This is a genomic window from Prevotella sp. lc2012, assembly GCF_900107065.1.
GTDB lineage: Bacteria > Bacteroidota > Bacteroidia > Bacteroidales > Bacteroidaceae > Prevotella.
This window is the reverse complement of sequence record NZ_FNUF01000004.1, coordinates 115,344-230,686: the sequence shown is the minus strand read 5'-3', so window position 1 is coordinate 230,686 and position 115,343 is coordinate 115,344. Positions and strand designations below refer to the sequence as shown.

The 115,343-nt window shown below is 49.7% G+C and carries 101 protein-coding genes, 2 tRNA genes and 3 pseudogenes (1 of these 106 only partly in view); 46 read left to right on the top strand and 60 right to left on the bottom strand.

Annotated features, from left to right (window positions below; all coding sequences use genetic code 11):
- Positions 1-1,418: the 5' portion of a TolC family protein gene (locus BLU99_RS09710; protein ID WP_091901532.1), read on the bottom strand. Its footprint begins 106 nt before the window's first position; only the first 1,418 of its 1,524 coding nucleotides appear in the window; the start codon lies at positions 1,416-1,418; its stop codon lies beyond the left edge, outside the window.
- 4 nt (positions 1,419-1,422) lie between these two features.
- Positions 1,423-2,295: a hypothetical protein gene (locus BLU99_RS09705; RefSeq protein WP_091901529.1), complete on the bottom strand. Its 873-nt coding sequence runs from the start codon at positions 2,293-2,295 to the stop codon at positions 1,423-1,425.
- Positions 2,296-2,495: 200 nt separating this feature from the next.
- Here BLU99_RS09705 and BLU99_RS09700 point away from each other — a divergent pair, with 200 nt between their 5' ends.
- The 3 genes from BLU99_RS09700 to BLU99_RS09690 all read left to right on the top strand — a co-directional run bounded on the left by BLU99_RS09700 (position 2,496) and on the right by BLU99_RS09690 (position 5,550).
- Positions 2,496-2,717, top strand: a complete 222-nt coding sequence (locus BLU99_RS09700; RefSeq protein WP_091901527.1) for a DUF4492 domain-containing protein — start codon at positions 2,496-2,498, stop codon at positions 2,715-2,717.
- 67 nt (positions 2,718-2,784) lie between these two features.
- Positions 2,785-4,386, top strand: a complete 1,602-nt coding sequence (locus BLU99_RS09695) for a cytochrome ubiquinol oxidase subunit I (protein WP_091901629.1) — start codon at positions 2,785-2,787, stop codon at positions 4,384-4,386.
- Positions 4,387-4,404: 18 nt separating this feature from the next.
- The gene (locus BLU99_RS09690) at positions 4,405-5,550 is read left to right on the top strand and encodes a cytochrome d ubiquinol oxidase subunit II (RefSeq protein ID WP_091901526.1); all 1,146 of its coding nucleotides are present in this window, start codon (positions 4,405-4,407) and stop codon (positions 5,548-5,550) included.
- A 72-nt stretch (positions 5,551-5,622) separates the two neighbouring features.
- On the opposite strand, the gene BLU99_RS09685 is transcribed toward BLU99_RS09690, so the two are convergent.
- From BLU99_RS09685 to BLU99_RS09675, 3 genes are all read right to left on the bottom strand, one after another.
- A complete protein-coding gene (locus BLU99_RS09685; RefSeq protein WP_091901524.1) occupies positions 5,623-6,159 on the bottom strand; it encodes a TlpA family protein disulfide reductase in 537 nt (178 codons plus the stop codon).
- Between the two features lie 9 nt (positions 6,160-6,168).
- Positions 6,169-7,689: a sodium:solute symporter family transporter gene (locus BLU99_RS09680; RefSeq protein ID WP_091901522.1), complete on the bottom strand. Its 1,521-nt coding sequence runs from the start codon at positions 7,687-7,689 to the stop codon at positions 6,169-6,171.
- A 109-nt stretch (positions 7,690-7,798) separates the two neighbouring features.
- Entirely contained in the window at positions 7,799-8,869 is a 1,071-nt protein-coding gene (locus tag BLU99_RS09675) for a porin (protein WP_255397537.1), read from the bottom strand.
- Positions 8,870-9,058: 189 nt separating this feature from the next.
- On the opposite strand from BLU99_RS09675, the gene BLU99_RS09670 reads away from it, so the two are divergent.
- From BLU99_RS09670 to BLU99_RS09660, 3 genes are read left to right on the top strand one after another with little or no spacing between them, the layout of a single operon-like run.
- The gene (locus tag BLU99_RS09670) at positions 9,059-10,057 is read left to right on the top strand and encodes a Gfo/Idh/MocA family protein (protein WP_091901520.1); all 999 of its coding nucleotides are present in this window, start codon (positions 9,059-9,061) and stop codon (positions 10,055-10,057) included.
- A gap of 11 nt (positions 10,058-10,068) precedes the next feature.
- On the top strand, positions 10,069-11,253 hold the full coding sequence (locus BLU99_RS09665; protein ID WP_091901518.1) for an iron-containing alcohol dehydrogenase: 1,185 nt from the start codon (positions 10,069-10,071) through the stop codon (positions 11,251-11,253).
- On the top strand, positions 11,250-12,278 hold the full coding sequence (locus BLU99_RS09660; protein WP_091901516.1) for an SDR family oxidoreductase: 1,029 nt from the start codon (positions 11,250-11,252) through the stop codon (positions 12,276-12,278). The genes BLU99_RS09665 and BLU99_RS09660 overlap by 4 nt, the downstream gene beginning before the upstream one ends.
- 20 nt (positions 12,279-12,298) lie before the next feature.
- Here BLU99_RS09660 and BLU99_RS09655 read toward each other — a convergent pair whose 3' ends face one another.
- Both BLU99_RS09655 and BLU99_RS09650 read right to left on the bottom strand, forming a co-directional pair.
- Entirely contained in the window at positions 12,299-13,348 is a 1,050-nt protein-coding gene (locus tag BLU99_RS09655) for a serine hydrolase domain-containing protein (protein WP_091901514.1), read from the bottom strand.
- Between the two features lie 23 nt (positions 13,349-13,371).
- Complete coding sequence (locus tag BLU99_RS09650; RefSeq protein WP_091901512.1) at positions 13,372-14,172, bottom strand: CPBP family intramembrane glutamic endopeptidase; 801 nt, start codon at positions 14,170-14,172, stop codon at positions 13,372-13,374.
- 158 nt (positions 14,173-14,330) lie between these two features.
- Here BLU99_RS09650 and BLU99_RS09645 point away from each other — a divergent pair, with 158 nt between their 5' ends.
- Together BLU99_RS09645 and BLU99_RS09640 are read left to right on the top strand one after the other, a co-directional pair.
- Positions 14,331-16,403 carry a DNA topoisomerase 3 gene (locus tag BLU99_RS09645; RefSeq protein ID WP_091901510.1) on the top strand — a complete coding sequence of 691 codons (2,073 nt, stop codon included), beginning with the start codon at positions 14,331-14,333 and terminating at the stop codon, positions 16,401-16,403.
- A gap of 29 nt (positions 16,404-16,432) precedes the next feature.
- Positions 16,433-18,505, top strand: coding sequence for a PorE family type IX secretion system protein (locus BLU99_RS09640; RefSeq protein WP_091901508.1), 2,073 nt, complete (start codon positions 16,433-16,435; stop codon positions 18,503-18,505).
- Here the strand turns inward: BLU99_RS09640 and BLU99_RS09635 are convergent.
- From BLU99_RS09635 to BLU99_RS09620, 4 genes are read right to left on the bottom strand one after another with little or no spacing between them, the layout of a single operon-like run.
- Positions 18,417-18,800, bottom strand: coding sequence for a DUF5056 domain-containing protein (locus tag BLU99_RS09635; RefSeq protein ID WP_176771109.1), 384 nt, complete (start codon positions 18,798-18,800; stop codon positions 18,417-18,419). The two genes, BLU99_RS09640 and BLU99_RS09635, sit on opposite strands and share 89 nt — an antisense overlap.
- Positions 18,790-19,329, bottom strand: coding sequence for an RNA polymerase sigma factor (locus BLU99_RS09630; protein WP_091901504.1), 540 nt, complete (start codon positions 19,327-19,329; stop codon positions 18,790-18,792). The genes BLU99_RS09635 and BLU99_RS09630 overlap by 11 nt, the downstream gene beginning before the upstream one ends.
- Before the next feature lie 13 nt (positions 19,330-19,342).
- Entirely contained in the window at positions 19,343-19,537 is a 195-nt protein-coding gene (locus BLU99_RS09625) for a PspC domain-containing protein (RefSeq protein WP_091901502.1), read from the bottom strand.
- Complete coding sequence (locus BLU99_RS09620; RefSeq protein ID WP_091915518.1) at positions 19,512-20,198, bottom strand: DUF6249 domain-containing protein; 687 nt, start codon at positions 20,196-20,198, stop codon at positions 19,512-19,514. The genes BLU99_RS09625 and BLU99_RS09620 overlap by 26 nt, the downstream gene beginning before the upstream one ends.
- 109 nt (positions 20,199-20,307) lie before the next feature.
- Here BLU99_RS09620 and BLU99_RS09615 point away from each other — a divergent pair, with 109 nt between their 5' ends.
- The 4 genes from BLU99_RS09615 to BLU99_RS09600 are packed head-to-tail and all read left to right on the top strand — an operon-like array spanning position 20,308 to position 23,570.
- Positions 20,308-21,516 carry a methyltransferase RsmF C-terminal domain-like protein gene (locus tag BLU99_RS09615; protein ID WP_091901498.1) on the top strand — a complete coding sequence of 403 codons (1,209 nt, stop codon included), beginning with the start codon at positions 20,308-20,310 and terminating at the stop codon, positions 21,514-21,516.
- 19 nt (positions 21,517-21,535) lie between these two features.
- Positions 21,536-22,357, top strand: a complete 822-nt coding sequence (locus BLU99_RS09610; RefSeq protein WP_091901496.1) for a thymidylate synthase — start codon at positions 21,536-21,538, stop codon at positions 22,355-22,357.
- A gap of 23 nt (positions 22,358-22,380) precedes the next feature.
- On the top strand, positions 22,381-22,878 hold the full coding sequence (locus tag BLU99_RS09605; RefSeq protein WP_091901493.1) for a dihydrofolate reductase: 498 nt from the start codon (positions 22,381-22,383) through the stop codon (positions 22,876-22,878).
- Positions 22,875-23,570 carry a DUF554 domain-containing protein gene (locus BLU99_RS09600; protein WP_091901491.1) on the top strand — a complete coding sequence of 232 codons (696 nt, stop codon included), beginning with the start codon at positions 22,875-22,877 and terminating at the stop codon, positions 23,568-23,570. The genes BLU99_RS09605 and BLU99_RS09600 overlap by 4 nt, the downstream gene beginning before the upstream one ends.
- 16 nt (positions 23,571-23,586) lie before the next feature.
- Here BLU99_RS09600 and BLU99_RS09595 read toward each other — a convergent pair whose 3' ends face one another.
- Together BLU99_RS09595 and BLU99_RS09590 are read right to left on the bottom strand one after the other, a co-directional pair.
- On the bottom strand, positions 23,587-24,093 hold the full coding sequence (locus tag BLU99_RS09595) for a TonB family protein (protein ID WP_091901489.1): 507 nt from the start codon (positions 24,091-24,093) through the stop codon (positions 23,587-23,589).
- The gene (locus tag BLU99_RS09590) at positions 24,090-24,473 is read right to left on the bottom strand and encodes a LytTR family DNA-binding domain-containing protein (RefSeq protein ID WP_091901487.1); all 384 of its coding nucleotides are present in this window, start codon (positions 24,471-24,473) and stop codon (positions 24,090-24,092) included. Before BLU99_RS09590 ends, BLU99_RS09595 begins: the two co-directional genes overlap by 4 nt.
- A 241-nt stretch (positions 24,474-24,714) precedes the next feature.
- Here BLU99_RS09590 and BLU99_RS09585 point away from each other — a divergent pair, with 241 nt between their 5' ends.
- Positions 24,715-26,847, top strand: a complete 2,133-nt coding sequence (locus BLU99_RS09585) for an outer membrane beta-barrel protein (protein ID WP_091901484.1) — start codon at positions 24,715-24,717, stop codon at positions 26,845-26,847.
- Positions 26,848-26,855: 8 nt separating this feature from the next.
- Here the strand turns inward: BLU99_RS09585 and ccsA are convergent, their stop codons facing one another.
- Entirely contained in the window at positions 26,856-27,641 is a 786-nt protein-coding gene (ccsA, locus tag BLU99_RS09580) for a cytochrome c biogenesis protein CcsA (protein WP_091901482.1), read from the bottom strand.
- A gap of 15 nt (positions 27,642-27,656) precedes the next feature.
- Positions 27,657-28,589 (bottom strand): cytochrome c biogenesis ResB family protein, encoded by a 933-nt coding sequence (locus tag BLU99_RS09575; protein ID WP_091901480.1) that lies wholly within the window; start codon positions 28,587-28,589, stop codon positions 27,657-27,659.
- 66 nt (positions 28,590-28,655) lie between these two features.
- On the opposite strand from BLU99_RS09575, the gene BLU99_RS09570 reads away from it, so the two are divergent.
- The 4 genes from BLU99_RS09570 to BLU99_RS09555 all read left to right on the top strand — a co-directional run bounded on the left by BLU99_RS09570 (position 28,656) and on the right by BLU99_RS09555 (position 34,348).
- The gene (locus BLU99_RS09570; RefSeq protein WP_176771108.1) at positions 28,656-29,360 is read left to right on the top strand and encodes a SprT-like domain-containing protein; all 705 of its coding nucleotides are present in this window, start codon (positions 28,656-28,658) and stop codon (positions 29,358-29,360) included.
- A gap of 82 nt (positions 29,361-29,442) precedes the next feature.
- Positions 29,443-30,807 carry an oxygen-independent coproporphyrinogen III oxidase gene (gene hemN, locus BLU99_RS09565; RefSeq protein ID WP_091901476.1) on the top strand — a complete coding sequence of 455 codons (1,365 nt, stop codon included), beginning with the start codon at positions 29,443-29,445 and terminating at the stop codon, positions 30,805-30,807.
- A 13-nt stretch (positions 30,808-30,820) separates the two neighbouring features.
- Complete coding sequence (hemG, locus tag BLU99_RS09560; RefSeq protein ID WP_091901474.1) at positions 30,821-32,167, top strand: protoporphyrinogen oxidase; 1,347 nt, start codon at positions 30,821-30,823, stop codon at positions 32,165-32,167.
- Between the two features lie 111 nt (positions 32,168-32,278).
- Entirely contained in the window at positions 32,279-34,348 is a 2,070-nt protein-coding gene (locus tag BLU99_RS09555) for a TonB-dependent receptor plug domain-containing protein (protein WP_091901472.1), read from the top strand.
- Here the strand turns inward: BLU99_RS09555 and BLU99_RS09550 are convergent.
- The 6 genes and pseudogenes from BLU99_RS09550 to BLU99_RS09525 form a co-directional block, all read right to left on the bottom strand.
- Positions 34,345-34,908 carry a YiiX/YebB-like N1pC/P60 family cysteine hydrolase gene (locus tag BLU99_RS09550; protein WP_255397534.1) on the bottom strand — a complete coding sequence of 188 codons (564 nt, stop codon included), beginning with the start codon at positions 34,906-34,908 and terminating at the stop codon, positions 34,345-34,347. The two genes, BLU99_RS09555 and BLU99_RS09550, sit on opposite strands and share 4 nt — an antisense overlap.
- A 55-nt stretch (positions 34,909-34,963) precedes the next feature.
- Complete coding sequence (dnaA, locus tag BLU99_RS09545; RefSeq protein WP_091901468.1) at positions 34,964-36,367, bottom strand: chromosomal replication initiator protein DnaA; 1,404 nt, start codon at positions 36,365-36,367, stop codon at positions 34,964-34,966.
- A gap of 355 nt (positions 36,368-36,722) precedes the next feature.
- Complete coding sequence (locus BLU99_RS09540) at positions 36,723-37,622, bottom strand: MlaD family protein (protein WP_091901466.1); 900 nt, start codon at positions 37,620-37,622, stop codon at positions 36,723-36,725.
- A gap of 7 nt (positions 37,623-37,629) precedes the next feature.
- Entirely contained in the window at positions 37,630-38,928 is a 1,299-nt protein-coding gene (locus tag BLU99_RS09535; RefSeq protein WP_091901464.1) for an N-acetylmuramoyl-L-alanine amidase family protein, read from the bottom strand.
- 50 nt (positions 38,929-38,978) lie between these two features.
- Positions 38,979-39,362, bottom strand: coding sequence for a dihydroneopterin aldolase (folB, locus tag BLU99_RS09530; protein ID WP_091901625.1), 384 nt, complete (start codon positions 39,360-39,362; stop codon positions 38,979-38,981).
- A 67-nt stretch (positions 39,363-39,429) separates the two neighbouring features.
- Positions 39,430-39,870: pseudogene (locus tag BLU99_RS09525) on the bottom strand (ribonucleoside-diphosphate reductase, adenosylcobalamin-dependent); the annotation flags it as partial.
- A gap of 349 nt (positions 39,871-40,219) precedes the next feature.
- On the opposite strand from BLU99_RS09525, the gene BLU99_RS09520 reads away from it, so the two are divergent.
- Positions 40,220-40,960 (top strand): nitroreductase family protein, encoded by a 741-nt coding sequence (locus tag BLU99_RS09520; RefSeq protein WP_091901461.1) that lies wholly within the window; start codon positions 40,220-40,222, stop codon positions 40,958-40,960.
- Between the two features lie 42 nt (positions 40,961-41,002).
- Here the strand turns inward: BLU99_RS09520 and BLU99_RS09515 are convergent, their stop codons facing one another.
- The 8 genes from BLU99_RS09515 to BLU99_RS09480 form a co-directional block, all read right to left on the bottom strand.
- The gene (locus BLU99_RS09515; protein ID WP_091901459.1) at positions 41,003-41,287 is read right to left on the bottom strand and encodes a hypothetical protein; all 285 of its coding nucleotides are present in this window, start codon (positions 41,285-41,287) and stop codon (positions 41,003-41,005) included.
- Between the two features lie 209 nt (positions 41,288-41,496).
- Positions 41,497-42,414 (bottom strand): leucine-rich repeat domain-containing protein, encoded by a 918-nt coding sequence (locus BLU99_RS09510; protein ID WP_091901457.1) that lies wholly within the window; start codon positions 42,412-42,414, stop codon positions 41,497-41,499.
- A 246-nt stretch (positions 42,415-42,660) separates the two neighbouring features.
- Positions 42,661-44,076: an MFS transporter gene (locus tag BLU99_RS09505; protein ID WP_091901455.1), complete on the bottom strand. Its 1,416-nt coding sequence runs from the start codon at positions 44,074-44,076 to the stop codon at positions 42,661-42,663.
- A gap of 30 nt (positions 44,077-44,106) precedes the next feature.
- Entirely contained in the window at positions 44,107-45,081 is a 975-nt protein-coding gene (kduI, locus tag BLU99_RS09500) for a 5-dehydro-4-deoxy-D-glucuronate isomerase (protein WP_091901453.1), read from the bottom strand.
- A gap of 31 nt (positions 45,082-45,112) precedes the next feature.
- A complete protein-coding gene (locus tag BLU99_RS09495; RefSeq protein WP_091901451.1) occupies positions 45,113-46,531 on the bottom strand; it encodes a PTS galactitol transporter subunit IIC in 1,419 nt (472 codons plus the stop codon).
- Positions 46,532-46,645: 114 nt separating this feature from the next.
- A complete protein-coding gene (locus tag BLU99_RS09490; protein ID WP_091901449.1) occupies positions 46,646-49,168 on the bottom strand; it encodes a bifunctional UDP-N-acetylmuramoyl-tripeptide:D-alanyl-D-alanine ligase/alanine racemase in 2,523 nt (840 codons plus the stop codon).
- Positions 49,169-49,196: 28 nt separating this feature from the next.
- A complete protein-coding gene (locus BLU99_RS09485; RefSeq protein ID WP_091901447.1) occupies positions 49,197-50,018 on the bottom strand; it encodes a GSCFA domain-containing protein in 822 nt (273 codons plus the stop codon).
- A 12-nt stretch (positions 50,019-50,030) separates the two neighbouring features.
- Positions 50,031-52,520, bottom strand: coding sequence for a YfhO family protein (locus BLU99_RS09480; RefSeq protein WP_091901444.1), 2,490 nt, complete (start codon positions 52,518-52,520; stop codon positions 50,031-50,033).
- 93 nt (positions 52,521-52,613) lie between these two features.
- Between BLU99_RS09480 and BLU99_RS09475 the strand changes: the two genes are divergently transcribed.
- Genes BLU99_RS09475 through BLU99_RS09465 form a run of 3 tightly spaced genes read left to right on the top strand, consistent with a single transcriptional unit; the run spans position 52,614 to position 54,581 of the window.
- On the top strand, positions 52,614-53,420 hold the full coding sequence (locus tag BLU99_RS09475; protein WP_091901442.1) for a TrmH family RNA methyltransferase: 807 nt from the start codon (positions 52,614-52,616) through the stop codon (positions 53,418-53,420).
- Between the two features lie 2 nt (positions 53,421-53,422).
- The gene (gene mtnN / locus BLU99_RS09470; RefSeq protein ID WP_091901440.1) at positions 53,423-54,073 is read left to right on the top strand and encodes a 5'-methylthioadenosine/S-adenosylhomocysteine nucleosidase; all 651 of its coding nucleotides are present in this window, start codon (positions 53,423-53,425) and stop codon (positions 54,071-54,073) included.
- 13 nt (positions 54,074-54,086) lie between these two features.
- On the top strand, positions 54,087-54,581 hold the full coding sequence (locus tag BLU99_RS09465; RefSeq protein ID WP_091901438.1) for an S-ribosylhomocysteine lyase: 495 nt from the start codon (positions 54,087-54,089) through the stop codon (positions 54,579-54,581).
- A 586-nt stretch (positions 54,582-55,167) separates the two neighbouring features.
- Here the strand turns inward: BLU99_RS09465 and typA are convergent.
- On the bottom strand, positions 55,168-56,976 hold the full coding sequence (gene typA, locus BLU99_RS09460) for a translational GTPase TypA (RefSeq protein WP_091901436.1): 1,809 nt from the start codon (positions 56,974-56,976) through the stop codon (positions 55,168-55,170).
- Between the two features lie 257 nt (positions 56,977-57,233).
- Between typA and rpsO the strand changes: the two genes are divergently transcribed.
- Positions 57,234-57,503 carry a 30S ribosomal protein S15 gene (rpsO, locus tag BLU99_RS09455; protein ID WP_091901434.1) on the top strand — a complete coding sequence of 90 codons (270 nt, stop codon included), beginning with the start codon at positions 57,234-57,236 and terminating at the stop codon, positions 57,501-57,503.
- 84 nt (positions 57,504-57,587) lie between these two features.
- Here rpsO and folK read toward each other — a convergent pair whose 3' ends face one another.
- From folK to BLU99_RS09425, 6 genes are read right to left on the bottom strand one after another with little or no spacing between them, the layout of a single operon-like run.
- Positions 57,588-58,013 (bottom strand): 2-amino-4-hydroxy-6-hydroxymethyldihydropteridine diphosphokinase, encoded by a 426-nt coding sequence (gene folK, locus BLU99_RS09450; RefSeq protein WP_091901621.1) that lies wholly within the window; start codon positions 58,011-58,013, stop codon positions 57,588-57,590.
- Positions 58,014-58,038: 25 nt separating this feature from the next.
- Complete coding sequence (queA, locus tag BLU99_RS09445; RefSeq protein WP_091901432.1) at positions 58,039-59,157, bottom strand: tRNA preQ1(34) S-adenosylmethionine ribosyltransferase-isomerase QueA; 1,119 nt, start codon at positions 59,155-59,157, stop codon at positions 58,039-58,041.
- Between the two features lie 15 nt (positions 59,158-59,172).
- Positions 59,173-59,886: a tRNA pseudouridine(55) synthase TruB gene (gene truB / locus BLU99_RS09440; protein WP_091901430.1), complete on the bottom strand. Its 714-nt coding sequence runs from the start codon at positions 59,884-59,886 to the stop codon at positions 59,173-59,175.
- Positions 59,886-60,743 carry an undecaprenyl-diphosphate phosphatase gene (locus BLU99_RS09435; RefSeq protein WP_091901428.1) on the bottom strand — a complete coding sequence of 286 codons (858 nt, stop codon included), beginning with the start codon at positions 60,741-60,743 and terminating at the stop codon, positions 59,886-59,888. Before BLU99_RS09435 ends, truB begins: the two co-directional genes overlap by 1 nt.
- 17 nt (positions 60,744-60,760) lie before the next feature.
- Complete coding sequence (locus BLU99_RS09430; RefSeq protein WP_176771115.1) at positions 60,761-60,988, bottom strand: DUF3098 domain-containing protein; 228 nt, start codon at positions 60,986-60,988, stop codon at positions 60,761-60,763.
- 15 nt (positions 60,989-61,003) lie between these two features.
- Positions 61,004-61,882 carry a cell division protein FtsX gene (locus BLU99_RS09425; protein ID WP_091901424.1) on the bottom strand — a complete coding sequence of 293 codons (879 nt, stop codon included), beginning with the start codon at positions 61,880-61,882 and terminating at the stop codon, positions 61,004-61,006.
- A 161-nt stretch (positions 61,883-62,043) separates the two neighbouring features.
- Between BLU99_RS09425 and BLU99_RS09420 the strand changes: the two genes are divergently transcribed.
- On the top strand, positions 62,044-62,829 hold the full coding sequence (locus BLU99_RS09420; RefSeq protein ID WP_091901422.1) for a radical SAM protein: 786 nt from the start codon (positions 62,044-62,046) through the stop codon (positions 62,827-62,829).
- 24 nt (positions 62,830-62,853) lie between these two features.
- Here BLU99_RS09420 and BLU99_RS09415 read toward each other — a convergent pair whose 3' ends face one another.
- From BLU99_RS09415 to BLU99_RS09380, 9 genes and pseudogenes are all read right to left on the bottom strand, one after another.
- Positions 62,854-63,888, bottom strand: a complete 1,035-nt coding sequence (locus tag BLU99_RS09415) for a hypothetical protein (protein ID WP_144006126.1) — start codon at positions 63,886-63,888, stop codon at positions 62,854-62,856.
- Between the two features lie 191 nt (positions 63,889-64,079).
- Positions 64,080-64,859 (bottom strand): acyl-ACP--UDP-N-acetylglucosamine O-acyltransferase, encoded by a 780-nt coding sequence (lpxA, locus tag BLU99_RS09410; protein ID WP_091901418.1) that lies wholly within the window; start codon positions 64,857-64,859, stop codon positions 64,080-64,082.
- Positions 64,860-64,882: 23 nt separating this feature from the next.
- Positions 64,883-65,398: a TolC family protein gene (locus tag BLU99_RS12460; protein WP_369807719.1), complete on the bottom strand. Its 516-nt coding sequence runs from the start codon at positions 65,396-65,398 to the stop codon at positions 64,883-64,885.
- Positions 65,399-65,575: 177 nt separating this feature from the next.
- Positions 65,576-66,099 (bottom strand): annotated as a pseudogene (locus BLU99_RS12455) (TolC family protein); the annotation flags it as partial.
- A gap of 163 nt (positions 66,100-66,262) precedes the next feature.
- Complete coding sequence (locus BLU99_RS09400; RefSeq protein ID WP_091901416.1) at positions 66,263-69,517, bottom strand: efflux RND transporter permease subunit; 3,255 nt, start codon at positions 69,515-69,517, stop codon at positions 66,263-66,265.
- Positions 69,518-69,575: 58 nt separating this feature from the next.
- Positions 69,576-70,751, bottom strand: a complete 1,176-nt coding sequence (locus tag BLU99_RS09395; protein ID WP_091901414.1) for an efflux RND transporter periplasmic adaptor subunit — start codon at positions 70,749-70,751, stop codon at positions 69,576-69,578.
- A 147-nt stretch (positions 70,752-70,898) separates the two neighbouring features.
- Positions 70,899-71,999: an acyltransferase family protein gene (locus tag BLU99_RS09390; RefSeq protein WP_091901412.1), complete on the bottom strand. Its 1,101-nt coding sequence runs from the start codon at positions 71,997-71,999 to the stop codon at positions 70,899-70,901.
- A gap of 47 nt (positions 72,000-72,046) precedes the next feature.
- Entirely contained in the window at positions 72,047-74,290 is a 2,244-nt protein-coding gene (locus BLU99_RS09385) for an alpha-N-acetylglucosaminidase (RefSeq protein WP_091901409.1), read from the bottom strand.
- A gap of 14 nt (positions 74,291-74,304) precedes the next feature.
- On the bottom strand, positions 74,305-75,741 hold the full coding sequence (locus BLU99_RS09380; RefSeq protein WP_091901407.1) for a CCA tRNA nucleotidyltransferase: 1,437 nt from the start codon (positions 75,739-75,741) through the stop codon (positions 74,305-74,307).
- A 221-nt stretch (positions 75,742-75,962) separates the two neighbouring features.
- Here BLU99_RS09380 and BLU99_RS09375 point away from each other — a divergent pair, with 221 nt between their 5' ends.
- The 9 genes and pseudogenes from BLU99_RS09375 (at position 75,963) to BLU99_RS09330 (ending at position 83,812) form a co-directional block, all read left to right on the top strand.
- On the top strand, positions 75,963-77,102 hold the full coding sequence (locus BLU99_RS09375; RefSeq protein WP_091901404.1) for a glycoside hydrolase family 5 protein: 1,140 nt from the start codon (positions 75,963-75,965) through the stop codon (positions 77,100-77,102).
- Between the two features lie 193 nt (positions 77,103-77,295).
- Positions 77,296-77,745 carry an outer membrane protein assembly factor BamD gene (locus BLU99_RS09370; protein WP_091901402.1) on the top strand — a complete coding sequence of 150 codons (450 nt, stop codon included), beginning with the start codon at positions 77,296-77,298 and terminating at the stop codon, positions 77,743-77,745.
- A gap of 139 nt (positions 77,746-77,884) precedes the next feature.
- Positions 77,885-78,445, top strand: a complete 561-nt coding sequence (locus BLU99_RS09365; RefSeq protein WP_369807717.1) for a DUF1599 domain-containing protein — start codon at positions 77,885-77,887, stop codon at positions 78,443-78,445.
- 4 nt (positions 78,446-78,449) lie between these two features.
- Positions 78,450-80,415 (top strand): annotated as a pseudogene (gene tpiA / locus BLU99_RS12450) (triose-phosphate isomerase).
- Positions 80,416-80,471: 56 nt separating this feature from the next.
- Positions 80,472-81,113 (top strand): SPOR domain-containing protein, encoded by a 642-nt coding sequence (locus tag BLU99_RS09350; protein ID WP_091901397.1) that lies wholly within the window; start codon positions 80,472-80,474, stop codon positions 81,111-81,113.
- Entirely contained in the window at positions 81,110-81,715 is a 606-nt protein-coding gene (gene folE, locus BLU99_RS09345; RefSeq protein ID WP_091901394.1) for a GTP cyclohydrolase I FolE, read from the top strand. Before BLU99_RS09350 ends, folE begins: the two co-directional genes overlap by 4 nt.
- A 102-nt stretch (positions 81,716-81,817) precedes the next feature.
- Positions 81,818-82,303 carry a hypothetical protein gene (locus BLU99_RS09340; RefSeq protein ID WP_091901381.1) on the top strand — a complete coding sequence of 162 codons (486 nt, stop codon included), beginning with the start codon at positions 81,818-81,820 and terminating at the stop codon, positions 82,301-82,303.
- 3 nt (positions 82,304-82,306) lie between these two features.
- Positions 82,307-82,972: a B3/B4 domain-containing protein gene (locus tag BLU99_RS09335; protein WP_091901379.1), complete on the top strand. Its 666-nt coding sequence runs from the start codon at positions 82,307-82,309 to the stop codon at positions 82,970-82,972.
- Between the two features lie 147 nt (positions 82,973-83,119).
- Positions 83,120-83,812: a sensor histidine kinase gene (locus BLU99_RS09330; RefSeq protein WP_176771107.1), complete on the top strand. Its 693-nt coding sequence runs from the start codon at positions 83,120-83,122 to the stop codon at positions 83,810-83,812.
- A gap of 64 nt (positions 83,813-83,876) precedes the next feature.
- Here BLU99_RS09330 and BLU99_RS09325 read toward each other — a convergent pair.
- Positions 83,877-83,949 (bottom strand) — tRNA-Pro (locus tag BLU99_RS09325).
- A gap of 181 nt (positions 83,950-84,130) precedes the next feature.
- Here BLU99_RS09325 and BLU99_RS09320 point away from each other — a divergent pair.
- The 5 genes from BLU99_RS09320 to tsaE are packed head-to-tail and all read left to right on the top strand — an operon-like array spanning position 84,131 to position 90,536.
- Entirely contained in the window at positions 84,131-85,393 is a 1,263-nt protein-coding gene (locus BLU99_RS09320; protein WP_091901375.1) for a 3-phosphoshikimate 1-carboxyvinyltransferase, read from the top strand.
- Complete coding sequence (locus BLU99_RS09315) at positions 85,390-85,590, top strand: hypothetical protein (protein ID WP_091901374.1); 201 nt, start codon at positions 85,390-85,392, stop codon at positions 85,588-85,590. Before BLU99_RS09320 ends, BLU99_RS09315 begins: the two co-directional genes overlap by 4 nt.
- The gene (locus tag BLU99_RS09310) at positions 85,591-88,536 is read left to right on the top strand and encodes a type IX secretion system periplasmic lipoprotein PorW/SprE (RefSeq protein WP_255397529.1); all 2,946 of its coding nucleotides are present in this window, start codon (positions 85,591-85,593) and stop codon (positions 88,534-88,536) included.
- A 13-nt stretch (positions 88,537-88,549) separates the two neighbouring features.
- The gene (locus tag BLU99_RS09305; protein WP_091901615.1) at positions 88,550-90,100 is read left to right on the top strand and encodes a T9SS response regulator signal transducer PorX; all 1,551 of its coding nucleotides are present in this window, start codon (positions 88,550-88,552) and stop codon (positions 90,098-90,100) included.
- A 7-nt stretch (positions 90,101-90,107) separates the two neighbouring features.
- Positions 90,108-90,536, top strand: a complete 429-nt coding sequence (tsaE, locus tag BLU99_RS09300; RefSeq protein WP_091901371.1) for a tRNA (adenosine(37)-N6)-threonylcarbamoyltransferase complex ATPase subunit type 1 TsaE — start codon at positions 90,108-90,110, stop codon at positions 90,534-90,536.
- 33 nt (positions 90,537-90,569) lie between these two features.
- Here the strand turns inward: tsaE and BLU99_RS09295 are convergent, their stop codons facing one another.
- The 3 genes from BLU99_RS09295 to dnaE are packed head-to-tail and all read right to left on the bottom strand — an operon-like array spanning position 90,570 to position 94,978.
- On the bottom strand, positions 90,570-90,893 hold the full coding sequence (locus tag BLU99_RS09295) for a hypothetical protein (RefSeq protein ID WP_091901368.1): 324 nt from the start codon (positions 90,891-90,893) through the stop codon (positions 90,570-90,572).
- Positions 90,894-90,895: 2 nt separating this feature from the next.
- Positions 90,896-91,210, bottom strand: a complete 315-nt coding sequence (gene trxA, locus BLU99_RS09290) for a thioredoxin (protein WP_091901365.1) — start codon at positions 91,208-91,210, stop codon at positions 90,896-90,898.
- A 57-nt stretch (positions 91,211-91,267) separates the two neighbouring features.
- Positions 91,268-94,978, bottom strand: a complete 3,711-nt coding sequence (gene dnaE / locus BLU99_RS09285; RefSeq protein ID WP_091901363.1) for a DNA polymerase III subunit alpha — start codon at positions 94,976-94,978, stop codon at positions 91,268-91,270.
- Positions 94,979-95,157: 179 nt separating this feature from the next.
- Between dnaE and BLU99_RS09280 the strand changes: the two genes are divergently transcribed.
- From BLU99_RS09280 to BLU99_RS09270, 3 genes are read left to right on the top strand one after another with little or no spacing between them, the layout of a single operon-like run.
- Positions 95,158-95,847 (top strand): phosphatidylserine decarboxylase family protein, encoded by a 690-nt coding sequence (locus tag BLU99_RS09280; protein ID WP_091901360.1) that lies wholly within the window; start codon positions 95,158-95,160, stop codon positions 95,845-95,847.
- Positions 95,848-95,874: 27 nt separating this feature from the next.
- Positions 95,875-96,552, top strand: coding sequence for a CDP-diacylglycerol--serine O-phosphatidyltransferase (pssA, locus tag BLU99_RS09275; protein WP_091901613.1), 678 nt, complete (start codon positions 95,875-95,877; stop codon positions 96,550-96,552).
- Positions 96,553-96,566: 14 nt separating this feature from the next.
- Complete coding sequence (locus BLU99_RS09270) at positions 96,567-96,974, top strand: DUF4834 family protein (protein ID WP_176771106.1); 408 nt, start codon at positions 96,567-96,569, stop codon at positions 96,972-96,974.
- 60 nt (positions 96,975-97,034) lie between these two features.
- On the opposite strand, the gene pyrH is transcribed toward BLU99_RS09270, so the two are convergent.
- Together pyrH and BLU99_RS09260 are read right to left on the bottom strand one after the other, a co-directional pair.
- The gene (gene pyrH, locus BLU99_RS09265; protein ID WP_091901356.1) at positions 97,035-97,745 is read right to left on the bottom strand and encodes a UMP kinase; all 711 of its coding nucleotides are present in this window, start codon (positions 97,743-97,745) and stop codon (positions 97,035-97,037) included.
- A 25-nt stretch (positions 97,746-97,770) separates the two neighbouring features.
- Positions 97,771-98,532 carry a biotin--[acetyl-CoA-carboxylase] ligase gene (locus tag BLU99_RS09260; protein ID WP_176771105.1) on the bottom strand — a complete coding sequence of 254 codons (762 nt, stop codon included), beginning with the start codon at positions 98,530-98,532 and terminating at the stop codon, positions 97,771-97,773.
- Between the two features lie 43 nt (positions 98,533-98,575).
- Here BLU99_RS09260 and BLU99_RS09255 point away from each other — a divergent pair, with 43 nt between their 5' ends.
- Positions 98,576-99,028 carry a nucleoside deaminase gene (locus tag BLU99_RS09255; RefSeq protein ID WP_091901354.1) on the top strand — a complete coding sequence of 151 codons (453 nt, stop codon included), beginning with the start codon at positions 98,576-98,578 and terminating at the stop codon, positions 99,026-99,028.
- Between the two features lie 119 nt (positions 99,029-99,147).
- Positions 99,148-99,312 carry a bacteriocin gene (locus tag BLU99_RS12175; protein WP_144006125.1) on the top strand — a complete coding sequence of 55 codons (165 nt, stop codon included), beginning with the start codon at positions 99,148-99,150 and terminating at the stop codon, positions 99,310-99,312.
- A gap of 59 nt (positions 99,313-99,371) precedes the next feature.
- Here the strand turns inward: BLU99_RS12175 and BLU99_RS09250 are convergent, their stop codons facing one another.
- Positions 99,372-101,534, bottom strand: coding sequence for a peptidase domain-containing ABC transporter (locus BLU99_RS09250; RefSeq protein WP_091901352.1), 2,163 nt, complete (start codon positions 101,532-101,534; stop codon positions 99,372-99,374).
- 12 nt (positions 101,535-101,546) lie between these two features.
- Entirely contained in the window at positions 101,547-102,713 is a 1,167-nt protein-coding gene (locus tag BLU99_RS09245; RefSeq protein ID WP_091901350.1) for an HlyD family secretion protein, read from the bottom strand.
- 967 nt (positions 102,714-103,680) lie between these two features.
- Between BLU99_RS09245 and BLU99_RS09230 the strand changes: the two genes are divergently transcribed.
- Positions 103,681-103,860, top strand: coding sequence for a hypothetical protein (locus tag BLU99_RS09230; RefSeq protein ID WP_144006124.1), 180 nt, complete (start codon positions 103,681-103,683; stop codon positions 103,858-103,860).
- A 252-nt stretch (positions 103,861-104,112) separates the two neighbouring features.
- Here BLU99_RS09230 and BLU99_RS09225 read toward each other — a convergent pair whose 3' ends face one another.
- From BLU99_RS09225 to rsmI, 7 genes are all read right to left on the bottom strand, one after another.
- Positions 104,113-104,298 (bottom strand): hypothetical protein, encoded by a 186-nt coding sequence (locus tag BLU99_RS09225; protein WP_091901343.1) that lies wholly within the window; start codon positions 104,296-104,298, stop codon positions 104,113-104,115.
- A 605-nt stretch (positions 104,299-104,903) separates the two neighbouring features.
- Positions 104,904-105,413 carry a lipid-binding protein gene (locus BLU99_RS09220; RefSeq protein ID WP_091901341.1) on the bottom strand — a complete coding sequence of 170 codons (510 nt, stop codon included), beginning with the start codon at positions 105,411-105,413 and terminating at the stop codon, positions 104,904-104,906.
- Positions 105,414-105,423: 10 nt separating this feature from the next.
- A complete protein-coding gene (locus BLU99_RS09215; RefSeq protein WP_091901339.1) occupies positions 105,424-106,113 on the bottom strand; it encodes a BT_2262 family domain-containing protein in 690 nt (229 codons plus the stop codon).
- A gap of 21 nt (positions 106,114-106,134) precedes the next feature.
- A complete protein-coding gene (locus BLU99_RS09210; RefSeq protein WP_091901337.1) occupies positions 106,135-107,604 on the bottom strand; it encodes a SusD/RagB family nutrient-binding outer membrane lipoprotein in 1,470 nt (489 codons plus the stop codon).
- Between the two features lie 18 nt (positions 107,605-107,622).
- Positions 107,623-110,793 carry a SusC/RagA family TonB-linked outer membrane protein gene (locus tag BLU99_RS09205; protein WP_091901335.1) on the bottom strand — a complete coding sequence of 1,057 codons (3,171 nt, stop codon included), beginning with the start codon at positions 110,791-110,793 and terminating at the stop codon, positions 107,623-107,625.
- A gap of 382 nt (positions 110,794-111,175) precedes the next feature.
- Positions 111,176-112,027 (bottom strand): Cbp1 family collagen-binding glycoprotein adhesin, encoded by an 852-nt coding sequence (locus tag BLU99_RS09200; RefSeq protein WP_091901333.1) that lies wholly within the window; start codon positions 112,025-112,027, stop codon positions 111,176-111,178.
- Positions 112,028-112,029: 2 nt separating this feature from the next.
- Complete coding sequence (rsmI, locus tag BLU99_RS09195) at positions 112,030-112,728, bottom strand: 16S rRNA (cytidine(1402)-2'-O)-methyltransferase (protein WP_091901331.1); 699 nt, start codon at positions 112,726-112,728, stop codon at positions 112,030-112,032.
- A 95-nt stretch (positions 112,729-112,823) separates the two neighbouring features.
- On the opposite strand from rsmI, the gene BLU99_RS09190 reads away from it, so the two are divergent.
- The 3 genes from BLU99_RS09190 (at position 112,824) to BLU99_RS09180 (ending at position 114,643) form a co-directional block, all read left to right on the top strand.
- On the top strand, positions 112,824-113,405 hold the full coding sequence (locus tag BLU99_RS09190; protein WP_091901330.1) for a thymidine kinase: 582 nt from the start codon (positions 112,824-112,826) through the stop codon (positions 113,403-113,405).
- Positions 113,402-114,502: an AI-2E family transporter gene (locus BLU99_RS09185; RefSeq protein ID WP_091901328.1), complete on the top strand. Its 1,101-nt coding sequence runs from the start codon at positions 113,402-113,404 to the stop codon at positions 114,500-114,502. Before BLU99_RS09190 ends, BLU99_RS09185 begins: the two co-directional genes overlap by 4 nt.
- 68 nt (positions 114,503-114,570) lie before the next feature.
- A tRNA-Lys gene (locus BLU99_RS09180) sits at positions 114,571-114,643 on the top strand.
- Positions 114,644-115,343: the final 700 nt, after the last annotated feature.

Below are 115,343 nucleotides of genomic sequence, written 5' to 3'. Positions count from 1 at the left end.
TCCATCACCGTGGTCGGTGTTATCACGCCCTCACGAAAGCCGAGGTTGGCTGTACGCAAGTTCTCATCGGCACGCAGGATATTTGCCTGTGCCATAGCCAGTTTCTTATTGGCTTCACCAACTTTGAAAGTTGTCTGGTTCACCTGCAGCTCAATCATCTCACGGGCCTCAGCCAGTTCCAGACTGGCGATAGAGGTTGCCCCCTTTGAAGCGCGTACCTTATACATCACATCGCCCCAGTTCCAAAGTGGCACACGCACCATCACACCCACATTCCAGAAACCGGCAAACTTCTTCTCGAAACCATTCACCAGATTCGGGTTGCTCACTGCATAGCCACCCATGAGCATCACCTGTGGTAGATTTCCTGCCTTGAGAACGTTTGTTGCCTGCTTGGTGATATCAACAGTGTTCTGTAACATCTTCAGCTCAGGACGATGCTCAACAGCTTGTTCAATATCAAGTTTCGGTGCCAACTCAACCACGGCAATCTGATCTGTCTGCTCGTCAGCGAGAACCACCTGCTCGTCAAGTGGTAGTCCACAGAGCTGACAAAGCAACATCCGAGAGAGAACCAGTCCGTCATTGACACGTGTCAGTGCCATCTCGGCCTCATTCACCTTCACATCAACACTCAAGCCGTCACTCTTCGTGGCAATGCCTTCGTCAATCATCTTATGAACATCGGAGTCGAGTTTCCTAACAAGATCAAGATAGCCTTCTGCGAGTTTTTTCTTATGGTACAATGACACCACCTGCCAATAAGTCTGGTCTATCTTATAGAGCGTAGCTTGTCGGTGCGCTGCCATGGAATTTTCTGCCATGTCCTCACCCAAATCGGCGATCTTGTTCAGAGCGATAATACTTCCACCCATAAACACTGGTTGGGTGAGCAGTACAGAGCCAGCGAACACATTACGGGTATCTGTCCGCAAGGCATCGACAATCTTCTTTCCCTCGCTGTTGAGAGTCCCCTCCAGACCTGTCATCATGTCATTCATGTTCGACTGCATGCCGCCCATCATCTGCTGGACATTCTGCACAGGGATTCCCAGTTGAACGAGAGCGTTACCCAACTGTGAGAACGAGCCCTCCAAACCCTGTAACTGAGGCTGCATGCCTGTCATCACTCCCGTTCCCAGATACGGCAGGGTATGCTTCTGAACATCGCTCAGCAGTGAGATTTCCTCACTGGTGTACTGATAAGTGCCAATGGCGCTCACATGCGGCAGGTACTTCGTACGTGCCGACTTCCTAATATTGGCCGCCACGTCCTGCTTCAGTCGCGAGATTCCAAGTTGCTTATTGTTATGCAACGCCATCTGCCTACAACTGTCGAGCGAGAGAATACGCTGCGCACCAGCCGGTAGGAAGCCAAAGGCTAAAAGCCAAAAGCTGATAGCAATTCTCTTGTCCATGTTCTTATTTAAAGGTAAATGTACGCGAACCAATCATACTGCCGTCGACGAAGATGCTCACGCGATAGTCGCCAGCCTCCAACATCTGCGACACATTCCAATACACGGTAACAGGCGTCTCCTCACCAGTATACTCGATAACCTTCTTCGCAGAGCTCTCCAAAGTGCGGTTCTCATAGGCGAATGCGCCACCACCTGTCAAGGCATTACCTCCAGGGTTCTGTATCAGCACATAGACCGTACGGTTGCCATTAGCGGCCGTCACATTCCTAGTGATGGCAAAACTTACACGCATCTGCCTACAGTCTTTCAATTTCTGGGTAGTCTTTCCGCGCTTGTTCAACAACTGAAGCTGAATATTCGTAGCATCAAGTTGTGCAGCGATGGCGACCTTTTCCGACAGGGAAGCTTTCTCACTGCTCAGACCAGCAATCTCCGTATTACGCTGTTGAAGTTCGGCATGCACACGACTATTCTCTGCCCTCAGGTTTTGGTTTAAGCGGTTCAGAGAGTCGATCTGCATCACATAGTCGCGCAATACGGCACGCACGGTGGCCAACTCCTTCTTCAAACGTGTTATCTCACGCGCGTCGGTGGCCTTCACCTGTTTCAACTCCTCCAGCAATTGCTGGGTTCTCATCTGCTCCTGTGTCAGTTGGGCGATGATCGAGTCGTTATTAATCTGCATCTTCATCTCACTGTACTGCAAGGCGAAGCGTTCATATTCATTCTCCATCTCCTGTTTGTCAAGAGCAGCCAACTCTTGCATATCTGCATTCACCTGTTTCTGCTCTTTGAGGTCTGTAAAGAGGTAAACAACACCGCCCAATAAGAGCAGTATCACAATAATCAGAGGAATCAGTATCTTCTTATTCATATCTTTTCGTTTATTTTATCACGGTGCAAAATTATAGTTTTTCGTGGAGAAAAACAAAGAAAACTGACCTTCAATAGTTTAACCATGTTTAATTTTAAGATATTTACCGACTTTTCGACCAATTTTTACAGTTTTCTCCTCTTTTTGCTTGGAATATATGGATAAAAGATGTATATTTGCAACAAATAGCACTGACGTCTATGAATCATAACAGCTTTCTGTATAGGATATACGACCTCTATGACGAAGGATTTCGTTCAATGAGCCTTGGCAAGACCCTATGGGCCATCATCCTCATCAAGCTGTTTATCATCTTCTTCATTCTCAGACTTTTCTTCTTGCCCGACTTTCTCAAGCAGCATGCCGACGGCGACAAGGCTAGCTATGTGGCGAACGAACTCGTGGAACGAGGACATTTTTAATGTTGGTCACTAAAGCAAGACGAATGGAACATCCAAAGCGATGTCATACCTCTAAAATAATCATATGATGAGCAACCTATTCTTAAACATCGATGCAGGGATGATCGACTGGTCGAGAGCGCAGTTCGCCCTAACAGCCATCTACCACTGGCTCTTCGTGCCTCTCACTCTCGGTTTAGCGGTTATCATGGGTATCGTCGAGACAAACTATTACCGTGCAAAGCGGGCCTTTGACAAAGGAAAGACGACAGACAGGTCTGTCGCTGACTTCTGGCAGAATGCCGCGAAATTCTGGCAGCGTCTCTTTGGTGTGAACTTCGCCATGGGAGTAGCCACTGGCATCATCCTTGAATTCGAGTTCGGTACCAACTGGAGTAACTACTCGTGGTTTGTGGGCGACATCTTCGGTGCCCCATTGGCAGTAGAAGGCATCGTTGCCTTTTTCATGGAATCGACCTTTGTGGCCGTCATGTATTTCGGATGGAAAAAGGTATCACCAGGCTTCCACCTGACCTCCACATGGCTCACAGGTCTGGGCGCCACGATCTCTGCATGGTGGATCCTTGTGGCCAACGCGTGGATGCAGTACCCTGTGGGCTGTGAATTCAACCCCGACACCATGCGTAACGAGATGGTATCGTTCTTCGAGGTTGCACTCTCCCCCTTCGCCATCGACAAGTTCTGTCATACGGTCATTTCTGCTTGGATCATTGGTGCCGTATTCTGCGTAGGTGTCAGTTGCTGGTATCTGATGAAAAAACGAGAGACCCAACTTGCTCTGAAGAGCATCCGCATTGGTGCGACGGTGGGGCTGGTCGCTTCCATATTGACCGCCGTCACAGGTCACAAATCAGGCATGGACGTAGCTGAGGTACAACCCATGAAACTGGCTGCAATGGAAGCACTTTATAACGGTGGAACAAATCAGGGACTGACGGCTGTCGCATGGATAAACCCTTTTATTCAGCCCGACTATGAGAAGACCACAGAGACACCTTTGAAGGTTGAAATACCCTATGCCCTCTCTCTCATGGCGACAAACGATCCACATGGATTCGTCCCTGGCATCAACGACATTCTCGACGGCTACACGACCCCCGACGGACGGGTGGAGCCTTCCGTCGATGAGAAAATCGAACGTGGAAAGAAAGCCATCACTGCCCTCGCCGCCTACCGTAAGGCTAAGAGTGACGAGGCAGACGAGGTTGCGCTGAACACCCACCTATCCATACTCAACGAGAATATACAGTATTTCGGCTACGGCCATCTTCGCGACAAGTCTGATATTGTCCCATATATTCCTGTGAATTTCTGGGCATTCCGCATCATGGTAGGCCTTGGTTGTCTGTTCATCTTATTCTTTGCCGTTATCCTATTCGCATCGTACAAAAAGGACATCACAACCCTGCCAAAGTGGCATTATATCACAGCCATTGCGATGATTCCGTTGAGTTATATTGCCTCTGAGAGCGGTTGGCTTGTGGCAGAGTTCGGTCGTCAACCATGGACTATTCAAGACATGTTGCCCACATGGGCGGCCGTCAGTGATTTGAGTTCGTCAAGTGTAATGATCACATTCTTTCTGTTCCTCATTCTCTTTACCACACTACTTGCTGTCGAGATCACCATTCTTCTGAAACAGATCAAACAAGGAAACGTTGAGTATTAAAGCAAAACAAGAGTTATTATGTCATATGTATTTCTACAACATTATTGGTGGTTTATAGTCTCACTACTCGGAGCCTTACTTGTCTTCTTACTCTTTGTCCAGGGAGCCAACTCTTTGGCACGCACCCTCGGTTGGACGGAAGAGGGGCGTCGCCTGGTATACAACTCCACTGGTCGTAAGTGGGAGTTCACGTTTACCACCCTTGTCACTTTCGGCGGAGCATTCTTCGCATCATTCCCCTTATTCTATTCCACAAGCTTCGGGGGTGCCTACTGGCTGTGGATGATCATTCTTTTTACATTCGTGCTCCAGGCCGTAAGCTACGAGTTTCAAAATAAGTTAGGTAATTTCCTTGGCCCGCGTATCTTCCAGTTCTGTCTCACGTTCAACGGCATTGTCGGTCCATTACTGTTGGGGGCTGCCGTTGCCACCTTCTTTGAAGGCAGCAACTTCCTTATCGTGAAGGACAACCTTGTCACTGAAGGTATCATTACCCCTATTATCTCACGCTGGGCAAACACCTCGCATGGTCTCGACGCCCTACTCAATCCATGGGTACTTGTACTAGGCTTCGCTGTAGTATTTCTGACACGTGTGTTAGGCATCCTCTACGTCATGAATAATGTGGCCGACGAGGATATTCGTTCACGTGGTAGTGTACGTCTGATAGGCTCCGCTGTGCCCTTCCTGATACTATTTGTGGGTTATTTCGTCCATTTGCTGCTGAAAGAGGGATATGCCGTCAATGCCGAGGGTATCGTATACTTGGAGCCAATGAAGTACCTGAATAACTTCCTCACAATGTGGTATCTACTCGTTATTCTAATAATCGGGGTTGTGTTCGTGCTCTATGGCATTGGCAAGACCGTGCTCTCCAAGGGATACAATAGTGGCATCTGGCCTGCCGGTGTTGGAACTGTGCTCGTGATACTGACCCTATTACTCTGTGCCGGGTGGAATCGCACAGCTTATTATCCCTCGACAGCCGACATACAGTCGTCGCTCACCCTCGCCAACTCATGCAGCAGTAAGTTCACGCTCACGACGATGTTCTACGTCTCGTTGCTTGTGCCCTTCGTACTAGCATATATCGTCTACGCTTGGCGTGCCATTGACAAGAAGAAACTCGACAAGAACGAAATCCAGGACGACCACGCGTATTAGAAAGGAAAGCCAAGTTTTTATAGGAAAATAAAAATAAAGAATCCCCACCATAATGGGGATTCTTTATTTTGTTTACTGGGCGAAAAGTTCGTCAAGATAGGTGTAAAACGCAGGATCCTCGCCTGAGACAACCTTCAACAGATGTCCATCAGGATCAATAACCGCCTTCGTGGGGAAACCCTCAATCTGATACTGCTTAGCAAGCACCGACAATTTATCATCAGGACAGCGCGCCTGCAGCCAAGGCAGCTCGTATTGCTCGACAGCTGCTTTCCACTTATCCTCCGTATCCTGACAATCGACACCCAAGATCTCCATGCGATCTTTGTGTTTGGCATAGGCCTCCTTCATATGAGGAATACCACGAATACACCAAATACACCAGGACCCCCAGAAATCGAGCACCACATACTTGCCGCGGAGCGACGAGAGTGACAGTGTGTTACCCTGAAGATCGGGTAGAGAGAAATCGGGCGCGATATCGGCCACGGCCTCCGTCTGTGAAGACTCAGTAACTGCTGGCGCAGCACTCTTCGAGCGATTTGAACAAGACACCATCTGAAAACATATCAGACAGATGGTCAATAAAGTCAGGATTTTCTTTTTCATATTCGTTGATTATAGATAGCACTCAAAAATGCTCTCGACAGTCTTCTCTGGCAGTTTTTTGGAGAATAGACTGACAATCCACACCACCGGGAAGCCGCCCACCATGGCAATGGCACCACAGTTGATGGGATTGATAGGATTACCTGCGAGCATATTCACCACCGTAAGACCAACACCCCATATAAAGCAGGCCCAGACAGCAGCCGTGGTGACACGACGGCAATAGAGGCCAAGCATGAACGGTGCTAGGAACGCGCCTGCTAGAGCGCCCCACGAGATACCCATGAGCTGGGCAATGAACGTCGGCGGGTTAAGGGCGATAAGCAAGGAGATGGCAATAAAGAACATGATAAGCACACGCATGACCACCACCTTACGACGCTCGATCTTCTCAGCCACGATATCATCGATAGAACCATCTTCCACCTCACCAGGAGCGGCTTTCTTGTCACGATAGATCAAGTCAAGGGTCATCGTAGAACTAGAGGTGAGAACCAGCGATGCCAGTGTCGACATAGAGGCCGATAACACAAGGAGCACCACAAGGGCAATGAGGATATCGGGCAGAGTAACAAGCATAGCAGGTACGATTGAGTCAAAGGCAATCTTTCCATTGGCAGCGATGACAGGATCATACAGGCGTCCGAAGCCACCAAGGAAATAACAGCCACCAGCAACGATGAAAGCGAAAACGGTAGAGATGACTGTGCCACGTTTGATGGCGCTTTCGTCGGTGATAGAGTAGAACTTACCCACCATCTGAGGCAGTCCCATGGTACCAAGCGACGTCAAAATAACCACACCGAGTAACCCCAACGGGTCTGGACCGAAAAACGACGCAAAGCCGCCATTCACCGACGGATCCGCATCGGAGGGTAAGGCTGCTAACTTTTCAACAGCCGTAACCAAGCCTCCCTGAGCATTGAGCACAGCGATAATGACTGCCACAATACCAAAGAGCATGATAATACCCTGAATGAAGTCGTTCATAGCCGTGGCCTTGTATCCGCCCAGAATCACATATACAGCCGTGAGAATAGCCATGATGATGACACAGTACTCATAAGGGATGCCGAATCCCATCTCAAAAAGACGAGAGATACCACTATAGACACCTGCTGTGTAGGGAATAAGGAACACAAAAGCGATGATGGAGGCTGCCACACGCAGGCCCTGATCATCAAATCGAGTTCCAAAGAAATCGGGCATCGTTCGCGACTCGATATGCTGGGTCATCAGTCGTGTACGACGACCTAAAATAATCCATGCCAGAAGGGAACCGATGATGGCATTGCCGATACCAATCCAGGCTGACGACAGACCATATTTCCATCCAAACTGTCCGGCATAGCCAACGAAGACTACTGCCGAAAAATATGAGGTTCCAAAGGCAAAGGCCGTCAGCCAAGGACCGACAGCACGACCGCCTAGCACGAAACCTTCTACACTACTTGCCTGTTTACGGGTGTATAGTCCCACCCCTATCATCACGGCCAAAAAAATGATGGTTAATATTATTTTGATGAACATTTATCTCTCCCGACCTTCCCCGAGGGAAGGAGTGCCTAACGGGCTTCATGTAGGCACCAAATTAATTATTTCTATATTGTTTATCTCGATATCCTCGAATGGAAGAGGATTAGAAGGCTACCTGCACCTGAGCCTGAAGCCAATTGTAATCATTAGAACTGATATTCTCACCACACACACAACGGGTGTATTGTAGCTGCAGACGGCACTTCTTATAGAACCAGTACTGCACACCTAGCGTGAGGTTGGTCTGATCCCAGCCATCGACATCGGTATTACGGTCGAAAGTCTCGGCACTGGCTACTATATCAAGAGCGTCAACCACGGGGATGGCGGTCGTTACATAACCACCCATGCTACCTACCTTACCGTCCTTACCACCGAGCCATTCTGCACGAATGCAAGCAGGACGCGCCTCCTTGTATTTTGCAGGTGAATATGCACGAGTCTTGTACTCAGTACCCACGCTATAACGGTTGCGCTTATAATTGTCGCCCTCAGATATGCTAGGATTCCAAGCCGCTGTACCCACAGCACATCCCGTGCCAAGATAGCCTGAAGCCACGAAACGCAGCCCATCAACAGGGCGCAACTCAAGCTTGGCGATAAAGTCTTTCTGATTGTTCCGATCTTTTCGGTTGATACCTTGACCACTCATCAATGCCAACTCATAGTGGAGTTTACCCTTGGCCAGATCACCGAAGACCTCAATTCCCATATCACGACCGTAGTTCACGCCATTCAAGGGGTCGGGTCCCTCACCGGCCAAATAAAGCACTGCCTGCGAATAGACGTCGATAAGTTCCAGTTGGGTAGGCGACATCGGATTCTCCATTGAGTAGGAATGCTTGAACTGACCAAGACGGATGGTCAGCGACTGATTATTTGTTACTCTGTAGTCGGTGTAAAACTCCTGTACCACACTAGAGAAGTCGTGCATGAACATAAACGACCAACGATCAGTGATACGTGCCTTTGCCCATAGTAGCGTTCTTTTAAGGTTATAGGCATTGGTGGCCTTTCCGTTAGGATTCTGGTACGACCAACCTCCCTGAGCATAGCCATTGAGCGTAATACGACTGGTAAAATCTTTCGTCCAGTCAATGTCACCACTGTTCTGCCCTTGTCCCATGGCAGAAACACTACTGAACACTGCCAGCATCACTGCCAGTGTTCTCATTTTGCAAGTCTTTCGTTTCATTTTGTCATTGTTTTCAATAAAATTTCGGTTCTTGCGTCGGCAAAATTAATATATTTATTGCAAACAGACAAAACAATCGGTATAAATTTATCTCTCAGACACATATTTCTTTTTAAACCTTTTCATCTCTCGCACGTCCAAAAATAAGAAACTAATCCTAACAGATATATGAAAGAGAGAAAGAAGCTACGTGTCGGCATTGTCGGCACGGGCTGGATTGCAGAGAAAGCGGCCATCACACTTAACGGGATGGACGATTGCGAGGCCTATGCTGTGGCTTCACGATCACAGGAGAAGGCAGACTCTTTTGCACATGAATGGGGTACTGAGAAAGCATATGGATCATACGCTGATTTGTATGCCGATCCGGACGTTGACCTCGTGTATGTAGGTACTCCCCACTCGCACCACTATGAGGTGACCAGAGACGCCCTGATGGCTGATAAACCCTGTTTGGTGGAAAAAGCCTTCATGGCCAACTACGGACAGGCTCAAGAAATCGTCAACCTAGCCCACGAGCGAAGAATCTTTCTCGCTGAAGCCATTTGGACACGCTACCAGCCAGCCGTTGGCATCGTACGCAACCTCATTGATAGCGGACGAATCGGCATGCCACGGCTATTGACAGCCACACTAGGCTATTCGATGGGCGACAAACCCCGTATCATGCGACCAGACCTCTGTGGAGGTGCTCTCCTCGATCTGGGTGTCTATGCCCTGAACTTCGTCAGGATGTTTTTTCCTGCCGACATCGTGAAGGTGGAGAGTCTGTGTGTGAAGAGCAAAACCGGCATGGATCTGACTAACGCTATCAGTATGGTCCTGGCTGACGGTATGCTATGCAATCTGCAGTCAAGCGCAGCCTGCGTTGGTGATAATATCGGTGTGATAGCAGGTACCGACGGCAACCTGATTATTGACAATATCAATAATCCACAGAAAATCACGGTCAACACCCACGACCGTGAGTTTGTAGAAGACATCCATGTGCCTCAACAGATTACCGGCTACGAATATCAGTTCGCTGCTTGCAGGCAAGCGCTCATCGATGGACGACTTGAGCCACGTGAAATGCCGCACGCAGAAACCCTTTTCATCATGCAACTCATGGATAGTCTGCGCCAAAAATGGGGTGTATGCTATCCCATGGATAACAAATACAATTAAATAAATACGATATGAGAGATTTCAATTACTATGCACCAACGGAAGTGGTGTTCGGCAAACAGTCGGAAGAACAAGTAGCGCATCTGGTGAAAAAATACGGAGGCTCAAAAGTGCTGGTTCATTATGGTGGACAGAGCGCCAAACGTTCTGGACTTCTGGATAAGATTTGTAATCTGCTCCAGGAGGAGGGTATCGACTATGTCATGCTAGGAGGAGTCGTACCAAACCCCAGACTATCACTCGCACAACAGGGTATCGAACTGTGTAGAAAAGAAAGTGTCGACTTTATTCTCGCCGTCGGTGGCGGTAGTGTAATCGACTCATCCAAATGCATCGCCTATGGCGTCGGCTTCGAGGGTAATGTATGGGATATTTATCTGGGGAAGGCCACACCCACGACGATGCTACCCGTGGCGGCCGTGCTCACCATCCCTGCTGCCGGCAGTGAGATGAGCGAGTCGAGCGTAATCACCAATGAGGATGGCGATGTAAAACTCGGTTACAGTAACAATCTGTCGCGCCCTAAGTTCGCCATCATGAACCCTGAGCGCACCTTCACCCTACCTCCCTATCAGACAGCTGCCGGCGTTACTGACATGATGATGCACACGATGGAACGATACTTCACCAAGGACGACGACATGGACCTAACCACCGATCTCGCTGAGGCTGCGTTGCGCAGTATGAAAAACGCCATCTTTGCTGTACTGAAGAATCCCGAGAACTATCGCTATCGGGCTCAGATTATGTGGGGCGGTAGCCTGATGCATAATGGACTGACAGGCTGCGGCGTCAGCGACGACTGGGCCACGCACCAGTTAGAGCACGAGCTCAGTGGTATGTTCGACGTGACACACGGAGCTGGACTGGCTGCAGTATGGCCAAGTTGGGCACGCTACGTAATGTACGAGAACCTGAGTCGTTTCGTACGCTTCGCTGTAAACGTGATGGACGTTCCCAACGATTTCACCGATCCTGAGACAACAGCTCTGAAGGGTATCGAGGCCATGGAGCGTTTCTACCATGCCATCGGTATGCCTATCAACATCAAAGAACTCATCGGTAGAGAGATCACTGACGGAGAGATTAAAGAGATGGTTCGTAAGTGTAGCCGTGGCAATACGCACACTTGCGGCTGCCTAAAGGTTCTCAAGGCAGAAGACATGGAAGCTATCTATCAAATGGCAAAAGGATGAAAATACTAATAATAGGTGGGACTGGCACCATCAGCAGTGCCATCACCCGTCAGCTTGCGGCAGCAGGTCATAACCTATGGCTTCTTAACCGTGGTACGCGCAAAGACGAAGTGCCAGCTAACGTGAGACAGGTGATTGTCGATATCGACAATACAGACGAGGTATTACGACTGTTGGGCGACGAACAGTTTGATGCCGTTTGTGAGTTTATCGGCTTCTTACCCTCACAGGTAGAACGCGACATCCGACTCTTCCGTGGTCGTACCCGTCAGTATGTTTTCATCAGTTCGGCCTCGGCCTACAACAAACCCGCCACTAGTCATATCATCACAGAGGGTACCACCCTTGCCAATCCCTATTGGGAATATTCACGCAACAAGATTGCATGTGAAGAACTCCTCATGAAGGTCTATCGTGAAGAAGCCTTCCCTGTTACTATCGTCCGACCTAGCCACACCTATTGCGAGCGTGCTGTGCCAGTAAGTGTACATGGACCGAAGGGTAGCTGGCAGGTACTGAAGCGCATGATGGAGGGGAAGCCCGTCATCGTAAACGGTGATGGTTCTTCGTTGTGGACACTAACATGGAATGAGGACTTTGCCCGCGGTTTCATCGGACTATTAGGTAACCCAAAGGCTATCGGTGAAGCTTTTCAGATTACGAGTGATGAGTCCCTGACATGGAACCAAGTCTACCAATGTGTCGCCAATGCACTTGGGGTGGAGTTCAAGCCCTATTATGTGGCCTCAGATTTCCTTGCCGCCGTCTCACCTAAAGAATGGGATTACATAGGCAACCTCATAGGCGACAAAGCTGTGGCCGTTGTTTTCGATTGTGCGAAAGTGAAAAGAGCCGTCCCTGGCTTCCAAGCCACGACCCGTTTCGACGAAGGGGTACGCCGCTGTGTATCCTATATCCTCGCCCATCCAGAACTACAGATTGAAGACCCGGACTTCGACCAATGGTGTGACCGTGTCATCACCGCTCAGGAAGTAGCAAGGCATAGTCTGATAAATAAACAATAACCAATGGATTCTTCCTGCTGTCAGATAGCAGGAAGAATCTTTTCCCATACGAGATTCAACTCTCCCTGTAAATCCTCAACATCAGAGGTAATGGCAATGACGGCATTCTTATCTGGAACGACGATGATATACTGACCACGGGCTCCGTCTGCACGGAAACAGCCAGGTCGACAGCGCCACATCTGATAACCGTAGCCTTGCATCCAATCGCTGGTTTCCTTTGTCATACCTCGCTCCTCGGCTTGCTCCAATCGGGTGCCAGGGTTGATACTCTCAACTTGTTTCTTAGACATCTCATAGACCCATTCGGCGGGGATGATCTGCTTTCCTTTCCATTTACCATTCTGCAACAAGAGCTGTCCCATCTTGGCCAGATCCTCTGTCTTCAGATAAAGACCCCAACCACCGGCACTGATACCCTGTGGACTCTCATCCCACCTTGGTTTGTCGATATGAAGGGGCTCAAAGAGACGGGTAGTCAGATAGTCTAACACCTTCTCACCCGTCACTTTCTGTACGATAGCAGAAAGCATATAAGTGCCCAAACTGTTATATAAGTAGAATGTACCAGGCGTATGTTTCACAGGATGGGCCAGGAAAGTTTTTACCCATTCTTCTCGTTTACTCTGATTAGGCTCGTCATCGTGCCCACACGTCATCGTCAACAGGTCACGAATAGTCATGGCCATCAGGTTGTCACTGACCTCATTCGGGAGTTTGTCGGGAAAGAAACTTACGACCTTGTCTGTGAGGTTCAACCTACCCTCTGCGATGGCAAGGCCGACAGCAGTAGCGGTAAACGTCTTGCTAACGGAGTGGAGAACATGGGGAACGTTAGGAGCACCCTTGCTCTGCCAATGACTGTAGATTACAGCACCATCCTTAACAATCATCACACTATGGACATCCAGTTTGGCCTTGGCAGCGGCACTAAAGAACGCATCCATCGCCGTCGTAACCTTTTCAGGTGTCTCTGCACGCGGCAGGTCAACACTCTCATCACGCTGAGACTGAGCTTGGCAGACTGTCAATACCATCAGCAGACTGCATGCAAGAAATAGCTTCTTCATATTTTTTTCGTTATTACTATTTGTCAGATTATCTTATAATCAAACAGATTCTTGCCTTGTTTCTTCTTATAAAGAAAGGCAAGAACGATGGCAAGAATGATTGTGGCAACACGACCGATATTTGTAGCGACATTGCCAATAGAGGAAGTCACTCCATCGACAGGTATCTGCTGCCAGATGGCGTTCATCAGGATATGGAAGGCGATGGATACCCATAGGGTCCCCCACTCCGCATACAGCCAACTGAAAAAAAGACTTCCCAAAGCTGTAACGGTAAAGACTTGCAGTCCCGACAAAAGGTCGTGAGCCTGATAGAAATGACCGATAGTAAAGACAACGGCCGTAGGTAAGGCAGCCCAGACCAAGCCCCATCGGCAGAATCGGAATAACAGTCCAAAGAGGAAACCACGAAACAACAACTCTTCGAACAAACCCGGTAGGATGGCGCCCAACAACAGGTACTCCCAAGAGAATTCCGAACAGCCGGCAAGACTATTACATGCTAGCATCGGTAAGACACAGATCAACCCAACACACCATCCTTTGAGAAACCCGTCTCGTACTCCCCAGCACTCCCAAACGTTCCTGCCCCTACAGACAATCAGAATCGTGAAGATAGGGATGACAGCACACAGCATATACTTCACAATCTTATTCCAGATGCTGCCGTCGGGCGTCACAAGATTAGCCAGGAATCCGAACACAGAATGGATATCACCTTTTGCGGTCTCGATAAAGGCTATATGGGAAAAAAGAAAGAACGCGACGAAAGCCATGATAACGACGACAGCTTTCAACGCTCGTGAGAATTGCTTCTGGTTCATAACGGTTTTAGGTTTGATGGTTGATATCAATCACAAAGTTACGACTTTCCCTATAAACTGCCAAACAATTCTCATACAAAAAGCAGAATATAGAAAAAAAATAGTAACTTTGCGCTCTGATAAGAGGAATCTTTTATCCCAAAACAAATACGAAACAAATGATAGTATGTATTGCAGAGAAGCCAAGCGTTGCTCGTGATATTGCACGCATCCTGGGAGCCAACAGCTCACACGACGGCTATATGGAGGGCAATGGCTATCAGGTGACCTGGACATTCGGACACCTATGCACGCTGAAGGAGCCTGGCGATTACACACCGGCATGGAAGTCATGGGCATTGACACAGTTGCCGATGATTCCACAGCGTTTTGGCATCAAGCTGATCAACGATAAAGGCATCGAGAAACAGTTTAACATCATCGAACGACTGATGCAGGAGGCCGACGGCATCGTCAACTGTGGCGACGCCGGTCAGGAGGGAGAACTCATCCAGCGCTGGGTGATGCAGAAAGCGAAAGCCACTTGTCCTGTGAAACGATTATGGATATCATCGATGACCGATGAGGCTATCCGTGAAGGTTTCGCCAACCTAAAAGATCAGGCCGACTACCAGCCGCTTTACCTTGCAGGACTCTCACGCGCCATTGGCGACTGGCTTCTTGGCATGAACGCCACACGACTCTACACACTAAAATATGGACGAGACCGTCAGGTACTCTCGATAGGCCGCGTACAGACTCCAACCCTGGCCCTGATTGTGAACCGTCAGAAGGAGATAGAGAACTTCAAGCCTGAGCCCTATTGGGTGTTGGCTACCGTCTATCGTGACACAACCTTCACGGCGACGAAAGGAAAGTTCACCTCGAAAGAGGAAGGTGAAAAGGCCTTCACAACCATCGAGGGTAAGCCCTTTACCGTCACGAAGGTGGAGAAGAAAGCTGGCAAGGAACAGCCGCCACAACTCTACGACCTTACCTCACTGCAGGTTGACTGTAATCGTAAGTTCGGCTATTCAGCCGAAATGACGCTTAACACCATCCAGAGTCTCTACGAGAAGAAATACACCACTTATCCGCGTGTGGATACGCAGTACCTCTCCGACGACATCTATCCTAAGTGTCCCCAAACGCTCAATGGGTTGTATCAGGTAAAATTTGCTGGTATAGCGCCCTATGCGGAGTACATCAAGACTATTGGTGGCAAACAACTGAAGAAAAGTAAGCGTGTTTTCGACACCTCGAAGGTAACAGACCACCATGCTATCATCCCTACAGGAGTCATCCCACAGGGGCTCAGCGATGCCGAACAGAAGGTGTTCGATCTTGTGGCGCGCCGGTTTATCGCTGTATTTCTGCCCGACTGTAAGTTCTCCACGACCACCGTCCTAGGTGTAGTCCATGGAGACGAGGATATAGAGTTTAAAGTCACTGGCAAGGAAATTCTTGATCCAGGTTGGAGGGTGACCCTCTCCTCTTCCCCTGAGGGAGGAGAAAACGCCACTGATTCTGAGAGCGACAGTTCATCCTCTACTTCGGAAAAATCGGGAGAGACGCTTCCCACCTTCGTCAAAGGCGAGTCTGGCGAACATCAGCCCACCCTCACGGAGAAATGGACTACGCCACCTGCGTATTATAATGAAGCGTCCCTGCTGCGTGCGATGGAGACAGCCGGCAAGTTCGTAGAGGACGAAACGTTACGTGCAGCCATGAAGGAAAACGGTATCGGTCGTCCTTCCTCGCGTGCCTCTATTATTGAGACGCTCTTCAAGCGCCGTTACATCAAACGTGATCGAAAACGTCTTATCGCCACCCCAACAGGCATCGAACTCATTGACCTTATCCGTGAAGAACTCCTGAAGAGTTGCGAACTCACAGGTATCTGGGAAAAAAAGCTACGCGATATCGAACATAAGACATACGACGCCCAGCAGTTTATTGAAGAACTAAAGCAACAAGTGTCAGAGATTGTCAGTCAGGTGATGAAAGACACCTCCAACCGCCGTATTACTGTCCTCTCCGACGCGGAGCTTAAGAAAATCAAATCACCAGCCTCCCCTAAAAACTCTCCTAAGTCCACCGCCACCACCTCCGCCCTTTCTTCTGAGGAAGCCGTAGAGGTAGGAGCACTTTGTCCACTCTGTGGCAAAGGCCATATCATCAAGGGCAAAACCGCCTATGGTTGCTCACGCTGGCAAGAAGGATGCACCTACCGCGTACCTTTCAAACAATAAAGCGCCCGTTTTTGCGTTTTATGTAAGGTATGCGAAAAAAAATCATCCTACTATACATCTCCTATCTCTCCGTACTGTTTAGCAGTTGCGGAGCAGATCTGGCTATGAGAAACGGTGATAAATTCTTCGCCATCGGTGAGTATTATGATGCTGCAGAACAGTATCGGAAGGCATATACTCAGACACCAGCGAAAAAGCGCGCCCTACGTGGTCAGCGAGCAAAGAAGATGGCTGAGTGCTACAGGCGCATCAACTTCACCAACAAAGCCATCACGGCCTATAACAATGTGGTACGCTACAAACAGGCAGACTCCCTGACCCACCTCTACCTCGGACAGTTATATATGAGAAACGGTAACTACAAAGAGGCCGAGAAACACTTCCTAACTGCAATCGACAGTCTGAAATCAAAAACGGCGGGTCATATGGATGATGCGTTCGTCCTGGCCAAGAACGGACTATCATCGGCACAATCAGCGCCTGTCTGGCGAAAGGAGGGCTCCACCTACACCGTGAAACGGATGGATGTGTTCAACTCCCGCCGTGCCGACTATTCGCCTGCACTCGGAGGCGATAATTACGACCAACTCTTTTTCACATCCACGCGTAATCAGGCGAAAGGTGATGACCACAGTGGCATCACAGGAACGAAAGCGGCAGATATTTTCCGCTCTCAGAAAGACGACAAGGGCAGATGGGGAAAACCACAAAGCATCGACTCCGAATTGAACTCCACGTTTGACGAGGGCGCTTGTTGTCTGTCACCCGATGGCAAGACGATGTACCTAACGCAATGCAAGACGGACCCCAACGCCCCTCGGTATGCAACCATCATGGTATCCAACCGGAACGACGCGGCATGGAGCAAGCCCATAGAACTTCTAATCTCGAAAGATACCTTATCGAGCTTCGCCCACCCTGCGGTCTCGCCAGATGGCAAGTGGCTCTACTTCGTCAGCGATATGCCTGGCGGCATGGGGGGGCTTGACATCTGGCGCTGTCGACTGGTTAGTGACAGAGAGGTGGGCAGTGTGGAGAACCTCGGAGACATCATCAACACCCCTGGAGATGAGATGTTCCCTACATTCCGTCCCAATGGAGACCTGTATTTTTCAAGTAATGGTCATCCTGGTCTTGGCGGTCTCGATATATTTTTTATCACAAATCATAACCTCCAATTACTTACTGATAACAATCAACTAAGCCATCCTGGATTTCCTCTGAATTCCCAAGGCGATGATTTCGGCATGACCTTCGAAGGACGCCTGAACCAAGGATTCTTCTGTTCCAATCGTGGCGACACACGCGGCTACGATCATATTTACAGCTTCTACGATCCTGAGATTATACAGACGGTGAAGGGCTGGGTCTACGAACAGGATGGTTACGAGTTGCCAGCCGCACAGGTCTATATGGTAGGCAATGACGGCACGAACCTCAAACTCAACGTCCGTGGTGACGGATCGTTCACACAAGAGGTGAAAGCTGGCACAGACTATGTGCTGCTCGCCACCTGTAAGGGATTCCTAAACCATCAGGAGCAGTTGTACGTCGAACCCGCCAAAGCGTCTAAAGAGTACGTATTACAATTCCCCTTGGCCAACATCTCCGCCCCTGTGCTGATAGAGAATATCTTCTACGATTTCGATAAGGCGACATTACGTCCTGAGTCTGCGACAGCCCTCGACGAGTTGGTTCGTCTTCTAAACGAGAACCCCAATATCACTATCGAGCTTTCTGCCCATACAGATTGCCGAGGTTCCGAGGTCTATAACGAACGACTTTCCCAACGACGAGCAGAGAGTGTTGTCGCTTACCTGATTGAACATGGCATTGCAGCCGATCGTCTCACCCCCAAAGGTTATGGAGAGGGTAAGCCTAAGCAAATCAAACGGAAGACTGCAGAAAAATATCCGTTCCTCAAAGAGGGCGACGTGCTGACAGAGTCTTTAATCGCCACACTCTCTGAGGAACGGCAGGAATTATGTCACCAGTTAAACCGGCGTACAGAGTTTATAGTGCTGAGGACAACCTACGGGCTGTTTGATAAGGAAGGAAAATTATTACGAAAACCAACACCAACAGAACCACCCAAGGATTAATGGATATCTCTGTCGTCGGAGCTGTTACCATGAATATCTCAAGCCATCCGATTGTCATACGCACAGCAGCCAAGAACCACCCCTGTACGACCTGCCAACCTCCCAGCAAGAAGAACATTGCGACACCCACAACACCACAGAATATCGTCCACAGCCTAGAAAGTCTGCGTACCTGCTCCACCCTACGTTCCGGCAGGTTCTGCATTACCCGCTCCGTGAAGCCACGATCCTCAATCTGCTGCTGAGCAGCCTGCTTGAAGAAATCCTCTAACATGATCTTCTCTTTATCTGTCATACCCATTCTGCTTTAAATAATTCACCATTTTTTCTTTTCCTCGTCTCAGATGCGATTTCACCGTATTCTCTGGAATACCTGTTATCTCCGCAATCTTGTCGATCTGATGACCGTCAATCAGTTGAAGAGTGATACAGGTTCGTTCATCGGGCTTCAGCAACGATAACGCCTTATACAGATCCATCTTCAGGTTTTCATCGCTCGAGACGGATGAGTTTTTTACAGCTCTTGAAGTATCTATATCGTCTGTCTGACGCAAAGATCTCACATAGTCATAATGCACATTATATGCAATTCGGAAGAGCCATGTGGAGAAACTTGCCATGCCACGGAACTTCGTAATGTTCACATAGGCCTTAATGAAGGTCTCCTGCGCCAGGTCGTCGCTCAGTTGTTCGTCTCCCAACGTCTGGTTCAAAAAGAACCGACGCACAGGTGACTGATACTTCCTCACAAGCTGATCAAAGGCCCGCTTGTTATGGAATACCGCCACCTGCGTTACAAGAGAGATGTCACTGAGTTCTGCCATCAATCTATTATTATCAACTAACCAAACTTCTCTCAGGCATCACAATCCACAGCACGATGTAGAAGATGACTCCACAGAAAGCTGTAAAGAGTGTGAGAAACGCGTATGCAACTCGTACCATTACCGGATCGAAGTCCAAGTACTCAGCGATGCCACCGCAAACACCTGCTATCACTCTGTCATTAGAGCGCATCAGTCTTTTGTTCATTGTCGCGCGTATTTAAATTGTTATAAAACTGACTGTTTCGTGGGTCACCTTTCTTATCCTGACGGGCCACAATCCATTTACCCAGTCCGATGAAGAACACCAAGGCTCCGATACCAAAACCAAGCTTACCCATGATAATCCCCAGGAAGATGGCAAGTCCGACACCTGTAAACATCTGCCTCAGTCCAGCCTGATATGTATTGCTGTCCCAATCGTCCTTTTCTTTCTTTAGGATATCGTCGGGAATGGGCTGCCCGTTCTGCATGGCCATCTGAGCTAATCTGTATCTCTCACGACGGTTTTTGTTCACGAAGTAGAAGATTGCGATGATAATACCTATCGGGGCAACAACGCAAGTTAACAGGACTATCAGCACGACGAAGCCCATGCCAAAGATCTCATCACGTCCCATCCCAGAGAAGTAACTTCCAGGGAAATCGTCATCAGCGTAGACGTGGCGGTGCGTGATGTACTTATCATCCTCAGCATCCTCAGCACTCTTGGCGTTTGCCGTGTCAGAGTAGGCCTCGATGGCGGGCTGATCTTTCTTAGTTGAGTCCACCTGCTCCGTACGCGGAGTATGGCGGTGCTTCTGTGCTGCTGCATTAGCATTCATGCTAAGCGTGAGCACCATGGCGATTGCGATTAAATACTTTTTCATATCTTTTCTTTCCCTTTTATGACATTTACACCTATTTGACGTTGCAAGAAGATAATAAGTTGCACTTTTATGCGCAAAGTTCGCATAATTTTTTTAATTTTGCAAGCAAATGACAAAATTACCAGAGGATTTTTTGCGTCAGACAAGATTGGTGATGGGCGATGAGCGCTTCAACCGTTTCATGGAGGCTTTCGACGAGGAGGCTCCCACGAGCATCCGTCTCAACCCAAAGAAGTGCTCATCTGAGCTTTCATGTCCCAATCCTCCATACGAATGTGTGCCTTGGTGCCCAGAGGGGTTCTACCTCGCAGGGCGTCCGCAGTTTACCTTCGATCCTCTTCTCCATGCAGGCTGCTACTATGTGCAGGAGGCCTCGTCAATGTTTGTCACTCATATCCTTCGACAGTTCGTCAAGAGTCCAGTAACGATGCTCGACCTCTGTGCAGCTCCAGGAGGAAAATCGACAGCAGCTCGTAGTGTCCTTCCTGAAGGCAGTATGCTTGTCAGCAACGAGCCCATGGCCACGCGTGCCCAGATTCTTCTGGAGAACATCACGAAATGGGGATGGACGGATTGTATCGTCACCAACAACTTTCCGCGTGACTTCCGGAAAGCCAAGACCCTCTTCGATGTCATCCTCTGCGATGTGCCATGCTCAGGTGAGGGTATGTTCCGAAAAGACCCCACAACCATCAGCGAGTGGAGTGTGCAGAACGTAGAGAAATGCTGGCATCTGCAGCGTGAGATTGTCTCCGACGCATGGACCTGTCTGCGACCAGGCGGACTTCTCATCTATAGTACCTGTACTTTTAACACAAAAGAAAACGAGGAGAACGTGCGCTGGATGCAGGAAGAGTTGGACGCAGAGATTCTTCCTGTCACCATCCAACCGGAATGGCATATCACGGGCTCATTGCTCGATGGTTTCGACGAACCTGTCTACCGTTTCATCCCTGGCATCACCCGCGGTGAAGGACTGTTCATCTGTGCCCTGCAAAAGAAAACAGCCTGCAAAAGTAATCACAACCACCCGCTATCCACTATCCACTCTAAACTGAAAGTCCTCACGCCCGACATGCCTCAGGGCCATTTCCCACAAGTGGAACTTTCCTATGGCGAGGCACTTCAATACCTCCGCGGCGAAGCGCTCGTGCTTCCCCCAGACACTCCACGTGGCCTCATCACCACGACCTACAAAGGCATCCCTCTCGGACCTATGAAGAATATTGGTAATCGCGCCAACAACCTCTATCCGAAACCATGGCGCATCAAGACCACTCATCTACCCTCAACCCCACCAGACATTCTACGATCTTAATCTTCAATGTTCAATATAAATGAAGCAATATCTCGACATTCTTAACCGCATCCTCACTGAAGGTACAAAGAAAGGTGACCGTACAGGCACTGGTACCCTCAGCATTTTTGGAACTCAGAGCCGCTACAATCTCAACGATGGGTTCCCCTTACTCACCACGAAAAAACTACATCTGAAAAGTATCATCTACGAACTGCTATGGTTTCTCAAAGGCGATACCAATGTGAAGTACCTGCAGGAGCATGGTGTACGTATCTGGAACGAATGGGCCGACGAGAACGGTGAGCTCGGACCTGTATATGGACACCAATGGCGCTCATGGCCCGACTATAGCGGTGGTACCATCGACCAAATACAATACGTACTGGACCAGTTGAAGAACAACCCCGACTCTCGTCGTATGATTGTCTCTGCTTGGAACGTGGCCGAGGTAAACAAGATGGCCTTGCCGCCCTGTCACACCATCTTCCAGTTCTACACCAGTCCCATCACCGACTCCGAAGGAAGGAATACGCGCCGTCTGTCGCTCCAACTCTATCAGCGCTCTGCCGACACTTTCCTCGGTGTACCGTTCAACATCGCCTCATACGCCCTTCTGCTACAGATGATGGCACAGGTGACAGGTTATCAGGTGGGCGACTTTATCCACACCACTGGCGACACCCATCTCTACCTGAACCACCTTGAGCAGGCCCGCCTCCAGCTCACCCGTGAGCCGCGACCTTTACCTACGATGAAGATCAATCCTGACGTGAAATCGCTTTTCGACTTCCAGTACGAGGATTTCGAACTCATTGGTTATGATCCCCACCCACATATCAAGGCTGACGTTTCTGTATAGCCCCAAACTAATTGTGAATAGTTATGATTTCCATTATAGCAAATGTAGCTCGTAATCGAGCCATTGGATTTAAGAACAAGTTGATCTACTGGTTGCCCAACGACATGAAGCGTTTTAAGTCGCTCACCACAGGGCACACCATCATCATGGGACGTAACACGTATCTCTCGCTCCCCAAAGGCGCTCTGCCTAATCGTCGTAACATCGTCCTTAGTCGTCAATATCGCTCGGGTGGATTTCCCAATCCCCCAGGCTGCGAGACCTTCGCATCGCTCGAGGAAGCCCTCAAGCACTGCGCAGCCGATGAAGATATCTATATCATCGGTGGTGCCAGCGTCTATCGTCAGGCCATGCCCATAGCTGATCGTCTTTGTCTAACAGAAGTCGACGACACCCCGGCAGAGGCCGACACTTTCTTCCCTTCATATAAGGATGACTGGAAGGAAACATGGCGCGAGAATCACGAGACCGACGAGCGACATGCTTATCGATACGCATTTGTCGACTACATCAGGAAATGATCGGGACCATCGTCAACACAGCCACTATCATCGCAGGTACCATCATTGGAACCCTGTTGCATCGTGGTGTGAAGGAGAAATACAAGGAGGTGCTATATACAGGCCTAGGCTTGGCATCGCTGGCCATCGGCCTCAACGCCACCATCAGTCACCTCACTCAGTCGGAATACCCTGTGCTCTTCATCGTATCACTGGCCATCGGTGGTGTCATTGGTACAGCCATTGACATTGACGGACGTTTCAAACGACTCATCGACCATTTGAAGCGTAGTGAGGATGGCGGCAATCGACTTGCCGACGGTCTGGCCACAGCAATCCTACTCTACTGTATCGGACCGTTATCAATGCTCGGGCCTGTCATCTCGGCCCTGAAAGGTGATCACACGTTTCTGTTCACTAACGCCACCCTCGACTTCGTATCATCGACCGTGTTTGCTTCTACCTATGGGCTGGGGATGATTCTGGCGGCACCCGTTCTGTTCTGTTGGCAAGGTATGTTCTGGTTGATCGCTCATATCTCCAGTACGGCCATCAGCGATGCGCTCATGGCCGAGCTACTCATCGTGGGCGGACTACTTATCACGGGCAGTGGTCTGGCCCTACTCAACCTAAAGGACTGCAAGACACTGAACCTCCTGCCTGCCCTTCTCATTCCTGTTATCTGGTTTCTTGTGAGGTCGTTAATCGTCTAGACATATCTATAAGCGACTATTCGTTGACTGCGTTCTGTGCTCTGAACTTCACCGGCAACGTATAGCTGATGCTCGCAGGTGTACCATCGGCCATGCGGGCTGGAGCCCACTTAGGACATGTCTTCAGGAGTTTAACCACTTGTTGGCCAAACTCTTTCTGTGCCGGTTCCGACACAATCGCGATATCAGCAAGATGCCCTTCCTTGGTGACAACAAAAGATACTTTCACCTCGGCATCCATCGTCTCTAAACCTTGAGGATACTCGAGGTTGGACGATACCCATTTCAGGAACTCACTAAAATCATACTTCCCATCGAATTTGGGCGACATGGCATTCTCAGGCAGCACCTCGATAGCGTTCAACTCCTGTGTAACCTGACCGCTCTCCTCCTGACTATCTCGTGTGAGCCATCCAATAAGGATGACACCTGCAGCTATACAGAGGACTATGATGGCATACCTAAGCCACGCTACACGTTTTTTTCCGCCAATCACATAGACGTCATTCTCATAATTCTTCATAGTAACCTCCTGCTTTTTACGTTTTCCTCGATCATTGATTTTAACGACTTAAGAGCATCGCGCGATGCGTTGAGTGTAAACCCTTCCGCCATCTTATCGCTCGAAAGGATCAGTTCCTGAGATGGGATGTTTATACAATAGATGTAATTACTATTGATGATCAAGCTCTTCCCCAGACGAATAAAGATCTGCGATTCCAGCCCGAGCTGACTCTCCAGCAACTTCTCGAAAGTCGACAAGTTGAAAGAGAAGACATGCTTGCGCCCATCAGTCAATACCATCGTAGAATAGCTACCATCCGAAGATATGTATGCGACATCAGGAACGGCGACTCTCACAAGAACATTGCTGTTCGACAGTATCAAATATTTGAAATCCATGCTCTTTTCTCATATGATGCTGCAAATATACATATTTTCTCCAAATAATCGGCCTATAATCATTCCTCTATTTCACGAAATATGTATTTCACTTCACAAATCATCAGTTTGGTACGACATCCGATCGTCTGGCAACCCCCTTTCCCGCGTTTTCCGTCATTTTATGAACTGACTGAGGGACATTGTGAAACGCGTTACTATTTTTTCGTCATTTCATGATTTCCTACTTATCTTTGTCCCCATGAAACGATTACACTTATTATTGATTATCAGTATTTCCACTGCGTCGTTTGCCCAGGCTCCGGAAAAGAGGGTGAACGATACAGAAGTTGCTAACGACTCTGTCAGTACTGTGACTCTCGACAGATCGGCTCATGAGTTGAAGGGAGTCACTGTCATGGGACGACTGCCTATGCGAGTTAACGAGAATGGTGCCTTGCGATACAGCGGTCGTCTATTGATCGAGAATCGTCCCGTCAGGAACGCGCTCGACATGCTCGATGAGATACCGACCCTGCAAAGGACAGGCAACCAATATGCCATCATTGGTGCCACATCATTCTGCATTCTCATCAACGGCAAGAAAAGTGGCATGTCCGAGGAACAACTTCGAAACTACCTCTCCTCACTTCCACCAGAAAGGGTAGCTAACATTGATGTGTATTACAATACGCCACGTCGCTTTGGGGTCAGAGGGGCTTCTGTGAATATCGTACTCACCAAGGCTCGTTCCCACACCCTTGAAATGAAAGGTGATATCTATGGAGGACTCGATCAAGCGACTTATACAAGTGCGAACAGCGGCATTAACCTGAGTCTCTCGTCGGCGAGATGGTCAGCCAACATGGGTTACACCGGTTCCTACGACAATCTGATCAGAAAGATGGAACTTGATGCCAGTCACCTTCTGAAAGGACATACATATGATGTGCATCAGGCAGACAGACGAAGAATCAGATCATTCGATAACAATATGTATGCCGATGGCGATATCACACTGAACGAGAAATCATCACTCTCCCTCTCCTATGTGTTACAGGAGGAGCATCCTAAGGTCAGTTCCACGGCCCTGACCTTGTTCGATGGAGCACCCTACCCGAGCGGCACTCATACCAAGAGTCCTTCGTGGCTACACAACCTGAAAGTATCCTTTAACAGCAATGAGTTGGAAGTGGGTATCAATGCCACGTTCTACAACGAGAAGGAGCGTCAGACTCTCTCCGAATCGTACGAAAGCAGTCTCGACGGCTGTTACAGACAACATGTTACTAAGTGTGGTGTCTACCTCGACCATCAGATCCGTTGTCTGGGAGGTCACATCAACTTCGGCTTCAGAGGCGACATCTCTACCACTACAAACGACAAGGACATCTATCTTACCAGGGATTTCACAGACGGGTCTTCCCAATTCGAGCAGAAAGAGCAGTCGGGTTCGGCCTATCTGGGCTACCGTCAACCGCTGGGTAAGAAAGGTTTCCTGAACCTCTCACTCGAAGGCGAGTACTTCCACTCGTCATATAACAAGGACGGCACCTCAGAGTGCACCCTATGGGAGCAATGGCATCTCTATCCCTCTCTCACCCTCGTCTACCGTCCACGATCTCGACATGTCGTCCAACTAACCGTCAACAGTGAGAAGTACTATCCCTCCTACTGGACCACGGCAGCCAATCGTACCTACATCAACGCCTACTGCGTGAGCGATGGTAACACCTCACTAAAACCCTACGTGAAATATAGCTGTAACCTGAACTATATTATCAAATCAAAATATATCTTCGGTATGTTTGCCGAGACCAGTCCCGACCATTTCACCCAGTCGATGGTTCTCAGTGATAGTGAGCTACATGCCGTCTACAAGTATTTCAACCTTAATCGTGACTATCGCTACGGACTCATGGCTGTCACTCCTGTCGACTGGACCAAGACCTTCCAGACACAATTCACGGTCATGGCCTTCGACATGCACCAAAGCGGACATATCGACGACGCCATCTCATTCTCAAAAAGCAAGGTCACCTCGATATTCAGGGTTAACAATCATCTCTCTCTCTTTGATAAAAAGCTCAATCTTGAGCTATCTGGGTGGTATCAGTGCCCTGCCATCCAAGGCTACTACGATGTACTGGCAATGTACGCCGCCTCGGCAGGTATCACCTGGACGCCCCCCGTCGAAGGTCTTTCGCTCTCTTTGAAGGGCGAAGACCTCTTCGGCACCTATCGTATGAAGACCAGGTGCAACGTCGGTAAGATGAAATATGCCTTCTGTAACAATGTCGACATGCAGTCGTTCGCGTTCACTGTCCGCTACACCTTCAACGGTTACAAAGGTCACAAGAAAACCTCTGTTGACACCTCACGATTCGGTTTATAAGACACAGACTACGCTCCGTAGGTGTGTACCGAGGTCCCTTGGGCAGCGGGCAGGTAGTTAATACCCCACCAGCACATCTGCAGGAGCACGAACGAGAGTAGTAGCACCCAGAGCGCCAATCGTGCGTTGTGCTTGGGCAGTCGGCGGTAGTGTATATATATAAGGTACGAGAACCAAGTAATGGCGGCCCATGTTTCCTTCGGATCCCACGACCAATAGTGTCCCCATGCCTCCTTTGCCCAAAGAGCTCCGAAGAGCATACCAAAGGTCATGAAGGCAAGTCCTACATACACCAGATTGTCAGTAATCTCATACTCTTGCTCCGTGACAGTCGACCGTTTGATAAAGAGCATATAGAGAGCCATCACTGTGGCAGCGCCCAGCACGGCATAGGCGAACATATACACAATGACATGAGGTGCGAACCACGGACTCTGCAGCGCAGGCATCAGAGTCTTCGAGTGTATCTCAGGTTTGAAGAGGTTCACACAGATGAATACCAAGGCAAGCACTGTCGAGAACGACAGTATCCATTTATACTTCCAACGGCTGTAAACGATGACCCCCGCCAACGGTAGAAAGAACGAATACCAGAGGCGTGTCTCACCCATCGTACGCAGTGGCGGACGCTCTAGTGATACCCACATCAACACAATGAAACAGAAGAAAACCAACAGTCCGGCAACCGTTGTTACATAGGCCTCGGTCCTCTTATCCTTCCACGCCGCCCAGGCACCCACGCCCCATAGCAGCACCGCAACTACTGCGAAATATATGAAATAGCTCCAATCCATTGTATGGTCTCCTTTCTAACTTATCACCTCACGATTCGTCTTCCCTCTCCTACCACCAAAGATAAACAGACACACGGCACCGCCTAACATCATGTAGATGCCCACATAGACGAAGGGCAACCAAGGGTCACTCACCAGTTCGAGGATTGAGATATGACTCTGAGCCCCCATTTCTGTGTCGTAACCATATTGGTAGATCCTCCACCCCTCTATCTCCACGGGTCTGTTCACGTCTATCGTCGTCTCCACCGTCTCTCCTGATGTTTTTCTAATCAGCACCTCCGAGGCATAGCGTTTGGGGGATCCGTCGTCATAGGTCTCCATGATAAACCGTTTCAGTTCGATGGTCATCGGTAGTCGCTGTATGGCCCCATTGACAGCTAGGGCCCGCCATTCAGGTACGCCAACGGCCGCCACCATCTTCAAACGCTGCATATCCGCATTCCCCAACGTGGCCGTCGTCATGGCGAGAAACAGTCCCAAATGGTTCATCACAAATGGTATGTCGCGGCGCCAACAACTCAGATGCGCAAGTCGACGAAGGATCACCAATGCGAGTATGATCGCCATCAGCACATATATCAGCACAAAGGGCCAAAAGGCCAGCATATCGTTCAGCCACGTACCCTCGCTATTCATGTCTAAGCCCGACTGCTGACGCGTCAACCCCATGACGATCGTCAACACCACGGCATACACCAGTATGGGTATCGCTGCCATATACGATGCCAGAAAGCGTATAACATATATCCGTTTCCGCATCAGGAAGGCAATGACCGTCAGTGCGAGCAATGCACCGAACAGTAGTCCGTTCAAAGGCCATGCGATTGCTGACCATGGCACTGCCCCAAAGCACAACTGCACCATCAGTCCGATGACAACCAGACCGCCTCCAATGAGGAAGCCCTCCTTCATTGTCCAAGGTTTTTTCCACATACTTAATTTCATTCTTGTCTGCAAAGATACAAAGATTTGATCAGAATTCCAAAATATATGTGTATCTTTGTAGACGATATGAGACCCACGAAAGAGTATATTGAGCGGAAATACGAAGAACTGAACAACCTGTGCTTCGACGGAGAACTGCCAGAGGTAGCTATACAGATGAGTCGGGCACGTACATACCTCGGACAACTGGGCTTCAAGCGAAGGCGGAGACTGCTACGAGGCTGGGAGAACTATGGCTTCGTACTCCGTATCAGCGTGAGGATCGACCTACCGGAAGAGGAGGTGATAGATACGCTGTTGCACGAGATGATACACCTCGCCATTGCCTCACGGCAGCAGAAGGACACCTCAACACACGGACGACTGTTCAGGCAGATGATGGCAGACATTAATAAACGCTATGGTCGGCATATCAACATCTCACACCGGAAAACGAAAGCAGAACAAGAACAAGACACCCAACGGCGCACACACCTGATATGTGTGTCGACTTTCGATACTGGCGAGCAGGGTATCACTATCGCCGCCAAGAGCCGACTATTCAGTCTTTGGGATCTGATGCCCCACTTTCCAAAGGTGATGGCAACAGTTTGGTTCCTCTCCTACGACCCGTTCTTCAATCGTTTCCCTCGGGCACTGACTCCTAAGATCTATCGTATCGAGGAAAAGACGCTGAAGGAACATCTGAAGGATGCCAAGCCACTAATAAGACAATCCGGTAAGGTCATGGTGGCGAAAACGAGAGTTAGTGAATACACAAAATCCACATAAATGAGGATTGCGCACTAGAAAGAATAGCAATACCTTTGCAGTCGCAAAAAAGCACAAACGCTTTATAAGACAAAGAAACGTCATGCATCCTGATATTATCAAGAAATACAACCGTCCTGCCCCTCGGTACACCAGTTATCCACCAGCCAACTACTTCGGTGCCTTCGACGGAAAAGACTATCTGGAGGCCGTAGAGGCATCGGACCATGCGCCACAGAACCATATATCGTTCTATCTCCATATCCCATTCTGCAGACACCTCTGCCACTACTGCGGATGCAATTCCTATCCGGCAGGGAAGCCTGAGACAGTCAAGGCCTATGTTGAAGCATTACATAGAGAAATAGACCTCGTGACTCGTCATATCGACTGCCACAGAAAGATCGCACAGATACACTATGGCGGAGGTAGCCCTACATCAATTCCCATTCCGATGATACGGGAACTGAACGAGCATTTGCTCTCCATCGCTCCGACAATAGAGAAGCCCGAGATAGCCATTGAGTGCCATCCCGGCTACCTGACTGTCGACGACTGGCAACAACTCACCACATGCGGTTTTACTCGCTATAGCATCGGTATTCAAGATCTACGAGAAGAGGTTTTGAAGGCTGTGAACCGTCGTCCTTCATTACTGCCGGTTGTTGATATCCTAAAGATACTACGGACTTCGGGGGCTACCGTAAACCTAGACTTCATCTACGGTCTGCCTTTACAGACGCTCGATACGTTCCGCCAAACCATCGAACAGGCATCTTTGCTGCGCCCTGACCGACTGGTGACCTTCTCCTACGCCCACATGCCTAAGCTCTTCCCGCGTCAGCAGATACTCGATCGTGTAGGACTGCCTGCAACTGAGGAGAAGAACCATATGTACGACACAGCCTCGGAGATTCTGACAGCCAATGGTTACGAACGTATCGGACTGGATCACTTTGTATTACCGGAAGATGAGCTAGCCGTCGCCTTGCGGACAGGACAACTGCATCGTAACTTCCAAGGCTATTGCACCCGACGCACCACGGCTCAAGTCTATGCTTTCGGCGTGACGGGCATTAGTCAATTAGACGATGCCTATGCACAGAACGGACGCGACATCAAAGAATATATCGAAAACATCCGTAAAGGGGAACTTTACACCCAACGGGGCTATCGACTATCGACACAACAGAAATTGGTGCGCGAGGTGATTGAGACCCTGATGTGCAACTACGCTATCGACTGGAATAACGTGGCACAGAGGACTGGTACGCCCGTTACACAGTTACGAGAGGCCTGTCACTACGATGAGGCTCTCCTGAAGGAGATGGCCGACGACGGTCTGCTCACGCTCGACGGCGACAACATCGTCGTCAACAGTGAAGGGCGTCCCTTCGTGCGCTGTGTGGCTGCCGCCCTCGACCCGTTGATGCAACATACAGACAAGAGTTTTTCCAACCCCATATAAACAACGAAAGAAAATGCAAAACAGAGATATTGTCGTTATCGGTGCCGGACTAACAGGTCTCACGACAGCATACCACCTGAGGAAACAGGGACGGGATGTGCTCGTCATAGAGAAAGAGAATCGCATAGGCGGACAGATACGCACATATAGCGAGAAGGGGTTTGTCTTTGAGAGCGGCCCCAACACGGGAGTGGTTTCCTTCCCCGAGGTAAGAGAACTATTCGACGACCTGGGCGACTGTCAACTGGAGATTGCCCGAGAGTCGTCGAAACGACGCCTGATATGGAAGGGTAACCGTTTCCATGCCCTACCTTCAGGACCAGTGGAGGCTGTGACCACACCCCTTTTCCGTCTATCGGACAAGATACGCATTCTCGGTGAACCTTGGCGCAAACAGGGTGACAACCCCGACGAATCAGTAGGAGCCTTGGCACAACGCCGTCTGGGGAAGTCGTTCTATGAATATGCCATCGACCCGTTCATCTCCGGAGTCTATGCTGGCGACCCGATGCGACTTACCACCCGCTATGCCATGCCAAAGCTCTATAACCTGGAAGCCAACTATGGCAGTTTTATCCGCGGAGCCATTGCCAAGGCCAAGGAGCCAAAGACAGATCGCGACCGTTTGGCTACAAAGAAAGTGTTCTCTGCCGCAGGTGGCCTTACACAGATGGTTGAAGCGATAGCCAAAGGACTCGACATCATCACGAGTGCACAAGATGTCAAGGTCAATCCCACTGACGATGGCACATGGCGTGTCACCTTCAACGGCATGGAAGAGATCAGATGTCGACAGGTGGTCACCACGGTCGGTGCCTACGCCCTCCCTGCGTTGCTTCCTTTCATTCCCGAAGAACAGATGCAGCCAATCAGTCGTCTGTACTACGCGCCTGTGATTCAGGTATGCGTAGGCATACGGGATACCCAAAACCACGTCTTTCCTGCCTTCGGTGGTCTTGTGCCAAGCAAGGAGCAGAAGCCGGTACTGGGCATCCTCTTCCCATCCGAGTGCTTCGAGGGGCGTGCCCCTGAGGGGGGAGCACTCTATTCCTATTTTATCGGTGGTACCCGTCATGCTGATGATATGCAGAAGAGCGACGATGAAATCCGTGAGACAGTACTGGATCTTTTCCACTCCATGTTGAAATATCCGGCAGACATGCAGCCCGACCTCATCCGTATCTTCCGCCACGAACGGGCCATTCCCCAATACTGGAGCGACAGCGGCGAAAGGTTCAGACGGATAGAAGAGCTACAGACCAGATACCCAGGACTGATACTGGCAGGAAACATGCGCGACGGCATCGGCATGGCCAACCGTATCCACCAAGGGGCGATGGTGGCCGAAGCTTTACGATAGAATCACAGACTCAAAAAATAAAAACGGGCGATTTGTTTGGCTTTTCGCCCGTTTTTTCGTACCTTCGCAGCCGTTTTGCAATCAAGCAAGACAATAAATATTTTTCAAAACATGTACAAACCAACATTCAACATGAAGCGCCAGGCACTTGTGTTCCGTCATTTTGGAAACAAGGGCTACTCGCTCTTCTGTTGCCTGGGACGTGAGGTAGTATGTAGCGTGCTCTCCGTAGCCACACTGACCTACGCCTCAGCAGAGAGTGTCAGCACAGATCCTGTGGTGAGCGACTCTACCGCCATGACAACAGCAAGAGCCATGATGCTCGAGGAGGTCAGCGTGACCGGCTCGAGGGCGCCCCTGACAAGAAGTCAGGCTGCGAGAATGGTCACTGTACTGGAGCATACCGACATTGCGCAGGCGCCAGTACAAAGTATTAACGATCTGCTGAAGTACGCCGTAGGCGTGGATGTCCGTCAGCGCGGTCCTATTGGAGCACAGACAGACATCTCGATCAGAGGTGGCAACAACGAGCAGATCACCATCTTACTCAACGGCATCAACATCTGCGACCCACAGACGGGGCATAATGCCTTTGACTTCCCGGTAGACATCAGCGATATTGAGCGCATAGAGGTGCTCGAAGGACCTGCCGGTCGTGTGTATGGCACCTCGTCTCTGGTAGGTGCCGTGAACATCGTGACGAAGCGGGTCAAGGAAGGGGGTGTCGACGCCCATATGAAAGGCGGCTCCTACGGCTATGCTAGCATCGGCGGACGTGTAGCACTCGCTGGGACGACCAATCACAGCATCTCGGGCAGCTACACCCGCAGCGACGGTTACAGCAGGAACAAGGCTGGTGGACTGAATGCCGACTACAGCGGAAGCAAGGCTTTCTACCAAGGACACTATGCTGACAAACTGTTTGCCGTGGACTGGCATGCCGGACTGAGCAGCAGAGGATTCGGCTCGAACACCTTCTACGGTGCAAAATGGGACGACCAGTATGAGCACACGCTAAAGACGTATACCGCCGTGACGGCAGAGAACAGGCAGGGAAGGGTACATCTGAAGCCGGCCATCTACTGGAACCGAACGATGGACCGTTTCGAACTGTTCCGTGATGCGCCAGACATCTATCCTTTCAACTACCACCGGACGGATGTGTATGGCGTAAACCTGAACGGTCATTTCGACTGGCTACTGGGGCGTACGGCCGTCGGAGCAGAACTGCGCAACGAAGATTTGGTGAGCGGCAATCTGGGAGAACCGTTGGCAACCCCTCGACACATCCACGGCACAGACCGCGACTACACACATGGCCTGAACCGAACGAACATCAGTTTCGTATTGGAGCATAACATCCTCCTGAAACAGTTTACCCTGTCTGCCGGCATAATCAGTGTAAAGAACTCATGGAACGAGATGAACATGCGCGTCTATCCAGGCATTGATGCCAGCTACCGCCTTGGTAACAACTGGAAGATCTATGCCTCGTACAACACATCACTACGCATGCCCAGCGTAACAGAACTCTACTATTCTGTCGGCGGTCACCAGGCCGACAAACATCTGAAACCTGAGGAGTTGGCTGCTATCGAAGGCGGCATCAAATACAGTTCACGAGGGCTGGATGGTAAGATGAGTATCTATCATAACCGTTGCAAGAACTTGATAGACTGGATACGCCGCACCAACGATCCCGAGGCACCTTGGGAGTCGATGAACTTCACAAGGGTAGATGCTACGGGCATTGAGACTTCACTGAGTCTGGATCTTCAGGAGATTCTCCCCTCACAGCATGGTCTGAAAAAACTGAATGTTGCCTATTGCTACATCAACCAGAACAAAGAGGAGAGCGACGATATACAAAGTCAGTATGCACTGGAATACCTGCGCCACAAACTGGTAGGTAACCTGCAGATGTCTCTCTGGAGACAACTGGAACTGGGACTGAACTATCGTCTTCAGGACCGTACAGGAACATATACCGACACAGAGGGACATGTGCGAGCCTACAAAACGTACAGTCTTGTCGACGCTCGTCTGGAATGGAATACCGAAGCATACCGTCTCTATATGGAAGTGAACAACCTATTCAACAAGACGTATGTGGACTTCGGGCATATCCCACAACCTGGAATATGGCTTATGGCAGGCGCCAGCATCCATCTGGCAATCTAAAAGAAACGGAACAGAATAGAGAGATGCCGACTGCGAGAGAGATCGCCAGGGTTACTGCCTGGCTCTCCTTCTGGAACCTCTAAACCGCGACGGGCATAGTAATCCTTCCAAAAAGGGGTGACTATGCCCGTCTTATCATGAAACGACATCGGTATCGCGGGAAAGATCTCGTGCCCGTCAGCATCGAGATAGCACTTCTGTACCAGTTCACTACAATAGAATGCCGAGTCATCAGGCATGAAAAGGAAATCATAAGGATAACCCACATAGTGCAAGGCCCGTCTGACAGACTGCTCCACACCATGAGTATCATTCAGTCGGGCCACAAGCACCAAGGAGTCACGTCTGAGCAGGAAACTGTCGATGGGTGTCAACACGACCCCCTGATGGACTGCCTCAAGTACATAGAGCGTATCACGCTGAAAATGGACGATACCAACATGATCGATGCGACTACCGTCAATACCCTCAGTCACCTTTGTAATCTGGTTTTCCTCTGCCGACAAACAGAACAGCAGATCTCCCTCATGTAACAACGATACTCTATCCTGCGCACTCATAAAGGCACAGGAAAGGCATAAAAGACAACAAGAAAAAAGGAAACGCATCGAAAGATTATTTCTTCAGCTTCAACGAATTCTCAATACTGCGGATTTCCTCATGAAAAGCCTTATCAAAAGAGAGGCGCTGTTCAATCGCATTACAGCTATGGATTACCGTCGAATGGTCGCGATTACCAATCAACTGACCGATACGCGAGGCAGGCATCTTCGTATACTTCTGTGCCAGATACATCGAAACCTGACGCACCTGCACATAGTCGCGTTTGCGACATTTACTGAACACATGCTGCTGACTGACGCCGTAATGATGACACACTTTCTCAAGGATATCATCGACAGTGAGCGGATGATTGTCGATCTTCACAGCACGCTTGATGACGCGCTCAGCCAGACGCATGTCAATGCCTGTATTATAGACGATGGAATAGGCCATCAACGAGTTGACCACACCCTCCAGATCGCGTACGCTACCATTGGCAGTCTCGGCGATGAACTGGATGACCTCTGCGGGAATCTTCAGACCGTCACGACGACACTTGGCATTGAGGATATCAATACACAACTGCACGTTGGGCTTCTCCAACTCAGCAATCAGTCCACAGGCAAAACGTGTGAGCAGACGGTCCTTCATTCCCTGCAGGTCGACAGGGGGACGGTCGCTAGCCAAAATGATCTGCTTGCCATTGCGGAACAGATGGTTAAAGATATGGAAGAAGGTATCAAGCGTCTTCGGTGAAGTCATCCACTCCTGAATATCATCGACAATCAGTACATCAATTGACTGATAGAAGTTGATGAAGTCGTTGGTGGTGTTCTGGCGCACAGAGTCAGTGAACTGCACTTGGAACAGACGTGCAGAGACGTAGAGCACTCGTTTCTGAGGATAGGTCTCCTTACAACGTACGCCGATGGCGTTGATCAGGTGAGTCTTACCACAACCTGACGGGCCATAGATAAAGAACGGGTTGAACGTCGTCTTGCCCGGATGCTCCGCAATAGACAGACCCACCGTACGAGGCAACTTATTACTATCACCCTCAATATACGACTGAAAGGTCTTTTTCGGGTCGAGCTGAGGATTCAACTGCTGGGGACGGGCACTATCGAGTGTCGTAGGAGCTTTGTTCGAGCCCTGTGGCTCTTGGATCTCCGATGGACCGTCGCTCTCAACATCCGTGGTCACATCATGCGGAGCCTTCACAGTGACGATACGATAGCTCAACTTTACGTTGGTACCAAACACTCGCGCGAGCACCTTACTTAATAGTCCAACGTAGTACTGCTCCAAGTACTCGTAGACGTACGGACTTGGAACCTGCACCAACAGCGTATGCTCTGTCTCCGAGTAAGACTCGAAGACGATGGGTGCAAACCACGTTTTAAATTGCTGCTCGGTAACGTTTGCCCTAATCAGATGAAGGCAGTCGTCCCAAAGCGCCTGATGACTATTGCTCATTTGGCGATTGTTTCAAATTAGGTCACAAGACGAAGGCTTGTTGATTTATAATTGCGATTGCAAAGGTCGCATTTTTTTTTTAATTCTCCAAATAGCGATTTTAATCCAATGTGTATACAAAAAGCCGTAACTATTTAGAAAAGTGGACGTTAGCATGTTTCACGACTTGAGATATCAAAACGGGCACTTGCAAATGCCAAACCCCTTTATTTTCAGACTTCTACGAAATGCAACCCAAGAATACGGAAGAAAAAACAGAACGCTCTTCTTGTCTGAAAACTAAGAAGAAAGAGGGGATTTCACATGACACAATGGAAAAAGTCCACTCGCCTTCTTTATTTAGACGTTTTTTAAATTACTTATCCTTTTTTCCGAAAAGAGAGAAGTGAACATAACGTTTTGGATGCTGCCGCAAATCGATCATCAGTGAATCGAGATGCATCATGGTCGAGTTCAGACCATAGTATAATCCCTGATCACGCATCAACAGTCCGACAGTACCTTCGTTGCTGTTCAACTTAGCCGTCATCTGCTCCACATTCTGCAGCGTGTTGTTCACATGTGTCATCGTCGCAGCCAGATCGAGGTCGTTCAGGTTACGTGTCAGATCATTGGCATTGGCCAGCATGCCATCGGCATTCTTCAGCATCTGTGGCATTTGTTGGTTAAGACTGGCCGTCAGACGATTCAACTCGTGCGACGTTGTAGTGAGGTTACCAGTCAGTTGGTCAATATGATGCAGGGAGTTTCCAAGGGCAGGATCGGCCAACAAGGCGTTGACACTGGCAAGAATCGAGTCGAGCTTAGGCAACATAGCTTCTACCTGAGGGATCATACCTGCGGCCTTGTTCATGGCACCGATGCGCGGGCCACCGCTGATGGTGTCGCCAGGAGCCAGACAGGCGGCATCAGAAGCTAGTACCAGTTCGAGTTTGATATTACCCAATAGGTCACTGGCAATCTCTGCTGTGCTTCCCTTGGGCAGACGCATCTGCTTGTCAATGCCTATCACGGCAACGATATCGCGATTATTCTCATAGTCGAAGATGATATCCTGCACCACACCCACACGATAACCGTTGGCGTAGATGGGACTAGAAGCGGAAAGTCCACTGATATCCTTGAATTTCACATAGTACTTGTTATCGGTTGAAAAGACGGTCAGTCCCTTCAGGAACTGAAGACCGAAAAACAGTACAATAATGCCCACAACTGCCACCAAGGCAATCTGCATCTCTTTACTTAACCTCTTCATGATCTTCTTACTTTTTACTGTTATACGCTCTTACTGCATCATTTACATTCACTCTCTTTCCGTTCCTGAAGGCAACAACAAACGCCTCAGGGAACTTCTCATGTACCTCCTTACGAAGGCGTAATATCTCCTGATAGTTCTGCGAGGATCCCACTGTATACTTATACAGGCCACCCTCCTGATAACAGTCGACACCTGTCAGCCCCTTCATACGGGCATCGTTGGCCTTGATCTTGGCAGAACTTACCAGAATCTGTACCTTAAAGATGGGTATATCGGCAGTCTCGGATGACTGCACGCTCGTCGTCGACTGCGTCTCTACCGTCTGTCGCGATTCCTTCACAGGCTTCAAACTGACGCTGTCGGGAACACGCTCTATCGCCTTTACCTCCTGAACCACGGGTGCCGTTTGCGTCGCTGGCGTAACAGATGGTGCTGACGCCTCTGACTTTCGGGGTACAATCTGAGGGATAGACATCTCCTCCTGTACTGGCACAGGCTGGAACGGTATCGTCACGCTGCCGCCATGCTTCTTACGATAGGCCAGAAAGGCATTATAGATACCACGGGCATACATACCCTCGGCCTCCTTCGAGTTCAGGAACTCTTCCTCGTCGCGCGTCGAGATAAAACCCAGTTCAATCAGACAACCGGGCATCGACGAGAGACGTAGCACGGCCAAGTTATCCTGCTGAGCACCCATATCCTGCCGACCCGTGGCCTGACAGACATAGCGCTGCATATACTTCGCCAGTTCGACACTGTTCTCCATATTCTTATCCTGGATGAACTCGAACATGATATTACTCTCCGGTGAGTTCGGATCATAGCCCTGATAGGTCTGCTTATAATCCTTCTCTAACAGGATTACAGAGTTCTCGCGCTTAGCGACCTCCAGATTCTGCATCACGCCATTCGTCTTTCCTGTACTCCTGCTCCTGCCCAACGTATATGTCTGGAAACCGCGTGCGATCCTTCCGTTCGGTAGAGCATTGATATGTATCGAGATAAAAAGGTCGGCTTTGTTTCGGTTGGCAATCTCTGCCCGACGATACAACTCCACGAAATAGTCTGTCTTGCGTGTATAGACCACCTTCACGTCAGGACAGTTCTGCTCGACCATCCTTCCAAATGCGAGGGCATACTTCAGTGTCAGGTTCTTTTCCTTCGAAAAAGCGCCGACCGCACCTGCATCTTTTCCTCCATGTCCAGCATCAATAACCAGTGTGAAAGTTTTGTCTGCAGCATCGGCGGATACTGCATAACATAAAAGTGTTACCAGAAATAATACAATCTTCTTACACATACATCTATTGCTGGTGCAAAATTACGCATTATCCGCCAAAAAACTGACAATCACTGTCGAGTTTTATCATTTATTAAATGTATTTCTACGCCAGCACCTGCACAATCGGCCCCCATCGGAGGGTTGCATTTCGTCAATTTCAGGTCGATAGAAAGCACCTCCGGGATGGCAGTCTGCACAGCATGGGCGATACGTCCGGCCACATGCTCCAGAAGGTTAGATGGCTGACGCATCTCCCGTTCCAAAAGGGCATACAACGTGGCATAGTTCAGGGTGTCATCCACCTTATCACTAGACATGGCCTCGGCCAACGGATACCCCACTCGCAGGTCGACGATGAACTCTGCTCCGACCTTTCTCTCCTGAGGCAGTACACCATGGAAGGCATGGAAGCGCACCTCCTTCAGGTAGATAAAACCAGACTCTAACAGCATACTCATCCTACAGTTCTATTGGGTCGGCAGACAACAGGTCCGCCTCGTTCTCATCATGCACGCCAGGGAGATACTTCTTCAAGGCGCGCTCCACACCGATCTTCCAAGTATTGATACTCTCATCCTTCAACGAGAGGGAGCCCACCAGACGGATAACATGCTCGAGCGGCATACGATAGCGCAACACACCAGAAATCAGCTTGGCATAATTCCAGTATTCCGGGTTGAACTTCTCCGATAGTCCTTCGACGGTGGTCTTATAACCTCGTTTGTTCTCAAACTGGAAGTCGTAACGCTTGGTACCATCGGGATTGATCTGTTTGAGAATCTTACCCTTTGTTACCGTCTTGGGCAGCACGATGCCTTCTTCATCGTCCTGCAGACCAGTAAATATCTCATAGGGATAACCGTCAAGCAGACCGATGAAGGCTACCCACTTATCCTTGTTGTTCTGAAAACGTACCACATCGCACTCAAGGGTCTGAGGTCTGACCTCCGTCACATCAGGACGACGGTTCTGCACTGAGAAGACAACGGCCTGATTGGCCAGGGTCAACAACTTGTCAGCTTCATCAGCCTGCAACGCACGAAGTCCGCGCTCCACAAGCGAGACCACCTGTTCTTCCGTCACCACGCCTTCCGACTTGCTACTGGCTGCCACCAATTCGTGGGCCACGCGCTGTAGCATCTCGTTTCTTGTCTCTGTTTGCATATGATTTGCTTTTGGTTTTTGATTGTTATTCTGGTGGCAAAGATACGCATAAGTTTTCTATTTCGGAAAACTTTCGGTAAAAAAAACCACGAAAGTTTCCCGTTCTGGAAAACATTTCGTAACTTCGCAGAAAAATAATCCACTTATGAAGAATATTCTGACACGAAGAACAATCCGGAAGTATTCCGAAGAGATGGTCCCGGAAGCATTACTCGAACGCCTATTGTCCGAGGCTGCCAGAACCCAGACCATGGGTAACCTCCAACTTTATAGCGTTGTCGTCACCCGTTCTGAGGAGATGAAAGAAAAGTTAGCACCAGCCCACTTCAACCAGCCGATGGTGACAGAAGCACCTATCGTACTGACCATCTGTGCCGACTTCAACCGCACCAGTGAGTGGGCGCGTCAGCGTAAGGCCGTGCCTGGTTACGATAACTTCCTGTCGTTCATCAATGCCGCCACCGACGCCTTGCTGTTCACACAGACACTCTGCAACCTCATGGACGAGGAGGGACTGGGCTACTGTTATCTCGGCACGACGGTCTATATGCCACAGATGATCATCGACACCCTGCAACTTCCACAACTCGTGATGCCGGTGGCTACGCTCACGGTGGGCTGGCCAGCTGAAGAGCCGCCCCTCTCCGACCGTCTGTCTGTGGCCGCCTTCACACACAACGAGACCTATCAGTCCTACACCCCACAAGCTATCGACACCTATTATCACGATAAAGAGCAACTGCCCGAGAATCACCGTTTCTGTGAGATCAACAAGAAAGAGACTCTCGCACAGATCTTCACTGATATCCGCTACACGAAGAAAGACAACGAGGCCATGTCGGCCGGCCTCATCCAAGCATTAAAACATCAGGGGTTCCTCGATTGAGAAACCCCTGATCAGTCTTACAGATGCCTGCTCCGATGGATCCTAATAGTTATATCTATTCATATAACCTGCAGATCTGAGATCTTTATATGTCCAATTATAAGGACGGGCACTCCCGTCATTTTTCACTTCGTTGACAGGTATAAATGTTTTGCATGAATAAGCCGCTCTACCGTTCATGAACATTTCTGCAACAACCTTAAATGTAATATTCTGTCTGATCTCGAAATTACCATGATAGAAGTCGTAGGCCGGAACATCTCTTACCGTTGTTCTGTTCGGATAATTATTATATGATGATAAATATACGTTTGTGGCATATCCCATATCTTCGCTAACGAGTCTGAATAGAGCAATGTCTGCGTATATCCTGCGGACGCGACATTCACCAGCCATGTATCATTTAATGCTGTATTTCTCGTCCAGAAATTAGGATATTTTCCATCATATTTGTCGTATTTCGCCAATGAGAAATGACTTAAAAACTAATGCTAACGCAAGAATGATTAAATTTAGTCTTTTCATTGATTATCTAGTTAATCGTATGTAACATTCGAATATCCATACCCCTTCTGTTGGTGGTTCGTACATATGACATAATATTGTTCCCACTTCTTTGTGTGTTTTATATGTTCGGGAATCTCACCAGAGAGCCTGTTGCCTTGCAATAACGGTGGTACACAATCCGAACTGTCATTCCATACCTCAAGAGGCAACTCTGTGATGTTATTATTTTCACACTCTATTAAGATATTATTCTTTAATATCTCGATTGGGAAAGTGCCGGAGAATTTGTTATCCGTCAGAATAACTCGTTTAAGTTTATTCATATTTGCAATACCTTTTGGCACATTTCCACTGACTTTTGTTCTTGTAATATACAAAAACTCCAGGTTTTTCAAGTTGCCAATACTCTCAGGGACAGTGCCCGACAACAGGTTATTAGACAGTTGCAGCATCCTAAGAGAAGTTAATTCCCCGATACTCTCGGGAATCACACCTGTCACGTTGTTGTCAGCAATAACAAGAATGATAAGGTTCTTCAGTTTACCTATATCATTTGGAATATTACCCTGCATGATTCCTCCGGATATCACCAGCCGTCTTAATTCCGTAAGCTGACAAATCTCTTTAGGAAGTATTCCATGGCATTGTCCGGCGTACACCTCTAAGCCGATGACGCGAATCTCGTTTGATTCTTCTTCAAGACCAGTTGTCACACCGTTCCATGTCGTGATGTCATGCAAATCCCAGTCCTGATGCCACGGTCCTATCTCCTGATAGATCTTAACCAATGCCAAACTATCTGACTTATTCAAATGAGGCGTCAGATCCCCTTCTGATACTGTAGAATCAGAACTACAACCGACTCCTACGAACAAGCCAATAGAACACAGAAGAATTGATAAAGAAATACGGCACCTTCCGTTTCGTACATATGAAAACCTTTTCATAGTCTAAAAATAATATTAAAATGAGTAAATACAGCTCTGTAAAAGCTTGCGTTTTTATTATCCACGGTATAAAAATACAAATTTGTTTACAAGACTTCTATCTTAAAAAATAAAAGAATATGAAGAATCTATGAATTCTTGACTCACGTCAAGATAATAGCAAAAGACGGGAAGAGCCACAAAAGCAATTCGATATTCAAAAAAAATCTCCCGACGGAAAGTCGGGAGATTGATATGAAGAGAGGATTAGTCTTCTACAACGATGGGCTTGTATTTCGGCACAAGCATCTTGATGATGATCCAGCCGATGAGATAAGCCACGGCACAGATACAGAACACCACCATATAGGCGGCAGGTTTACCCTCGAAGCCGAAGAATGAGTAAGCCGCGCCCTGGGCTGCTGCCCAGTCGAAGAAACGACCGGAACCCAGGTTGATGGCAAACGATCCTAAGCCACCGGCCATCGTCCCCACACCCACGATCGTGCCGATTGTCGACTTGGGGAACATATCTCCAATTGTCGAATAGAGGTTGGCACTCCAAGCCTGATGACCGGCACCAAGCAGACCGATCAGGATGGCAGGCCACCAAGGACTATGGGCACCGAGAGGTTGGGCGAACAGGCCCAGCAACGGCAGACAGGCGAAGATGAGCATCGCACGCATACGTCCCAGATAGGGGTTCATCCCCTTTTTCTCGACGAAATAGGTAGGCAGATAGCCACCACCTATCGAGACAAAGGTTACAATGGCATAAAGGGTGAAGATCAGCAGGATACCCATCGTAGAGTCGGAGGTGTAACCGTACTGGTCACTGAAATAGGCAGGCGCCCAGAACAGAAAGAACCACCACACGCCATCAGTCATCAGCTTACCTACGATGAACGACCAAGTCTGCTTGTACTTGAAGCACTGCATGAACGGAATGGTCTTCTCTTCTTTGACCTCCTGTTTGTTCTGCACCTCGGCGATATCCCGGTCCTGCTCGATATAATTCACTTCGGCCTGATTGACGAAACGACTCTGATGAGGACGCTCATAGAGCCACATCCACAATCCCATCCAGAAAAATCCCAGCACACCGATGACGATGAAAGCCATCTCCCAACCCCAGGCACGAGCCAGCAGAGGAATAGTAGCAGGTGCGACCAGTGCTCCGACAGAGGCGCCACTATTGAAGATTGAGGTCGAGAAGGCACGGTCTTTCTTCGGGAAATACTCGGCTGTCACCTTGATGGCAGCGGGGAAGTTTCCGGCCTCACCAACAGCCAGAATCAGTCGACAAGCCAGGAACAACCAGACAGAGATGGTGGTCAGAGCCGTCATACTACCACCGGCCAGTCCGATGGCACCCCAGCCACAGAAGGCATGTAACACAGCACCGACAGACCATACGAAGATGGCAATCAGATAACCTTTCTTGGTTCCCATCCAGTCGATGAACTTACCAGCGAAGAGGTTGGCAACGGCATAGAACACGGAGAACACCGCCGTGATAAGACCGTAATGCGTATCGGTCCAATGGAACTCCGGTGCAATGAAGTCCTTCCATGTGAGCGACAAGACCTGACGGTCGAGATAGTTAATGGTGGTCGCCAGGAACAGCAACGCACAGATGACCCAACGGAAATTGGACATCTTGGTAGTTTGTATAGGTATCATCTTAAATATTTATGGTTAAGATTGTGTTGATTATCTCAGTTGGTCGACAGGGATATTATCCTTATCGTTGTAATACAGGTTCTCGCCTGCCATTCCCCAGATGAACGTATAGTAATAGGTACCTGCAGCGGCATGGATACTCCACTCGGGCGACATGATAGCCTGTTCGTTGTGCAGCCATACCACACGGCTCTCCTGAGGCTCGCCCATCACATGGGCGATGGTCTGTCCCTCTGGCAGGTTGAAATAGTAGTAGGCCTCAATACGACGTCCGTGGGTATGAGGCGGCATCGTGTTCCACACAGCACCGGGGTTGAGCTGCGTCAATCCGAGCTGTAGCTGACAGGGGCCCTCCTCCAGCACATCGTTGACGATGAGCTTATAGACCGTACGGTTGTTGGCCTCCTCCGTCGTTCCTACCGGTCCCCAGACGGCCGCCTTGAGCGAGCCCTTTCGTCCGTCGAGGGTGATCCACTGAGTCTTGTAGTGCTGATGGGCAGTAGCCGAGTTCAGGTAGAACTTTGCAGGCTTCTTGGCATCCTTTGAGCGGAAGAGCACCTCCTTGTTCACATCCTTATCCTTGGCGATATGACCACGTCCGATATACAGTGCCTCTTTCGGAGAAAGGGCATACTCCTTACCGTCGACGATGACCACACCGTCGCCCTCGCCACAGTTCACGACACCAAGCTCACGATTGTACAGGAAATACTTCTCCTTGATGGTGGGATCGACATCGAGACCCAGCTCGAGGAAGTTCTCCAGTTTCAGGGTTTTCGTCACAGGCATGGCACCACCAAAAATAAAACGATCGTAATGCGAGTAGGTCAGGTTCACTTTGTCAGCCTCCATCACCTTCTCCATGACGAAACGGTCACGCAGGGTCTGCGTGTCGTAATGCTTCACATCAGCCGGATGACAGGCTGCCTGGAACTTCACACTCTGCTGAGCCATCGCTCCCAGTACACCCATCACAAAGAACATCATCAGTATTGTCTTCTTCATTTCCATATTTTGTTTTTAAGTGTTTACTTTCTCAACACGGTGATTCGGTGTCTTTTTCCTTTGTATCTCCGTGTTTATATGATTCCTCCACAGTCTTCTCGTCACAGATGATACGCCGACGGTTCCACACCATCAATGCGACGGTGACCAGTGTAAGCACACCCATACCGATCCATCGCATGTACTTCACACAGGCATAGATGACATAGCCGAAGAGTGAAGAGGCGAAATCGAGGGCACCACCCTCGAAGCCGTCGGGAATCTTGGCGGCCGAGGCCGTGGGGTCGGTCTTATAGACCTCATCAGCAGCCAACGTAAAGGCCGAGGCCATGTCCGTAACGAAATACAATCCCACAACAAGTGCCACAAGACCGACGATCAGACTCTTCACCACGTTTCCCCTCGTGTAAGGCAAAATCAGCGGGAAAAGGTAGAACATACCGGCCAACGAGGCCAGCGGTAGGAACTGATTACCCGGCAGGAACACAGCGATAGCCAGGATGACCGGAATCAGGATGACCGAACAGACCAGTGTTGTGGGATGACCGATCACAAGTGCCGGCGACATACCGATATGCACTTTCATACCGCCAAAGCGTTTTTTGGCCACCTCCTGTGTCTTCTCTGCGATAGGCTTCAGACCGTCGATAAACAGCGAGGTGATACGGGGGATCAGTTCCATGACAGCACCCATCGTCACACCCAGGAACAGCACCTTCTTGATGTCGAGCTGGGCAGCCCAGCCGATGAGTACACCCACGACGACACCCAGCACGAGCGGCTCTCCCAACACACCGAACCGTTTCTTGAGTCCTTCGGCATCGACATCCGATTTGGCTAAGCCGGGGATACGTTCAAGAAGCCAGTTGACACCTATGGCAAAGAGCGTGAAGCTCTGACAGAAAGGCTGTGGTATGGAGATACCCTGCAGGTCGTAGTATTTCTGGAAGCGCTCTGCGGTGAGATCGGCCATGACCAGTGTGATGATATAACAGACGATGGCCGCGAAATAGCCCCATAACAACGACTGTCCCATCACGAAGTAAGCCACCGCCCCGATAAAGGCAAAATGCCAGTAGTTCCACAGGTCGATATTGATCGTGCGTGTACACTTGGTCAACAGCATCAGCAGGTTCACACCCAGACAGATCGGGATGATCAGTGCACCGACGGCGGTACCATAGGCTACCGCGGCGGCAGCTGGCCAACCCATATCGAAGACCTTCAGCTGCAGACCATAGAGATTAGAGATTTCCTTCAACGGACTGTCGAAGTTGTTCGTCAGCAGGGCTGTCACGATACCAAGACCCACAAAACCGACACCCACATAGAGGCCGCTTTTAAGCGCCTTACCGAACCTCATGCCGATGCAGAGACCAATAACCGTAAACAGGATCGGCATCATCACCGATGCACCCAGACTGATCACGTAACTGAATACTTGTTCCATTTGTTTTATATAGCTTGTTTGTTTTTAGCGTAATTTGCGGCAAAGGTACAAAAAAGATAGCGGAATGTTGAACATTTCGCTATCTTTTTTATCTTATCATGAGGATCACCATACTTAATCCTGGAAGTAGATACGTTTCACGCGGTTGGAGACACCTGTGAGCACTTCATAGGGAATGGTATCCAATGTGTCCGAGAGTACCGTGACAGGCAGATGTTCACCGAAGATCTCCACCTGATCTCCCTCCGCACAAGGAATGTCCGTCACATCGATCATGGCCACGTCCATACAGATATTGCCTACATACTCAGCCTTCTGACCGTTCACCAGACAGTAACAGTGACGGTTGCCGAGATGACGGTTCAGACCGTCGGCATAGCCGATAGGTATGGCAGCGATCACACTGTCGCGCTCGATCTTCCCCTTCCGACTATAGCCTACCGTCTCTCCGGCAGGCACATGACGCAGTTGGAGGATGGTGGTCTTCAGTGTCGACACCGTATGTAGGATATGATTATCCCGCGGATCCACGCCATAGAGTCCGATACCAAGCCGACACATATCCATCTGCCGCTCAGGGAAATGCTCGATACCGGCCGAGTTGTCCATATGCCGGAGTATCTTATGTCCGAAGGCCGCCTGCAGCTTCTTACTACCCTCATCGAAGAGGGCGAACTGCTTGGCAGAGAAATCGTCGAAGCCGTCGCTGTCGGAGCCCACGAAATGACTGAACACCGACCGGGGAATGATGGCGTTCTGATGTTTCAACCGTTCGATCAGCTCATCGATATCGTTCACGGGATCAAAGCCCAGTCGATGCATGCCCGTATCAAACTTCACGTGCACAGGCCAACCTGTGATACCCTCCTTACGTGCGGCCTTGATGAGGGCGTCCATCAGACGGAACGAATAGACCTCCGGCTCCAGATCGTAATCAAACATCGTCTTGAAGGCGGTCATCTCCGGGTTCATGATCATGATGTTTGCCGTAATACCAGCCTTACGCAGCGTGACACCCTCGTCGGCCACAGCCACAGCCAGATAGTCCACCCGATGCTCCTGCAGGGTCTTCGCGATCTCCACGGCACCAGCTCCGTAGCCATCGGCCTTAATCATGCAGACCATCTTCGTCTCCGGCTTCAGGAAAGAACGGAAATGGTTCAGGTTCTCCACCATCGCGTTGAGGTTCACCTCCAGGATGGTCTCATGAACCTTCTGCTCCAGTTGCTCGGTAATCTGGTCGAAGCCAAACGACCGTGCCCCCTTCAAGAGGATGATCTCATCGTGCAGACCGGCGAAGATATCACTGGAGAGGAAATGGCGCACATCGGTGAAGAATGCCTTCTCGGCCACCTGGATCCTGTCGGCCTGAGCCGTCAGCTCGGGACCGATACCGATAAACCGTTCCACACCACGCTTGACAGCCAGTTCGCTCACCTGAGTATACAGAGCCTCCGCACTGGTACCCGACTGATAGATATCACTCAATATCAACGTCTTGCACTTTGGATGGCGACCGTCCGCCATCGGCTGCTGACAGCGACGCTGCATGAAGTCGAGGGCAATGTCCAGTGAGTTTACGTCACTGTTATAGGAGTCGTTGATGAGCACACACCCACGCTGTCCCTCCTTCACCTCCAGACGCATGGCCACCGGCTCCAACAGAGGCATACGGTCGGCCAGCTGTCCTGGTGTCAGTCCGAGGCGCAGGGCCACGGCTGCACAGGTGATGGCGTTCTCGATAGAGGCCTCGTCGATAAAGGGGATGGTATAGGTATTCTCTTCCTCCTGATAGACATAGGTGATACGTGTGTCGCTCTCCTTCGTCGCTATCTCCTTGATAAAGAAAGCTACTTTTTCGTCATACCGCGACCAAGCGATCTTCTCACCCTTATACTGCATCCGTCGGATACACCGGCTCACGATATCGTTGTCGGAGCAATAGACTATCGCCTCGGTGTCATGCATGAGCTCCAACTTCTCCATGCACTTCTCCTCCATCGAACGGAAGTTCTCCTGGTGGGCGGTCCCCAACGAGGTCAGCACACCGATGGTCGGTTGGATGATATCGCGCAGGGCCGACATCTCACCCGGCTGACTGATGCCAGCCTCGAAGATACCCACCTCTGTCTGTTCGTTGAGCAGCCACACCGAGAGCGGTACACCGATCTGTGAGTTATAGCTACGAGGCGAGCGTACAATCTTCTGTGAGGGCAGTAGCAGTTGGTAGAGCCACTCCTTAACCATCGTCTTACCGTTTGAGCCCGTGATGCCGACAATCGGCACCTTCCGTTCGGCTCCGCCGTTGACACCCGACAGGAACTCATCACGATGGCGCTCTGCCAGTCGCTGCAGGGCCGCCAGTGTATTGGGCACCCTCAGAAAATTCGCATCGGGATATAACGACTCATGGTGCTCCGGCACCTTCTCCACCACATACTGGCGGACTCCCCGTCGGTACAGATCGTCGATATAGCGATGCCCGTCATTACGCTGTGTGCGCAGGGCAAAGAACAATGTCTCTTCAGGAAAACAGAGGGAACGGCTGTCTGTCAGCAGCCAACTGATCTGGCCTTCACTCTGACCATAGCGGCGCGCTCCAATCAGCGTCGCAACCTTCTCAATCGAATATTTCATCTCTTCAATGTTTCAGTTATCAATTCTATTAGAGTGCAAAATTAGGGTATTTTTTCTGCAACGCCGCTACTTTTAACATAGTTTTATCCATCAACGCCCGATAATCCTCGGAGTCGGGATGGAACGGTCTGTGTGCCAGGACGGCCTTCAACGGTGCCCACTCCTTCAGGAACATCTTCGCCTCCGTACTCAGGTAGGTCTCCGAGAGCCGTTGCCAGATATACGTCACCGTCTGGTCCGAGGGATGAAGCATATCCTCCTTATAGAAACGGTAGTCGCGCAACTCGTCCATCACAATCTCATAAGCAGGGAAGTAGTTGACGACCGACGGCTGACCGTTGTTGGCCGACAGTCTCTCTGCCGCCAACAGCAACGTGGCCTTCGAGAGTTGAGAGCCATGATAGCCGTACTTCCGATAACGGATTGGGCTGACGGTGAGCACAACCTGCATCCGGGGATTCCAGTCATGCAGCAGATCCACGGCACGTGTCAGATAGTCCACACACGCATCGACCGTCAACTGTTCCTCAGAGAAAAGCGCCTGCGGTCGTTTCTGACAGTTGTCCACGATCTCACCCGTCTCCTTCAGACGGTACACGTGGTTCGTGCCCAGCGTCAGAAAGGCGACGGCGGGGCATCCCACGCGCCGCTCCACCAGTCGTTCAATGGTGTGCAGGATGCTGGCAGGATTATACATGACCCCGTCAGGGTTGACCGTCACCCGGAACTTCTCTTCCTGGAAGCGACGACCGATACTATCGGCAAAGCACGAGCCTACGAAAAGAAGTTCCTCACATGGTCCGATCCTGAATCCAGGATCCTCGATATCCACGATCGTCCTAAACTCCATGATGATATACGATTACGAACGACGGCGGTATTCTATCAGAACGATTCCCACGAGCACCAGCAGCAGGACGCCGAAGGCCGTATAGGCCACCGTCTCGGTCATATCCACCGATTTCGGGAAGAACGATAGTTCTACCTGATGCTTACCCGGTTGGATCTGCAAGGCACGCAACACATAGTCCACACGTCCCAGCTCCACCGGCTTCCCATCGACGGTAGCCGTCCAACCCGGATAATAGATCTCCGAGAACACGAGCACCCCACCCTTGCCTGAGTTCACGTCATATGTCAGACGATTGGGCTCGTAGCCGGTAATCGTCACGATGCTGATCGTATCCTGTTCGGTGGCCTCACCCAACTGCGTCTTGAACTTCACATCGGCCACCGCCTGATGACGCAGCGCGAGTTTACCGAGCGCCGCAATCTCGTCATTGGCATTCTCCACATACTGTATCTCGTCAACGAACCAGGCATTGCCATACACATACGGGTTCTGTATGGGTACGGTCTGACCGCCCTCCAAGGGGAAGATAAAGTATTTCGTGTTCAGCATGTTCAGCACAGGACAGATACTATCACCGTTCACCTGCGTCATGTCGCCGCCGGCCTCTGCCACCGCCTTCGTAAGCGACTGCATCTCCGGTGCGATATACGCCTCTATCAGTTCCTGATAACGACGCAGTTTGGCGGCATGATAACCACCGATGCTCTTATGATAATAGCTGGTCTCATTCTCGTTGAACGTGTTCGAGGCGAGATTCAGCACACGATAGTCAAGACTCTGATCACGCAGTATCAGCTCATCCGTCTGTGTCTTCTGCTGGGGTGCCTCGCGCTCCGATGCCGGTACGAACATCTCGTCGTTCAGATAACGCTTGTTCACCTGCCACAGGTCAATCAGGCACAGCACCAGGATAGCTCCCACCATATAGTTGGCCTTCAGTTTGCCGTACTTGTAAAGCAACAGGATACCCGTTCCGACGACGATGATCCAGAACGTACGCCAGCAGTCGGCCGTGAATACTGCCTGACGCATCTCCGTCAGGTTGCTCACCAACGGCTGGAAATACTCTGCAGGCAGTCCCTGCAGGGCATGCATCTCCGCCGAGGAGATGAAGCTGCTGAAGAACACCGATGGCATCACAGCGAACAGCAGGGCGATACCTGCCGTCAGACCGAAGGAGATCAACAAGTACTTGTTGACAGCCCCAGTCTCCCGACTCTCCCAAATCCTCATCAGCTCCCTCAGAGCCAGCATGGCCAGCAACGGTATCGTGAACTCAGCGATTACCAGAATCGAGGCCACCGTACGGAACTTAGCGTACATCGGTACATAGTCGAGGAAGAAGTCTGTCAGTCCCATGAAGTTCTTTCCCCATGAGAGCAGGATCGACAAGATGGTTGCAGCCAGCAATGCCCACTTCACGGGTCCCTTCACGATAAACAGTCCCAGGATGAAGAGCATCATCACGAAGGCACCCACATAGACCGGACCCGAGGTGCCCGGCTGTTCACCCCAGTACTGTCCTATCTGCTGATAGATCGTTGTGAAGTTATTGTCGGCATGCTCCATGGCCGTCTCGTTCATGCTCAGCGGCATCGAGGCACCACCCTTCGTGTTCGGAATCAGCAAGGTCCATGTCTCGTCGATGCCATAGCTCCACTGAGTGATATAGTCGCGCTCCAGACCGCTGCTGGTCTGGTTGGCACTGTTCTCCTTCACCAGTTCACTCTTGCCGCGCATCGTCTCCTGACTATACTGCCAGGTGTGATAGAGGTTTGACAGGTTGATGCATAAACCGATGGCTGCTCCAGCGACACATACCGCCGTTGCCTTCATGAAGCGTGCCAGCTGATGCTCGCGGATGGCCTCTATCAGCCAGGCGATGACCATGAACAAGATGATAAACAGATAATAATAGGTCATCTGCACATGGTTCGCGTTGATCTCAAAGGCCGTGAAGACAGCCGTGACCAGCAGTCCCCACAGGTATCGTCCCCGATAGGCCAGTACCACACCGGCAATCATCGGCGGCAGATAGGCCAGTGCCCAGACCTTCCAGATATGTCCGGCGGCGATAATAATCAGGAAATAGGTCGAGAACGCCCAAATGATCGAGCCCAGCGCCGCCAGATGCTGTCGGAAGTCGAAGGCCCGCAACAGGATATAGAATCCCAACAGATACACGAACACATACCACACGTTCTCAGGCAGCCACAGATGATAGGCGTTAACCACCTTCGTCAACAGGTCGGTAGAGCCATACGAAGGCGCTGTCTGGTAGGTCGGCATACCTCCGAAGAGGGCATTGGTCCAACGACTGCGCTCACCTGTCTTCTGCAGGTACTCGATGCCCTCCTGTCCGGCGCCGCGCCCAGCAGAGGCATCATGACGATAGAGGATACGTCCCTCGATATCGGCAGGGAAGAAGTAAGCGAAAGCCAGAACGGCGAATAACAGCACTACCAGCACGTCGGGCAGGCATTTCTTCAATAAAGTCATATCTTGCAAGTTTTTAATTCTGTGTGCAAAGTTACGAATTAATTAAGAATTAGAATTAAGAATTAGAATTATTTTGTACCTTTGCAGTAAATTATGGAAGATCTCATCATCACCAGTCTGCAGAACGCCAAGGTGAAGCACCTGGTAGCCCTGCAACAGAAATCCTCACTGCGTCGTGAGGAGGGACTCTTCGTGGTCGAGGGACAGCGCGAGATCGGGCACTGCATCGCCTGCGGCTACGAGGTGGTCGAGGTATTTAGAAGATCGGAGACGGGAGACGGAAAACTGGAGACGGGAGACGGAAGTCATAAAACCTATGTGGTCTCACCACAGGTCTATGAGAAGATGGCCTATCGCGGTTCCACGGAAGGCATCATCGCCGTCGTCAAGTGCAAGCAGCACGACCTCTCTATTCTGGATGCCCTCTTCTCAAGGAACAGCACCCCACTCCTGGTCGTGCTGGAGCGTGTAGAGAAGCCCGGCAATCTCGGTGCCATCCTACGCACGGCCGAGGCCGCCGGTGTGGACGCCGTCATCGTGTGCGATCCCCTGACCGACGTCTATAACCCCAACCTCATCCGAGCCAGCATCGGTGGTGTGTTCAGTGTACCTGTGGCCGTATGCACCTCACAGGCGTGCATCGCATTCCTCAAGGAGCATCAGGTGAGCATCCTCACGGCCCAGTTGCAGGACTCCTACGAATATTACGACTACGACATGCGTCAGGCCACAGCCATCGTCATGGGTACGGAGTCGACAGGCCTTACCGACCAATGGCGCGAGGCTGCCGATGCCCATATCCGCATCCCCATGCTTGGTCGTCTCGACTCGTTGAATGTCAGCGTCTCCGCTGCCATCCTCATGTACGAGGCCGTCCGCCAGCGCCACAAAAAAGAATAGAAATGAAAATAGGAATGATAGTAGCGATGGACAAGGAGTTGCAGCAGCTCCGTCCATTATTCCCCGAAGACAAAGTCATCCTCCAGAAGAGCGGCATCGGCAAGGTGAACGCCGCCATTCAAGCCATCGAGATGATTCGTCAGTATAAGCCCGATGTCATCATCTCCTCAGGCTGTGCAGGAGGCAACGGCGACGATATCAACGTACAGGATGTGGTGGTGAGCACCCAACTGGCCTATCATGATGTATATTGCGGAACGGCCATCGACGACTCTACCGTCTACGGTCAGGTGCAGGGTCTCCCTGCCCGCTTCGACGCCGATCCCCACTTACTCGAGATTGCCCGCTCCCTGAGCCTCTCCACCGCCCCCATCCACGTCCATCCTGGCCTCATCGTCACCGGCGACTGGTTTGTCGACTCCAAGGACAAGATGCGCGAGATCATCGGCCATTTCCCCGAGGCTAAGGCCGTCGACATGGAGAGTGCCGCCATCGCCCAGGCCTGCTATCTCAACAAGGTGCCGTTCATCTCGTTCCGTGTCATCAGCGACATCCCCCTGCGCGATACCGACGCCTCGATGTATCATGACTTCTGGAACACCATCGCCGAAAACTCGTTCCACGTCACCAAGACATTTATTGAAAGTCTCTAAGTCAGAAAGCATTATGGAAGTTATCCAGAGTTTCACCATCGACCACACCCACCTGAAGCCAGGTATCTACGTATCACGCGAGGACAAGGGGTTCACCACCTTCGACCTGCGCATTACCGAGCCCAACCAGGAGCCGGCCGTGGCGCCTGCCGCCATGCACAGTCTGGAACACCTGATGGCCACATGGTTCCGCAACAGCGAGGCCAAGGATGATGTAGTGTATGTCGGTCCTATGGGCTGTCTCACGGGCATGTATATCATCATGACAGGCTCATATACCGTCGAGGACATGCGTCGTCTGACCATCGCGTGCCTCCAATGGATTCTCACACAGACAGAGGTGCCTGCCACCCGTCCAGAGGCCTGCGGCAACTATCTGCTCCACGACCTCCCCATGTGCAAGTGGGAGAGCGCCCGTTACCTCGACCGTCTGCAGAACGATTTCCACTGCGAGTACACCAAACTCCAGATCACCCTCGACGACGGCAAGGTCTTCGCCGACGCATAACCTCAAGAAATCCCCAGCCTACCAGCTGAGGGGGGATCTTTGGCTTAAAGAGATGCCTCCTATGAGTCATTCAGATAGGGTTTACGAGTCATGGAGATAGGGCCTATACCCCTATAGGGATTATCTCCATCAGTCGTAGATGACGTCTCTTTCACCGAAAGGGATTATCTCTTTCACCCTTAGTTGGGGGGGATACATTTGTGACGGATGACGGATATGACGGATGTTTTTAGAGTTTTCTCGCGTGTACGCAGGAACTTTTGCGGCGCCGAAAGTTCCTGCGTACACGCGAGAGGGTTTTGCAGAAACCATCTGTCATCCGTCATCCGTCACACAGGAGGGGATCGAAAATGTATGAGATATACTTGTTCCATGAGCTATCAATATAAGTCAGGGAACAAAGATACAAAATAAAATCGGAAATTAGGTGTATGCATGCAGTGCATGCACTGCATGCATACATCATAAACAACTGATTATCAGTATATTTTAGAATACACAAGTTCAACTCTATCCTCGCTTAATCGCAGCCCTGAGTATTCACTCGAGCCTGCTCACGCTCGATAGAGTTTGAACAAGTTCAACTCTATCCTCGCTTAATCGCAGCCTTTTTACGTTGGTCGTGGTCGAGGATGACCTTGCGCATACGCATAGACTTCGGTGTGACTTCCACCAGCTCGTCTTCCTTGATGTACTCAAGGCACTCCTCCAGGCTCATGACGGTCTTCGGGATGATACGGGCCTTATCGTCGGTACCAGAGGCACGGACGTTCGTCAACTGCTTGGCCTTGCAGACATTCACCACAAGGTCATTGTCATGGACATGCTCGCCGACCACCTGACCGGCATACACATCCTCACCGGGATCGATGAAGAACTTACCACGGTCCTGCAGTTTATCGATGGCGTAGGCAAAGGCATTACCGGTATCCATGGAGATCATCGAACCGTTCACACGACGCTCGATCTCGCCCTTATAGGGCTGATACTCCTTGAAACGGTGGGCCATGATGGCCTCGCCCTGTGAGGCGGTAAGCACATTGGTACGCAGACCGATGATACCGCGCGAGGGGATATCGAACTCGATATTCACGCGCTCGCCCTGACTCTCCATCGAGGTCATCTCACCCTTACGACGGGTGACCATGTCGATCATCTTCGACGAGAACTCCTCGGGCACGTTGATGGTCAACTCTTCCACCGGCTCGTGCTTCACGCCGTCGATCTCCTTATAGATAACCTGGGGCTGACCGACCTGCAGCTCGTAGCCCTCGCGACGCATGGTCTCGACGAGCACAGAGAGGTGGAGCACACCACGGCCTGAGACAATCCACTTGTCGGTAGAGTCCTCGAAGGGCTCCACACGCAGGGCGAGGTTCTTCTCCAGCTCTTTCTCCAGACGGTCATTGATATGACGAGAGGTGACAAACTTACCTTCCTTGCCGAAGAACGGGGAGTCATTGATCGTGAAGAGCATCGACATCGTAGGCTCGTCGATGGCAATCGGCGGCAGCGGCTCGGGGTTCTCCAAGTCGCAGATGGTGTCGCCGATCTCGAAACGGTCGAGACCGATCACAGCACAGATATCGCCACAGTCGACACTCTCGGTGCGCACATGACTCATTCCCTCGAAAATATGGAGTTCCTTGATCCTGGTCTTCTCCAGCGAACCGTCGCGGTGACTGATGGTAACCTGCATGCCGTCCTTCAACTGACCGCGGTGTACACGACCCACGGCGATACGGCCCTGGTAACTGGAATAGTCGAGCGACGTGATGAGCATCTGAGGTGTTCCCTCAATCTGCTGCGGGGCAGGGATTACCTCGACAATCTTATCGAGCAGATAGGTAATATTGTCGGTAGGATTCTTCCAGTCCTCACCCATCCAACCGTTCTTTGCGGAGCCATAGACCACGGGGAAGTCCAACTGCTCTTCGGTGGCGTTCAATGAGAACATCAGGTCGAACACCATCTCATAGACCTCCTCAGGGCGACAGTTAGGCTTGTCGACCTTGTTGACCACCACGATCGGCTTCAGACCGATCTGCAGGGCTTTCTGCAGCACAAAGCGCGTCTGGGGCATCGGGCCCTCGAAGGCGTCGACGAGCAGCAGACAGCCGTCGGCCATGTTCAACACACGCTCCACCTCACCACCGAAGTCGGAGTGACCCGGAGTGTCGATGATATTGATTTTCACACCCTTCCAGGTGATTGATACGTTCTTTGATAAAATGGTGATGCCACGCTCTCTCTCCAAGTCGTTAGCATCGAGTACTTGACTGCTGAGATTCTGTCCCTCACGGAAGAGATTTCCAGCCAGCATCATCTTGTCCACAAGCGTTGTCTTACCGTGGTCAACATGTGCGATAATTGCAATGTTTCTGATATCCTGCATACCTAATCGTTGATTTTTCGGCTGCAAAGGTACAAAAAAAGACACAGATAACACAGATTTTCCGGAAGAATTTTCCATGAACACGCATGCGGATATGAAATCTGTGGCCGAAAAATTTGGCAGATTGCAGAATTAGTTGTACCTTTGCAGCCGCATTTCGGAAAATCCGAAGCATCCCACGACGTATACCGCCTGGTGATTAGGGAGGAAGCGCGTCGGAAAGATGTTTATGCAAAGATCATTTAATCACAGTTATTATGTACTTAGACAAAGCTAAAAAGCAGGAGATCTTCGGTCAGTATGGCAAGAGCGCCACAGATACCGGTTCTGCAGAGGCACAGATCGCCCTCTTCTCTTACCGTATCTCTCACCTGACGGAGCACCTGAAGAAGAACCACAAGGACTACAACACAGCTCGTTCGCTGACCATGCTCGTTGGTAAGCGTCGTAAGTTGCTGAAGTACCTCTACACGAACGATATCAATCGTTATCGTGCTATCATCAAGGCCCTCGGTCTTCGTAAGTAAGCAAATAGCAAGAACAAAAAGTAAGGCTCGCATCGCTGCGAGCCTTTTTTTATGTCTTGTCGTCAAGAACCGTTTCCGAGTGGTTCAGTCGCTGATCTCCTCAAGGGGCTTCATCACGAACGCACGCTGCTGCATCTGCGGATGAGGGATCTTCAGATCAGGCTCATCGACGGTCAGATCGTCGTAGAGCAGGATGTCAATGTCGATGGGACGATCGTGGTACATGGTAGATTGGACACGCGTCGTGGCGTGGCGGCGCCTCTTGCCCAACTCACGCTCGATCTTCTGCGTGGCCTTGAGCACCTGACGGGGCGTGAGGGTGGTCTCCACGAGGATGACACCATTGACGAACTTATGGTCCGACTCGTAGCCCCACGGCTCAGTCTCAATCAACGATGACTGACGGGTGACCTCGCCTACTCGTTCGGCAATCAGAGCAATCGCCTTTCGTATATTCTCCTCACGATCGCCGAGATTGGAACCTAATCCCAAATACACCTGATGTTCCATCTCCCGTCTCCCGATTTCAGACTCATCAATCATCCACAATCAGCATCGCATCGCCGTAGCAACCGAACCGATAGCCGTTCTTGACAGCCTTCTTATAAGCCTCGTACACGAGCTCATAGCCACCAAACGAGCACTGCGTCATCATCATCGTCGACTCAGGGTGGTAGAAGTTAGCCACCAGGGCATTTGCCATACCGAACTCATAGGGAGGGAAGATGAACTTATTGGTCCAGCCCTCATACTCCTTCAGCATGCCATCGGTGCCGACGGCCGTCTCTGTGGCACGGGCCGTACTGACGCCCACCGCACAGACACGGTGACCCGACAGCTTGGTCTTATTCACGATGTCGCAGGCCTCCTTGGGGATGAACATCTGCTCGGATGACATCTTGTGCTTCGTGAGATCCTCGACCTCAATGGGATCGAAGTTGCCAAGACCGCAGTGCAGGGTGATATAAGCGAAGTTGATGCCGCGGATCTCCATGCGCTTCATCAGCTCACGACTGAAATGAAGACCGGTGGCAGGGGCCGTCACTGCACCCTCGTTCTTCGCATAGATCGTCTGGAACGTGTCCATATCCTCTTCCTGAGCAGGACGTCTGTCGATGATATAACGAGGCAGTGGGGCTGCGCCCAGGGCGAACAGCTCACGCTTAAACTCATCGTGCGGACAGTCGTACAGGAAACGGAGCGTACGACCACGACTGGTCGTGTTGTCGATAACCTCGGCCACCATCGGTCCATCCTCCTCGAAGAAGAGTTTATTACCGATACGGATCTTACGGGCCGGCTCAACCAGCACATCCCACAGGCGCAGGTCGGCATTCAGCTCACGGAGAAGGAATACCTCGATCTTGGCATCGGTCTTCTCCTTCGTTCCATAGAGACGAGCGGGGAACACCTGTGTGTCGTTGAAGATGAAGGTGTCATCCTCGTCGAAGTAATCCAGGATATTACGGAAATCAAGGTAGATGGGATTGCCCTCCTCATCTTTCAGGTCCTCACCGTTCTCATCCTTCTTGGTCATCTCGATCTTCCCACTCTTACGATGCACTACCATCAGTCGGCACTCATCGCGATGGTATGACGGTTCCAACGCGATCTGCTCCTCGGGGAGTTTAAACTTAAACTGCGATAACTTCATATGTCTCTGATATAATTACTTGATTGTTTCTTCCTCCTTCATCACCTTGTCGAGCCACGCGGGGAACTCGTCGAATGTCAGACAGTCCTCGATGCGCACGTCGCCCAACCGCGTCCGACAGAGCGCCGTCAGGAAAGCTCCGCTGTTCAGCGCATAACCGATGTCGCGTGCCAGCGACCGGATATAGGTGCCCTTGCCACAGGCCACACGAATCGACATCTGCATCGTCGCCGGATCGAAGTCGGTCAGCTCGATCTCGTCGATATGAACCGGCTTGGCCGCTAAGGTTACCTCCTCACCCCGACGCGCCATCTTATAGGCGCGATGACCGTCGACCATACAAGCGGAATAGGCCGGTGGTACCTGCATGATGTCACCAACGAACTGAGGCAGTGTCTGCAGGATCAGTTCACGGGTGATATGCTTCGTCGGATAGGTGTAGTCGACCGTATGCTCACGGTCAAAACTGGGCGTGGTAGCTCCCAGCTGGAGCGTCGCCGTATATTCCTTGGAGTGGAGCTGCAGCGCCTCTATCTGCTTCGTGGCCTTGCCCGTGCAGAGGATCAGCACCCCTGTGGCCAGGGGATCGAGGGTCCCCGCATGCCCCATCTTGACTCTCTTAACTTTCAGCCGCTTGGAGACGAGATAACGGATATGCGCCAACGCCCCGAAACTCGACATCCGATATGGCTTGTTGATATATATGTATGCTCCTTCCTGAAAATTCATTAGTCAACCATTGCGAGTGAATGCCCTGTGAGCAACAGGATGATGATGATGGTGCCCACCACGATGCGATACCAGCCAAAGGCCTTGAAGCCGTACTTGGTGAGATAGTTGACAAACCACTTCATAGCCAACAGGGCCACGACGAAGGCGATGGCACAGCCCAGAAGCAGCATGGCGATATTATGACTGGTGGCCCAGGCCGTCTCCTCCTTCATCAGGTCGAGCACGTCGAGCAGAGTAGCACCCGCCATCGTCGGCACAGCCAGGAAGAACGAGAATTTGGCAGCGCGCCGACGGGTGAGCCCCTGGGTCATTCCACCCACGATGGTGGCCATCGAGCGCGACACACCGGGGATGACGGAGATACACTGGTAGAGACCGATCTTGAAAGCACGGCGCTCATCAACCTTGTTCTCCTCGTCCCCCTTGTTGAACAGTTTATCGCAGAAGAGCATAAACACACCTCCTGCCACCAACATCACAGCTACCACCTCGACACTGTCGAGCAGCCAGTCGAGCAGACCCGACTTCTTGGCCAGCAGACCGATCACCACGGCGGGCAGCACACCCACGATGAGCAACCAGTAGAAATAATACTTGTGCTTGAGACGCTGGAACAGAGAGCTACCCTCGGGAGCCGGTGTATTATCGAACTGGAAGAAGCGTTTCCAATACAGGCATACCACCGACAGGATGGCACCAAACTGTATAATAAAGGTAAAGGCGTGTACGAAGGGATCGCCCTGAGGCACGCCTAACAGGTTCTGTGCAATAATCATATGTCCTGTCGACGACACCGGCAGGAACTCCGTCAGGCCCTCAACGATCGCTATAATAACCGTCTGAATCCAATCCATTTTTCAAATATCTTATCTTAATCCCTTGGTTTTCTTACGACAGCATAGATCATGGAGATGAAGCCGATCAGGCATATCACCGGCGCTACCTTCGTGCGACGCACACTGAAGATGTCGGGCTCGAAAGCCTCGGCAGAGGTGTTCGGTCCTATCATCAACAGGAAACCGACGATGACCACGATCATGCTGACTGCCAGCAGGATGAAATTCACTTTATCAAACGCAAAATTCTTCTTATCCATAATGATATCCTCTATTCATTAAATCTTATACAGCTCACCGGCCGACATCCGCAGGAACTTGTTCACCGAGATATACGAACAGGCCTCGGTGATGATGATGCCGAACAGGAAGACGGCCAGTGCGGTGATCAGCAGCTCACGCCATGTGATGATGGTCATCACGTTGGGCTCATAACAGTAGAGCGCATAGGCACAGGCGCCCAGCACAATATTGGCAATCAGGGCGGCAACGAGGCCCACCATCAGTCCTTGTCGCATGAAAGGACGACGGATGAAGTTCCACGAGGCACCGACCAACTTCATCGTGTGGATGGTGAAGCGACGCGAGTAGACACTCAAGCGCACCGTGTTATTGATCAGGGAGAACGAGACAAAGGTCAGCAACAGAGCCAACACCAACAGCAGGATGTTCACCTTTCCCAGATTTCGGTTCACGCTGTCGACCAGATCGACCTGATAAGCCACATCGGTCACCTTCGCATTCTTCCGCAATTCAGTGGCAATCCACTTCAAGGAGTCACGGTTCGCATAGTCGGACCACATCTGCAGTTCGAGGGTAGCAGGGAAAGGATTGACACCCAGGAACTCAGAGGGGTCGGAACCCATCGCCGCCGTCTGTTCCTTTAAGGCCTGCTCACGGGTGATGAACTCAACACTCTTGGAATAGGGACGCTGACGGAGAGCCTTACACAGCACTTTCGCATCGGCCTGCGTCGCATCGTCGCTTAGCATCACCGTCACCGTCAGGTTCTCCTTCACCCACTGCGATAGATTACGCGAGGTCTGTACGGAAAAAACAACCAGACCTAACAGCACCAAGACCATCGCCGTGCTGATACACAGTGTCACCAACTGTACGCCACGATGATTGCCGGCATACTTCCTACGTCTCTTCATGAACTACTTTACGTACGTAATTGAGTTTGCAAAGTTACAACATTTTAAGCGAACGCGCAAATTTTTTTGCCACAGATTTCATAGATTAACACGGATTGATGGAAAAAACTTCTTGAAAATCTGTGTTATCTGTGGCCTTTTTTGTACTTTTGCATCCTGTTATGAGTACCATCATCTACCCCTCGCCCATCTTCGGCCCCGTACACAGTCGCCGACTGGGCATATCACTGGGCATCAACCTGTTGCCGGCCGACGGAAAAGTATGTTCGTTCGACTGCATCTACTGTGAGTGTGGTTTCAATAAAGACCACCGTCCTACCCTTCCCTTCCCTAAGCGCGAGGAGGTAGCCAAGCATCTGGAAGAGACGCTCCGGAAGATGGTCGATGACGGACAACTGCCCGACGTGCTGACATTCGCTGGCAACGGAGAGCCGACCTGTCATCCGCAGTTCGCAGAGATTATCGACGACACGATCCGGTTGCGCGACCAATACTGTCCTAAGGCCAAGGTGTCGGTACTGAGCAACTCAACCTTCATCCATCGTCCACAGGTACACGAGGCGCTGATGCGGGTAGACAATAACATCCTAAAGCTTGACACCATCGATCCGACCTACATCCAGAAGGTGGACCGTCCGAACGGTGCATACGACGTTCATCAGATCATCGAACAGATGAAAGCCTTCAACGGGCATCTGATCATCCAGACGATGTTTATGAGGGGGGAGACAGAAATCGGGAGTCAGGAGTCAGTGGATAATACCAGTGAGGAGTACGTAGGCCCGTGGCTTGAGGCGGTGAAAGCGATCAGGCCACAACAGGTGATGATCTACACCATCGATCGGGAGACGCCTGCACAGGGTCTGCTCAAAGCGACACACGAGCAACTCGACGCCATCCGCGACAGGGTCATCGCCACCGGCATCCCCTGCACAGCTTCCTATTAAGACTTCTCTTCAAATTACACTTTATCAGATGTCAGTAGGGCTGCTTTCGCCCTGATTGCCATAGATGCCCCAGACGCGGGAAGTCCATATTGCGTTCTTATAGTCAATGATCTTTGTCCCCATGATCTCTATTTGCTTCAAGTGTTCCATCTCGCTGGGCCAACCATTGTAAAAGTAGCTGTATTGCTCTACATCAGTCACTGTGGCATCCTCAAGTTCCTGCTTTTTTATTTCATCATTGACTTTCCCAGCATACTCATCACTCAATGTCAAATTGATATAGTTGCCTATGGTCTCTTTGAGGTCTTCTTTAGGAATGGTCGTAACAGTCCGTCCGCTTATGAAATAATCATCCTCAAAACCATACTCCTCGCTGCTTTTATCATAGCCACAGACAACGGTTGTTTGCTCTGGCCATCCGTGGGCATCTGTATCGTCGCTTTCGGTCTTGCCTATTGCGAATGAGTTACCATGCAGAGAGAAAAGCAACTTAAGATCCGCGCTGTTCTCAATATATGCCTTCTCATCAGCGAATTGAAGGGTCATCTGCGACTCGAACCGTGCCCGTGGTAAGGCTTCATTCAATTGAGGCCGGCAACTATACAGTGAGTCTAAGAACGACTTAATCATTTTTCGTGAGAAATCCTTGATTTCCTTCCAGTTCTTGATGTGCTCTATTCTTCCGTATTCGTCTGTGGTGATAATCGTATTGATGTCTCCAGTTGCCTCCACAAGCGACTGCATGATATGTGTCATCAGGGTATCCTTACCGAAATCGACTTTCGTCTCCAATGGTATGCACTCTATCTCGTAACTGGTTGCTGTAGAGTCTCTCACAATCAATTGAAATGTACTTAGCATCTGGCGCTCCACAATCGTGTCATTGTCCTTAACCTTGGCTCTAAGGTCTTGGTATTGATAGGTCAAGGTGTCGTTCTTGCAGAAAAAGGCAACGACGTTGATGGTGGTATCTTTGTTTTCCTGCTGTGCCGTCATCAACTGAGCAACAGACGGAAGCGCCAAAGCTCCAAACAACAATGAAAGGATAAGTTTTTTCATATCATATAAATTTTGATGTTTCATTAATGATTCATGCGCCACATACAGACCTTTCCAGAGATTCTAATCTTCAGCCCATCTCTACGATATTGTACATTGCACCCGTAGAAGCCGTATGTCGTCTTCTCAGGCTCCTCCACGTCTATATGGTAGAACAATCGAATCCCTGCCAATGGGCAGGGATTCGATTGTTATTTGCACATAATGCCTCGCTGGGTGCTCTCGAGGAAACGGATGATATCACGTATCTCGGGACTGTCGGGCACCTGTTCCTTAATCTGGTTGATCACATCGAACGTGCTGGTCTTACCATGGAACAGCAGACGATACGCATTGGCGATATGCTTCTGCACCTTCGGGTCGATGCCGGCCTCGTTCATCATCGTGGTGTTGGGACCACCATATTTCAGCGGTTTACCACCCGCCACCAGGAACGGAGGTACATCGTGTGAGAACGTACAACCAGCCTGGATCAGTGACAGACGACCGACACGGGTATTGGCATTCTGGATCGCACTACTGGAGAAAATCACACCATCGCCGATCTCACAATCGCCAGCGATCTTCACACCATAGCCGAACACACAGTGATTGCCCACCACGGTGTCGTGACTGATATGCGTACCCTCCAATAAGAAATTGCCGTTGCCGATGACCGTCACACCATCCTGCTGAGTGCCGCGGTTGATCACCACGTTCTCGCGGATAACGTTGTTATCGCCAATCCTCACATACGACTTGGCACCACGGAAATTGAAATCCTGTGGCAAGGCGGCGATCACACTACCCTGATGGATCTTATTGTTATTGCCGATACGCGAGCCGTCGCAGATGGAGACAAAGGGGAAGATGATACAGTTGTCACCAATCTCCACATCGTCCTCGATATACACGAAGGGGAATATCTTACAGTTCTCACCGATCTTCGCCTTTGGGCTTATCTCGGCTTTAGGGGAAATTTCACTTGCCATATATAATACAATTAAGTTGTAGTTTATTTAACACCGCCACCTAAGGCCTGATACAGGTTCACCACAGACTGCATCTTGTAGAACTGATCCTGCACCTCAGAGATCTCGGCATTGAGCAGGTTGCTCTGGGCAGAGATGACCTCGAGATAGGTGGTGTTGCTGGCCGACTCCATCAACCGCTTGGTGTCCTCGACATTCTGCTTCAGTACGGCGACACGCTTACCGTCAAGGGTAGCCTTTTCGGCATAGGAGTTGTAGCTGACGAGAGCGTTAGACACCTCGTTGCCGGCCTTCAGAATGGCGCTCTGCCAGTTGTTGAAGGCCTGCTCGTACTGGGCCTTGGCCACCTTCAGACCAGCAACGATCTGACCGTGCTGGAAGATGGGCTGCACAAGACTACCGACAGCAGAGAGAAGCCACTTGCCAGGGTTCACCAAACCGTTCTGGTTGGTGAAAGCCGCCGTACCCGTGACCGTGATGTTCGGATAGAAACGGCTACGGGCCGTCTCCACATCATAGAAGCACTGGGCCAGCGCCATCTCCTTGGCATGGACATCGGCACGGTTGTTAAGCATGCGAAGAGCGACACCCGTCGAGAGATCGGTGGGCAGTGTCTGACCGTCGAAACGGCCACGGCTGATGGTCTGTCCCGACTGACCGAGCAGCAGGGAGAGAGAGTTCTCCATCTCACGGACCTGACGCAACAGGTCGACTTTCTGCGACTGCACACTGTAATAGGCGGCCTCAGCACTCTGCACGGCCGTAGAACGATAGCCGATACGACTGTCCTTCATCACCTGCATCTTCTCCCAGGTCTCCTTGGTCAACCGCTCCATATCACTGACGATCTCCACCTGACGGTCGAGCATCAGCAGCGTATAATAGAGATTGGCAATACCGGAGATGAGGTTGCACTTCACCACCGTCTGGTAGTCCTTCGTGGCCACGAGCTGCATCTGAGCAGAACGCTTCACGCTGAGCAGGTTGCCGAAGAGATCGACATTCCAACTAGCACTGACAGGCAGGGTGTATGACTTCGTGGCGGCAGCACCGTCGAACGAGGCAGCGTTCCCTGTGGAGAGAGCGCCAGCGAGGGCAGGAAGGCCAGTTTGGCAATCTTCAGTGCCTCGTTGACCATCTGCACGTTCAGCGCAGCATTCAACAGGTCGGGATTGTTCTGCAAGCCCGTCTCGATGAGTGTCTGCAGCTGCGGGTCGGTGAAGACACTACGCCACGGCATATTACCGAAAGACGTCGTATCGGTCACTGCGAGCGTATCCGTCAGAGAGACAGGATCACGGACGATACCCGTCACATCCACATCAGGGCGCTCGTACTTATTATAGAGTCCGCAGCTCGACAGCAGCAGGGCTGCGGACATGTATATCGTCAGTTTCTTCATATTACTTTTCATAATCAACGGGTTTTGAATGCGCATACTGTGCCAACTCGGCAGCCACCTCAGGATTCTCCTCGTCTTCGAACTTCATCGGCGAGATCTTCTCCTGCAATGACTGGAAGATCACGAAGAGCGTAGGTACCACGAAGATCTGGAGCAACGTACCAATGAGCATACCACCCACGGCTGCCGCACCCAGCGTCTGGTTACCATTCTTACCAACACCCGAAGCGAACATCATCGGCAGCAGACCGATGATCATAGCCAACGAGGTCATCAGGATCGGGCGCAGACGGGCAGCAGCACCAAGCACTGCCGACCATGAGATAGCCATACCCGTCTGACGACGCTCAAGAGCGAACTGTACGATCAGGATGGCGTTCTTGGCCAACAGTCCGATCAGCATGATCAGCGAGATCTGCATATAGATATCGTTGGCATGTCCGAAGATCATGGTGAACAGATAACAGCCCGCCAGTCCGAACGGCACAGAGAGCACCACTGCCAACGGCAGGATGTACGACTCGTACTGGGCCGAGAGGATGAGGTAGATGAAGATGAAGCAGAGCACGAAGATCAGGCCGGTGGTATTAGAAGCCTTGGCCTCCTCACGTGTCAGACCCTGATAGTCGTATGAGTAACCTGCCGGCAGCATCTCGGCAGCAATCTCCTCAGCCGCCTTGATAGCCTCACCCGTAGAATAGCCGTCGGCCACCGTCGCCGTCACATTGATACTCGTGAACAGGTTGAAACGGTTGATGTTCGACGGACCATAGACACGCTCCAGGTTACAGAATTCCTGAACGGGTGCCATACCCGATGGCGTGCGTACATATATATTATTAAGCGACTCCGGTGTCATGCGGGTCTCGGGCGATGCCTGCACCATCACACGGAAGAGCTTTCCGTAGGCGTTGAAGTTAGAGGCATACAGTCCACCATAGTAACCCTGCAAGGTAGAGAGGATCGTCTGCGGAGAGATACCGCTCTGCTTACACTTTGCCACATCGATATGGATCATGTATTGCGGATAGTTGGGGTTATAAGAGGTCTGAGCCATCTGGAACTCCGGACGTTTGTTCAGTTCCGCAATGAAGTCCTTCACTACACCATAGAACTTGTTCAGGCTACCACCGGTACGGTCCTGCATCACAATCGACACACCACTGTTGGCAGAGAAGCCAGGAATCATAGGCGGCTGGAAGGCCAGGATAGAGGCATCCTTGATATGAGCCGTCTTAATGAAAATCTGGGCGATGACACCCGTGGCGTCCGACGGATCGAGGAAGAAACGGTAAATACCGTCACCTTGCCACAGACCCGATATCTTCCACCACAAACTCTTCTGACGCTCCTTGAACGGCTTCAGCTTGATGATGAACGTAGCCTGGTCGGAACCGGAACCAGCGATGAAGTTATAACCCTGGATCTGCTCACGGCTCTGGATGGCTGGATCGGCAGCGAGGATCCTATCCACCTCGTCGATCACCTGACGCGTACGAGCCACCGACGTAGCAGGAGGCATCGTGATAGTACAGAAGAGCGTACCCGTATCCTCGGAAGGTACAAGGCCAGACTTAGCGGTGAACATCGTTGTAGCAAGTACAGCAATACCAACAATCACCGAGACGATGATGACCACGGGCTTGCGCACCAGTTTCTCCACGATATTTTTATACTTACCCAATGTGGTATCGAAGGCCGTATTGAACGACTGATGGAAGCGGTCGATGCGTGACATCTTACGCTCGCGTCCCTCGGCATCGTGAGGTTTCAGGAAGATCGCACAGAGTGCCGGCGACAGCGTCAAGGCATTCAAAGCCGAGATGAAGATGGACACAGCCATGGTAACACCGAACTCACGATAGAACGTTCCAGACGTGCCACCGATGAACGATACCGGAATGAACACCGAGGCCATCACCAGTGTGATGGAGATAATGGCGCCCGAGATCTCGTTCATGGCATCGATAGAGGCGGTGAGCGATGACTTGTAGCCCTGGTCGAGCTTGGCATGCACCGCCTCGACCACCACGATGGCATCATCGACCACAATGGCGATGGCCAACAACAAGGCCGACAACGTGAGCAGGTTGATGGAGAAACCCATCACACTGAGGAAAAAGAACGTACCGATCAACGATACTGGTACGGCGATCAACGGGATCAGCGTAGAACGGAAGTCCTGCAGGAAGATGTACACCACGATGAACACCAGGATCAGTGTCATGAACAAGGTGAACACCACCTCTTCGATAGAAGCATATAGGAACTCTGTCACATCGTAGTTGATCTTATAGGTCATGCCCGGTGGAAAGAGTTTTGCCTGCTCCTCGAGCTCGGCCTTCACCTGCTTGGCAATCTCGTTGGCATTAGAACCAGCAATCTGCTGCACCATACCCATCACCGAGGGTTGGTTGTTGTTCTTCATCGAGACGGAATACATCTGACCGCCCAACTCGATCTTAGCCACGTCCTTCAGCTTCAAGGTGGTACCATCTGCATTGCTCTGGATAACGATATTGCCAAACTCCTCGGCGGTCTTCAGACGACCCGTGTATCGCATAGCGTACTCATAGGCCACATCAGAGCGCTCACCAAAGGTACCAGGAGCTGCCTCGACATTCTGCTCAGCCAATACGTTACTGATATCGCTTGGCATCAGGCCGTACTGTTTCATCACATCAGGCTTCAGCCAGATACGCATCGAGTAGCTCTTCAATCCAGGCGACTGAACGTCGCCCACGCCCTGGATACGCTTGATGGCTGGAATGATGTTGATATTATTGTAGTTCGTGAGAAACTCATCATCATAGCGTCCATCCTCTGAGGTCAGCGTGAACATCATCACCTGTGAGGTCTGACGCTTCATCACGGTCACACCGATACGTGTCACTTCGGCCGGCAGCAGTGCCAAAGCCTGCTGCACACGGTTCTGCACGTTCACGGCACACATATCGGCATTCATGCCCTGACGGAACAGCACCTGGATGCTGGCCGAGCCCGAGGAGGCCGTCGAACTCAGATAGTCCATACCCTCCACACCATTGATGCTCTCTTCGAGCGGTACGATAACGGAGTTCTTCACCGTCTCTGCATCGGCACCAGGATAGCTGGTCATAACCACAACGGTAGGCGGCGCAATGTCCGGATACTGCTCAATAGGCAAGGTGGCCAAGCCGATGAATCCCAGCAAGACAATGACAATAGAAATCACCGTCGACAGCACTGGGCGTTTTATAAATGTTGTAAAAGTCATACTTGCTTGTTTTTAGAGTCAAGGAGTCGGGAGTCATGAGACGCCCCGATACCTTTTGTTATTTTTTCATGGCAGAAACAATATCACCGGCAGACATAGCCTTAGCCTGCTCGTCGATCTTCTGCTGATAACGCTCCGGCGTGATGGGCACAATCTCCATACCATCGGTCAACTTCGTGATACCGTTGGAGACATACTTATCGCCAGTCTTCAAACCGTCGATGACGATGTAGTTATTACCATCGTTCTGCGGATCGACCATAATCTCGGTGTACTTCACCTTGTTGTCCTTGCCAAGGGTGTAGACGAACTTCTTGTTCTGTACCTCGGAGACACAACTCTGCGGGATGACGATAGCGTCGTTGTTCAAGCGCGGGATAACGATAGAACCAGAGGCACCACTCTTCAGCAGTCTCTCGGGGTTGGTGAACACGGCAATCATCTGGATCGTACCCGTTCCTGGATCGATCACGCCACTCATTTTGGTTACCTTACCTGTATGTCCATAGATGGTCCCGTCGGCCAACTGAAGCTGTACCTCAGGCATAGCCTGTACGGCACCATTCAGACCGCCTTCCGATTTACCCATCGCCAACACATCCTTCTCGTTCATGGAGAAGTAGACCTCCATGGAACTAATATTTGAGACGGTGGTCAACGTGTTAGCTGCACTCACCAAGGTACCCACCTTGAAGGGAAGCATACCGACGACACCGGCAGCAGGACTCTTTACATAACAATAGCTCAGCATCTCCTTAGCAGAGGCGAGAGCTGCCTGAGCCTGTGCTAGACCGGCCTTTGCACTCTCGTACTGGTTGGTTGCCGACTGGAGCTCGAAATCACCGATGACCTTGTTCTCATACAGATTCTTGGAGTTCTCATAGCTCAACTTGGCCGTATTACATGAAGCCTGGGCCGTATTCACCGCAGCCTGGGCCTGACGCACCTGAGCCTGATAGGTCACATTGTCGAGTACAAACAGTATCTGACCAGCACTGACCGTCTGCCCTTCCTTCACATGAATCTGAGTAATAAAGCCCTGTACTTTCGGATGGATCTCCACATCCTGCACACCCTTGATGGTTGCGGGGTAAGTAGACTGCATCGTCGTGTTCGATGTTCCGACAGTCACTACAGGATACTCATTGTCGCCAAAGCTTGCACGACCGCCACCACCGCACGAAGAAGCCAGCAGTGCTACGGCTGCAAACAAACAGAATTTGTTCTTTTTCATACTTATTTTAAACTAGTTTATCTTTTCCAAAACGGTTCACACAACGAAAACTAAAGTATATGCCTTCAGTTTTCGAGTTGCAAAGATACGAAAAATATATCTTTAGATATATCTCCGTACCGGAATTTTAACAAAGTTTATTGGCTGTTATAGTTTTATATAAATCTTCTTCCGATACAGCACATAGCCAAGCAAGAAGTTCAACAGAACGAAACAGACCGCGTAAGTCAGCGAAGCCCACTTCAAGGGAGGGATGATGGCATGAATAGCCCCATAAACCATTCCCAATAAGCCTATCTGTTTCAGGACAATGGCCAACAGCTCTGCCGATATATAAAGGGCCAGTGCATTCACACCAAAAACATGAAAAGGCATGAGCCATGAGGAAGGAATTACAGGTCGTTTTCCATCATCATTCATGTCAATAATATTCATCAATAGAGCCTGAAGCAGAGCAGCCAGACCACAGGTCACCATCACATAGCTGGGACTCCATATCCGTTTGTTCAGCGGAAGACCATACGACAGCAGGTAACCACCTATCACCAAGACGGTTCCAACCACAAAGAGAGCGATAACCTTCTGGGCGACCGTCTCACGAGTCTTGATAAGTCGGCCACAATAGAAGCCGATCAAGACATGTGCCACGGCCGATATCGTACCCAGAAGACCTTCCGGATCGACCGGACTCTTATGATAGATATGCTGATAGCCGAACACCTTCAGGTCGGCCTGCGCCAGAATATTGACGTCGGCATCGTAGGCATAGCCGTTGCCCAGGATAAGGATCAGCGAGTAGACGACCAACAGGAGGGCGGCGACAGAGAGGATATGACGATGATTCCCGAAAAGGGCGAACAACGATACGATGCCATAGCAAAGGGCTATACGCTGCATAACGGCCCAGACACGCAGATGACCGAAACACAGAAGATCGCCTTCAACAGCATGATCGAACCAGTTGATGAAAAGACCGATGGCAAAAAGCAGCACCGTACGTTTCACAATACGTCGTACCACAGGAGCCGAGGGCTGAAAGGCCGACTTCGACAGGGAGAGATAGCACGATACACCCATGATGAACAGGAAGAAGGGGAACACCAGATCACAAGGCGTCAGACCATTCCACTTCGAGTGCTGAAGCATCTCGAACGACTCGTCCCAGCCATTGTTGACCAAGATCATTCCTGCTACGGTCAAACCGCGTAATATATCAAGACTTAATAAACGCTGACTTTGTACTGCCATTTTGAGAATGAATAATGATGAATACCTGAGAAAGAAGAAATCAGTGACTATTGCGGGAGGAGCAGCTGCATGACTTCGCGGGCGATATCGACAGGCGAGCCTTCCGCTACAGCGGAATAGGGATTATGCTGGAGGGTCCACGGCTCCTCCATCGCATAGTAATCGAGCCTCACCTCCTGTGGCAGCGCCATCTGGAAGAGTTCCGCGGCCGTCTTGTTGGCATGAGGACCACCACCCAACAGTTCTGGCTGAGGAGCCGTCTGCGCCTGCATCTGAGCCATCAGCGCATCGAAATAGGTCTTCCACCGGACATAGTAGAAATCCTTCAACAGTCCCTGCCACTCCTTATGGGCATAGTCGCGCAAGCCACCCGTATCAGCACAGTAACGATTTCCCCACGTCGTGATCTGCACGCGAGCATTCCACTCATAGAGCTCTTTCTCTTCGGACGTCGTGCCACAGCGACGAGCCGCCTCGGTCCAGTGGCCCAGACGGAACTCCGAGCGTGTACCCAAGAGCTTATCCTGCATCAGCAACATCTTGAGAAAGCGCTGCGCATCCTTGTCAAACTCCTGACGTGCAAAGGCCTTATAGTCGGCTATGGTATGTTGATATTGCAAACGGGCCTGATCGGCCAGTGCCTGACGCGTAATATCAACCAGATCGTATTCGAAATTATTGTTTCCACGATACTTCTCCGCCACGCTGTTCATGAGTCGTGCCGCCTCACGAGTATCAGAAGGATCGTAATAATTCTTCATCTTCGACCATGAGGAAGCCTGGAAGTTATTGAGCGACGGACGACCGCAGAAGATACTCTCGTGAGGACCCTGTTGGTTGTTACCCGCAGGACAGTTATAGATACTCTTTGCAAGAATCATCCATGCCTGTTCGATGACGGGATCGTCTACCCCATAGCGTGCCTTCACGTAATTCTTCACCCATGTCTCCTTCGCGAACTTCTCTGGTCGCCAGGGCAGTTCACTCATCAGTTCAAACATCACGGGGTTGTTCTCCGAGCCCTCCATAGTGAAACCTATACCCTTTGGGCTTTGGACTTTGAACTTTGAACTTTGAGTATGTTCCGTAGAATAGAAGTTGTCAAGGAGCTGATCCATACGTCCATGCAGACCGACATTCGCCCCGAAGTTCTCGAGCATACAAAAGAGCCAGTGATGCTGTTTGTATCCCTGCTCGCGCCTCCAAATGCTGGGAATGCCAAACATCGGCCGACACTCCGAGAAGAGGTCGAGCACCAGCAGGTCGCCAGCCTTCATACCATCGACCATCGCTGGGCGCGGGTTCTCCGTCCATCCCTGTATCACCCACACCGCCTTGGGGTTTACACGTTTCATGGCCGTCATCATCGCCTCACCCGCCTTGGCATAGTTGATGGAGGCATCGTCGCTACTCTCATGGAAGGGATCCATGGAGTAATAGTCGGCCTTCCCGAACAGTCGTGTCAGTTCCTCATAATATATCTTGGCAATCTCTGCAAAGCGCGGATCAGTGGGAAGCAGATTGGCTGGTCGCTGGAAGCCATTCCATAGTCCGGCATCAGCTACGTTCAGTCCCAACTTCTCCTTGGCATCATGAGGTACCATCCCACAATAGCCCGGCAGTACAGGATGCATATCGAGCTGTTTCATACGAGTCAATATCTGCTTCTGGAGCTGCTCCTGACGGGTATACCACGAAAGCGGCAGCGGACCACCCCATCCTTCGAGGTTGTTCATCTCCCACCATGCCAGGAAGGCAGGACCCGCGATGAACGCCCCCACCTCCTGCTCCGTATATCCGAGCCTCAACAGCATATGACGCCATACACACTCCTCACCGACGATGGCCAGCGGCAGATTAACGCCATGGAGAGCTAGCCAGTCGATCTCCTGCTCCCATCGTTTCCAGTCCCAGAAGGCCATCGAATAAGAAAAGGTGCAGTAGTTGAAGGCATAACGTTGCGACAAGTCCGTTTCATGGCGCTCTCTCTGTTTCACTGCCGGCAATACGACAGGCAGTTTTGCCTGCATCTGGTTCCATGAAAGATGGATGCTTGCATAGTATTTCAGGTACCAGTTAACGCCCGATGCAATGTTCACCCACGTGTTACCACGCACCACGACCCGTCGACCCTGCTGATCCAGCTCGAAAAAGTCTTTCTGACTCTTGACCCGTTCAATCTTAAACTTAGCCGAGGCGCCCTTATCGATACGCTCCAGCAGGTCATCCACAGGATTGGACCACACCTGCATCGACAGCAGGATGGCCACAATGGTTAGCAGTTTTCTCATATATCAGTTCTTCGCTATATCAGTTTCATCTTCTTCGCCTTGTCCATCAGCAACTGCATCAACGGCTCACGCTCGTTCTCCACACGGTTGTCAAGGACGGCATCCTTCAAGTATTGCTTCAGAACGCCCACCTCGCGACTCGGCTTGAGATGGAAGATCTCCATAATCTCGTTGCCATCGATGACAGGCTGCAGCAGTCGAACATAGTCTTTCTCCTTCAAGTCGGCCAACTTTTCGCGCACCATACGGAAGTTCTCGCGAAACATCTTCTTGCGCACCTCGTTCTTCGAAGTGATATCCGCCTCGCAGAGTGTCATCAAGTCGTCAATATCCTCGCCGGCATCGTTCATCAGGCGTCGGACGGCAGAGTCGGTCACCTCATCGTCGGCAATGGCTATAGGACGCATGTGCAGGTCGACGAGCTTCTGTACATACTTCATCTTCATATCCATCGGCAACATCAGGCGACGGAAGATCAGCGGAACCATCTTCGCTCCGATTGTGTTATGATTGTGGAAGGTCCAACCGATGGCAGGATCCCAGCGTTTCGACTTCGTCTTGCCGATGTCGTGCATCAAAGCCGCCCAGCGCAACCACAGATTGTCAGACTTAGAGGCCACGTTATCCAGTACCTCCAGCGTGTGATAGAAATTATTCTTATGCGCCCTGCCGTTCTTCTGTTCCACGATATCAAGAGCAGCGAGTTCAGGCAGGATGATGTTCAGCAGTCCACAGCGTTGCAGGTCGACGAAACCCTTCGAAGGGAAAGACGACAGCATGATTTTGTTAAGCTCATCCTTGATACGCTCACCACTGACAATCTTAATTCGTTCTGCCATCCGTTCCAATGCCACGAAAGTCTCCTCCTCGATCTGGAAGTTCAGTTGGGTGGCAAAGCGGATGCACCGCATCATCCTCAACGGATCGTCCGAGAAGGTAACATCCGGTTCGAGTGGCGTAGCGATGATGCCATCCTCGAGGTCGGCCAGACCGTTGAACGGATCGACCAACTCACCGAAGCGTTCTTTATTCAGGCAGATGGCCATGGCATTGATGGTGAAGTCGCGACGGTTCTGGTCATCCTCCAGGGTTCCATCCTCAACGATGGGCTTCCGCGAGTCATGACGATAGCTCTCCTTACGGGCACCTACGAACTCCACCTCGTACTCCTTGCCTTTCTGACGGAACTTCACCTGAGCCGTTCCGAAGTTTCGGAACACAGAGAGGTGCGCCTTCCGTCCCACCATCTTCTTCAACTCCTCGGCCACGGAGATACCACTGCCCACGACCACCACGTCGATATCGTTTGAGGGTCGTTCCAGGAAAATATCACGGACATAACCACCCACCACATAGCACTCCAGACCCAATCGGTCTGCTGCCTCACTAATCTGATGGAATATCTCCTGATCTAATATCTCCGCCAGTTCTTCGTCGGAATATAATTTCATCGCTTATTCGTCTTTGAGAGTGCAAAGATACAACAAAATCCCCACATTTCCGCCTTTTCCCGTCTTTTTCTTTGTTATATCAAAGAATAAACCATCCCTCATCCCGACGCAACTCACCCCTACCCATCAACAATTTATCAGGATTTCTTGGTAATACGAATGATTTGTTGTATTTTTGCAGGCAGATTATCCATCACACCACTAAAACTATAAATGTAGAAATGAAGAAAAACGTTCTCATGACAGCTGCCATCATTGCAGCACTGTTTGTATCACTGTCTGGTTTCGCTCAGACAGACAAGGTCAATAACTTCCGCATCAAGCGTGGTACGAATGTGAGCCACTGGCTCTCACAGTCGGAACAGCGCGGCGAGGCCCGTAGGCTCCATATCCAAGAGGACGACTTCGAGCGCCTTGAGGCACTGGGGTTCGATTTCGTACGTATCCCCATCGACGAGGTACAGTTCTGGGACGAGCAGGGCAACAAGTTGCCTGAGGCATGGCAACTGCTGTCCAATGCCCTCGATCAGGCACGGGCACACAATCTCCGCGCCATCGTCGACCTACACATCATTCGTTCGCACTACTTCAACGCCGTAAACGAAGGCGCTCAGGCAGCCAACACTCTCTTTACCTCAGAGAAATCCCAGCAGGACCTGATCAACCTCTGGTACCAACTTTCCGACTTTCTGAAAGACCGCAGCTGCGACTGGGTGGCCTACGAGTTCATGAACGAGCCTGTGGCCGACGAGCATGAGCAGTGGAACCAGTTGGTAGCCAAGGTACACAAGGCCCTCCGCAAGGTGGAGCCTCAGCGCACACTTGTCATCGGCTCCAACCGTTGGCAGGGGCACGAGACGATGAAATACCTGAAAGTGCCCGAGGGTGACAAGAACATCATCCTCTCTTTCCATTATTACAACCCGATGATCCTGACCCACTATGGTGCCTGGTGGACCCCGATAGGCAAGTACACCGGCAAAGTGAACTACCCTGGCGTATTGGTATCGAAAGAGGATTATGAGGCTGCCCCCGATGCTCTCAAGCCTGAGTTGAAGCAATATACGGAACAAGTATGGGACATCAACACCATCCGTGCGCAGTTCAAGGATGCCATTGAAGCCGCCAAGAAATACGATCTGCAACTGTTCTGTGGCGAGTGGGGTGTCTACGAGCCCGTGGACCGTGAACTGGCCTACAACTGGACACGCGACATGCTGACCGTATTCGACGAGTTTAACATCGCCTGGACCACCTGGTGCTATGATGCCGACTTCGGTTTCTGGGATCAGCAGCGCCACACCTATAAGGACCGTCCATTGGTTGAGCTACTGATGTCTGGCAAAAAACTAGGCGAATAGTCCTTCACTGAATAATGTAAATAAAAATACACTATAAGTCTCGCTTCTGGATGATCAGTCTCCAGAGGCGAGATTTTACTTTGAAGACTCTTTAACGATTAGCGTCGTATTGTTTAAAAACCAATAAAGAATTGGCAGTCTCGAAAGAAATACGTACATTTGCAGTCTCTAATCATCCATAAAAGACAAAAAGATGAAACGAACCCCATTATACCTGGCCGTCGCCCTCTTATTCACAGCCTGCAGCGACAGTCAGCAGAAGAAGGCAGAACAACTACTGGAAGAAGCAAGGACTCACTTCGCACAGGGACAACTCGACGAGGCAAGAGCGGACATTGACTCATTACGCAAGACCTACCCCGACCTGATAGAGATACGCAAAGCGGCACTAAAGCTTCATCAGGATGTGGAGCTGAAACGTGCACAAGAAGAATTCATGCAGACAGACAGTCTGTTGCAGATTGTTCAAAAGGAGTACGACGACATGCAGGCGAAGGTGGAGGAAGATAAGGCTGCCTTGAAGGCCACGGCCGAAGAGCTGACGCTTCTGACCATGAAGCGGATAGAGCGCGACTCCATTCGTACCCAATTTGAGACACTTGGGGCAAAGATACGCTATATCCACATGAAGCAGAAGGAGTGACGTAGTTCGGTTTTCCTTTGGCTTTCCGCTCATTTATTCATATCTTTGCCATCAAAGATGGCGAATTTACTCCATCTCGGCAAAAAAAGAAACGAGTTTCTTGTTTTTGCGCTCAACTTTTCGTAATTTTGCACCCGATATGGGAAATATGGAGATAACCAATGCACAGTTTGAACAGGCACTGGCAGAATGCCGGGCTTTGTTCGAGAAAAAACTTCACGACTATAAAGCTTCGTGGCGCATATTACGTCCCACGGCACTGACAGACCAACTCTTCATCAAAGCCAAACGTATCCGTTCACTGGAAATCAAGAAAGAATCGAAGGTGGGCGAAGGTATCCGTCCGGAGTTCATCGCGCTGATCAACTACGGCATCGTGGGACTGATCCAGCTCAGTCATGGCTTTGCCGACACAGTGGACATGGACAATGAGGAGGCCATGAAACTCTACGACCAATATGCCCACGAGGCCTTGGAGTTGATGAAGCGCAAGAACCACGACTATGACGAGGCATGGCGCTCCATGAGGGTCAGTTCATACACAGACCTGATCCTGACAAAGATTGAACGTATCAAGGAGATCGAAAACCTGCAGGGCGAGACACTCGTCTCTGAAGGAATCGATGCCAACTATATGGATATTATCAATTACGCAGTCTTTGGCGTGATTAAACTATCGGAGGACAACAACGCAGAATAAGAGAATGAAGAAGATTGCCGTCAACATCTGCCGTCTGGTGCTTGCTGTGACACTGATCCTGTCGGGATTCGTCAAGGCTGTCGACCCGTTGGGTACACAGTACAAGATAGCAGACTACCTCGGAGCCATGGGACTGGGTAGGCACATACCCGATATCGCCACGCTCTCCGCATCTGTCCTGTTGTCGGCAGCAGAGTTCATTCTCGGCATCTGCCTGCTCTTTGCCATCAGAAGACGAATGGCCTCACTGATCGTGCTACTGGTCATGATTGTCATGACGGCGCTGACCCTGTGGCTGGCACTGACAAACCCCATCAGCGACTGTGGCTGCTTTGGTGATGCCCTGGTACTGACCAATTGGCAAACATTCTGGAAGAACATCATCCTACTGGCGGCCGCCATCGTGGTATGGAAATGGCCCCTGGAGATGACACGTATCATCAGTGAGAGCAACCAGTGGATCGTACTGAATTACTCTGCACTCTTTATCCTGCTGTTCATATCCGGACGCAGTCTCTACACCCTCCCCCAGTTCGACTTCCGTCCCTATCATATCGGTGCCGACCTGAAGCAGGGATGGCAGAAGATGACGGAAGGAGAGGATTCGCCATACGCCGACTTCTTCATCGAGCGTATTGACGACGGTGAGGACATTACTGAGCAGGTACTCAACCACCAAGGTTATACGTTCCTATTGGTGTCTCCCCATCTGGAGCATGCGGACGACTCACAACTCGACGAGATCAACAGGATTTACGAATACAGCATCGACAACGCCTATCCTTTCTACTGTCTGACAGCTAGTCCGGAGAAAGCCATCGAGCACTGGTGCGACAAGACTGGAGCAGAATATCCTTTCTGTCTCACCGACGAGACTGTCTTAAAGACCGTCATCCGAAGTAATCCGGGTCTGTTACTCCTCAAAGATGGAACGGTCATCGGGAAATGGAGTCATAACGCACTGCCCGAGGAGGAAGAAATGACAGGAAGACTAGAGGAGTGTACACTCGGGCAACAGCCGAAGAACAATGTCGCAGGGAAGATCCTCTGGGTATTTACATGGTTCGTTCTTCCGCTGTTCCTCCTGACGGTAGCAGACCGTCTTTGGGCATGGAGTCGCTGGCTTCGTTCCGGAAGGAAGAGATCCGCGAAGAAAAGCGAAGAAGAAACAGATAATAACAACCCTTTAAATAAACAATAAAATAATTATGAGAAAGAAAATTGTAGCAGGAAACTGGAAGATGAACATGAATCTCCAGGATGGTATTGCTCTTGCAAAGGAGCTCAACGAGACACTGAAGGCCGACAAGCCCAACTGCGGTGTGGTGATCTGCACACCGTTCATCCACCTTGCTTCTATCGCACAGTTCCTCGATCAGGACATCATCGGTCTGGGTGCTGAGAACTGCGCTGACAAGGAAAAGGGTGCTTTCACCGGTGAGGTAAGCGCCGAGATGGTGAAGAGCACAGGTGCACAGTACGTGATCCTCGGTCACTCTGAGCGTCGCGAGTACTACAAGGAGACTCCTGAGATCCTGAAGGAGAAAGTACTGCTCGCCCAGAAGAACGACCTGAAGGTGATCTTCTGCATCGGTGAGAGTCTCGAAGAGCGTGAGGCTGGCAAGCAGAACGAGGTCGTAAAGGCCGAGCTCGAGGGTTCTGTATTCAACCTCTCTGAGGAGGACTTCCGTAAGATCGTCATCGCCTACGAGCCAATCTGGGCTATCGGTACTGGCAAGACCGCTACCGCTGAGCAGGCAGAGGAGATCCACGCTTACATCCGTTCTATCATCGCCGAGAAGTATGGTCAGGCTGTTGCCGACGACACAACCATCCTCTATGGTGGTTCATGCAAGGCTTCAAACGCTCCTGAGCTGTTCGCTAAGCCCGACATCGACGGTGGTCTGATCGGTGGTGCCTCACTGAAGGCTGCTGACTTCAAGGGTATCATCGACGCTTGGAAGAAATAAACACGAACGTCAATGAAGTTTATATAGTGAATAATGATAAGTGAATAGATATTGGTATGAAATTAACAATATGCAATAAGCTGGTGATCGTGAACATCAAAGTGACCGTGCTGCTGGCACTATTTACTTTTCATTGTTCACTATTCACTTCTGCTCAAACCTTTACCCAACGCGTGCAACAGGAGAAGAAGGGTGAAGGAAAGGTGACCATCACGCAAGACAAGAGCATCGAAGAACTCGTGAATGGTCCGAAGACTGTCTCCGCCGAACAGAAGGCGACACCGAAACAGACAGGAAAATCAGATATTACTGCTACAAATCATAAAGAACAAGAGAAAAAAACGGAGAAGCTGAGCCCTGAGAGTGCCCAGGGCAGCATCGCCATCCCCGACACCACCATCGACAACCGGAAGAAGGTCATGAAAGGTGGATACAAGATTAACGGCTATCGGGTACAGGTCTTCGCAGGAGGTAACTCACGCAACGACCGCATCAAGGCGGAGAGGACCGGCAATGAGATCAAGGCGCTCTATCCGGGTGTACCCGTTTACGTGCATTTCTACTCCCCACGGTGGATCTGTAGGATGGGCAACTACCGCACTTATGAAGAGGCCGACGAGGTGCTCAGAAGCGTCAAGAAGATGGGATACGACTCGGCCATTATCGTCAAAGGAAAAATCACAGTACAATACCCATGATTCAAAACCAAGGCATAGACGACAAGGAGATATATCGCGAAGGACTAGAGGATCTCGCCGCACACTACAAGCAGGTACTGAGTCTGCTTGGCGAAGACACAGAGCGTGAGGGATTACTGAAGACCCCCATGCGCGTGGCGAAAGCCATGCAGGTGTTGACACGAGGTTATCAGATGGACGCACATAAAGTGTTGACGGATGCTCTGTTTAAAGAGGACTACAGTCAGATGGTCATCGTAAAGGACATCGACTTTTTCTCCCTCTGTGAGCACCACATGCTTCCCTTCTACGGAAAGGCACATGTCGCGTACATCCCCAACGGCTACATCACTGGACTCTCTAAGATTGCCCGTGTGGTGGACATCTACGCCCATCGGCTACAGGTACAGGAGCGCATGACACAGCAGATCAAGGACTGTATTCAGGACACGCTCAAGCCACTCGGTGTGATGGTGGTTGTCGAGGCCAAGCACATGTGCATGCAGATGCGCGGCATCGAGAAGCAGAACAGCATCACTACGACCAGTGACTTCAGTGGTGCCTTCAATCAAGCTAAGACCCGTCAGGAATTCATGAACTTAATACATAATAATCAAATCTAATCTAATCAATTTATGGACCAGACCAACAGACCTAATTTCAGGACCAGCGGTTCCGTAGGCGACGCTTTTTTGCACAGCTGCCTTGGGAAGTTGCTGATTCTTATGGCTATTGTTCTTGTATTGCTGATCGTTGCCTACTTCACCGCTCCGACAGAGAAAGAGATGAGAGCGGAGATGAATGATAACATTATGCAATGCATGGAGATGAACGACAGTATCCGTGGCGACAAGATCGACGACTATGTGCACAACATCGGTTTTATCTTCACGAAGGCTGACTCGACAAAAGTGGGACAAGAGTGGAAAGAGACTTTCGATAAGTATAACCGACTGGAGGTCTACCGTCACACCTTCTACTCCACAGCCTATGTGTATAACAATATCCGTGCAGAAGGCACCAGGGTAGGATTCGGCATCTTTGGTCTGGTGATCCCAACATCCAACTTCAATGATTTCCTGTTGCATGTTGGACCAATGCACAAAGGTTATGACCAGAAGTTGATCCGTACAACGGTGATTCCAGATAACGATCTCGGCTCAAACCCCAATATCCAGGAATTCCACTATAGACGTAATCCTGACGATTGATGTATGAACATCTTCGTTTCTGAGGAAATAGCGTCTGTCTGCCCCGAGTTTGTTGGGGCAGCCGTTGAAGCACAAGTCGTCAACACCAGCTATTGTGACGAATTGTGGCAGGAGATTCATGCTCTTGAGGAGAAGTTCCGGAAAGAACTCACCACAGAGAGTCTGAAAGAGATCCCGTCTATCGCAGCTACTCGTCGTATCTACAAAGCCTGTGGCAAAGACCCTTCTCGGTATCGTCCTGCCAGTGAGGCTCTGATCCGAAGAATGCTCCAAGGCAAAGAGCTCTACCAGATCGACACACTCGTCGACCTCATCAACCTTGCTTCCATCGCCTTCGGTTATAGCATCGGAGGCTTCGATGCCGATAAGTTCGTCGGCGACACGCTCACATTAGGCATCGGACGTGAGGGAGAGCCATACGAGGGCATCGGCAGAGGGATGCTGAACATCGCTGGTCTACCCGTCTACCGCGACGCCCTAGGCGGTGTGGGTACACCCACAAGTGACAACGAGCGTACAAAGATCACACTCGGTACCACACACCTCGTTGTACTGATTAACGGCTACGACGGCAACGAGAAACGTGTCATCGACAATGCCCGATTCATACAAGATCTGATTCGTAAATACGGCCGAAGCGACGGCGGTAGCTATCTTATATATAAATAATAAGACAAACCTATGGATTTAAAACTTCTAATTATTCTGGCGCTCATATTAGCGCTACCTGTATGTATATTTTTTGTAAGGCGCTATTATCTTAGACAATTGCGCAACGAGGTTACCCGGGCTCAGAAAAGCGAGCAAATAAAGTCTGTGTTCTTAGCTAACGTCAGCCATGCCCTCCGTACCCCCCTGAATTCCATCATCGGATTCAGTGATATCATCCTGAAAGAGAAACCTGGCGTCCTGAAAGAGGAACAACTGACAGAGATGGTGACACACATCAACCACAACGGTCATCAGTTACTCTATTTCATCTCACAGCTGCTTGAACTCTCGAGTTTCGAGGGCAGCATGCTTACTTTCACGATGATTGAGGTGAACCTGGCAGAACTCATGGCCTCCTATCGGCGCGAGGCTCTGCGCGATGCCAGTCCTAATGTGTCCATTTACATCAGGACGACCCTGTCGCCGCACTGCAAGGCTACGCTCGACACCAACCTGATGCACCAACTGATTATGCACCTGCTACAGAATGCCGTACTCCATACCAAGGAGGGTAGTATTACCATGACCTACGAGCGTGAGCGAAAGGGAATGAAAGTAACCATCATCGACACAGGTGACGGTGTACCTCAGAAACTCCAGGAGAATATTTTCTCCATTCTTCAGCATGAAGACTCCCTGACCCTTGCCAACCAGACATCCGGGCTCGGCCTTTCTATCTGCAAGGCTATTGTAGACGCCTTGAACGGTGAAATCGGTCTCTCCTCTGAGGAAGGAAAGGGAACAACGGTATGGGTCTGGATCCCCTGTCACATGAGAGACATGACAAAGGGTATCTGAGAATCACAACCCATATAAGAAAAAGAACCTGACAGATAAAAATCTATCAGGTTTCTTTTTTCTGTCGGGATTACTGGACTCGAACCAGCGACCTCGCGCCCCCCAGACGTGTGCGCTACCAACTGCGCTAAATCCCGAACACTATGCTTAGCACTGACATGCTTTTGTCGAATGCGGATGCAAAGGTACACACATTTTACGAACTATGCAAATTTTCAGGCAACTTTTATTAGCTTTTAGTGAAAAACTGCAAAATATGAGCTATCTATGGCCGAAAATGCGTATCTTTGCATTGATATTTATGGAGCAATCATCAGAATGAAACAATATACACTTACTGCACCTGAAAGGTTGAGCAGCACCATCGGTCTGCCCGCCTCAAAAAGCATTTCCAACCGAGCTTTGATCATCTATGCACTGAGCGGTGGCAAGAGTCTGCCACAGAACCTCAGCGACTGCGACGACACAGAGGTCATCGTCAAGGCTCTGCAGCATATGCCCAAGGAGATCGACATCAAGGCAGCTGGTACGGCCATGCGGTTCATGACAGCCTACCTATGTGTGATGAAAGGTACACATATCATCACAGGAACAGAGCGGATGAAGCACCGTCCTATCGGTGTGTTAGTTGATGCCTTGAGAACACTGGGAGCGAATATCGATTACGAGGGAGAGACAGGCTTTCCACCACTCCGTATCACAGGCAGACAACTCAAGGGTGGTTTGCTGGAGATTCCCGGGAATATCAGTTCCCAATATATCTCCGCACTACTGATGATTGGTCCGATGCTGAAAGACGGTCTGACACTCAGACTGACAGGCGAGATTATCTCCCGGCCGTATATAGACCTCACACTCTGGACTATGAGGGAGTTTGGGGCAGAAGCAGACTGGACCGCAGTCGACACCATCACCGTCAGTCACAAGCCCTATCAGAATAGAGACTATTTCATTGAAAGCGACTGGAGCGGTGCCAGCTATTGGTATGAGATTCTGGCACTGATTGACGACCGGGAGTCGGAGGTCAGACTTACCGGACTCATGGACGGTTCTAAACAAGGTGACTCTGTCACACGTTACTTGTTCAGTCTGCTTGGTGTGAAGACCATCTTTGAGACTAAGGGAGAAGGCATCCCCCAGACCATCACCATCAAGAAGAACGGTCGCTGTGTGCCACGACTGGAATATGACTTCGTGAACTCTCCCGACCTGGCTCAGACCTTCGTCGTGGTCTGCGCAGCCAAGAATATCCCGTTCCACTTCACTGGACTATCGACACTGAAGATCAAGGAGACAGACCGCATAGAAGCTCTGAAGAAAGAGATGCGGAAGTTGGGGTACGTCATCCACGACTTCAACGACAGTGAACTGAAATGGGATGGAGAACGCTGTGAACCCTCATATGAGGAAGGCATCGACACCTACGAAGACCACCGCATGGCATTGGCCTTCGCACCTTATGCTCTGAAGATCGGTCAACTCAAGATCAATCATCCTCAGGTTGTCTCTAAATCATATCCCAGATACTGGGATGATCTTGTCAAAGCAGGATTCCAAATAGAAGAAGGTCAGAAAGAATGAATTTTGCCATCGTCTGTATCATAGCACTCATCTGTCTGGGTGTCATCGCCGGGATAGTCTCCTATTTCGACAAAGGTGAGGACACTATCACTACCGGGCATGACTGCTCGACATGCACTGCTGCTGACGAGGGATCATGTAAGATCCACTGTCTTTTAGAGGAAAAAAAGAACCAGAAGGGGAAAGATGAAGAATAGATGCGTAAGGCCATCCACATATTGCTGACAGGAGTTGCCATCGTCATGACGATGGTAGGTTGCTCTACACAGAAAAACACAGGCAACACACGATGGTGGCATTCCTTTAACGCCCGATACAACACCTTCTTTAATGGTTCACAGGCCTTCATCGACGGCAATCTGGAAAAGGAGAAAGGCAACAAAGACAATTACACGGAGCTGATACCTCTCTACGCGGTGGGCAACAAAGCCAGCCGTGATATCGGTAAAGGACAATACGATCTGACTATCGAGAAGTGCAGCAAAGCCATCAAGCAACACAGTATCAAGGTCAAGCCCGCATGGAACGGCAGCAAGCAAAAGACCGCGAAAGACCGCGAGTGGCTAGGACGTAGGGAATACAACCCTTTTCTTTGGAAAGTATGGTTGCTCATGGGTAAGGCACAGTTCCAGCAAGGAGCCTTCGACGAGGCTGCCGCCACCTTCTCATACATGAGTCGTCTATACCAGACACAACCTCTGCAGAACGGTCTTGCCAGAGCATGGCTTGCCAAATGCTACACGGAATTAGGATGGATGTACGATGCAGAGGATGTCATCCGGAACATGAATCGTGACTCTATGGACTTCCGTGCTGTCAAGGACTGGGACTACACCTATGCAAACTATTTCATCCGACATCAGGAGTACCAGAAGGCCCTCCCTTATCTCCACAAAGTTATCAAGCATGAGCGCCGACGGATACAGCGTGCCAGAGAGTGGTTCCTAATGGGACAGATACAACACCTGCTTGGGAACCGCGAACAAGCCTATAAGGCCTTCGAGAAGGTGGTCGGTTGTCACCCGCCGTATGAGTTGGAGTTCAACGCCCGCATCGCCCAGACTGAGGTCATGGCAGAGGGGACAAACGTCCATCAGATGATCAGTCGTCTGAAGCGGATGGCTGCCTCAGAGAACAATACAGACTATCTCGACCAGATCTATTATGCCATCGGCAACATCTACCTCACTCAGCGGGACACTACACAAGCCATCAACGCCTATGAGGACGGAGCACTTCTTTCTGTCAAAAATGGCATTGAGAAAGGTGTCTTGCTGCTCTCACTCGGAGACCTCTATTGGGATAAAGAGCGATTCTCTGATGCACAACGATGCTACGGGGAAGCCATCGGCCTGCTCGACAAAGACCATACGGGCTATGAAGAGCTGTCTTACCGATCGAAGGTCTTGGATGAACTGGTACCTTACACAGAGGCTATCCAACTGCAGGACTCTCTATTGGCACTCGCCGACATGCCAGAAGCTAAAAGACTGGAGGTGATAGACCGAGTGATCGACAATCTGAGGAAGAAAGAGGAAAAAGAACGGAAGGAACAGGCGATGGCAGAAGTCGAACAACAGCGTCAACAAGAGGATGGTTTACTTCCCAACACGATGTTGCCAACGACACCGACCTCCGGTAACGGGCAGTGGTACTTCTATAACCCCGTCGCAGTCAGCCAAGGAAAGACAGCTTTCCTGCGTCAGTGGGGAGCAAGGAAGAACATAGACAACTGGCAGCGTGTCAACCAGACTGTTGTTGCGGTGCCGTCCCCATCGGAAGATCCAGAAGAGGCTTTCTCCGATAGCCTTGAGGATACAGGATTGTCAGACGAGATAGAAGAGTCCTCTCTGAATACCTCCAACCCGCATCAACGAGACTATTACCTGGCACAGATCCCTTTCTCGGAGGAACAGAAGAAAAACAGTCACGACATCCTCAAGGATGCACTTCTACATGCCGGTATCATCTTCAAGGATAAACTCGACCGTTCTGCCTCATCACCCCATCTGTCGAGACATCTGCATCTCAGCGAGGATATGCTTACAAGACTGACGGAAGACTACCAGGACGACAAACGCATCGCCGAGGCATGGTATCATCTCTACCTCCTTTACGCCCGACAGAACAGACAACAACAGGCAGACAACTGTATCAGTCGGCTACAACATGATTTCCCAGAAAATGAATGGACACTTCTTCTCTCCGATCCCGACTATGCCATCAATGCTAAGTTCGGGGAGCATATCGAGGATTCCCTATATGCCGCCACCTACGAGGCATTCAAGAATAACCAATCTGAGATTGTAAGAGCCAATGTACAACTGTCTGCCGACCGTTTTCCCTTGGGAGATAATCGCGCCAAATTCATCTTCATAGATGGTCTCAGCCGGTTGAACGAAGGCGACAGAGATGGTTGTGCCAGTCAGCTCAAACTTGTAGTAGAGAGATACCCAGACAGCGAGGTAACCAGTCTCTCAGGTATGATCCTTAAAGGCATCCAAGAAGGACGGACGCCCTATGGAAACCTGTTCGAGATGAGCGATATCTGGACACGCAGGAGTACGGACCTAGCAGAAGACAGCACTGGCACCGCCACACTTAGCGATGAGCGCAACCAGCATTTCCTGTTTATCCTTATCTACCAACCGGACTCCGTTAATGCGAACCAGTTACTCTTCGAGATGGCCAGATACAATTTCTCGAACTTCCTGGTTCGTAACTTCGAGATTCTACAGATGCCTCTCGCAGGCGACCGTGCTGGAGCATGGCAGCAAATGCAGATCAGCGGTTTCCTCAATTATGACGAAGCGTTACAATACGCCCAGCAACTCTATGCCGACAATACCATGTCGACACGATTATCCCCCTGTCGTAGTCTCATTATCAGCGAGGTGAACCTGTCACTTATCGGTACGCGTTACAGCTACGATGACTATATGCAGTTCTACGAGAAGACCTTCCTCCCGATGAAGATCAGTGAGGAGAAACTGCTGATCCTTCCTGAGACCATTGAGCAGCCCGACATAGAAGAGACGGAGCCCTCACCTACCCCCACAAGGACAGATGACGGCATACAACCCGACAACAATCAACGGAAGCAGCAAGTACAGGATTTCGACTTCGGTGATGACTTCTGGTAAAAAAGATAACGATATGACAAATGGCATCCTACTTTGGGTAGACGACGAGATCGAGCAGTTAAAAGCCCATATCCTGTTCCTTGAGAAGAAAGGCTATGAGGTGGTAACCGTCAGCAACGGTACTGACGCTATTGATCTCTGTAAGGAGCGCAACTTCGATCTGGTGCTCCTAGACGAGCAGATGCCCGGTCTGAGTGGTCTGGAGACCCTTCAGAGACTCAAGGAGATACAGCCCTCGCTTCCCGCCGTCATGGTAACAAAGAGCGAGGAAGAGAACATCATGGAACAGGCCATCGGTCAGAAGATTGCCGACTATCTCATCAAGCCCGTGAATCCCAACCAGATCCTGCTGTCGCTCAAGAAGAACATCCACCGCCGCGCCATCGAGACCGAGGTGACACAGAGTCAATACCAACAGAGTTTCCAACAGATTGCCCTGCAGATCATGGACTGTCGGACATGGCAAGACTGGGCCGACGTCTATAAACGACTGGTACACTGGGAACTGGAGCTCAGTGCCACCGATAGCGACATGACAGATATGTTGCAGATGCAGAAGGAAGAGGCCAACAACGGCTTTGCCAAGTTCATCAAGAAGAACTATCTAAACTGGGTTAACCACTCCCAACCCTCTCCCACACTCTCACCAGACATCTTCAAGACCAAAGTATTCCCGTTGCTGAACGAAGGAAAAAAGGTTTTCCTCGTTGTCCTTGACAACTTCCGTTACGACCAATGGCGGACACTTGCTCAAGAAATCAGCGGACAGTTTGATATGGAGGAGAACCTATACTTCAGTATTCTGCCCACAGCTACCCAGTATGCACGCAATGCCATCTTCAGCGGTCTGATGCCAAACAAGATTGCAGAGATGTTCCCCGACCTATGGGTGGATGAGGATGAGGAAGAAGGAAAGAACCTGAACGAGGAGCCACTGATCCGAACACAGTTCGACCGGTACAGGAGAAAGGAGTCTTTCTCTTACCATAAGGTTAACAGCTCTGCCGATGCAGACAAGCTGCTTCAGCAATTCCATCTCCTTGAGAGAAACGATCTCAACGTCGTCGTCTTCAACTTCATCGACATGCTCAGTCATGCACGTACGGAATCAAAGATGGTCAGAGAACTCGCGAACAATGAAAGTGCCTACAGGAGTATCACACTCTCGTGGTTCCGCCACTCGGTCATCTCCGACTTCTTCAAGCTGCTGTCGCAGACAGGCCATACCGTCATTGTCACCACGGATCATGGCAGTATCCGTTGTACCAGCCCCGTCAAGATTATAGGCGATCGAAACACCAACACCAATCTGCGCTATAAGCTCGGTAAGAATCTGGCGCACGACGACAAGAGCCTCTTCGTCATCAAGGATCCCCAGGAGGCGCAGTTGCCTGCACCCAACCTTTCGACGAGTTATGTCTTCGCTACAGGCGACTCATTCTTCGCCTACCCGAATAACTACAATTATTACGTCTCCTATTATCGTGACACCTTCCAGCATGGAGGCATCTCGATGGAGGAGATGATCATACCACTCATCACCATGACAGGAAAGAAAAGATAAGAATCATATGGAAATCAAGATCAAAGACTTAGGAAACATCCAAGAAGCAGCCCGTCTGTTCATCGAGCAGATTGGCGATCACAAGGTTTTTGCCTTCTACGGTAAGATGGGAGCGGGTAAGACCACGTTCATCAAGGCTATCTGCGAGGAACTGGGCGTCAACGACGTCATCACCTCCCCCACCTTCGCCATCATCAACGAATATCGGACCTCTCCTAAAGGGAGACTCGTAGAGGCCACCATCTACCACTTCGACTTCTACCGTATCAAGAAACTGGAAGAAGTCTACGACATGGGGTATGAAGACTATTTCTACAGCGGGGCCCTCTGTTTCATCGAGTGGCCTGAGTTGATTGAAGAGCTGTTGCCCGAAGACACCGTGAAAGTCTGCATCACAGAAAACGGAGACGGGACACGCAGTATAGTCTGCTCATAACAATAATACCCTGCCGTTCTGGCAGGGTATTATTTATAAGTTCTGTTCCTGGAAGTCCAGGTCTGCCTGGACGACAAAGAACACCTCTTTCGGATCAAACGAGGAACTGACACCCTCTTCCTTTGCCCTCTTGCAGACAACGTCGGCCACGACATCCATATCTATGTCGACCTCATCGTCATTACTTTCCAGGATACCACTCGTAAAATAGTAATCCACGACGGCATCCATGATATACAGGATATCATCGTCACTGTAACGGTCCTTGAGTTCCGACGGTAGCTGCTCACGGATAAATGCCAACTCCCTCTGGTTCTCCTCTTCGTCAAGGCGAAGTTCCTCTTCCAGACTTGCCATAACTACAACAGGGCTTTGAATTTCTCGTCAAGCTTCGCCTTCGGCTGTGCGCCTACCAACTTGTCAACAACCTCTCCGTTCTTGAAGAACAGGATCGTAGGAATATTACGGATACCGAACTCTGCTGCCAGATCCTCATTATCCTCAACATCGCACTTGCCGACAACAATCTTGCCGTCGTACTCCTTTGCCAGTTCCGCAATGATAGGTGCCACCATACGGCAAGGGCCACACCATGTTGCCCAGAAATCCACTACCAGAGGCTGGTTGCCTGCTTTCAGACTTGCAAAGTTCTCATTTGTGATTGTTACTTCCATTGTCTTTTCCTTTTTAATGAATACTATGATATCAACTCTTCTGCAAATACCATGCCACTAATTAATCTTATAGTCGAGCATCTCATGTTTCTCGATATAGTCAATCAGCGTATGTCTCACATCCACACCTTTCTCCCGACTGCGTAAGAGCACATGATTTCGTCCCTGCGAGTCGCGCAACTGAAAGAAGAGTTTGGTGCGACCAGGATTCTCACTGATAATCTCATTCAGGTCGGCCACAACGTCTTCACTCAGCATATCGGCAACTAAGGAGATCGTTATGCGATCGATGGCCTTTTCCTTGACACTCTGCAGGTACTCCACGTTCTGGATCTTCAGCTCCATCTGGGTGCTATTCTGGAAACGTGGTCGCAACTTCGCCGTCACATATACCGAAGCCCCTTCGGTAAACATACCGTTCCATTGTCCCCAATCCCGACCGAACAGGGCTATCTCCCCGTTTCCTTCAAAGTCTTCTACGGTGACAAATCCGCAAGGCTCTCCACTCTTGGTAAACTTCTGACGGACGGCCGTTACGATACCACCAATAACGACATCCTCTCGTCCGTCAAGACTCTGTACGTCTGCCAAATCGGCACAAGTCGCATTGCAAAGATTGTCGAGAATAATCTTATACTCATCCAACGGATGGGCTGACAGGTAGATACCCACCAGATCGCGCTCTTTGTTCAGTCGTTCGATATCACTCCAACGCACATCAGACTTCGGTACAGGCGGTGTGGCAATCTCCACGCCATCGAAGCCACCGAACAACGAGTTCTGTGCCTGTACCTTTTCCATCTGATAGGTCTGTCCGTAACGCACCAGCGTATCCAGCCACTCCTCGCCTCTCGAGTTCGTAGCGAAATAGTCCTCTCGTCGGATTCCGAAGCTGTCGAAGCCGCCACTCAGTGCCAACGACTCGAAGGCCTTACGGTTCACATTACTCATATTAACACGCTCCGCAAAGTCAAAGATCGATTTATACGGACCGTTCTGTTCACGTTCAGAGATGATTGCCTGTGCAGCAGACTCTCCCATTCCTTTGATGGCACCCAGACCAAAGCGAATCTCACCATGGTGGTTCACACCAAACTTCTCGTAACTCTCGTTGACATCTGGTCCCAGTGTGGCAATACCCATCTGCTTACACTCGTCCATCAACTTCGTGATTTCCGTAATCTGGTCACGCCGACGACTCATGATGGCGGCCATGAATTCCGCCGGATAGTTAGCCTTCAGATAAGCTGTCTGATAGGCCACCCATGAGTAACAAGCTGCATGCGACTTATTAAAGGCATACGAAGCAAACTTCTCCCAATCGGCCCAGATTTTCTCCAGTATCTTCGGGTCATGTCCGTTCTTCTTACCACCCTCGATGAACTTCGGCTTCATCGCATCGACGATATCCTTTTTCTTCTTACCCATGGCCTTACGTAACGCGTCACTCTCACCTCGGGTAAAGTCGGCCAACTGTCTGGAGAGCAACATCACCTGCTCCTGATAGACGGTGATACCATAAGTATCCTTCAGGTACTTCTCCATACAGGGGATATCGTATTTGATCTCTTCACGACCGTTCTTACGAGCAATGAACGACGGGATATAGTCCATAGGTCCCGGTCGATAGAGGGCGTTCATGGCTATCAGGTCCTCAAAGACTGTCGGGTGCAGTTCACGGAGATATTTCTGCATACCGGCCGACTCAAACTGGAACGTGCCAACCGTACGTCCCTGCTGATATAGTTCATATGTCTTAGGGTCATCGATGGGTATATTATCGAGATCCACGTCAATGCCACGCGTACGTTTGATATTATCACAGGCCTCCTTCAACTCCGAGAGCGTCTTCAGACCCAAGAAGTCCATCTTAATCAGACCTGTCGACTCAATGACATGACCGTCATACTGCGTACAGTTCGTCTTCACGCCTTTGAAGTCCGGATCGTCGGCCGTCGATACAGGCACATGATCGCTGATCGGGTCCCGACAGATGATGAAGCCACAGGCATGGATGCCTGTACCACGTACAGTTCCCTCAAGCATCTTCGCATACTTGATTGTATTCGCCAATGCCGGGTCATTTGACGACTCCGCCTCTTGCAGTTCCCTCGTACACTTAATAGCATTGGGAAGATTCATCTTCATTCCCTCTGGCAGACGGTCAGGGATAGCCTTACAAAGCGCATTCGTAAGTCCGAGGGGTACTTTCTCCACACGAGCCACATCCTTGATGGAGTTCTTAGTGGCCATCGTGGCATAGGTGATGATATGGGCACAGTTCTCATGTCCATATTTATCCTCCACCCATTTCAGTACCCGACCACGTCCGTCATCGTCGAAGTCGGTATCGATATCAGGCAGAGATATTCGGTCCGGGTTCAGGAAACGCTCGAACAGCAAGTCATACTTTAATGGGTCGATTTTCGTAATACCTAGGCAGTAGGCCACCACACTTCCTGCCGCAGAACCACGCCCAGGTCCGACCATCACTCCCAGTTCATCACGTGCAGAATTGATAAAGTCTTGCACAATCAAGAAATAGCCAGGGAATCCCATGGTCTTCATGATATGGAGTTCGAACTTCACACGTTCGACGACATCATCAGGAATCGGGTCACCGTAGCGTCGCTTCGCACCAGCATAGGCCAGTTCAGCCAGATAGTCGGCCTCGAACTTGATACGATATAACTTATCGTATCCACCCAGTTTCTTGATTTTCTTCTCACCCTCTTCCGGAGGAAGCTGGTTCTGACCGTTCTCATCACTCGTAAACTCATCATAGAGCTGTTGCTCCGTGAATTTAGCACGCCACTCATCTTCCGTACCGAACGACTCCGGGATTGGGAAGAACGGCATGATCGGGTCATTATCCAGACTGTAGGTCTCCACCTTGTCAAGAATCTCCAATGTGTTTGACAAGGCTTCCGGCACATCCCCGAAGATATCATTCATCTCCTGACGGGTCTTGAACCACTCCTGCTTAGAATAAAGCATACGTGTCGGGTCGTCAAGATCCTTACCGGTAGAGAGACAAAGCAGGTGGTCATGGGCCTCAGCATTCTCCTTGTCCACGAAATGCGCATCATTCGTACATACTAATTTGATGCCATATTCCCTTGCCAACTCGATAAGCACTTTGTTTGCCTGCTGTTGCAGGGGGAATGTCTCACGGTTGGCACGGATCGTCGGGTCTGTCACCTCATGTCGCTGCAACTCCAGATAATAGTCATCGCCAAAGACACGTTTATGCCACTCTATCGACTCACGGGCACCAGCGATATCGCCTTTCAGGATCTTGGCCGGCACCTCACCGGCGATACAAGCAGAACAGACAATCAAGTCCTCATGATACTTCTCCAGCTCTTTATGGTCTGTTCGCGGACGGTTATAGAAACCATCAACCCAAGAGTTGCTCACCAGCTTGATCAGGTTCTTATAGCCACGATAGTTCTTAGCCAGCACAATCAAGTGATAGCCACCCAAGTCTTCCTTGGTCTCCTTCAGTCTCATGTCGCCGCGACGGGCCACATACATCTCACATCCGAAGATGGGTTTAAATGGTTCCAGTCCTTCCTTCTTCCTTTGCTTGTTGACGCCAACGCAGATATCATGAAACTCCTTCATGCCGAACATATCACCATGATCGGTGATGGCCATGCCCTTCATGCCGTCAGCGATAGCCTTGTCGACCAGTTTCTTGATACTGGACTGTCCATCCAATATAGAATAATATGTATGTACGTGTAGATGTACGAAATCTTCCATTATCAGTAATATTGTTGCTTCTGTCCCCTCCGGAGCTTTGCAAGGACAAGGCCCCTACAGGTCGAGGACAAAGTTACGCTGAAATCCCGAGAATGCCAAAAGAAAAACGTGAAAAGTTTGTAACTTCCGTAAAAATTACGTACCTTTGCACGCAAAACAAGAAACAATCAAAATAACTAATGGGAGAAAGAATCAAGAAACTAAAGAAGATCAGAATCCACCGTGAAGGCACCAACGAGCTCACCCTGAGCGCCTTGGTTGTCATTGGAATCGCCACGGTACTCTGGTATTCTTTCAATACAACCATACCGTTCTGGATTTTCATCATCATCTTCGGTACCGCCTGGCTGATGGCACTGAACTTCTATCGCTGTCCGATACGTTACTATAACGGTGACACCGAGAAGATGGTCGTTGCCCCTGCCGACGGCAGGATCGTTGTGATTGAGGAGACAGAAGAGAACGAGTATTTCCATGACAAGCGTCTGATGATCTCCATCTTCATGAGTCCGCTGAACGTGCATGCCAACTGGTTCCCCGTTGACGGAAAGGTCAAGTTCGTGCACCATCAGAACGGCAACTACCACAAAGCATGGCTGCCGAAGGCCAGCGAGGAGAACGAGCATGCCGACATCATGATCACGACCCCGGAGGGACAGGACATCCTGGTGAGACAGATAGCCGGAGCCATGGCACGCCGTATCGTCACCTATGCCAAGGATGGAGAGGAATGCTATATCGACGAGCACCTGGGTTTCATTAAGTTGGGCTCACGTGTGGATGTATTCCTTCCACTGGATACAGAAGTGCTCTGCCGTATGGATCAGCCCACGACAGGCGATCAGACCGTCATCGCAAAGTTAAAGTAGTCAAGAGTTCAAAATTCAATGTTCAATATTAAGAAGCATATACCGAACACCATTACCTGTTGCAACCTGATCTCTGGTTGCATTGCGACGTATTATGCTTTCCAGAGCGACTTTGACATGGCTCTGCTCTTTATCATCATAGGAGCGGCATTCGATTTCTTCGACGGCATGAGTGCCCGTTTGCTGAAGGTATCCTCTCCTATCGGAAAAGAGCTTGACTCACTGGCCGACGATATCACCTTCGGTTTTGCGCCGTCGGCCGTCGTGTTCAGTTACCTTTGTGGTTTTCACATCCACTGCCCGTTCGTACCTTTCCTGGCCTTTATCATGGCGGCCTTCTCTGCCCTCCGATTGGCGAAATTTAATCTCGACGAGCGTCAGGCTTTAGGCTTCATCGGTCTGCCGACTCCTGCCAACGCCCTTTTCTGGGGATCGCTCATCGTGGCTCTTGAGCAACAAGGGTTTACGTTCTGCGGGATGGAGTGGGTTATTCTTTTGGGTGTATTAATCAGCAGCTACCTGCTTGTTGCCGAGATTCCCATGTTTGCATTGAAGTTCAAGCACTGGGGATGGAAAGGCAATGAGGTTAAATACATTTTCATTCTCTCTTGCATACCTCTGCTGTTGCTCTTTGGCATCGGAGCCTTTGCAGTTATCATCGCATGGTATGTTATTCTGTCCGTTGCTACAAAGAAAGAAAACTAAAAGCCTGGCTTTACATGCGTATTATTTTTGCGGTTATCCTATTTGCTTTTATTGCCATCGCTATCATTGTGATGGTCATCATCAATTTCGCATATAGGGGTATCAAGAAGATGAGAGAGGCGGCCGAAGACAGCTACTATATTCGTCAGAAACGCAAGGAGCAGAAAGAGAAGAATCCCTTCGGCAACGACTATTTCAAAAGCGCCGACAGCAAGAGCCAGGGCTCTCGTCCCCAGCGCCAATATACCAGTTCCGCACAATCAGGACAGTCGAAGAGTTCTGCTCAAGAAAGAACCACTACCCGTAAGACGACTACGAGCAGTGGTGTAACAATCATCGACGACCGCGAGACCGAAGAGAAGAAAAAGATCTTCGATCATAACGATGGCGAATACGTAGAGTTCGAAGAAGTCGGCGAATGACCAAAAGCCACGTACGTTCGTGCTGACAGTCAGACGATGGCCGACTCACCATAGAGGCGCTTAATTGTGCACGAGGGTACCTATCTGTTCCCCGTTCATCACCTTCTTCAGATTACCCACGACATCCATGTTAAAGACATAGATAGGCAGGTTATTATCCTGACACATACAGATGGCTGTCAGGTCCATCACCTTCAGTCCCCGTGCCAGTACCTCCTTATAAGTAATCTCGTCAAACTTCTGGGCTGTCGGGTCCTTCTCCGGGTCAGCCGTATAGACGCCATCCACACGTGTACCCTTCAACATCACGTCGGCCTCGATCTCTATACCACGCAAGGAAGAGCCCGTATCGGTCGTAAAGTACGGAGAACCAGTACCGGCAGAGAAGATACACACATATCCGGCCTCCATCGCCTCGATGGCGTTCCATTTTGTGTAGTACTCGCCTATCGGCTCCATGCGGATAGCCGTCATCACCTTGTTCTTTACACCGATAGCCCCAAGAGCACTGCTCAGGGCCAGAGAGTTGATGACCGTGGCACACATTCCCATCTGATCACCTTTCACGCGGTCGAACCCCTTCTGTGAACCCGAAAGGCCACGGAAGATGTTACCACCACCAATGACGATACCGATCTGCACCCCCATCTCACTGATCTCCTTAATCTGCTGGGCATAGTCGCTCAGTCGTTCAGGGTCGATGCCATAGCCCTGCTGTCCCATCAGGCTCTCACCAGAGAGCTTCAGAAGGATTCTTTTAAATCTTGCCATACCTTATATAATATTTAAATCTCTGTTACACGACAAACTGCACCTGTTTGAATGCATACACCCGTCTTTTACCGTCGGTATCCCGTAATATCAGATGCCCGTCGGAGGCCACATCGACGAGGGTAGCCGAGAAGCGCCCCTTTTCATCCCTGTAAACCGCCTCTTTTCCCTTACGAAACAGTCTGCTTCGATAGGCCAGACCGCATGTCTCTCTCATGGAAGCCGTTTGAAACGAATCGAGGAACGCCTGGAGTAACTCCTCCCTGTCTGTATCCCGTCCCAAGATTTGCCTCAGCGATACCGGGTTGGGCGCATCACTCAGGAACACCTCTTGGTTCACATTCAGGCCGATGCCGATAATGCTATCCCTGATGACACCACCTTGCAAACGGTTCTCAATCAGGATACCACACAGTTTCCCGTCACCATAATAGATGTCGTTCGGCCACTTGATTTCCACCCGACGGTCAGGGAGATAGGCGTCGAGTGCCTCGCATAACGCCACCGACACGGTCTCCGATATCTGCCATTGCCGACTAATCGGAATCTGCTCTGGGTGAATCATCATGGAGAACGTCAGGTTCTTCCCCCGCACCGACTCCCAGCTGTTCGTTCCGCAGCCTTTTCCTGCTGTCTGATGCTCAGCTGCCACCACGACGACAGCACCAGGAGAGTCTGCCTCCACCATATGCCCGTTGTCACGCAGCCACCGATTGGTCGAATCCGTCTCTTCAATATGTACGACCTTGAAACCCATATTGACTGCAAAGATACGAAAATTATTCATAATACATGATTGGCAGATCATATTATTTTTCTATCTTTGCAACATGATAACAGAAGAACAACAGAAAAAAGACGAGCGTTACATGCAGATGGCGCTCGACGAGGCACAACAGGCGTATGAGGCCGGTGAGATACCTATCGGTGCCGTCATCGTATGTAAGGATCGGGTGATTTCCCGAGCCCATAATCTGACAGAGACCCTCTGTGATGTCACGGCACATGCCGAAATGCAGGCCATCACGGCCGCCGCCAACACGTTAGGCGGCAAATATCTCACGGAATGCACGCTCTACGTCACCGTAGAGCCTTGTACGATGTGCGCCGGTGCCATCGGTTGGGCACAGATTCCCAGAATCGTTTATGGTGCCCTCGACGAGAAACGAGGCTATCATGAATATGCCCCGAAGGCCATGCACCCCAAGGCAGAGGTGACGGGAGGCGTACTCGAAGAAGAATGCCGCAGTCTGATGCAGAGTTTCTTCAGATCAAAGCGATAGATCATTTATTTTGTTAAAGTATGTATAATGCAATGCAATTGCACAGTGCCAAACTACATTTGCAAGTAGAAATACTTCAATATAGTTTTATACACTTAACATTTTAAATTAACAGAATTATGAAAAAGATTTTTATGAATGCGCTCTCAAACGAAGAGCTGGCAAAGATTAACGGTGGTGTCGCTCCCGACAAGGACGGTAAGACTTGCACTGAGCATGGATTGGAGAAGTTCCTTCACCCCTTCGACCCCATCGGTCCCTCTTTCCCCTTCCCTCTCAACTAAATGAGTCCATCTGATTAAAAAAATCCCCTTTCGCCTGATTGACGAAAGGGGATTTTCTTTTATTCCATATAGTCAAACTGACTTTGCCATAACTTGTAATAAGTCTCTTTTGCTTCCATCAGTTCATGATGCGTGCCTTCCTCCTTCAGTCTTCCGTTTTCCAGCACAACGATCTTATCCGCATGCATGACCGTACTCAGTCGGTGCGCAATGATAATAATGGTCTTATTCTCACGGGCCAGTTGAGTAACAGCCTCCTTGACATACTTCTCAGACAGAGAGTCCAGCGAAGAAGTGGCCTCATCGAAGATGATGATCTCTGGCTCCTTATAGAGCGCACGAGCGATTGCGATTCTCTGACGCTCACCACCAGAGAGCGATGCACCATGTTCACCGATCTGAGTATTGAATCCCTGGGGTAGTCCTTTGATAAAGTCCTCCAGTCCGAGCATCCGGATCAGGTCGTTCACTCTCTTGATATCTGGGTTGAAATCACCAATAGCGATATTCTCAAGAACCGTTCCCTGGAACAGTTCAATCTGCTGCGGAACCGTACCGATATGCTCACGCAGACTGTTGTTGGCGATCTGGGATATATCATAGTTGCCGATACGTATACACCCATCGTTGACAGGATAGATATGCTGCAACAGCGACATCATCGTTGTCTTGCCCGATCCACTCTCACCGACAATGGCCGTCGTCTGACCCTTCCTGAACTTTAGACTCAGTCCCTCAAAGACATCCTTACGAGTGCCATAACGGAACGTCACATCCTCAAAAGTGATATCGTCGATCATCTCCCTCGTCAGTTCCATCTTTCCACTTTCATCCTGCTCTCTCTCCAAGTCCATGATCTGGAACAGACGGTCGGCTGCGATATTGGCATTCTGCAACTGCTGGTTAGACGTGATCAGAGACTGTAAGGGCGACAACACATAGCCAACCAGAGAGTAGAACATCATCAAGGTTCCCGGAGTGATATCCTTGCTGACCACATAGTTACTTCCGACCCACAGCACAGTGATGGTGATACCGGTAGAGACGAACGTAAGTCCACCTCCAATCATGATACTTCCATAAGCAGCCCTATAGGTATCCTTAAGGAGACGCACAAAGCGGTTCTCGGTCTTGATATTTGCGAATTCCTCCAGTCCGAAGCGCTTCACCGTGATGATGGCATTCAACGACTCCACCAGATGCGATTCCAGATCCGCACTTTTCTCCATGATCTTCCTCAGGAACTTCTTGTTCAGTTTATTGTAGATCAGGAATAAGACGGTAAACAGAGGCGCAGAGATCAAGGTAATCAAAGCCAGCTGCCAAGAATAGATGAACATGACAAAGACGGTCACGACCAATATCATCACATTGACCACCAATCCCAGGAACACATCATTAATAAAGGTACGTATCTTCACCGCATCGTTGACTCGTGAGATGATCTCACCCACCCGCATGGTGTCGAAGAACTGCTGAGGCAAGCTCAGGATATGCTTATAGTACCCCAATATCAACGAAGCATCTATCCGCTGTCCCGTCTTCAAGGCGAGGATACTTTTCATCGCACCGATAAACACCTGGAGCACCAGGATCATCAGCATGACCACACTCATCATGTTAAGCAGGTTCAAGTTCTCATCGACCAGCACATAGTCGGTGATCTTGCCGACGTATATGGAGGTAGAGAGTCCCAGAATACTGCATATCAATGCGCCAAACAGCGCCTGGATCATGACACTCTTGTGAGGTGCCAACAGACTGACGAACTTTGAGAAGTTACTTTTCGTCTCCTTACCCTGGCGAAAGGTCTCGTTGGGTTCCATGATGACCAAGACACCTGTCCACATCTTCAGGAATTCCTCTTTCTTCACCTTATGCATATCACCGTCTGCCGGATCCATATACGTGATGAACTCATCCTTCACCTTATAGATCACGACGAAATGAAGCAATTGGTTCTTCACCTGAACATGTGCGACTGCCGGCAACGGAATCATCGTCAGTGCCTCTGGCTGGGCTCTCACGCCCTTGGCCGTGAAACCAAGTTTCTCTGCAGCCTTGATCATACCAAGGATATTGGTTCCTTTCTTATCAGTATATGCATATTGGCGGATACGTGCCACTGGGAAGCGGAGCCCGTAATATGCACAGATTGAAGCCAATGAGGCTGCACCGCAATCAGTGATATCCTGTTGTTTGATTTTGATATTGCTATTCATAATGTCTGCATACTATTTGTTTAACTTGTTCTGGGTCGGGTTCACCCAATGATCTATGTTATGATAGAGGATATCGAAGAGCGACCTCTTGGTCACCACGAAATGTGCAAGTGCCGTCATGCCTTTCTTGACCCTGCCGATACGGCCAGTCGACTTCAGCGTCAGGAAATCCTTCGTCAGCTTCACCTTCACCTTATACAGATAGCCGTTGTTCTCATCGGTAATAAAGTCGGATGATATCTGAGTGACGATGCCCTCCAGCTGTCCCCATTCATTGTAGTTGAACGACTCCAACTGTACCTTCACGGGCATGCCTTCTTGTATAAAGGCGATATCCTTCGGCGCCACATATGCCTCCAGATAGAGCGTTGAGTCAGGACTGACAAAGGCCAACTGAGTCCCGGCCTGTAGGTTCAGTCCTCGATAGATACCATTAAACTGTTCGATGGTACCATTCACAGGCGAGCACACGGTAAACAGTTCCTTATCCACCTGATTTGACTTGATATTCGATGTCGCCTCATTTCTCTGGTTGTTCAGGTTGTTACGGTCTGTCTGCCATACGCTCATCTGGTTCTGCACCAATGATTTCAACTCGTTCTCCTTGTCCTGGTACTGATACAGATAACGGTTATACTCCTCCTCACTGATCAGATGCTTATCAAAAAGAGCCTTATTGCGCAGCCATTCTGCCTTATACTGATTGATGTCCGTCTGTATCTGCTCCTTCTTGGACAAGAAACTCAGATACTCCTGCTGACGGGCAGACGACTGGAATACAGGCGGTCTGCCGCCCCGTGCCAGATAAGTCAGATCGGCATACTGTTGGTTGATGTCCAACAACACATTCTCCTGCAGACCGATCCGGGTATCAGCCGAACTCGTTCGGAAACGCAGGATCGGCTGTCCTTTCACCAGATGGTCGCCCTCAGTCACAAAGACCTCATCCACAATCTCAGAGATGGGAGCCACGATCACGCTACGTTCCGCCTGCGGACGAATCACCCCCATTCCCGCTACAGAGATGTCTACATTAATAAATGGAAGAGACACCAATGCCGCTGCAACAGCCAGAACCACGACGATGTAGATATAATGCGACTTGGTCTTGTGCTGATACAGATAATTCTCCAGACTATCCTCAATCCATCCTTGAGGTAATATTTGATTGTTCTCCATAACCTTTATAAAAATCTTCTTCTTCCGTCAACATTCACTGTTATCTCAAAATCGAAGCCATCATAATAGTAATATGTGCCGCGAGTGCGGTCATATTTCACCTGGGCCCCTATATCATTGAAGAACTCCAGCAGATTGAATAACTGTCTACGGCTAATACGTAACTTACTCGCGAACTCGTCTGGCGTGCCAGTAGCCCGGTGTTTAATAAGGTAATTGATCCGGTTTAATCTTTCGATTTCATTAAATAATACCATAATGGGTCTAGTTTTTAGGTTTATTCTTTACTAAATTTGGTAATCTTTGCCACAAAATTATAGGGTGTGTCTCTCAATCACAAAAAAATCGCATTGCAAAGCCATTTCCGGTTTTACATAACATTTTATCAGATAAAAACACGCATTTCAATCAATTGCACAACTCGCAACGCCATTGCAGTGACACCTTGCAGCGTGTTCGCAACCATTCCGCCCATCAAATGACACATCAGACAAAACAAATTTTCTAAAATGCTATAGAATTGCACGGAATTTTATACAGCCCGCCAAACAACATGAGGGGGGATCTTACGTTGAAAGAGATAGGGTCTATGACTGTAAGAGATAATCTCCACGAGAGAAAGAGATAATCCCTATAGGGGGTAAAGTCCTATCTCTTTCTCTGTAAAGTGCCATTCCTTTCACCCATAAACCCTATCTCTTTCACCATAAGATCCCCACCCCCACTCACAGTCCCCAAACGCCGCAGAAAGCGGTCCCTGAGCCTGTCGCGCTCGAGCTCTGCTCGCTTGGCTTGTCCAAGAAGGGCCAAACCCACAATATATGTTAATTTTCGTAAAGTGCAAGGAATGTGCACTACACGATGATATCTTTGCAATTGTAAAGGATTCCGGAAACCCATACAATTACAACAATCACATTATTAATAATAAAAACTATTTAAAATGAAAACAATAAGCAACAAGTACATGGCAGAAATGACCATGAAAGAGATGGTAAACGTGAATGGTGGTGAGAAAAAAGAGTATCTCTCATTGTCATGGAGTGGGACTGATAACGAACTTGTCTACGCAGCTGAAGCATTATGCAATGGAGTCAAGATACTTGCCAACGGATGTATTTGGATTTATAATCAATTCCAGGACTAATTCCACCAGTATGGTTTCTTTGATTGCATAAGAATACGACAAGAAGCCATACTAGAAGATCATGTTAGCGTATAGTTCTTATTGGATTATACGCTATTCTGCAAAATATAATCCCATTCCGCATGACGTAGAATGGGATTATATTATACAAAAAAACTATTAATAACGCCAAAACTTCATCCACAAAAAACTTGGCATCGAACCTAGCTCGAATACCAAGTTCAATGCCAAGATCTTTTTATGGCTATAGTCTTAATCAAACCATGAAGCTATCTCGATAGCAGCATGGCCTATTCCCTGCCAAATACTGCCACCACAGCCTTGATCCATACAAGCCTGAGCCCATCTTCTATGCTTCTCCTCTTTAGATTCACCACCATTCACGTTTACCATCTCTTTCATGGTCATTTCTGCCATGTACTTGTTGTAATTCTTCATTTTAAAATAGTTATTAAGTTTGACATTAGTTATTGTAATCAGTCCTAGAACTTCTTACATATGCAAAAGTACGGGTACTCAGTGCACAATCATTTCACTTTACATTTTTTAACCTCACTTTCTTCAAAATAAATGTATATCATAGCATATAAAAGAAATCTTCTAAAGAAATCTGCCACAAGAACAATTACTTCACCCATACCTCTGGCTATCACAACAAAAAAAAGGAGGCTACAACAAAGATGCTGTGAGCCTCCTCTTCATTTTCAGAATACAGGATTGGTATGATCTATACCTGGGGTTTACCGTCACTGTTCAATGCCTTCCAGAGATCCTTTGCAATTTTCCAAAGAGCTTCCGTGACAGGACTTCCTCCCTCAACACTCCGCATTTCTGCTGATGTCATTTCTACGAATAATTCCTTTTTCATTTTCAAATCAATTTAGTTCAACAATATAACTTTTTTCATGCAATCCGTTTATTAACAGCTTGCGATAGCGAAGGTAGAATTATTCCGTGCAACCTAATTGCACTTTACAAACATTAACAAAAGAAGGCCGCTATTTCTATAGCGACCTTCTTCCTATCATGATATTCTCTATTACTTACTCGTAGAATCCAGTGTAGCGCTGGCCCGAGATACGATACTTCAAGCCATTAGGATCGTCATTGAATACGATATCGAATACAATACTATCGTTAGGCATTCCGTGGAGGTTCTTGGCAGCACCCTCCAGCACCTTGCCGTCAGTAACAACAGCCGTACCAGATCCTTTTACGTCGTAATCGCGCTCATCAGCACTAAATGTACGAGCCAAATAGTTGACATCAACCTTCATTTTAAACGCCCAGAACTTCCCGTTGTCATCAAGCCACATCTTGTCAACAGCATTATCTGAAGTGTTATAGGTCATGATGGTGATGGTGCCCAGACCATAGGGATCTCCATACAAGACATTACCATTCTCGTCAACTGCATCGACGACAACATTCCAACGTCCAGCCATCTTCTCCACGTTTGTTCCACCAGGTTCCTCATCGGTCTCAGTGTCACAACTGACAAAACCGAAAGAAATGGCGATGGCCATGAATGCGAATGAAATATATTTTCTCATATTCTTTCTATTATTTTAATGTTAAAATCACATTGAAGTCCATATTTGCATAAACCACGCAGTAAGAGATTGTATTGGTGGCAGGGTTGAACTTACCGTCCTTGAAGGCATCATAGGCATCACCCCATCCAACAACATTTCCACCTCCTGCCAAACTTACGGTATTATCGGCATTGACCTTCAAGAAGCCCTTCATGGAATAATTTGCTCCATATCCGGCACGCTGCTCATAGTAACCGCCCAGAAGGTCTTCTACCCAATACAGTCCGTTTCCATCTGTCAGCACCTCAATATTGAAACCTGACCAATTGACAATCGCACCAGCTGCAGTCTTACGGAAAGATCCGTCAGACACGGCACCTGTCAAAGGCTTGCCAACATATACGGTACGGGTTGCAGAAGCAGAAAAACCGTCACTATTAGTTGCTGAATAAACAACAGTATAAGGTCCAATCTTGGATGTGTTAACTGGATTATCAACAACGACCTTATCTGATGCATCCTCACCGGCAAGTTCTGCAGTACATCCCGCATCAGTATATGTTGTATTCGCATCTACATATACGACAGCATCACCATTAACCTTCAGCGAAATGTAATTGGTTACCCTTGTATCCGTATGCTGGTCTGAATCATCGCACGACATAAGACCTAAGGAAGCCGTGAAGAACAGCAGTCCATATAAAAATATCTTTTTCATATTGCTTTTCTGATTAAAATATTATTTCACATCCCAGAATACCTTATCGGTAATCTGACGGGCTGTTGCAGGCGTATTTACATTATATTTACGAGAGTTGCTTGAATAAGGCATACTCATAGCAATATTGTTACCTCCCTTTTTGTTTACAGCAGGACAAATCAGGTCGCCAGGTGTATAAAGAGCGGGATTTGCTTTGATCTGAGCAGCAGAAGCAGTAGAGAGAGCAGGAACATCGGTACGACGAATCTCTGACCAAGCCTCCATGTGATCATGCATAAACAGAGCGGTCCACTTCTGCATATAAACGAGTTTCAGTTTATCTGCAGCATTGTCCCAACTACCAGCAGCAGCCAGGAAACCTTCTGCACCACTGACACCACGCAGAGCGAAATCTGCCTCGACGCCAGCCTCATAAGCTGCCTTAGCAGCAGAAGCATTGTTATTGAAACGCATCTGAGCCTCGGCAATCAAGAACTGCAGTTCACTCTGGGTGAAAAGATAAATTGGCATATCATGAGCGACATCGTAGTTAATCGTGCTCACATCCTTATTCTTATAAGAGGTCCCAACAATTCCAGGATCCTGCTTTGATCCAGGGAACTGACCAACGAATGTGTTGTCACTCGTACGTGCCTTGATCGCATAGGATAGGCGCGGGTCAGCCATGCTCTTCATATAACTGACAATAGGATAGGCAGCACAGTGATTGTTGGTCAGACTGAATACCGACTGACACCAAGGATTATACTGCCCCTCTTCATCTCGGAACACATCCCATGCCACATTACCTGTGAAGAAATTATTGGCAGCCAAAAGTGCAGTCACCTTTGCGGTATACTCACTCTGACCACCATCGATCAGACGGAGATACATACGCAGACGAAGTGCATTTGCATATCCTTTCCACTGACTCAAGTTCTTATTGAGCATCGGATCAGTCATTGTCATAACATCACCGTTGAGTGCAGCCTCGGCAGCATCAAGCTCTGCCAACACACCCTCATAAACGGTCTTACCATCATCATACTTTGGTGATGAATTGGCACCACCCTGCAGAGCCTCAGAGTATGGAGTCTCACTGGTATTGTCTACCAACAGCTGGAAAGCCTGAGTGCGCATGACCTGGCATGCAAACAGATTGGCAGTATTGGTTGTCTTCGTCTTGATATCCTCAATATCCATCAAAGCACCAGCATAGATATTGTTGTAGCAACGATTAAACACATCCTTAGACTCATCAATATTCAGCTCGGCTATATCATTATACTGGTTAGCCTCAGGCATCTGCTCGAAGTACTGAGCAAAGAAACCACCATAGTTGAACATCTGGTCACCAGAGGCATCAGCAATAGCACTGATTACTGCCGGGAATTGCAGCTCTGGGGTGATATCGGCACCCGTAGGGTAGTTCGGGTCTTGGTTGATGTCCAGATCACAACTGGAAAGCATCATCAAGCTCGCAGCAGCTAATAAATATATCTTTTTCATACTGTAATTACCTTTCTTTTAGAATTTAACGTTGACGTTGAAACCAAACTTACGAGAGCTCGGGTTTGAACTGTACTCACCGAAGTTACCCTCCAAGTCGTTACCGAATGAAGAAGCCTCAGGATCGATAAACGTGTTGCTTGAAGGCGTCCACATCAGCAGGTTGTTACCAAAGATAGAGAAACGTACGCCAGTCAACGGTGTCTTAGCAAGCCACTTAGAAGGAACATTCCAACCAAAGACTACCTGACGCAACTTAACGTATGACTTGCTGATAAGAGAAGCAGAACCCATAGCTGCAGCGCCGTTGTCCCAATAGTTATAAAGTGTTGTACCATAGAGAGCAATGGTATTCTCTGAATAAGTACCATCACCATTATCTATAACAGAATTAGGAACAATGAACGGATTACGGTCATTGTAGGTTGTCTGCATAGCATTACCAGTAAAGTATGTGATGTCTTGCGTACGAGAGAACATGAGACCACCCTGGCGGATATCGAAATCGAATGACAGTGTAAAGTCCTTATATCTCAAAGAGTTTCCGATACCCATCATATAATCATAATTGATGGATCCGATCTTCACCAACTTATCGGAATTCTGAGGCAGGCCGTTCTTATCGACGATAATCTTACCCTCGCCGTTTGTCTTTGCGACATATGCCTCGAACACACCCATCTCATCGCCTTCAATAGCGTAGAGTCCGGTACCACCGCTGAAGCCATAGATAGAGGCACGACCATTCATTTCCTCTGGCAACTTGATGACCTTGTTGTTGTTCTTGGTGTAGTTCCAAGTGAGGCTCCACTCAAAGTCCTTTGTGCGGACAGGAACCACTGTAACGAGCAACTCTACACCACGGTTACGGATCTTACCAAGGTTCACGTTCTGTGCAGTGTATCCAGAAGCAGCATCTGTACTCAACCGCGTAATCTGCTTGTCTGAGTTACGATTATAATAGGTAGCATCAACAGAGATACGGTTCTTGAAGAATGCCAACTGGACACCGACCTCAGTCTCCGTGGTCATCTCAGGACTCAGCGTATTGCTACCCAAGACATTACCCACAGTATACGCATTTGTACTAGTCTTAGTGAATGGGAACTTGCTTTCAGCCCAACCAGAAGAGTCGAAGTTACCCTGGATGTAGTATGGATCGGTCATATAAACACTAGCATCATTACCTGTCTTACCCCAAGCAAGACGAAGCTTGCCGAATGACAACCATGGTGTCTTCTCCTTCAGCAGTTCCGAGAACAGGTAGCTGACAGTCACACCAGGATAGAAGAACGAACGGTTCTCCTTCGGCAGAGTAGACGACCAGTCGTTACGTGCTGTCAATGTCAAATACAGCTGATTCTTCCAAGCCACCTCAGCCTGTGCATAAACACCGTAGAGACGACGTTTCCACTGATACTCTTCGACTGTAGGAATCCCCGCAGAGTTCGTAATATTATAATAGGTAGGAATCGTGAGATTAGTTGTCTCAGTAAACATATGTGAATACTGGCGCTCATTACCGTTGAAACCAACCACAGCATTGATATTGAAATCGTTAATAGGCATATCGAATGTCAACATCACATCCTGGTTGATCTCACGACGACGGGTAGTTTTCCTTGATGTCTTACCGGTCTGTTTGTTATGAAATTCAGACTCCCAGTTAGGTGTATTGGGGAAAAGAGATTCATAGTTGGGAATACCAATATGGTGATGAGCTGTCGAGGTATCCAATCCGACACGATAGGTCAACTTGAACCATTTCAAGAAATCGTAGTCCATCTGGAACTTACCATAGAAACGCTCACTCTCATTCTCATTCAAATGATTGTTGAGGATATAGTAGGGGTTCATCACGCTATAAGGCGTATAGTAGTAACCCGGCGTATTGAATGGATTATCCAAATCCTTCAGTTCAACAATAGCGATATCACGCGGAGTCTGCATGATAGAATTATACATATTCTCGAAGCCCTGACCTGTCTGCACGAAGTTGTTCTTCTGATAAGCATAATTCAATGAAGAACTGAAAGTCAAAGCCTTAACCTTGTGAGTTCCACGAGCTGAGAACGTGTACTTCTGGTAGCTATCAGCATCAGTAGGAATGATACCATCATCCTTGATCTGTGAGAAAGATACGAAGTAATCGCTCTTATCGGTAGCACCGTTGAACGACAAGCTATTAGAATAACGGAAACCTGTGTCGAAGAAGTCTTCCATATTATTCTCAATAGGCAGATAAGACTTAATCTGCTGAGAGTTGTTGTACACAGTACCGTATTTCAGTGTAGAGCCATCAAAACGAGGACCCCATGAGCCGTTCTCATCATCGGTCTTATCACCGTTCCAACCCATACCGAACTCGTTCTGCATCTGCGGCAGACGCATCACCTGCTCCCACTGCAGACCACCGTTATATTCAATACCAAGGCCTTTCTCCTGCTTTTTACCACTCTTAGTAGTAATCAAGATCACACCATTGGCAGCACGGCTACCGTAAAGAGCTGTAGCAGCAGCACCTTTCAGAATCGTCATGTTCTCGACATCATCGGGGTTCACAGCATTTGCACCGTTACCAAAGTCATAACCACTATTAAGACCGTCAGTACTGTAAACTGCAGAGTTGTTCATAGGAACTCCATCGATCACATAAAGCGGCTGGTTAGTTCCACTCAAAGAACTGATACCACGAATGATAACCGAGTTAGAAGAACCTGGGTCACTAGCAGATGAACTAATCTGGACACCAGCAACCTTACCCTGCAAGCTCGACATGATGTCTGCAGTACGAGCTGCAGCGATCTTATCACCATCCACTGCAGTGGCCGAATAACCCAGTGCCTTAGCAGAGCGCTTGATACCCATAGCGGTAACAACCACGTCCTGCAGCACCTGAGAATCAGATGCCAAGAACACACGCATGCCGTTCTTCGCAGCCACCGTCTTACTCTGATAACCCAGATAAGAAATGGTGAGCTGGTTCTTACCCTCAGGCAAGGTCAGCGAGAAGCGACCGTTCACGTCAGTCAACATACCAGTACTTGTACCATCAACCTTGACTGCCGCACCGATGATCGGCTGACCGTCTTCCTGTGAGAGTACTGTACCAGAAACCTTTGTTTGAGCCAGCATACTTCCTGCACAGAGGAAGAAACCGACCAAAAACATCGTTAGTCTTTCTTTCATAAATTCTCTCTCTTTTGTTGTTAATTAATATAATAATAATGTGGAATTACGTATCTTTTGGTATTTCTCCAAGGCGGTATTCGTTTCCGTCAGAGGCTTTTCCCATGCTTTAAGATGCAAAATTAATGCATAAGTTTCTAAAAAACGAATAATTTTATAAAAAAGATACAATTTAAATTCAAAAATTAACGCATTTCGCGATTTCGCTTGATTTACGTCAATACGAAAGGTAAAAAGACATTTATTATTCAATCCGTCACTTTTTCCCCGCTTCTACTTAAAGAATCGAATAGATTGTTTATAAGGTGTCGCCATAAAAAAAGTACGGCCTCCGCAAAAACGGAAGCCGTACTTGGATTTATTTGTTAAAAATGGATTAACATCATTTCACCAGCACCACGAGATACTTGCTCGTCGACCAGAACGACTGCGGATCGGTGATACGGAGCACGTACTGTTTGTTGGCATCCTGTTGCAAGGTGTATGAGCTTGACGGGTGAGATGTCATCATCTTGGCCGACTTACTGTACAACTTGATTTCCTTGTCGATGCGGATGTCGATCTTCGTGAAGTAGTCCTTGTTGAAGTTCGACTGCAGTACCCGACCGTCAACAAGTATCTTCTGTTCCTTCAGTTCATCCTTCGTGCCGAAGACGAACCAGGCGGTGTTCAACTGCTTGTCCTGCATACTGATAGTCTGAGCCTTCTGAGAGGTTTCTTCCTTCAACGAACTGACATTATCGTTCAGGTCGGCCACACGCTCATCGAGTTCTGCGATATGAATATCCTTCTTGTCGAGCTCCTCGCGCAAAGCCTGGAGCTGCTGTTCCTTGACCTCCAACTGCTCTGTCAGGTTATCAATGATCTTCTTCAGCTGTCCTCCCTTAACAGTACTCTCACGCACCTGCTGCTTCAGTTTATTGATCAGTTCCTTATTCTGCTTCATCACCGACTGAATGAACTGGAAGTTCTCCTTGATGCGCTGTGTGGTGTTTGTACCCTCACCCTGCTTGGCAAGTGTCACTCGATTCTGAGCCTCGGTTATCTCACGGAAACCCTCCTCGATATCACTGAGGGTCGTCATCATGTCATTGATCTCGTTATCCTTCTGAGCAATGATCTGGTTCAACGAGTCGCGCTGCTGCTGAGCGGCGAGACTGGCCTTTCTGGCACTCTCCTGATTACAACTTGTAATGGCCAATGCGCTGATGGCTAAGATAAATAGTTTTTTCATAATTATTGAGTTTTGGAATTCAGTTCTTTTTGATTACAACCTGCCAGGATGATGACAATCTCACCCTTCGGCTCCTTTTCCTTAAAATGAGCGACCACTTCACTCAGCGTTCCGCGAACACTCTCCTCATGTACCTTTGATATCTCCCGGCAGACACTCACCTGGCGCTCGGCACCATACACCTCGGCAAACTGCTCCAGTGTTTTCACCAAACGGTAGGGTGACTCGTAGAAGATCATCGTACGCTCCTCGCCCTTCAGCGACTCCAACTTAGTCTTACGCCCCTTCTTCTGCGGCAGGAATCCCTCAAAGGCAAAACGGTCGCATGGCAGACCACTCGACACCAGGGCTGGCACAAAGGCCGTGGCTCCTGGCAGGCACTGCACCTCGACACCGGCTCTTACCGCCTCACGAACGAGAAAGAAACCAGGATCGCTGATGCCCGGTGTACCGGCATCACTGATCAGCGCCACATTCTCACCCCCCAGCAGACGACCGACGATGGCTGCCGACGTGCCATGCTCATTAAACTTATGATGCGACAGGAGGGAGTTATGGATATCATAATGCTTCAGCAGGATGCCCGAGGTCCGGGTATCTTCCGCCAGCACGAGGTCAACTTCCCTCAAAATACGGACGGCACGGAATGTCATGTCCTCCATATTGCCTACTGGGGTGGGAACGATATACAATATGCCCATAACGGGGACAAATATAATTCAATTTATCAGAATAGACAAAAAAAGCGGTGAAATCTTTGCAATTTTTAAAATGATTTGGTAATTTTGCCAACATTATGACAGAAATTATGATTGGAGAGGCACATCGCCCAGGAAGGATCGAAGTGGTGTGCGGCTCAATGTTCTCGGGCAAGACGGAAGAACTGATCCGTCGCCTTCGCCGTGCTAAGTTCGCCCGACAGAAGGTGGAGATCTTCAAACCGGCCATCGATGTAAGATATTCCGAAGAGGAGGTCGTCAGCCACGACCAGTCGCATATCCCTTCCACCCCCATCGACTCCTCGGCGAGCATTCTGTTGCTCTCGTCCGACTGCGACGTGGTCGGTATCGACGAGGCACAGTTTTTCGACATGGGTCTTCCCGACGTGTGCAACGAACTGGCCAACCGGGGCGTGCGTGTCATCGTGGCCGGCCTCGATATGGACTATAAAGGCATTCCCTTCGGACCGATGCCTGCCCTCTGCGCCATCGCCGACGACGTGACCAAGGTGCACGCCATCTGTGTGCGCTGCGGAAATCTTGCCTACGTGAGCCATCGTACTGTAGAAGGATCCCAACGCGTGCTCCTTGGTGAGACGCAGGAATACGAGCCGCTCTGCAGGGAGTGTTATCAGAAAGCAATACAAGAAGAGAAATGAGAGAAAAAACCATTACCCTCGACCGTCTTGTACGTTGGATCGGAGGCGGTCTGCTGGTAGTCGTTGTACTGCTGTTCATCGATTACCTCAGTAGTGTATTACTGCCCTTCGTCGTGGCCTGGCTTTTCGCCTACCTCTTGTATCCCATGGTGAAGTTCGTGCAATACCGTCTCCATGTACCAGGACGGGCCTTGAGTATCTTGGTGTCTATGATTGTGGTCATCGCAGTCATCTCAGGCATCATCTACCTGATCATTCCACCGATGATCGAGCAGTTCCAGAAGCTAGGATCTCTGGCTTCCGACTATATCCAGAAGTCAGCCAACATCAGGGATATACCGGGAGCTATCCAACAGTGGATACAGAACAACCAGCGCGACATCGAGCGGTTCTTCCGTAGCGGTACCTTCACAGAGAGCATCAAGACCGTTATGCCCGGACTTTTCACCGTTCTCGGTGAGACCGCGAGTATCATCATCAGTATCATCGCCTCGTTTATCACCTTATTATATATGTTCTTCATCCTGCTCGACTACGAATACTTGACCAACAACTGGATCAAGATCTTCCCGAAGAAGAACAGGCCCTTCTGGCAAGAGCTGATGAACGGCGTTGAGCGCGAACTTAACAACTATATCCGCGGACAGGGGCTTGTTGCCCTGATCATGGGCGTACTCTTCTGTATCGGGTTCACCATCATCGACTTCCCCATGGCCATCGGTCTCGGCATTTTAATTGGCATCATGGACCTCGTGCCCTATCTGCATACGCTGGCCCTGATACCGACCGTTCTGCTTGCCCTGCTGAAATCGGCCGATACCGGTCAGAACTTCTGGTTCATCCTCGCCACGGCCCTGGCTGTCTTCATTGTCGTCCAACTCATCTGCGACCTGATCGTCACACCGAAAATCATGGGTAAGGCCATGCGCCTCAACCCCGCCATCCTACTGCTTAGTCTCTCGGTATGGGGTGCCTTGCTCGGTTTTATCGGTCTTATTATCGCGCTACCGCTCACCACCCTGCTCATCACCTACTACCAGCAATACGTCACGAAAGAGAAGGAAAATGATCTGGTAGAAGAAAAATCCTCCGAATAAATTTGGCAGATTAAAAAAAACATCGTACCTTTGCACGCGATTTTGAAAAAAATCACCCATAAGAGGTCGACTCGTTAGCTCAGTTGGTAGAGCACAACACTTTTAATGTTGGGGTCTTGGGTTCGAGCCCCAAACGAGTCACAAGAAGAAAGAGGTCTCCCGACTTCTTTCTTCTTTTTTAACATTATTTAATTAGAATGATCGTACTCTATTACAAATATCTTCATATATTTGCATAATCAATCTTTAACACAAACTAACAATTACGATTATGAAGACAAATAAAGCAAAGCACGATGCATACGAGAAACCTGCAATGCGGGTTATCCAAATGAGAGAGAACCTGCAATTACTAGCAGTTAGCAGTATTGACGGAGCAGAGGATGACTAAACAACAAGAACAAAAGTAAGGGGTACAAACCGAATGGGCAGCACCCCTTGTCTTTTTTAACTATACCAGATGGATGTCTCCATCTCTGGCGCATACCTGTCTACTTGCCGGGAATCATTCTTCACCTTTTCCTCGTTTTGTTCGTTCTTAGTCGACATAAGCACATACTAACAATTACGATTATGAAAACAAATAAAGCAAAGCACGATGCATACAAGAAACCTGCAATGCGGGTTATCCCAATGAGAGAGAACCTGCAATTATTAGCACTTAGCGATTACTGGTCAGAACCACTTGACTAAACAACAAAAGTAAGGGGTGCGAACCGAATGGGCAGCACCCCTTGTCTTTTTTAACTATACCAGATGGATGTCTCCATCTCTGGCGCATACCTGTCTACTTGCCGGGAATCATTCTTCACCTTTTCCTCGTTTTGTTCGTTCTTAGTCG

Coding starts and splice junctions, on each gene's coding strand:
- BLU99_RS09615 (WP_091901498.1), top strand. CDS start 20,308: ATGACAAAATTACCAGAGGATTTTTTGCGTCAGACAAGATTGGTGATG.
- BLU99_RS09465 (WP_091901438.1), top strand. CDS start 54,087: ATGGAAGTTATCCAGAGTTTCACCATCGACCACACCCACCTGAAGCCA.
- BLU99_RS09620 (WP_091915518.1), bottom strand. CDS start 20,198: ATGAAAAAGTATTTAATCGCAATCGCCATGGTGCTCACGCTTAGCATG.
- BLU99_RS09260 (WP_176771105.1), bottom strand. CDS start 98,532: ATGAATAATTTTCGTATCTTTGCAGTCAATATGGGTTTCAAGGTCGTA.
- BLU99_RS09435 (WP_091901428.1), bottom strand. CDS start 60,743: ATGGATTGGATTCAGACGGTTATTATAGCGATCGTTGAGGGCCTGACG.
- BLU99_RS09535 (WP_091901464.1), bottom strand. CDS start 38,928: ATGTGTAAGAAGATTGTATTATTTCTGGTAACACTTTTATGTTATGCA.
- BLU99_RS09550 (WP_255397534.1), bottom strand. CDS start 34,908: ATGAGTGCGCAGGATAGAGTATCGTTGTTACATGAGGGAGATCTGCTG.
- BLU99_RS09640 (WP_091901508.1), top strand. CDS start 16,433: ATGCGAAAAAAAATCATCCTACTATACATCTCCTATCTCTCCGTACTG.
- BLU99_RS09650 (WP_091901512.1), bottom strand. CDS start 14,172: ATGAACCAGAAGCAATTCTCACGAGCGTTGAAAGCTGTCGTCGTTATC.
- BLU99_RS09695 (WP_091901629.1), top strand. CDS start 2,785: ATGAGCAACCTATTCTTAAACATCGATGCAGGGATGATCGACTGGTCG.
- ccsA (WP_091901482.1), bottom strand. CDS start 27,641: ATGGATTGGAGCTATTTCATATATTTCGCAGTAGTTGCGGTGCTGCTA.
- BLU99_RS09400 (WP_091901416.1), bottom strand. CDS start 69,517: ATGACTTTTACAACATTTATAAAACGCCCAGTGCTGTCGACGGTGATT.
- BLU99_RS09210 (WP_091901337.1), bottom strand. CDS start 107,604: ATGAAAAAGATATATTTATTAGCTGCTGCGAGCTTGATGATGCTTTCC.
- BLU99_RS09190 (WP_091901330.1), top strand. CDS start 112,824: ATGACAGAAATTATGATTGGAGAGGCACATCGCCCAGGAAGGATCGAA.
- BLU99_RS09295 (WP_091901368.1), bottom strand. CDS start 90,893: ATGGCAAGTCTGGAAGAGGAACTTCGCCTTGACGAAGAGGAGAACCAG.
- truB (WP_091901430.1), bottom strand. CDS start 59,886: ATGAATTTTCAGGAAGGAGCATACATATATATCAACAAGCCATATCGG.
- BLU99_RS09225 (WP_091901343.1), bottom strand. CDS start 104,298: ATGAAGAATTACAACAAGTACATGGCAGAAATGACCATGAAAGAGATG.
- rsmI (WP_091901331.1), bottom strand. CDS start 112,728: ATGGGCATATTGTATATCGTTCCCACCCCAGTAGGCAATATGGAGGAC.
- BLU99_RS09425 (WP_091901424.1), bottom strand. CDS start 61,882: ATGAAGAGACGTAGGAAGTATGCCGGCAATCATCGTGGCGTACAGTTG.
- BLU99_RS09645 (WP_091901510.1), top strand. CDS start 14,331: ATGATAGTATGTATTGCAGAGAAGCCAAGCGTTGCTCGTGATATTGCA.
- folK (WP_091901621.1), bottom strand. CDS start 58,013: ATGGAACATCAGGTGTATTTGGGATTAGGTTCCAATCTCGGCGATCGT.
- BLU99_RS09515 (WP_091901459.1), bottom strand. CDS start 41,287: ATGGGATATGCCACAAACGTATATTTATCATCATATAATAATTATCCG.
- BLU99_RS09370 (WP_091901402.1), top strand. CDS start 77,296: ATGAAACGAACCCCATTATACCTGGCCGTCGCCCTCTTATTCACAGCC.
- BLU99_RS09395 (WP_091901414.1), bottom strand. CDS start 70,751: ATGAAAAAGAACAAATTCTGTTTGTTTGCAGCCGTAGCACTGCTGGCT.
- typA (WP_091901436.1), bottom strand. CDS start 56,976: ATGCAGGATATCAGAAACATTGCAATTATCGCACATGTTGACCACGGT.
- BLU99_RS09625 (WP_091901502.1), bottom strand. CDS start 19,537: ATGAACAAAAGACTGATGCGCTCTAATGACAGAGTGATAGCAGGTGTT.
- BLU99_RS09675 (WP_255397537.1), bottom strand. CDS start 8,869: ATGAGAACACTGGCAGTGATGCTGGCAGTGTTCAGTAGTGTTTCTGCC.
- hemG (WP_091901474.1), top strand. CDS start 30,821: ATGCAAAACAGAGATATTGTCGTTATCGGTGCCGGACTAACAGGTCTC.
- BLU99_RS09630 (WP_091901504.1), bottom strand. CDS start 19,329: ATGGCAGAACTCAGTGACATCTCTCTTGTAACGCAGGTGGCGGTATTC.
- BLU99_RS09380 (WP_091901407.1), bottom strand. CDS start 75,741: ATGAAATTATATTCCGACGAAGAACTGGCGGAGATATTAGATCAGGAG.
- BLU99_RS09230 (WP_144006124.1), top strand. CDS start 103,681: ATGGCAGAAATGACCATGAAAGAGATGGTAAACGTGAATGGTGGTGAG.
- BLU99_RS09490 (WP_091901449.1), bottom strand. CDS start 49,168: ATGAAATATTCGATTGAGAAGGTTGCGACGCTGATTGGAGCGCGCCGC.
- BLU99_RS09315 (WP_091901374.1), top strand. CDS start 85,390: ATGAATTTTGCCATCGTCTGTATCATAGCACTCATCTGTCTGGGTGTC.
- BLU99_RS09220 (WP_091901341.1), bottom strand. CDS start 105,413: ATGAGAAAATATATTTCATTCGCATTCATGGCCATCGCCATTTCTTTC.
- BLU99_RS09185 (WP_091901328.1), top strand. CDS start 113,402: ATGAGAGAAAAAACCATTACCCTCGACCGTCTTGTACGTTGGATCGGA.
- BLU99_RS09700 (WP_091901527.1), top strand. CDS start 2,496: ATGAATCATAACAGCTTTCTGTATAGGATATACGACCTCTATGACGAA.
- BLU99_RS09320 (WP_091901375.1), top strand. CDS start 84,131: ATGAAACAATATACACTTACTGCACCTGAAAGGTTGAGCAGCACCATC.
- folE (WP_091901394.1), top strand. CDS start 81,110: ATGATTCAAAACCAAGGCATAGACGACAAGGAGATATATCGCGAAGGA.
- lpxA (WP_091901418.1), bottom strand. CDS start 64,859: ATGGCAAGTGAAATTTCCCCTAAAGCCGAGATAAGCCCAAAGGCGAAG.
- BLU99_RS09205 (WP_091901335.1), bottom strand. CDS start 110,793: ATGAAAGAAAGACTAACGATGTTTTTGGTCGGTTTCTTCCTCTGTGCA.
- BLU99_RS09280 (WP_091901360.1), top strand. CDS start 95,158: ATGGGAGAAAGAATCAAGAAACTAAAGAAGATCAGAATCCACCGTGAA.
- BLU99_RS09690 (WP_091901526.1), top strand. CDS start 4,405: ATGTCATATGTATTTCTACAACATTATTGGTGGTTTATAGTCTCACTA.
- BLU99_RS09495 (WP_091901451.1), bottom strand. CDS start 46,531: ATGGAACAAGTATTCAGTTACGTGATCAGTCTGGGTGCATCGGTGATG.
- trxA (WP_091901365.1), bottom strand. CDS start 91,210: ATGGAAGTAACAATCACAAATGAGAACTTTGCAAGTCTGAAAGCAGGC.
- dnaE (WP_091901363.1), bottom strand. CDS start 94,978: ATGGAAGATTTCGTACATCTACACGTACATACATATTATTCTATATTG.
- BLU99_RS09250 (WP_091901352.1), bottom strand. CDS start 101,534: ATGAATAGCAATATCAAAATCAAACAACAGGATATCACTGATTGCGGT.
- BLU99_RS09655 (WP_091901514.1), bottom strand. CDS start 13,348: ATGAAGAAGCTATTTCTTGCATGCAGTCTGCTGATGGTATTGACAGTC.
- folB (WP_091901625.1), bottom strand. CDS start 39,362: ATGCTGTTAGAGTCTGGTTTTATCTACCTGAAGGAGGTGCGCTTCCAT.
- BLU99_RS09245 (WP_091901350.1), bottom strand. CDS start 102,713: ATGGAGAACAATCAAATATTACCTCAAGGATGGATTGAGGATAGTCTG.
- BLU99_RS09685 (WP_091901524.1), bottom strand. CDS start 6,159: ATGAAAAAGAAAATCCTGACTTTATTGACCATCTGTCTGATATGTTTT.
- BLU99_RS09480 (WP_091901444.1), bottom strand. CDS start 52,520: ATGACTTTATTGAAGAAATGCCTGCCCGACGTGCTGGTAGTGCTGTTA.
- BLU99_RS09570 (WP_176771108.1), top strand. CDS start 28,656: ATGAGACCCACGAAAGAGTATATTGAGCGGAAATACGAAGAACTGAAC.
- BLU99_RS09540 (WP_091901466.1), bottom strand. CDS start 37,622: ATGAAGAGGTTAAGTAAAGAGATGCAGATTGCCTTGGTGGCAGTTGTG.
- rpsO (WP_091901434.1), top strand. CDS start 57,234: ATGTACTTAGACAAAGCTAAAAAGCAGGAGATCTTCGGTCAGTATGGC.
- BLU99_RS09270 (WP_176771106.1), top strand. CDS start 96,567: ATGCGTATTATTTTTGCGGTTATCCTATTTGCTTTTATTGCCATCGCT.
- BLU99_RS09605 (WP_091901493.1), top strand. CDS start 22,381: ATGATTTCCATTATAGCAAATGTAGCTCGTAATCGAGCCATTGGATTT.
- BLU99_RS09555 (WP_091901472.1), top strand. CDS start 32,279: ATGTACAAACCAACATTCAACATGAAGCGCCAGGCACTTGTGTTCCGT.
- BLU99_RS09585 (WP_091901484.1), top strand. CDS start 24,715: ATGAAACGATTACACTTATTATTGATTATCAGTATTTCCACTGCGTCG.
- BLU99_RS09255 (WP_091901354.1), top strand. CDS start 98,576: ATGATAACAGAAGAACAACAGAAAAAAGACGAGCGTTACATGCAGATG.
- BLU99_RS09335 (WP_091901379.1), top strand. CDS start 82,307: ATGAACATCTTCGTTTCTGAGGAAATAGCGTCTGTCTGCCCCGAGTTT.
- BLU99_RS09485 (WP_091901447.1), bottom strand. CDS start 50,018: ATGGAGTTTAGGACGATCGTGGATATCGAGGATCCTGGATTCAGGATC.
- BLU99_RS09680 (WP_091901522.1), bottom strand. CDS start 7,689: ATGTTCATCAAAATAATATTAACCATCATTTTTTTGGCCGTGATGATA.
- BLU99_RS09215 (WP_091901339.1), bottom strand. CDS start 106,113: ATGAAAAAGATATTTTTATATGGACTGCTGTTCTTCACGGCTTCCTTA.
- BLU99_RS09305 (WP_091901615.1), top strand. CDS start 88,550: ATGACAAATGGCATCCTACTTTGGGTAGACGACGAGATCGAGCAGTTA.
- BLU99_RS09200 (WP_091901333.1), bottom strand. CDS start 112,027: ATGAAAAAACTATTTATCTTAGCCATCAGCGCATTGGCCATTACAAGT.
- BLU99_RS09590 (WP_091901487.1), bottom strand. CDS start 24,473: ATGGATTTCAAATATTTGATACTGTCGAACAGCAATGTTCTTGTGAGA.
- BLU99_RS09350 (WP_091901397.1), top strand. CDS start 80,472: ATGAAATTAACAATATGCAATAAGCTGGTGATCGTGAACATCAAAGTG.
- BLU99_RS09520 (WP_091901461.1), top strand. CDS start 40,220: ATGAAGAATATTCTGACACGAAGAACAATCCGGAAGTATTCCGAAGAG.
- BLU99_RS09510 (WP_091901457.1), bottom strand. CDS start 42,414: ATGAAAAGGTTTTCATATGTACGAAACGGAAGGTGCCGTATTTCTTTA.
- BLU99_RS09705 (WP_091901529.1), bottom strand. CDS start 2,295: ATGAATAAGAAGATACTGATTCCTCTGATTATTGTGATACTGCTCTTA.
- kduI (WP_091901453.1), bottom strand. CDS start 45,081: ATGAAGAAGACAATACTGATGATGTTCTTTGTGATGGGTGTACTGGGA.
- BLU99_RS12460 (WP_369807719.1), bottom strand. CDS start 65,398: ATGGCGCTGGCCCAGTGCTTCTATGATGTGGAGACGGCCCGTAGCCGT.
- BLU99_RS12175 (WP_144006125.1), top strand. CDS start 99,148: ATGAAAAAGATTTTTATGAATGCGCTCTCAAACGAAGAGCTGGCAAAG.
- BLU99_RS09670 (WP_091901520.1), top strand. CDS start 9,059: ATGAAAGAGAGAAAGAAGCTACGTGTCGGCATTGTCGGCACGGGCTGG.
- BLU99_RS09385 (WP_091901409.1), bottom strand. CDS start 74,290: ATGAGAAAACTGCTAACCATTGTGGCCATCCTGCTGTCGATGCAGGTG.
- BLU99_RS09420 (WP_091901422.1), top strand. CDS start 62,044: ATGAGTACCATCATCTACCCCTCGCCCATCTTCGGCCCCGTACACAGT.
- BLU99_RS09575 (WP_091901480.1), bottom strand. CDS start 28,589: ATGAAATTAAGTATGTGGAAAAAACCTTGGACAATGAAGGAGGGCTTC.
- BLU99_RS09600 (WP_091901491.1), top strand. CDS start 22,875: ATGATCGGGACCATCGTCAACACAGCCACTATCATCGCAGGTACCATC.
- BLU99_RS09660 (WP_091901516.1), top strand. CDS start 11,250: ATGAAAATACTAATAATAGGTGGGACTGGCACCATCAGCAGTGCCATC.
- BLU99_RS09310 (WP_255397529.1), top strand. CDS start 85,591: ATGCGTAAGGCCATCCACATATTGCTGACAGGAGTTGCCATCGTCATG.
- pyrH (WP_091901356.1), bottom strand. CDS start 97,745: ATGGCAAGATTTAAAAGAATCCTTCTGAAGCTCTCTGGTGAGAGCCTG.
- mtnN (WP_091901440.1), top strand. CDS start 53,423: ATGAAAATAGGAATGATAGTAGCGATGGACAAGGAGTTGCAGCAGCTC.
- BLU99_RS09365 (WP_369807717.1), top strand. CDS start 77,885: ATGGGAAATATGGAGATAACCAATGCACAGTTTGAACAGGCACTGGCA.
- BLU99_RS09505 (WP_091901455.1), bottom strand. CDS start 44,076: ATGATACCTATACAAACTACCAAGATGTCCAATTTCCGTTGGGTCATC.
- BLU99_RS09665 (WP_091901518.1), top strand. CDS start 10,069: ATGAGAGATTTCAATTACTATGCACCAACGGAAGTGGTGTTCGGCAAA.
- queA (WP_091901432.1), bottom strand. CDS start 59,157: ATGAAGTTATCGCAGTTTAAGTTTAAACTCCCCGAGGAGCAGATCGCG.
- BLU99_RS09340 (WP_091901381.1), top strand. CDS start 81,818: ATGGCTATTGTTCTTGTATTGCTGATCGTTGCCTACTTCACCGCTCCG.
- BLU99_RS09375 (WP_091901404.1), top strand. CDS start 75,963: ATGAAGAAAAACGTTCTCATGACAGCTGCCATCATTGCAGCACTGTTT.
- tsaE (WP_091901371.1), top strand. CDS start 90,108: ATGGAAATCAAGATCAAAGACTTAGGAAACATCCAAGAAGCAGCCCGT.
- BLU99_RS09415 (WP_144006126.1), bottom strand. CDS start 63,888: ATGAAAAAACTTATCCTTTCATTGTTGTTTGGAGCTTTGGCGCTTCCG.
- BLU99_RS09610 (WP_091901496.1), top strand. CDS start 21,536: ATGAAGCAATATCTCGACATTCTTAACCGCATCCTCACTGAAGGTACA.
- BLU99_RS09635 (WP_176771109.1), bottom strand. CDS start 18,800: ATGACAGATAAAGAGAAGATCATGTTAGAGGATTTCTTCAAGCAGGCT.
- hemN (WP_091901476.1), top strand. CDS start 29,443: ATGCATCCTGATATTATCAAGAAATACAACCGTCCTGCCCCTCGGTAC.
- BLU99_RS09595 (WP_091901489.1), bottom strand. CDS start 24,093: ATGAAGAATTATGAGAATGACGTCTATGTGATTGGCGGAAAAAAACGT.
- BLU99_RS09390 (WP_091901412.1), bottom strand. CDS start 71,999: ATGGCAGTACAAAGTCAGCGTTTATTAAGTCTTGATATATTACGCGGT.
- dnaA (WP_091901468.1), bottom strand. CDS start 36,367: ATGAGCAATAGTCATCAGGCGCTTTGGGACGACTGCCTTCATCTGATT.
- BLU99_RS09475 (WP_091901442.1), top strand. CDS start 52,614: ATGGAAGATCTCATCATCACCAGTCTGCAGAACGCCAAGGTGAAGCAC.